This is a genomic window from Rhodococcus sp. T7 (genome assembly GCF_009872365.1).
Taxonomy (GTDB): Bacteria; Actinomycetota; Actinomycetes; order Mycobacteriales; family Mycobacteriaceae; genus Rhodococcus_F.
The window spans coordinates 1-83,484 of sequence record NZ_WXYH01000254.1 but is presented as its reverse complement, the minus strand read 5'-3'; the positions used below and the strand labels follow the sequence as shown (position 1 = coordinate 83,484).

The 83,484-nt window shown below is 65.9% G+C and carries 76 protein-coding genes; 34 read left to right on the top strand and 42 right to left on the bottom strand.

The features are described from left to right. Position 1 precedes the first annotated feature (1 nt). Positions 2-1,492, bottom strand: coding sequence for a CoA-acylating methylmalonate-semialdehyde dehydrogenase (locus MLGJGCBP_RS22425; protein WP_160098084.1), 1,491 nt, complete (start codon positions 1,490-1,492; stop codon positions 2-4). Positions 1,493-1,602: 110 nt separating this feature from the next. Here MLGJGCBP_RS22425 and MLGJGCBP_RS22420 point away from each other — a divergent pair, with 110 nt between their 5' ends. Continuing rightward, positions 1,603-2,496, top strand: a complete 894-nt coding sequence (locus MLGJGCBP_RS22420) for a LysR family transcriptional regulator (RefSeq protein ID WP_087562005.1) — start codon at positions 1,603-1,605, stop codon at positions 2,494-2,496. A gap of 35 nt (positions 2,497-2,531) precedes the next feature. Here the strand turns inward: MLGJGCBP_RS22420 and MLGJGCBP_RS22415 are convergent, their stop codons facing one another. From MLGJGCBP_RS22415 to hisD, 5 genes are all read right to left on the bottom strand, one after another. Continuing rightward, entirely contained in the window at positions 2,532-2,879 is a 348-nt protein-coding gene (locus MLGJGCBP_RS22415; protein WP_160098082.1) for a WhiB family transcriptional regulator, read from the bottom strand. Positions 2,880-2,976: 97 nt separating this feature from the next. Further along, positions 2,977-3,666 carry a substrate-binding domain-containing protein gene (locus tag MLGJGCBP_RS51955; protein ID WP_236581264.1) on the bottom strand — a complete coding sequence of 230 codons (690 nt, stop codon included), beginning with the start codon at positions 3,664-3,666 and terminating at the stop codon, positions 2,977-2,979. Then, positions 3,630-4,064: a LacI family DNA-binding transcriptional regulator gene (locus MLGJGCBP_RS51950; RefSeq protein ID WP_236581271.1), complete on the bottom strand. Its 435-nt coding sequence runs from the start codon at positions 4,062-4,064 to the stop codon at positions 3,630-3,632. The genes MLGJGCBP_RS51955 and MLGJGCBP_RS51950 overlap by 37 nt, the downstream gene beginning before the upstream one ends. 237 nt (positions 4,065-4,301) lie before the next feature. Next, positions 4,302-5,723, bottom strand: a complete 1,422-nt coding sequence (locus MLGJGCBP_RS22405; RefSeq protein ID WP_160098080.1) for an aspartate ammonia-lyase — start codon at positions 5,721-5,723, stop codon at positions 4,302-4,304. Beyond that, complete coding sequence (gene hisD, locus MLGJGCBP_RS22400) at positions 5,720-7,045, bottom strand: histidinol dehydrogenase (RefSeq protein ID WP_160098078.1); 1,326 nt, start codon at positions 7,043-7,045, stop codon at positions 5,720-5,722. The genes MLGJGCBP_RS22405 and hisD overlap by 4 nt, the downstream gene beginning before the upstream one ends. Before the next feature lie 375 nt (positions 7,046-7,420). Between hisD and MLGJGCBP_RS22395 the strand changes: the two genes are divergently transcribed. Then, on the top strand, positions 7,421-8,440 hold the full coding sequence (locus tag MLGJGCBP_RS22395; protein WP_160098092.1) for an aldo/keto reductase: 1,020 nt from the start codon (positions 7,421-7,423) through the stop codon (positions 8,438-8,440). A 98-nt stretch (positions 8,441-8,538) separates the two neighbouring features. On the opposite strand, the gene MLGJGCBP_RS22390 is transcribed toward MLGJGCBP_RS22395, so the two are convergent. After that, positions 8,539-9,396 carry a mycofactocin-coupled SDR family oxidoreductase gene (locus MLGJGCBP_RS22390; protein ID WP_160098090.1) on the bottom strand — a complete coding sequence of 286 codons (858 nt, stop codon included), beginning with the start codon at positions 9,394-9,396 and terminating at the stop codon, positions 8,539-8,541. A 114-nt stretch (positions 9,397-9,510) separates the two neighbouring features. Further along, the gene (locus MLGJGCBP_RS22385) at positions 9,511-11,298 is read right to left on the bottom strand and encodes a thiamine pyrophosphate-binding protein (protein ID WP_160098076.1); all 1,788 of its coding nucleotides are present in this window, start codon (positions 11,296-11,298) and stop codon (positions 9,511-9,513) included. Between the two features lie 291 nt (positions 11,299-11,589). Between MLGJGCBP_RS22385 and MLGJGCBP_RS22380 the strand changes: the two genes are divergently transcribed. The 7 genes from MLGJGCBP_RS22380 (at position 11,590) to MLGJGCBP_RS22350 (ending at position 19,981) form a co-directional block, all read left to right on the top strand. Beyond that, the gene (locus MLGJGCBP_RS22380) at positions 11,590-13,158 is read left to right on the top strand and encodes a PucR family transcriptional regulator (protein WP_160098074.1); all 1,569 of its coding nucleotides are present in this window, start codon (positions 11,590-11,592) and stop codon (positions 13,156-13,158) included. A gap of 214 nt (positions 13,159-13,372) precedes the next feature. Further along, positions 13,373-14,326, top strand: a complete 954-nt coding sequence (locus MLGJGCBP_RS22375) for an FAD-dependent oxidoreductase (protein WP_268960769.1) — start codon at positions 13,373-13,375, stop codon at positions 14,324-14,326. Further along, positions 14,323-14,988, top strand: coding sequence for a GMC family oxidoreductase (locus MLGJGCBP_RS22370; protein ID WP_160098070.1), 666 nt, complete (start codon positions 14,323-14,325; stop codon positions 14,986-14,988). Before MLGJGCBP_RS22375 ends, MLGJGCBP_RS22370 begins: the two co-directional genes overlap by 4 nt. A gap of 43 nt (positions 14,989-15,031) precedes the next feature. Continuing rightward, complete coding sequence (locus MLGJGCBP_RS22365; protein ID WP_160098068.1) at positions 15,032-17,059, top strand: oxidoreductase; 2,028 nt, start codon at positions 15,032-15,034, stop codon at positions 17,057-17,059. 160 nt (positions 17,060-17,219) lie between these two features. Next, the gene (locus MLGJGCBP_RS22360) at positions 17,220-18,335 is read left to right on the top strand and encodes an MFS transporter (protein ID WP_236581260.1); all 1,116 of its coding nucleotides are present in this window, start codon (positions 17,220-17,222) and stop codon (positions 18,333-18,335) included. Between the two features lie 283 nt (positions 18,336-18,618). Continuing rightward, complete coding sequence (locus MLGJGCBP_RS22355; protein ID WP_160098064.1) at positions 18,619-19,290, top strand: EamA family transporter; 672 nt, start codon at positions 18,619-18,621, stop codon at positions 19,288-19,290. A gap of 139 nt (positions 19,291-19,429) precedes the next feature. Beyond that, positions 19,430-19,981: a VOC family protein gene (locus MLGJGCBP_RS22350; protein WP_160098062.1), complete on the top strand. Its 552-nt coding sequence runs from the start codon at positions 19,430-19,432 to the stop codon at positions 19,979-19,981. A gap of 56 nt (positions 19,982-20,037) precedes the next feature. On the opposite strand, the gene MLGJGCBP_RS22345 is transcribed toward MLGJGCBP_RS22350, so the two are convergent. Further along, entirely contained in the window at positions 20,038-20,529 is a 492-nt protein-coding gene (locus tag MLGJGCBP_RS22345) for a heme-degrading domain-containing protein (RefSeq protein ID WP_236581259.1), read from the bottom strand. Between the two features lie 319 nt (positions 20,530-20,848). Between MLGJGCBP_RS22345 and MLGJGCBP_RS22340 the strand changes: the two genes are divergently transcribed. Continuing rightward, a complete protein-coding gene (locus MLGJGCBP_RS22340) occupies positions 20,849-22,402 on the top strand; it encodes an APC family permease (protein ID WP_160098060.1) in 1,554 nt (517 codons plus the stop codon). Positions 22,403-22,483: 81 nt separating this feature from the next. On the opposite strand, the gene MLGJGCBP_RS22335 is transcribed toward MLGJGCBP_RS22340, so the two are convergent. From MLGJGCBP_RS22335 to MLGJGCBP_RS22315, 6 genes are all read right to left on the bottom strand, one after another. After that, positions 22,484-24,019, bottom strand: coding sequence for a PucR family transcriptional regulator (locus MLGJGCBP_RS22335; RefSeq protein ID WP_160098058.1), 1,536 nt, complete (start codon positions 24,017-24,019; stop codon positions 22,484-22,486). A 94-nt stretch (positions 24,020-24,113) separates the two neighbouring features. Then, positions 24,114-24,794, bottom strand: coding sequence for a ThuA domain-containing protein (locus MLGJGCBP_RS22330; protein WP_160098056.1), 681 nt, complete (start codon positions 24,792-24,794; stop codon positions 24,114-24,116). A 169-nt stretch (positions 24,795-24,963) separates the two neighbouring features. Beyond that, positions 24,964-25,095 (bottom strand): hypothetical protein, encoded by a 132-nt coding sequence (locus MLGJGCBP_RS53255; RefSeq protein WP_268960768.1) that lies wholly within the window; start codon positions 25,093-25,095, stop codon positions 24,964-24,966. 77 nt (positions 25,096-25,172) lie between these two features. Further along, complete coding sequence (locus tag MLGJGCBP_RS22325) at positions 25,173-26,759, bottom strand: FAD-dependent oxidoreductase (RefSeq protein WP_160098054.1); 1,587 nt, start codon at positions 26,757-26,759, stop codon at positions 25,173-25,175. Between the two features lie 300 nt (positions 26,760-27,059). Beyond that, complete coding sequence (locus tag MLGJGCBP_RS22320) at positions 27,060-28,127, bottom strand: aldo/keto reductase (protein WP_328799581.1); 1,068 nt, start codon at positions 28,125-28,127, stop codon at positions 27,060-27,062. Positions 28,128-28,221: 94 nt separating this feature from the next. Then, positions 28,222-29,055 carry a mycofactocin-coupled SDR family oxidoreductase gene (locus MLGJGCBP_RS22315; protein ID WP_160098050.1) on the bottom strand — a complete coding sequence of 278 codons (834 nt, stop codon included), beginning with the start codon at positions 29,053-29,055 and terminating at the stop codon, positions 28,222-28,224. Positions 29,056-29,438: 383 nt separating this feature from the next. Between MLGJGCBP_RS22315 and MLGJGCBP_RS22310 the strand changes: the two genes are divergently transcribed. From MLGJGCBP_RS22310 to MLGJGCBP_RS22285, 6 genes are all read left to right on the top strand, one after another. Next, positions 29,439-30,086, top strand: coding sequence for an FMN-dependent NADH-azoreductase (locus MLGJGCBP_RS22310; protein ID WP_160098048.1), 648 nt, complete (start codon positions 29,439-29,441; stop codon positions 30,084-30,086). A 234-nt stretch (positions 30,087-30,320) separates the two neighbouring features. Beyond that, on the top strand, positions 30,321-31,373 hold the full coding sequence (locus MLGJGCBP_RS22305) for a substrate-binding domain-containing protein (RefSeq protein WP_236581258.1): 1,053 nt from the start codon (positions 30,321-30,323) through the stop codon (positions 31,371-31,373). Between the two features lie 207 nt (positions 31,374-31,580). Next, positions 31,581-33,146 (top strand): APC family permease, encoded by a 1,566-nt coding sequence (locus tag MLGJGCBP_RS22300; RefSeq protein WP_160098045.1) that lies wholly within the window; start codon positions 31,581-31,583, stop codon positions 33,144-33,146. A 232-nt stretch (positions 33,147-33,378) separates the two neighbouring features. Continuing rightward, positions 33,379-34,188 carry a helix-turn-helix domain-containing protein gene (locus MLGJGCBP_RS22295; RefSeq protein WP_160098044.1) on the top strand — a complete coding sequence of 270 codons (810 nt, stop codon included), beginning with the start codon at positions 33,379-33,381 and terminating at the stop codon, positions 34,186-34,188. Between the two features lie 55 nt (positions 34,189-34,243). Beyond that, positions 34,244-35,635: an MFS transporter gene (locus MLGJGCBP_RS22290; protein WP_160098043.1), complete on the top strand. Its 1,392-nt coding sequence runs from the start codon at positions 34,244-34,246 to the stop codon at positions 35,633-35,635. Positions 35,636-35,677: 42 nt separating this feature from the next. Continuing rightward, entirely contained in the window at positions 35,678-36,367 is a 690-nt protein-coding gene (locus MLGJGCBP_RS22285; protein ID WP_201453159.1) for a uridine kinase family protein, read from the top strand. Here the strand turns inward: MLGJGCBP_RS22285 and MLGJGCBP_RS22280 are convergent. From MLGJGCBP_RS22280 to MLGJGCBP_RS22205, 16 genes are all read right to left on the bottom strand, one after another. Next, the gene (locus MLGJGCBP_RS22280; RefSeq protein WP_160098042.1) at positions 36,331-37,365 is read right to left on the bottom strand and encodes a proline racemase family protein; all 1,035 of its coding nucleotides are present in this window, start codon (positions 37,363-37,365) and stop codon (positions 36,331-36,333) included. The two genes, MLGJGCBP_RS22285 and MLGJGCBP_RS22280, sit on opposite strands and share 37 nt — an antisense overlap. A gap of 47 nt (positions 37,366-37,412) precedes the next feature. Continuing rightward, the gene (locus tag MLGJGCBP_RS22275; protein ID WP_160098041.1) at positions 37,413-38,531 is read right to left on the bottom strand and encodes a 1-aminocyclopropane-1-carboxylate deaminase/D-cysteine desulfhydrase; all 1,119 of its coding nucleotides are present in this window, start codon (positions 38,529-38,531) and stop codon (positions 37,413-37,415) included. Between the two features lie 92 nt (positions 38,532-38,623). Further along, entirely contained in the window at positions 38,624-39,520 is an 897-nt protein-coding gene (locus MLGJGCBP_RS22270) for a dihydrodipicolinate synthase family protein (protein ID WP_160098040.1), read from the bottom strand. A gap of 175 nt (positions 39,521-39,695) precedes the next feature. After that, a complete protein-coding gene (locus tag MLGJGCBP_RS22265; protein ID WP_160098039.1) occupies positions 39,696-41,036 on the bottom strand; it encodes an MFS transporter in 1,341 nt (446 codons plus the stop codon). A 259-nt stretch (positions 41,037-41,295) separates the two neighbouring features. Then, a complete protein-coding gene (locus tag MLGJGCBP_RS22260; RefSeq protein WP_160098038.1) occupies positions 41,296-42,627 on the bottom strand; it encodes an NAD(P)/FAD-dependent oxidoreductase in 1,332 nt (443 codons plus the stop codon). Continuing rightward, complete coding sequence (locus MLGJGCBP_RS22255) at positions 42,624-44,054, bottom strand: NAD(P)/FAD-dependent oxidoreductase (protein WP_160098037.1); 1,431 nt, start codon at positions 44,052-44,054, stop codon at positions 42,624-42,626. The genes MLGJGCBP_RS22260 and MLGJGCBP_RS22255 overlap by 4 nt, the downstream gene beginning before the upstream one ends. Continuing rightward, the gene (locus MLGJGCBP_RS22250) at positions 44,051-45,478 is read right to left on the bottom strand and encodes an FGGY family carbohydrate kinase (RefSeq protein ID WP_160098036.1); all 1,428 of its coding nucleotides are present in this window, start codon (positions 45,476-45,478) and stop codon (positions 44,051-44,053) included. Before MLGJGCBP_RS22250 ends, MLGJGCBP_RS22255 begins: the two co-directional genes overlap by 4 nt. A 32-nt stretch (positions 45,479-45,510) precedes the next feature. Continuing rightward, entirely contained in the window at positions 45,511-46,272 is a 762-nt protein-coding gene (locus tag MLGJGCBP_RS22245) for a DeoR/GlpR family DNA-binding transcription regulator (protein ID WP_160098035.1), read from the bottom strand. A 176-nt stretch (positions 46,273-46,448) separates the two neighbouring features. Then, complete coding sequence (locus tag MLGJGCBP_RS22240) at positions 46,449-47,885, bottom strand: aldehyde dehydrogenase family protein (protein WP_160098034.1); 1,437 nt, start codon at positions 47,883-47,885, stop codon at positions 46,449-46,451. Positions 47,886-47,925: 40 nt separating this feature from the next. Then, complete coding sequence (locus MLGJGCBP_RS22235; protein WP_236581256.1) at positions 47,926-49,398, bottom strand: APC family permease; 1,473 nt, start codon at positions 49,396-49,398, stop codon at positions 47,926-47,928. Positions 49,399-49,592: 194 nt separating this feature from the next. Then, complete coding sequence (locus MLGJGCBP_RS22230; RefSeq protein ID WP_201453158.1) at positions 49,593-50,237, bottom strand: 3'-5' exonuclease; 645 nt, start codon at positions 50,235-50,237, stop codon at positions 49,593-49,595. Further along, positions 50,234-51,913, bottom strand: a complete 1,680-nt coding sequence (locus MLGJGCBP_RS22225; protein WP_236581255.1) for a putative nucleotidyltransferase substrate binding domain-containing protein — start codon at positions 51,911-51,913, stop codon at positions 50,234-50,236. The genes MLGJGCBP_RS22230 and MLGJGCBP_RS22225 overlap by 4 nt, the downstream gene beginning before the upstream one ends. Positions 51,914-52,045: 132 nt before the next feature. Continuing rightward, positions 52,046-52,783, bottom strand: coding sequence for a GntR family transcriptional regulator (locus MLGJGCBP_RS22220; protein WP_160098032.1), 738 nt, complete (start codon positions 52,781-52,783; stop codon positions 52,046-52,048). A 118-nt stretch (positions 52,784-52,901) separates the two neighbouring features. After that, positions 52,902-53,411, bottom strand: coding sequence for a hypothetical protein (locus MLGJGCBP_RS22215; protein WP_160098031.1), 510 nt, complete (start codon positions 53,409-53,411; stop codon positions 52,902-52,904). After that, the gene (locus MLGJGCBP_RS22210) at positions 53,408-55,045 is read right to left on the bottom strand and encodes a GMC family oxidoreductase (protein ID WP_160098030.1); all 1,638 of its coding nucleotides are present in this window, start codon (positions 55,043-55,045) and stop codon (positions 53,408-53,410) included. The genes MLGJGCBP_RS22215 and MLGJGCBP_RS22210 overlap by 4 nt, the downstream gene beginning before the upstream one ends. A gap of 125 nt (positions 55,046-55,170) precedes the next feature. Next, a complete protein-coding gene (locus MLGJGCBP_RS22205) occupies positions 55,171-55,929 on the bottom strand; it encodes an SDR family NAD(P)-dependent oxidoreductase (protein WP_160098029.1) in 759 nt (252 codons plus the stop codon). Between the two features lie 278 nt (positions 55,930-56,207). On the opposite strand from MLGJGCBP_RS22205, the gene MLGJGCBP_RS22200 reads away from it, so the two are divergent. The 4 genes from MLGJGCBP_RS22200 to MLGJGCBP_RS22185 all read left to right on the top strand — a co-directional run bounded on the left by MLGJGCBP_RS22200 (position 56,208) and on the right by MLGJGCBP_RS22185 (position 58,211). Then, entirely contained in the window at positions 56,208-56,723 is a 516-nt protein-coding gene (locus tag MLGJGCBP_RS22200) for an RbsD/FucU domain-containing protein (protein ID WP_160098028.1), read from the top strand. Between the two features lies 1 nt (position 56,724). Further along, positions 56,725-57,516, top strand: coding sequence for an alpha/beta fold hydrolase (locus tag MLGJGCBP_RS22195; protein WP_160098027.1), 792 nt, complete (start codon positions 56,725-56,727; stop codon positions 57,514-57,516). After that, on the top strand, positions 57,513-57,707 hold the full coding sequence (locus MLGJGCBP_RS22190; RefSeq protein ID WP_160098026.1) for a hypothetical protein: 195 nt from the start codon (positions 57,513-57,515) through the stop codon (positions 57,705-57,707). Before MLGJGCBP_RS22195 ends, MLGJGCBP_RS22190 begins: the two co-directional genes overlap by 4 nt. A 126-nt stretch (positions 57,708-57,833) precedes the next feature. Beyond that, positions 57,834-58,211: a WhiB family transcriptional regulator gene (locus MLGJGCBP_RS22185; protein ID WP_160098025.1), complete on the top strand. Its 378-nt coding sequence runs from the start codon at positions 57,834-57,836 to the stop codon at positions 58,209-58,211. Between the two features lie 86 nt (positions 58,212-58,297). Here MLGJGCBP_RS22185 and MLGJGCBP_RS22180 read toward each other — a convergent pair whose 3' ends face one another. From MLGJGCBP_RS22180 to MLGJGCBP_RS22165, 4 genes are all read right to left on the bottom strand, one after another. Further along, on the bottom strand, positions 58,298-58,672 hold the full coding sequence (locus MLGJGCBP_RS22180) for a DUF1937 family protein (protein ID WP_160098024.1): 375 nt from the start codon (positions 58,670-58,672) through the stop codon (positions 58,298-58,300). 208 nt (positions 58,673-58,880) lie between these two features. Beyond that, entirely contained in the window at positions 58,881-60,467 is a 1,587-nt protein-coding gene (locus tag MLGJGCBP_RS22175) for a GMC oxidoreductase (protein WP_160098023.1), read from the bottom strand. Continuing rightward, entirely contained in the window at positions 60,464-62,251 is a 1,788-nt protein-coding gene (locus MLGJGCBP_RS22170; RefSeq protein WP_160098022.1) for a thiamine pyrophosphate-binding protein, read from the bottom strand. Before MLGJGCBP_RS22170 ends, MLGJGCBP_RS22175 begins: the two co-directional genes overlap by 4 nt. Before the next feature lie 32 nt (positions 62,252-62,283). Beyond that, on the bottom strand, positions 62,284-62,949 hold the full coding sequence (locus tag MLGJGCBP_RS22165; protein ID WP_160098021.1) for a ThuA domain-containing protein: 666 nt from the start codon (positions 62,947-62,949) through the stop codon (positions 62,284-62,286). 209 nt (positions 62,950-63,158) lie between these two features. On the opposite strand from MLGJGCBP_RS22165, the gene MLGJGCBP_RS22160 reads away from it, so the two are divergent. From MLGJGCBP_RS22160 to MLGJGCBP_RS22120, 9 genes are all read left to right on the top strand, one after another. Continuing rightward, positions 63,159-64,220 carry a LacI family DNA-binding transcriptional regulator gene (locus tag MLGJGCBP_RS22160; RefSeq protein ID WP_160098020.1) on the top strand — a complete coding sequence of 354 codons (1,062 nt, stop codon included), beginning with the start codon at positions 63,159-63,161 and terminating at the stop codon, positions 64,218-64,220. Between the two features lie 43 nt (positions 64,221-64,263). Then, complete coding sequence (locus MLGJGCBP_RS22155; protein WP_160098019.1) at positions 64,264-65,148, top strand: LLM class flavin-dependent oxidoreductase; 885 nt, start codon at positions 64,264-64,266, stop codon at positions 65,146-65,148. Positions 65,149-65,255: 107 nt separating this feature from the next. Beyond that, the gene (gene treS / locus MLGJGCBP_RS22150) at positions 65,256-67,445 is read left to right on the top strand and encodes a maltose alpha-D-glucosyltransferase (protein WP_087562018.1); all 2,190 of its coding nucleotides are present in this window, start codon (positions 65,256-65,258) and stop codon (positions 67,443-67,445) included. A gap of 73 nt (positions 67,446-67,518) precedes the next feature. Beyond that, positions 67,519-68,262: an SDR family oxidoreductase gene (locus tag MLGJGCBP_RS22145; protein ID WP_087562019.1), complete on the top strand. Its 744-nt coding sequence runs from the start codon at positions 67,519-67,521 to the stop codon at positions 68,260-68,262. A 10-nt stretch (positions 68,263-68,272) separates the two neighbouring features. Beyond that, the gene (locus tag MLGJGCBP_RS22140) at positions 68,273-68,731 is read left to right on the top strand and encodes an RrF2 family transcriptional regulator (RefSeq protein ID WP_160098018.1); all 459 of its coding nucleotides are present in this window, start codon (positions 68,273-68,275) and stop codon (positions 68,729-68,731) included. A 58-nt stretch (positions 68,732-68,789) separates the two neighbouring features. After that, positions 68,790-69,443 carry a hypothetical protein gene (locus MLGJGCBP_RS22135; RefSeq protein WP_160098017.1) on the top strand — a complete coding sequence of 218 codons (654 nt, stop codon included), beginning with the start codon at positions 68,790-68,792 and terminating at the stop codon, positions 69,441-69,443. 146 nt (positions 69,444-69,589) lie between these two features. Next, positions 69,590-71,128, top strand: coding sequence for an arylsulfatase (locus MLGJGCBP_RS22130; RefSeq protein ID WP_160098016.1), 1,539 nt, complete (start codon positions 69,590-69,592; stop codon positions 71,126-71,128). 5 nt (positions 71,129-71,133) lie between these two features. Further along, the gene (locus tag MLGJGCBP_RS22125; RefSeq protein ID WP_160098015.1) at positions 71,134-72,075 is read left to right on the top strand and encodes an HAD family hydrolase; all 942 of its coding nucleotides are present in this window, start codon (positions 71,134-71,136) and stop codon (positions 72,073-72,075) included. A 74-nt stretch (positions 72,076-72,149) separates the two neighbouring features. Further along, a complete protein-coding gene (locus tag MLGJGCBP_RS22120) occupies positions 72,150-73,034 on the top strand; it encodes a formylglycine-generating enzyme family protein (protein WP_236581265.1) in 885 nt (294 codons plus the stop codon). Positions 73,035-73,040: 6 nt separating this feature from the next. Here MLGJGCBP_RS22120 and MLGJGCBP_RS22115 read toward each other — a convergent pair whose 3' ends face one another. From MLGJGCBP_RS22115 to MLGJGCBP_RS22100, 4 genes are all read right to left on the bottom strand, one after another. Beyond that, entirely contained in the window at positions 73,041-73,388 is a 348-nt protein-coding gene (locus tag MLGJGCBP_RS22115; protein WP_160098013.1) for a YidH family protein, read from the bottom strand. Continuing rightward, positions 73,385-74,872, bottom strand: a complete 1,488-nt coding sequence (locus tag MLGJGCBP_RS22110) for a hypothetical protein (RefSeq protein WP_160098012.1) — start codon at positions 74,870-74,872, stop codon at positions 73,385-73,387. Before MLGJGCBP_RS22110 ends, MLGJGCBP_RS22115 begins: the two co-directional genes overlap by 4 nt. Positions 74,873-75,000: 128 nt before the next feature. Beyond that, positions 75,001-76,371: an amidase gene (locus tag MLGJGCBP_RS22105; protein WP_160098011.1), complete on the bottom strand. Its 1,371-nt coding sequence runs from the start codon at positions 76,369-76,371 to the stop codon at positions 75,001-75,003. Between the two features lie 36 nt (positions 76,372-76,407). Beyond that, positions 76,408-77,382 (bottom strand): D-2-hydroxyacid dehydrogenase, encoded by a 975-nt coding sequence (locus tag MLGJGCBP_RS22100; RefSeq protein ID WP_160098010.1) that lies wholly within the window; start codon positions 77,380-77,382, stop codon positions 76,408-76,410. A gap of 80 nt (positions 77,383-77,462) precedes the next feature. On the opposite strand from MLGJGCBP_RS22100, the gene MLGJGCBP_RS22095 reads away from it, so the two are divergent. Genes MLGJGCBP_RS22095 through thpD form a run of 4 tightly spaced genes read left to right on the top strand, consistent with a single transcriptional unit; the run spans position 77,463 to position 80,596 of the window. Continuing rightward, the gene (locus MLGJGCBP_RS22095) at positions 77,463-78,206 is read left to right on the top strand and encodes a maleate cis-trans isomerase family protein (RefSeq protein ID WP_087562028.1); all 744 of its coding nucleotides are present in this window, start codon (positions 77,463-77,465) and stop codon (positions 78,204-78,206) included. Positions 78,207-78,240: 34 nt separating this feature from the next. Then, a complete protein-coding gene (locus MLGJGCBP_RS22090) occupies positions 78,241-78,981 on the top strand; it encodes a maleate cis-trans isomerase family protein (protein ID WP_087562034.1) in 741 nt (246 codons plus the stop codon). After that, entirely contained in the window at positions 78,968-79,645 is a 678-nt protein-coding gene (locus tag MLGJGCBP_RS22085; protein WP_087562029.1) for a GntR family transcriptional regulator, read from the top strand. The genes MLGJGCBP_RS22090 and MLGJGCBP_RS22085 overlap by 14 nt, the downstream gene beginning before the upstream one ends. A gap of 36 nt (positions 79,646-79,681) precedes the next feature. After that, the gene (thpD, locus tag MLGJGCBP_RS22080) at positions 79,682-80,596 is read left to right on the top strand and encodes an ectoine hydroxylase (protein ID WP_160098009.1); all 915 of its coding nucleotides are present in this window, start codon (positions 79,682-79,684) and stop codon (positions 80,594-80,596) included. Between the two features lie 41 nt (positions 80,597-80,637). Here the strand turns inward: thpD and MLGJGCBP_RS22075 are convergent, their stop codons facing one another. After that, positions 80,638-81,081, bottom strand: a complete 444-nt coding sequence (locus MLGJGCBP_RS22075; protein WP_012691665.1) for a MarR family winged helix-turn-helix transcriptional regulator — start codon at positions 81,079-81,081, stop codon at positions 80,638-80,640. Positions 81,082-81,237: 156 nt separating this feature from the next. Between MLGJGCBP_RS22075 and MLGJGCBP_RS22070 the strand changes: the two genes are divergently transcribed. Further along, positions 81,238-82,437: an MFS transporter gene (locus MLGJGCBP_RS22070; protein WP_160098008.1), complete on the top strand. Its 1,200-nt coding sequence runs from the start codon at positions 81,238-81,240 to the stop codon at positions 82,435-82,437. 78 nt (positions 82,438-82,515) lie between these two features. On the opposite strand, the gene MLGJGCBP_RS22065 is transcribed toward MLGJGCBP_RS22070, so the two are convergent. Together MLGJGCBP_RS22065 and MLGJGCBP_RS22060 are read right to left on the bottom strand one after the other, a co-directional pair. Next, the gene (locus MLGJGCBP_RS22065; protein ID WP_160098007.1) at positions 82,516-83,292 is read right to left on the bottom strand and encodes an enoyl-CoA hydratase; all 777 of its coding nucleotides are present in this window, start codon (positions 83,290-83,292) and stop codon (positions 82,516-82,518) included. Beyond that, the coding region (locus tag MLGJGCBP_RS22060; RefSeq protein WP_201453157.1) for an enoyl-CoA hydratase/isomerase family protein at positions 83,289-83,484 on the bottom strand (196 nt) is incomplete at its 5' end. The genes MLGJGCBP_RS22060 and MLGJGCBP_RS22065, both read right to left, overlap by 4 nt.

Here is an 83,484-nt window from a genome sequence, read left to right as displayed (position 1 = left end):
CTTATGCGTTCTGGGGGAATCCGAGGTTGAGGCCGCCGTGGCTGGGGTCGAGCCAGCGGGTGGTGACGACCTTGCCGCGGGTGAAGAAGTGGACGCCTTCGGCACCGTGGGCGTGGGTGTCGCCGAACAGGGAGTTCTTCCAGCCGCCGAAGGAGTAGTAGGCCATCGGAACGGGAATCGGCACGTTGATGCCGACCATGCCGACCTCGACCTCGTTCTGGAACCGGCGGGCGGCGCCGCCGTCGTTGGTGAAGATGGCGGTGCCGTTGCCGAACGGGCTGGAGTTGACCAGTTCGAGGGCCTCGTCGTAGGAGTCGACCCGGATGACGGACAGGACGGGTCCGAAGATCTCGTCGGTGTAGACGGACATGTCGGTGGTGACGTGGTCGATCAGGGTCGGTCCGAGCCAGAATCCGTCGGCGCCGCCGTCGGGCTGCACGGTGCGCCCGTCCACGACGATGGTGGCACCGTCCTTCTCGCCGGCGTCGATGTAGGAGGCGACCTTGTCGCGGTGCACCTTGGTCACCAGCGGTCCCATGTCGGAGTCCTTGGTGCCGTCACCGATCTTCAACGTGTTGGTGCGTTCGGTGATCTTCGCGACGAGTTCGTCGGCGATGTCGCCGACTGCGACGAGGGCGGAGATGGCCATGCAGCGTTCACCGGCGGATCCGAAGCCGGCGTTGACCATGGCGTCGGCGGCGAGGTCGAGGTCGGCGTCGGGGAGGACGATGGCGTGGTTCTTCGCGCCGCCGAGGGCTTGGACGCGTTTGCCGTGGGCGGTGCCGGTGGCGTAGACGTACTGCGCGATGGGGGTGGACCCGACGAAGCTGATGGCCTTGATCGCGGGGTTCGTCAGGAGTTCGTCGACGGAGGTCTTGTCGCCATGCAGCACGTTGAAGACGCCGGCGGGCAGTCCCGCCTCGGCCCACAGTTCGGCCATCCAGATCGCGGCGGTGGGGTCCTTCTCGGACGGCTTCAACACCACCGTGTTGCCGGCGGCGATGGCGATGGGGAAGAACCACATCGGGACCATGGCGGGGAAGTTGAACGGGGAGATGATGGCGACGGGGCCGACGGGCTGACGGATCGAATGCACGTCCACGTTCGTCGACGCGTTTTCGGTCATGCCGCCCTTGAGCAGGTGCGCGATGCCGCAGGCGAATTCGACGACCTCCTGGCCGCGGCTCGCTTCACCGAGGGCGTCGGAGACGACCTTGCCGTGTTCGGCGGTGATGATTTCGGCGAGTTCGCCCTTGCGCTCGTTGAGCAGTTCCCGGAACTTGAAGATGATCTGGGTGCGCTTGGCGAGGGAGGTGTCGCGCCACGCGGGGAACGCGGCGGCGGCGGCGTCGATGACGGCGCGGGCGTCCTCGATGCTGGCGAGGGCGACCTGTCCGGTGACGGCGCCGGTGGCGGGGTTGGTGACGGGGGCGGTGTTCCCGCTGGTGCCGGGGAAGGTCTTGTTGTCGAACCAATGGGAGATGACGGCCATGGGATGTACTCCTGGAAAGGTGGGGTGACCACGAGTCTGCTGGGCAACAATGCCTGCGTCAACGAGTAAAATGGCACTTCGGACTGCACATTTGCACGAGGGTGAGGGCGATGTTTACCGCAGACAACATGCGTTACCTCCTGGAGTTGTCGAGAACCGGTCGCCTCGCCGACGCGGCGAAGCGACTCGGTGTCGATCACACGACCGTCTCGCGGAGAATCACCCGACTCGAGAAAGACACGGGTACCAGGCTTTTCGACCGCGGGGTGTCGGGATGGCAGCTCACCGAAGCGGGCAGGCGGCTGGTTCCCCACGCGGAAGCGGTGGAGACCGCGGTACTCGCCGCACTCGACGAGACGTCGTCGCGGGGCGGGCTCACCGGCACCGTCCGGATCATCACGCCCGACGGTTTCGGGTCGTTCGTGCTGGTGCCGGGTCTTGCGGCGGTGCGGTCCGAGCACCCGGATCTGTTCACGGAACTGGTCACCTCGACCACCCACGACCTGCTGACCGGGCGCGACTTCGACATCGCCGTCACCCTCGAACGCCCGTCGCCGCGGTCCGTGGTGGTCCGCAAACTGGCGGAGTACGACCTCCGCCTGTACGCGTCACGGCGCTACCTGAGCGAGCACGACCCCATCACGGCACTCGAGGATCTGCGCCATCACACGCTGATCTGGTACGTGGACGCGTTCCTCGACGTCGAACCGCTGCGCATCCTCGACGCGCTGATTCCGGATTTCCAGGCGCAGATCCAGACCAACAACATCGCCGGTCACTACCAGGCCGTCAAGCACGGCGTCGGGATCGCGCCACTGCCGAGTTACATCGGGGCGCTCGACGACGATCTCGTGCCGATCCTCACCGACGACTTCATCGCCCACCGCACCTACTGGCTCGTCGTGCCGCGGGAACTGACCCGACTCGCACGGGTTAAGGCGATCACCGAGGCGCTCTACTCCATCGTCGACGGCAATCCCGAACTACGCGGCGCAGCAGGGTGACTCACCGAGCTTGCCGGGCCCGTAACGCGTTACCCTCATCCGCGCACACCTGACCGGGCAAGCGGTAGAGCGTCGTTCGAGGTCGAGCAGTGCTCACGGCGGATTCGGCGGGCGTGCCGGCGTCGCTCATTCTCGGTCATGCCTCCCCAGATGCCGTAGGGTTCTCTTGTTGTCAGAGCGTGAGCACGGCACGACCTCAGCACCGGGCAGTCGTGGCAAATCTGCTGTGCCCTCTTCTCTCGCTTCTCGCGGTCCTGACCCCGTTCTTTGTCGGGGGAGAAGAAGACGGTCGATTCGAGCCCGCGGCATGCGGCTGTGTGTCGCCAGTCACCCGGCGCCGATGGTGTGCGTGCGGGCCGCGAGACGGATTCTGCGGTCAGCATTGTTACTCCTCATGTTCTGGAGGCAGACAAGGTGGGTGGTCACTTGAACGGGATCGGCGAATCGGAGGATGAATTATGAAAAGTCCATCACGGTACCCTATGTCGGCGCAGACCCGACGGTGGCACGGACCACGAGCTCAGTGGGTAGCAGGATCTTCCGGCCCGCGCCGCCACCGATGATGTCGAGCAGCAACTGCGCCGCTTCGCGCCCTTTGTCGACGAGCGGCTGCCGAATGGTCGTCAGCCCCGCGGCCTTCGCGGATGGGATGTCGTCGAATCCGACCACCGACAGGTCTTCCGGAACGCGCAGCCCGCGTTCGTGTGCGACGTCCAGGGCTGCCAGTGCCAGCAGGTCCGATGCGGCGACGTCCAGGGCTGCCAGTGCCAGCAGGTCCGATGCGGCGACGATCGCCGTCACCGGCGCGGCGTCCAGCAGCGTTTCCGCAGCCGTCCGCGACAGCTCGTCGTCGAACCCACCGGCTTCGACGACCACGGTGGAAGACCAGGGCACGGCGAATTTCTGGCAGGTAGATCTATATCCGGCGAGTCGTTCTCGCATCACATGATCACGTGTCATGTCGATACGCGCAGCATCGACAGGTCCGCCTATGCCGTCTGGAACGAGCCGATCGACGAGGAAACCGATTCGTCGATGATCGAGCGCGAGTAGGTACTCCGTAGCCTTCTCGGCCGCCTCCCGGTCGTGAATTCCGACTCGTGGCAGGCCACCGGGGTTCGGGCCGTCGATGATCACGAGGGGGAGCTTCCTACTGAGCACCGTCCGCATTCCGGGTGTCCTTCCGGCATGGCGTAGGCGAGAAATCCGTCGACCGCACCGCGGACCAGTACTCCGGAACCTTCCGTCACCCGGGATGATTCGAGGGGGCACGGCAACAGCGACAGAATGACCTCGGCCAGTTCACCGACCTCGGAGATACCCTTGAGCAGTTGAGAAGTCGTCGGGTCGTCGAAGGCGTACCGGAGCGAGTCGGTGATCATCAGTCCCAACGCACCCACCTGACCGGTCCGCAGATTCCGTCCGGCGGGATTGGGGCCCGCGTACCCGAAGCTTGCGGCCACCTGGAAGATGTGGGCGCGACGTGCCGCCGACAGCTTGTGCGGTTGGTTGTACGCATACGAGACCGCAGCCTGCGAGACACCTGCCGCTCGTGCGACGTCGTGCATCGTGGTCACCAACGCAGGTCCCTTCCTTGCGCGTCTGGCCTGGTTCAGCATTGCTCGAGTGCCGCCCGACCCCCGGTGAGGAGGGGCCGGACGGCCGAGCGCAACTCGCCGTCGGCACGAATGTCGGTTCAGGACCGGACGAGTCGCTAGATCACCCGCGGGACCACGGACGTCGTTGTCCGTTCCCCCTGATGCGGGCGATCATGTCGGTGACCTTCGCGGGCCTCTACCTGTGGATCAGCGGGTCGAAGGCGCCGGAACCGGGGTCAGCGAGACGGAACGAGTGAGATTTCCGGGGTGCATCACGCGGTCGAGTTGCTCCTGGGTCAGCAGGCCGCGCTCGAGCACGAGCGCGGCGACGGTGCGACCGGTCGCGAGTGCCTCTTCGGCGATCGCCGTGGCCGCGGTGTAACCGATATGCGGGTTGAGTGCGGTGACGACACCGATCGACGCCTCCACAGTGCGTGCGAGATGCTCGACGTTCGCCTCGATCCCGGCGACGCACCGCTCACGCAGCACCGTGCAGCCGCGAGTGAGCAGTTCGATCGTCTCGAACAGGCAGTGCGCGATGATCGGCTCGAACGCATTGAGCTGAAGTTGCCCGCCCTCGGCCGCCATCGTCACGGTCAGGTCGTTACCGACAACCCGGAAGGCAATCTGGTTCACTACCTCCGGGATCACCGGATTAACCTTGCCCGGCATGATCGACGAGCCGGCCTGCACGGGCGGCAGCGTGATCTCACCGAAGCCGGCGCGTGGCCCCGACGACAGCAGCCGAAGGTCGTTGCAGATCTTGGACAGCTTCACCGCGGTGCGCTTGAGTACCCCGGACAGCTGCACGAACGCCCCCACGTCCTGCGTGGCCTCGACGAGGTTCGACGCGGTGACCACGTCGATGCCGGTGATAGCGGCGAGGTGGTCTCGCACCCGGCCCGCGTATTCCGGGTGAGCGTTGAGGCCGGTGCCGATGGCGGTCCCGCCCAGATTGATTTCGGAGATGAGGGTTGCGGCCTCCCCGAGCCGCTGGGAGTCCTCGTCGAGCATCAGCGCGAACGCACCGAGTTCCTGACCGAGCGTCATCGGCACGGCGTCCTGCAACTGGGTGCGGCCGATCTTCAGCACATCGGCGAACTCCGCCGACTTCAGCGCGAACCCCTCGGCGAGCCCGGTCAACGCCGACTGCAACCGGGTCAGGGCCACCTGGAGTCCGACCTTGACCGCGGTGGGGTACACGTCGTTGGTGCTCTGACCGAGGTTTACATGTTCGAGCGGATGTAGATGCTCGTAGCTACCTCGGGCGTGGCCGAGCAGTTCGAGCGCCCGGTTGGCGACCACCTCGTTGGTGTTCATGTTGCTGGAGGTGCCGGCACCGCCCTGGATGACGTCGACGACGAACTGGTCGTGCAGCGCACCGGTTCGGATCTCCTCGCATGCCTGGACAATTGCGCCGGCCGTGCGCGCAGGTAGAAGTCCGAGATTTGCGTTCGACTGTGCTGCGGCCTGTTTCACCGCAGCGAGCGCGGCCACCATGTCGGGGTGAATGGACAGGGGAATGCCGGTGATCGGAAAGTTCTCCGTTGCGCGCAGGGTGTGGATTCCGTAGTACGCATCGGAGGGAACTTCCCGATCCCCGAGCAGGTCGTGCTCGGTGCGGCTCATCGGTCCGAGGTCACCCGGGTCGGGATGTTGCCCCACGGCAGCGGGGCGTTGCCGAACTTGGCGGCGCGGAGGTCGCCCGATCGGGCGTGGCCCTCGAACTTCTCCAGCCGCGAGACCCGGCCGCAGACCTCACCCAATTGGGCACTTGTCTCGAGGTTGCGGACCTCCTGGTAGGTGAGCGTCTTGAGGAACTTGCCCACCCACAGACCTCCGGTGTAGTTGGCGGCCCCCAGGGTGGGGAGGACGTGGTTGGTGCCGATCAGCTTGTCGCCGTAGGGGACACACGTTCCTTCGCCGAGGAACAGGGCGCCGTAGTTCCGCATGGCGGTGAGCGCCTCGCGGGGCTCCTCGGTGAGGATCTGGACGTGCTCGGACGCGAACTTGTCGGCCAGCGCGTAGGCCGAGGCAAGATCATCGACGACGTGCACTTGGCCGTGGTCGCGCCAGGCAGGGCCGGCAATGGCGTTGGTCTCGAGGCCCGGGAGCAGCGCCTCGATGTGGTCGAGGGTCGCGCGCCCCACTGCCTCGGACGTGGTGATCAGCACGCACGGGGAGTCGGGGCCGTGCTCGGCCTGGCTGAGCAGGTCGACGGCGATGGTGAACGGGTCGGCGTGGTCGTCGGCGACGACGAGGGTTTCGGTCGGTCCGGCGAACAGGTCGATCCCAACCTCTCCGAACAACTGTCGCTTGGCCTCGGCCACGTACGCGTTGCCCGGGCCAGTCAGGATCGAGACCGGGGCGATGGTTTCGGTGCCCAGCGCCAGAGCGGCGATCGCCTGCACGCCGCCGAGGACAAAGATCTCGTCGGCACCGGCGAGGTGCATGGCGGCGACGCTGATCGGTGGTGCCTCGCCGGCGTTCGGCGGCGTCGTCGCGGCGACGCGTTCGACGCCGGCGACCTTCGCGGTCAGCACGGTCATGTGCGCCGACGCGGTCAGCGGGTAGCGTCCACCGGGCACGTACGCGGCTGCCGCGTCGATCGGGACGTTCCGGTGGCCGAGGAAGACGCCAGGCAGGGTCTCGACCTCGATGTCCTGGATCGAATCACGCTGCGCCTGAGCGAAGCCCTGGATCTGACGTTGAGCGAATCGCAGGTCGTCGAGGACCGTCTCCGGAACCGAGCTGACGATCGAGCGCACCTGATCCTCGCTGAGACGGAACGATTCGGGGGACCAGCCGTCGAACTCCTCGGAGTACTTGCGCACGGCGGACTCGCCGTTCGCGCGGACGTCGGCGATGACGGCCGCGACAGTGTCGATGACGGCGGAGTTGCTGGACCGCTGTGCCGGTTCGCCGACGGCGGCCTTGAGAACGAATGACATGGATGCTTCCTTGGCGTCACGGGGATGGAACTGCTTGGTCCAAGCATCCTGGTGTGACACCGAACGCAACAGGCGCAAAGCGGGAACACTTTATGGATGGAAGTGCACATTGTGTTTAGTACCGACCGCGCGAGCATCTGATGCCGTCAGCCGAGGCAACGACCCGGCTGCCATGGTGTCTGCTCGTGGGAGCAATGCGCGCAACCATTCGCCCCGGTGCTGCATACTCTGTGCATTCAGTGGAGGTGTGAGGTCCCCTATTCTTTGAACTGATGGCGCGGCCCGGACGAGTGCAAACTCGGTTATTCAACCCACGAACGCATCACACCGCGCGTGGGACCGCGCTGACATCGACACCACGACGTAGGGATGGATATGAAAGTGGATGCTGCGCGTACGCACGCCCGGTCCGGAATCGATTTCACTGCCGCAGGTTTCGGCGGCGCCCCGATCGGAAACTTCAACCATCCGTTCACCGATACCGCTGCACGCGAAACCGTGGTCAACTCCTGGAATATGGGCATTCGGTACTTCGACACCGCCCCTGGATACGGAAACGGCCTCAGCGAATACAGGCTGGCACACGCCCTCCGCGAGTACGACAGGTCTGAGTATGTGCTGTCCAGCAAGGTCGGACGGGTGGTCACGCCGCGACTCGACGCGCCGACGAGCGACGGTCAGTACAAAGACATTCCGCCCTTCGTTGCGGATTTCGACTACAGCTACGACGGCGTAATGCGCTCAGTCGAACGGAGCATGCAGCGCATGCTGTGCGACCGTTTCGACATCCTGTTCATCCACGACGTGGATCGCTACACACACGGCGCCGCTCAACCGGAATTGTTCAAGCAGGCGATTGAAGGCGCGTACCCCGCGCTCGAGTCACTGCGCGATCAGGGGGTGGTCAAGGCGATCGGGTTCGGGATCAACGACACCGATGTCATGACGGATGCGGTGCGCAGCACCGACGCCGATCTGTACCTACTCGCGGGACGTTACACCCTCCTCGAGCAGGAACCGCTGGACGAAGTGCTGCCACTGTGTGAAGAGCGGGGTATCGGCATCGTCCTGGGAGGCGTGTACAACAGTGGAATCCTTGCCACCGGGCCGATTCCGGCTGCACGGTTCAACTACGCGCTCGCACCGGAGTCGGTGAAGGAGACGGCGGGCCACCTCGAACGTATTTGCAGCGACCACCACGTTCCTCTGGCCGCGGCCGCACTTCAATTCGCGTACGCGCACCCTTCGGTCCTGAGCATCTGTATCGGCGCCCGCAACGTCGAACAGCAGAAGCGAAATGCCGAACTCTTCGACACTCTGATCCCGCAACAGCTGTGGACGGATCTGCGCGAAGCCGGCCTGGTGCGCGACGACGCGCCGACACCCGAGTCCTGATCTGAACGAACGGCCTCCGCACAGCGCCACCGATTGGTGAACGCTGTGCGGAGGTCGTTTTCGTATGTGCGGAACCGAGGATTCTCGTTCCTGATGCCCTACGCCGTCAGGTGTGGGGCCTTGAAAGGTGTCATGGCCCCGGCGTCGATGACCTGTGCAGTGCCTGTGATGTACCGACCGTCGTCCGAGGCCAGGTAGATGACGGCGTTGCTCACATCGACGGGGTCGAGGAAGGGAACCGGCAGCGCGTGCATGGCCTGCAGCGCCGGGAGCGCGTCGGCCTGGGTAGCACCAGCTTTGCCACCTGCGAACATTTGGTTGTACTCGGGGTTGTTGATCATCAGGGTGTTCACGTTGGTCGGGTTGATCGAGTTGACGCGGATCCGATACGGGGCCAGTTCCCCCGACAGCGTGCGCATCAGCCCGTTCACGCCATGCTTCGATGCCGAGTAGTGCCCGACGTTCAGTTCGGCGGTCAGGCCGGAGATGGAGCTGATCAGGATCATCGAACCGCCGTTGCCGCGTTCGAGCAGCGCCGGTACCGTTGCCTTGATCGTCTTCCAGACACCGGTCAGATTCACATCGATCTGATCCTGGAACTGGCGCTCGGTCAGTTCCCACATCGGTGCGACACCGTTGAGAGTGCCCGCATTCGCGACGACGACGTCGAGCCCGCCGAGCTCCGAAACACCTTCCTGTACTGCCTTTTCGAGTCTTGGAAGGTCCCGGACATCGACAGACCGGGCGACGATGCGTCGACCGAGTCCCTCGACGAGGGCCACCGTCTCGTCGAGATCGTCAGGGGTCGACATGGGGTAGGGGACGGTGTCTATCTGGCCGCACAGGTCGAGCGCAATGATGTCAGCGCCCTTCTCGGCAAGACGGCGGACATGGGACCGGCCCTGCCCCCGTGCGGCACCGGTGACGAGCGCAATTTTTCCTACTAACCGTGACACTGGGTCCTCTGCTTTCGAGTCGCGCTTGGGTGTGGGTGGGTCCCGCGCGCGTCGCGGAACCCCGGAAACGAAGACCGCCGCCGCGGGCGAAACCCACGGCGGCGGTGCGAGCAACTACTGGTGCTGCTCGTTCGCGCGTGCCTCGCGATACTCGTCCGCACGCTCATCGGTGATGTGCGGCAGAGGTGGGAAGTCGAGCCATCCCGGCACGAACGGGCTTGCGAGGTCGCGGTCGGTCGGAACCTCGACGAGCACGGGGGCCTTGGCATCGAATGCCCGCTTGAATGTGGGCTCCAGGTCGGCGGGGGAGTCGACACGGAAGGACTCGAGTCCGAAGGACTTGCCGAGATCCTTGAAGCTCGGGCTGTACGGCGTTCCGTCGGGACGGTTGAACTCGGTGCCGATCATGCGGTCCGTGGCGTTCCGCTGCCCACCACGGATCGAGATGTAGCCCGAATTGTCCTGCACCACAAACACGACAGGGATGTCGTGCTGGATCGCGACACCGATCTCCTGCGCCGTCATGAGGAAGTCGCCGTCACCGGTGATACAGGCGACCTGGCGTTCGGGTGCAGCGAGCTTCGCGCCGAGCGCGGCCGGCACAGGCCAGCCCATCGCGGAGAATCCACCGGTGGTGAGGTGGGTGCGGGGCTCGTACACCGGGAAGGTCTGCTTGACCGCTCCCTGAGTGTTGCCCGAACCGACGAGCACGATGCCGTCGCGGTCCATGACATTGCGCAGTGCACCGAGCGGACGCTGGAGCGTGAACGGGAAGCGGTCCGACTCTCGGCGGGCGGAGAGTTGCTCTTCCCAGTCGGCCTTGCGCTCCGCGATCTCGGCGACGTACTCGGAACGAGCCGGGGTGGACGAGGGGAGGCTGTCGACGATCGCGGCGACCGTGGGCTTCGCGTCGGCGACGATGCCGACCTCCGCCGGGTAGATCTTGCCGATCTCGTGGGGGTCGATGTCGATGTGGATGAGCTTCGCCGGCGGGAAGGAGAAGGACTTTCCACGGCTGTAGCTCGAGGCGGACCAGTCGGTGAATCGGCAACCGATGGAAATGACGACATCGGCGTTGGCAGCGAGGTAGTTGCCGTGGATCGTGCCCGTCTGTCCGACGCTGCCGACGAAGAGCGGGTGATCCTCGGGGAAGGCGCTCTTGCCGTTCCAGGTCGTTGCTACCGGGATGTTCTGGGCCTCGGCGAGCGCGAGAACCTCGTCGGTCGCGTTGGCACTGATGGCGCCGCCGCCCACGACGATGACGGGCCGCTCGGCACCGGCGAGCAACGCGGCCGCTCGGCGGACGGCCTCGGGATCGGGGTACTGCAGACCGACGGGAAGCCGGCGCGCGAGGTCATGGAAAGACACGTCGGCGGTCTCGGCGTGCAGGTCCCACGGCACCTCGATGTGCGCCGGACCACGGCGACCGGTCAGCATCGCACTGAACGCGCGGTGCATGATGAACGGCAGATCCTCGATGCTGTTCGCCACCCAGCTGCGCTTGGAGACGGCCTCGGCGACCTGCGGGAAGCCGTTGTCCTTCTGGCGGTCGAGTTCCTGCAGCACGCCGCGGCCGCGCATGTGGCGCGGCGGACCGCCGGTAATGACGAGAACGCTGGTCGAGTCGCTGTATGCGGTGGCGAGACCGAGAACGGTATTGGATGCGCCGGCGCCGATGGACGTCACAGCCGCCATCGGCTGACCCGAGGCGCGGTAGAAGCCGTCGGCGAGATGCACGGCGCTCTGCTCGTGGTACGTCTGGATGAAGGGAATCTTCGATTCCTCTTCGTTGAAGGCATCCATGAGCCCCCAAATTCCATGGCCGGGGATGCCCGCGACGTAGGGCACCCCGTACTGCTTCAGAATCCGGCCGATGACTTGTCCGCCGTTGAGCCTGGGCATTGAAAATCCTCTCTAGTGGGTAGTTCCGTACCGTTGTCGGCGGCACAGGGTCCCTTCCCTTGCATCTATTCGGCTGAATTCCGTGCCGGGCGCCGCAGACGGTGGCCGGTGCGGACGCCGGTCCGGGGCGACGCACCGTAGCGCGGATGCGCGTCCTGTCGACATCAGTTCGGTGATGCGACCACCTTCACGGGTAAGTGTGCACCGGCGTAGATTGCATTTAGAAGATGCATCGTGTGCAACAGTTGCGGTGACTTGTTCACAGTCTGTACAGCGAAGGTGGCGACGCCGATGACAATGACCGTTCACGCAGCCCTCGGCCTCGAGGTGTTTCGCCGTACGAACCTGAAGGTGTACGCGGGGGAGGCCGCCCTGAATCGGGTGATCCGCTGGGTCCATCCCACAGAGGTCCCGGACATAGCCCGGTTCTTGAGCGGTGGCGAGATGCTCCTCACGGCGGGTCTGGGTATCGGCGCTTCGCCGGACCGGCAGCGTCAATATATCGAGGAGGTTGCGAAAGCGGGAGCAGCGGTTCTGGTGATCGAGCTCAGTGGCCGGGCATTCGACCGCATGCCCCGGGCGCTGATCGAAACCGCACAGACGATGAACTTCCCGCTTGTGGGACTCGATGGTGAAGTTCCCTTTGTGGAGGTCTCCGCTCAGGTCCACGAGTCCATCGTCGACCAAAGAGTGGTGGACCTCATGGCCTATGAGCGACTGAACGCGGCATTCATGCAGCTGCTCCTGGAGGGCGGCGACTACGTCCATTTCACGGATACCCTTGCGCGCGAAGTGCAGTGCCCGGTCGTGCTGGAGGATTCGACGCGGCAGGTGATCGCGTACTCGGGCATAACAGATGTTGCGGATCGGATGCTATCGGACTGGGAGCGTCACTCGCGGATCGAACACGACCAGCCAGGCACCGGCAGCTCGAACGAGGCGGGGAACTGTACGCGTCGCGCCGTTGTGCTCCGCGGTGAACGGTGGGGGTGGCTCCACGTCCTTCACGAGGGAGCGACTTTGGCGGGCACCGGTACGTACGCCTTGGATCGCACAGCAGACGGGATCGCTATTGCCCTTCTCGGTATCCGCGAGAGCGGCGCCAAAGCCGCTCAGCGGCAGAACGCCTTGGTGAGTCGGCTGCTTCTCGGAGACATCTCCGGCGGCATGTTCGTTCAACGTGCCCTCCGCATCGGCCGTGACCTCCGTGATCGCGCCCTTATCGCAGTCCTCGTCCTCAAAGAGACGCCGCTGGGAGCGACGAGTGAAGACGCGATGGACGACTTCTGCCGAGTACTTCACGTCCCGGCGGTGGTGGCCGATCTCGGCGAATACACGTTGGCTGTCATGGGCCTGACGAGGCCCGACGTGGAGAAGCAGATCGTCGACAGACTAACGGAGCTGGGAGTCAGTGCGGGCATCAGCCGGCAGGTCGAACCTGCGCAGCTGCCGACCGCGATCGAACAAGCGCGAAGCGCGGTGTCGGTGGCGTCGGCGCGGCCCGACAAGGCGGTACACCGATTCGACGATCTAGGGGTGCTACGACTGCTCGCCTCACTCGCGCAAGGATCCGAACTGGCCCGATACATCGAGGACGAGCTCGGGCCCCTGCTCAAGCACGACGCCAAGGGGGCGAATCCGTTGCTGCCCACGCTGCGAACGTATCTTGCGTGCGAAGGCAACAAGTCCCAGGCTGCGCAGCTTCTGTTCGTGCAGCGTCGCACCCTGTACTACCGTCTCGATCGCATTACGGAGCTGCTCGGGCGCTCGCTGGATGATACGGACGCCCGCCAGGCACTGATCTTCGCCGTCCGCGGGCACGATCTGCTGCACAGGCAGGATCGATCGACGGTCGAGTGATGTCGGGCGCACTACATTCACCGGGTCGAAAAGGGTAGCCTCGGCTAACTAAGCGCGACAGCGACCTGCGTGGTCTGGAATCCGTTGCACGCAGTGCGCAATTTGGGAGCCTACTTCTGCTCACTATGCCCCTCTGAACAGCATTGATGCCGCACTAGATTCAATTCTCAACCCACAATTCTGGGCGACGGCTGATGGTTTCAGGGAGACATGTATGTCGAATGCGATTACAGCACTGCAGTCACAGGTCATCACCGATCCACCGGACATCCTCGAGTGCGACGTCGCGATCATCGGATCGGGAATGGGCGGTGGAACGCTCGCCTACGCGCTCAAGGATTCGGGAGCGAAGGTTCTGATCATCGAGCAGGGCGACTTCCTGCCTGTCGAGCGTGAAAACTGGTCGGCAGAAGCAGTTCATGCCGAAGGGCGCTACAAGAACTCGGCCGCATGGCACGACAGGACGACGGGCAACGATTTCGTACCGGGCAACTACCACTACGTGGGCGGCAGCACGAAGCTGTACGGCGCGACGCTTCCACGGTTTCGCGAGTGCGATTTCAGGGAGATCGAGCACCCCGACGGTACCTCGCCGGCGTGGCCGTTCACCTACGACGAACTCGAACCGCACTACGGCGAAGCCGAGCGGATGTTCTGGGTGCACAGCAACAAGGGGGAGGACCCGACAGACCCTTGGCGCTCAACGGATTACCCGTTCCCTGGCGTGCCGCACGAGGGTGCCATGGCGAGGCTGGTCGACAGCGCGAGGCAACAGGGTCTGCATCCGTTCGCGGCCCCGCAATCTATCGACTGGAGGCCGGGCGGACCCTGTGTCCTGTGCGACACGTGCGACTCGTTCGCCTGCATGGTTGACGCCAAGGGTGATGCGGACGTCGCAGCCGTCCGCCCGGCCCTGCAAAGCGGAAACGTACAGTTGCTGACCAACGCGGAGGTCAACCGTCTCGACACGGACGCCGGCGGGCGTACCGTCACGCACGCGCGGATCACCCACAACGGCAGGAACATCACGGTCAAGGCCGGGCGATTCGTAATCGCCTGTGGCGCCGCCAATACCGCGTCGCTGTTGCTTCGCTCGGCATCGAGCACCCACCCGAACGGGTTGGCCAACACATCCGATCAGGTCGGCCGCAACTACATGGCCCAGTGACGACCTTCTTCCTGGCCATCGATCCCCGTCGAAAGAACGAGGCGGTGTATCAGAAGACGATCGGTATCAACGACTGGTACGAAGCCGGGCCCACGACCCGGTACCCGCTCGGAAACGTGCAAGGACTCGGCAAGCTGCGCGGCCCGATGGCCAAGCGGGGCAAGCCCTGGGTGCCCATGCCGATCCTCGAGGAGGTCACCAAGTACACCCTCGACCTCTTCATCCAGACCGAGGACCTACCGCTGCCCGAGAACCGCGTGACCGTCAACAGCCGGGGACAGGTCGAGATCGAGCGACGGGAGACGAACCTTTCCGCACATCGTGAACTCATCAAGCGGATGAAGAAGGTCGTTCGCCGTGCCGGCTTTCCTGTCGTCCTCACTCAGAGTCTCGGAGTCGAAGCCACCTCACACCAGTGCGGAACGGCACGGATGGGCCACGACGCCGCCACCAGTGTCGTCGACGAAAACCTGAAAGCGCATGACCTGGACAATCTCTGGATCGCCGACAGTTCCACATTTCCATCGTCGGCAGCGGTCAACCCGGCGATCACCGTGGCGGCACTCTCACTTCGACTCGGCCGGTCCGGTCAGCTCACCCCGGGGGGACAGTGCTCATCGGCCACGGCAAGTTCCGCGGCAGCGATCTCCCCCGATCATTAGAGATATTCAACTACACAGCCACATCCTCACAAGGAGACATGGAATGACGTCCACGATCGCCAGTACCGCAGCAACAGTGGATCCTGCGCTGGCGCCGCTCTTCGAACCGATCACCCTGGGGAAAGTGGAGATCCGCAACCGCGTGGTCATGACGGGCCACGGCACCGGTATGGCGAAGAATCACCTGCCCTCCGAGCAGCACGTCGCCTACTACCGCGAGCGCGCCAAAGGTGGCGCGGGACTGATCGGCATGGCCTTCCCGCAGGTTCACCCGTCGTCGCAGAACGTCCCGAACGAGGTGCGCGCGTACTACCCGGAAGTCGTCCCCGGCCTGCGCAAGATCGCAGATGCCGTGCACGAGTATGGGGCGCGCATCGTCATGCAGCTCGGCCACACCGGACGGCAGAGCAGCTCGACCTGGACGGGACGTCCGCTGTGGGGACCCTCCAACACCCCGTGTCCGTTCAACCTCGAAATGCCGAAAGAGATGGAAGTCGAGGACATCGACGAGATCGTCGCGGGTCACGCGCTCAGCGCTCGTCATGCCAAGCAGGCAGGAATCGACGGAGTCGAAATCCACTCGGGCTACGGCGGATATCTGCTGGCCTCGTTCCTGTCGCCCTTCTCCAACCAGCGCACCGACGAGTACGGCGGATCACTCGAGAATCGGATGAGGTTCCTGCTCCGTGTCATCGAAGCAGTACGCGAAGAGGTCGGACCCGACTACCTCATCGGCATGAACCTGCAGGGCAGCGACTTCAGCCCCGGCGGACTCGAGATCGACGATGCGAAGAAGATCGCCCTCGCCTGCACCGCGACCGGTGCCATCGACTACATCATCGTCAAGGGTGCAACCTACCTGGAAGCCCACCAGAATGTCCCCGACATGCAGCACCCCAAGCGCATCTGGGAGAGCCTCGCCGCCGCGGTCAAGGAAGTGGTCGACGTTCCGGTGATTGCCGTCGGCCGCGTCAACGTCCCCGAGGATGCTGTCGACATCATCAATCAGGGTCACGCAGACATGGTCGCCATGACGCGTCAGCAGATCGCCGACCCGGAGACGGTGAATAAAATGAAGGAAGGCCGCATCGACGAGATCCGTCGGTGCATCGGCTGCAACCAGGGGTGCATCGACCGCCTGTTCAAACCCACACACAGTTCGTGCGTCCACAACCCCGCGGCGGGGTTCGAGCGGGAACTGGGTTCCGACACATTGGTTCAGGCGACGATCCGGCGCCGCGTCGTCGTCATCGGAGCCGGCCCCGCAGGCATGAAGGCAGCCGAGGCGTCCGCACGCCAGGGCCACGAGGTCATCCTCATCGAACGCCGCCCGATTACCGGCGGTCAGTTGCGGATCGCGGACAAGATCAAGGGACGTGACGAGATCGGATTGGTGATCGACCACCTCGACGTCATGATCCGCAAGTACGGCGTAGACGTTCGCCTCGGATGGGCAGTAACGGCCGAAGAAGTGCTGGCTCTGGCACCGGACCACATCATCGTCGCGACCGGGTCCGCTCCCGGAGATGACATCGTCGGCAACCTCTCTCTCGGCATCAAGTCCACCCCGGGACTCGACCAGAACCACGTGCTGTCGGTGTGGGACGTGCTCGAAGACTCCAAGGCCGTGGGCAACCATGTAGCGGTGGTCGACGACGGCGAAGGCGGCTGGAAGGGAATCGGCCTTGCCCTGCAGTTCGCGGAGGAAGGACGGGAGGTGGAGTTGCTGACGGTGCTGCCGTTCGCCGGATCGAAGCTGGGACCGTTCAGCGCCAATCTCGCGGTTCCGCGAATCCACAACGCGGGCATCAAGACACACCCGTTCACCAGCCTCACCGCCGTCGAGGGATCGACCCTGCACATCAACGAAAAGGGGCGAGTGGAGACACTCCACGACATCGACACGGTTGTCCTCGCCGGTTGGCACCGACCCGTCAACGACCTGTACTTCGCACTGAAGAACAGCGGGATACCGGTCGAACGCATCGGTGACGCGGTGGCGAGCCGAACGATGCTCGAGGCGGTCCACGAGGGTGAGCGCGCCGCGCGCCGTGTCGGCGTGCTCGCCTGACAGCGGTCGGCGGCGAGCCGCCACTGCCGGTCCGGCCCGGGGTGCGGACGGACCGGCAGCAACCCGCGCTCCGATCCCCAGTTGAAACCGGAATCGAAACGGAATCATGGCTCCAGTCACACAGACGATTTCTCCAGCCGTTCGCAGGTCGCGAGTCTCGGTGTTCGCGCTTTTCGTCGTCTTCGGGCTGGCCGTGTCCACGTGGGCGGTCCACATACCCTCTATTCAGCAGCAGACGGGCATCTCCACGGCGATGCTGGGAACGATGCTGCTCGTGCTCGGGGCAGGCGCCCTCGTCGGCATGCAGATCACGGGACCGCTGATCACCCGATTCGGTGGCGGCACCACGGGGGTCGTTGCCGGGGCGGCGATGTCGATCCTGTTGGTCGGACCCATGCTGGCGACCGACAAGACCGAACTACTCGTCGGTCTGACGCTCTTCGGGCTCGCCATGGGCGGAACGGACGTGTCCATGAATGCGCAGGCTGTGGTGGTCGAGCAGGACTACGAGCGGTCGATCATGTCGGCGTTTCACGCGGTCTTCTCGGTAGGCAGTGTCATCGGATCCCTGATCGGGGCGGCGACACTTGCCCTCGAATGGACCATGACGACCACAGCGGTCGTGATGTCCGGGACGTGCCTGCTGCTCACACTGGCGGCAGCGGCGCACCTCGTGCGGTTCAGCCGCCCCACCCGGCCGGTGGACGAGACGGGTTCCACTCCTGTCCGCACCCGCACCGTGCAACGCCGCCTCGTCGTCCTCGGCGCACTCGCCTTCCTGCTGTTCCTCTCCGAGGGCGCCGCAATGGACTGGAGCAGCATCCATGCGCAGGAGCACCTGGGCGCTACCGAGGCGGTCGGAGCACTGGCCTTCGGCGCATTCGTGACGATGATGACGGTGGGCCGGTTCAGCGCCGACCGTGTCGCCCAGCGCCGGGGCGGACAGTGGGTGGTGCGCGTCGGATGCGCGGTCGCATGCGCCGGGATGGGAATCGTCCTACTCTCGTCCGTCGTACCTCTGACAATGGTCGGCTGGGCGATCTTCGGACTTGGACTGTCGGGAAGTGTTCCCCAGGTCCTGTCCACCGCCGGCAACCTCGACGGAACATCGGGAACCGACTTCTCCCGCGTCGTCGGCCTCGGGTACGGAGCACTGCTCGCCGGGCCGGCGCTGATCGGATGGCTGGCCGAGCACGTACCGATCAACACAGCCATGCTGATTCCGCTGTGCGCCACCGCGATCTGCTGCGCAGCGGCCGGGAATATCGGCCGCTAGCCGGCGGCACCGGCCGGCGAACCGCGCCCAACCGAAGGTACCTATGTCCGAATTATCCAGCCGATCCGCCCGTTCGGCAGCGCTCGGAGCGATGGTGCTCAGTGGAGTGTCTTTCCAGCTCGGCGCTGCAGTCGGGGCACTGATCATGCCGACGGTCGGATTCGTGGGTGTAGTGGCGATCCGTATGATGGTCGCTGCGCCTGTATTGCTACTCGTGGGACGTCCGCAACTTCGAGACTTCTCACGGAGACAGCTGATTCAGGTCATCGCACTGGGTGTCGTGATGGCCACTATTAGCCTGACCCTCTTTGCCGCGATCGAACGCATCGGTTTGGGACTCGCAGTAACCATCGAGTTTCTCGGCCCGCTCACGATCTCGCTCATCGCATCCCGACGCATGCGAGATGCGGTTGGTGCTTTCATTGTCGCAGCTGCCGTGGTACTGCTGGCGGGCGCCGACGGGCAGGTCGACCTCGTTGGCATACTTCTCGCATTCGTCGCGGCGACGTGCTGGGCAACCGCAATCACCCTCAACGGATCGGTAGGCAGATCGATTCCCGGAAACGCGGGACCAGCAGTAGCCATGACCGTGGGCGCCGTCTTCGTCGTTCCCGTCGGCCTGGCGGCCACCGGAACCAACTTCCTCGACTTGCACGTGCTCTGGGCGGGTGCAGGCACTGCCCTTCTGGCATCGGTGTTTCCACCCCTGTTGGAGCTGTTTGCGATTCGGCGGCTCAGCCGTCCCGCTTACGGAACCTCGATGGCGCTGTATCCGGCAGTCGCGGCTCTGTGCGGGTGGGTCATCCTGGGCGAAAGTCTCAGCATCGTCAAGTGGTGCGCGGTGTCGACGATCTGTGTGGTCAGCGCTCTCGCGACATACTCGGCCTCCCGGCCGGGCGAACAACTGACGGTGCCCGACACGTACTCCCGCTCGACTCAGACATCGCGTGCATGATGCGGCCGGAGGGTTGCACGGTCTGTGCACTCGTTTTCCCGCACTGGGGTTCTAGGGTCGAACGTGAACAGATAGCTGAGCGCCGCTCTAAATCAGATACCCGCTACTCCCGTTCAACTACACATCAATTGGAGTAATAATGGTCAGATCACAGCCTGCGCGAGTACCCACATTACGGTCCGTCGACCACGTGGCGTTCACCGTCCCCGTTCTCGCCGACGCGGTGGCGTTCTTCGTCGACCACTTCGGCGGTGAACTGGTCTACGAGGACGGGCCGTTCGCAGACTCTGCGTCGGACGGGATGTACAGGCGTCTGCACGTGGATCCGAAGGCGGTCTGTCGGATCGCGATGGTTCGGGTCGGTCGGCACATGAATATCGAGCTCTTCGAATACGATGCCCCGGAACAGGCTCCGGCGCCGCCCCGGAACAGTGACATCGGTGGACACCATCTTGCCTTCTACGTCGACGACATCGACCTGAGCTACGAATATGTGCAGTCGATTCCGGGCGTCGAGGTGATGGAGGGGCCGAACGGTGTCGACGACCGGGCCCCCGTCGCGGGTCAGCGATGGTTCTATTTCCGGACACCCTGGGGCATGCAGATGGAACTGACCACCTGCTCGACCGGAGGGTTCTACGAGGGACTTCCTGGCTCACGCATGGCGCCACCGGCCGACCGCTGGCGATAGCAAACGTCGCGGAACGATGGGGGCCGGGAATATGCCTCCCGGCCCCGTTCCCGAACTCAGCGTCCGCGGTGCTCCCTGAGTACTTCCACCACGAGCGCGTGGTCCTCTTCTTCAGCTAACCCGGAGACGCCCACCGCGCCGATCAACGACCCCCGGACCCTCAGCGGCACCGCGCCGCCCGCGACAGCGAATTTGCTGCGCTCGTATCCATTGTCGGCAAAATAGTCGCCGCCAGCTGCACGCTGAGCGCAGCCGATCGCGTACGACGCCGTGTTGTGTCGGCGCACCACCCGGAACTTGCGGTCGAGCCAGTCGTCGTTGTTGGCGGACGACCCGGGCAATGCCGCGTGGAACACTCGTTGTTCGCCGAAAACGACGGCGATGGCGACCGGATGGTTTCGTTCGCGAGAGATATCCACGAGACGCCCTCCGACCGACCACGCATCGTCGTATCCGAAACGCTCGAACGAGAGCTCGTCGACTTCTGCCATCACATCGGTGTGGATCAACCCCCACTGAGTTTCGGACTGAACCTTGTTATCGATCAATGCTTACAGCCTTTCTCGGGTTCGTCAGTGCGGCTGGACCGCACGGTCGGCATTCTCGACGAGGCTGAGAACATACCATCAAAGCGAGAGTTGCGCGGGACAATTCGGTTAATACGACCGTCTTTAGTAAGAGTGATCTCTCTGTGTAACAGACCGAACAATGGGTGAAGAACGGCGCCTGCGAATTGCACAGATTGGGTATGCCGAAGGCGCCAGCGGCAGTGCGAGATTGAACAAGTGGAAGCCAGCACACGGATCAATCTCGGCGTCGGATCCCGTTGGCCCTCAACGCACGCCGCATCCATTCATGAGGAGCAAGATGTCAACCAGTAGTTCAGGACAGCCGCTGTCCGGTGATGACGCGCATCTGCGCGTGCTGGGTTACGAAGAGAATTTCGACCGCAAGATCGGCATGTGGTCGAACTTCGCCCTCGGATTCCTCTACCTGTCACCGTTGGTGGCAGTGTTGTCAATGTTCACTCAGGCCCTCACCACTGCGGGTCCGCCGTCGATCCTGTGGCTTCTCGTGGCCGCCGGTGGCCAGCTGCTCGTCGCCATGGTGTTCGGCGAGATCGTCTCCCAGTTCCCCATCGCGGGCGGGCTGTACCAGTGGGCCAGGCGCCTGTGGAACGGGAAATACGCCTGGATCCTCTCGTGGATCTACATTTCCGGCGTCGTGGTCGGATGCACCACGACGGCGATGTTCAGTGCGGACTTCGTCCTCGCACTGTTCCACGGAGATTCGGACATCTCGTCTACTCCGGGGCAGAAGCTGGTCATCGCGACGATCATGGTGCTCATCGCCCTCGTACTGAACTCGACCGGAAGCAAGACGTTGGCGACGATTGCGAAGGTGGGTCTGGCGGCGGAACTCGCGGGGATCATCCTGGTCGGGCTGTTCCTGCTGATCTTCCATCGCGAGAACGACTTCTCGGTCCTCTTCGACACCATGGGCGCGGGCGACGGTGAATACTTCAACGCATTCGTCACCGCGGCGATCATCGGTTTGGTCCTCTACTACGGCTTCGAAGCCTGTGGTGAGGTCGCTGAGGAAACCCCCAACCCAAGCCGCATGATTCCCCGTTCGATGATGCTGACGGTGATTCTCGGTGGTGCCGCGGCCTTCTTCTCCTTCGTCGGCTACATCCTGGCGGCACCGAATCTGCAGGGAATCGTCGACGGCGAGGTAGCCAACCCGATCACCGCAATCTTGAACGACACCCTCGGAACGTTCGGCACCAAGGTCTTCCTCGTCGTGGCACTGACGTCCTTCCTCGCGTGCGTTATGGGCCAGCAGGCGGCCGGCAGCCGGTTGATCTTCTCCTTCGCTCGCGACGACATGTTCCCGGGAAGCCGCGTATTCAAGAAGATCTCCGCGCGCAAGGTGCCCGTCAACGCCACCATCGCCGTCGCCGGACTCCCGATCGTCCTGTTCTTCCTGCTGTACTTCATCCCCGATGCGTTGTTCCGCGTGGCTGCGTTCCAGATGCTCGCCGGCTACTTCGCCTTCCAGATGGTGGTGTTCGCCGCGCTGCGTGCGAGAACCAAGGGATGGAAGCCCGGCGGAAGTTGGACTCTCGGCAAGTGGGGATGGCCTGTGAGCGTCGGCGCGCTCATCTACGGTGTGGTCTCCATGATTCTTCTCGCTCGACCGAACGGCGACACCAGCCTCCCGTTCTACGATCGCTGGATCGCACTGATCGGCTTCGTGATCGTCGCAGTCATCGGACTCGTGTACATGACGATCGCAAAACCGTACGAGCGATCGTCGGCCCCTGAGGGCGATGCCATCGAGATCGCCAATCGTCTTCGCGGTCATCATCACAGCAGGAGCGGCGAACCCGATCGCGATCAGGAACTGGTCAGGGACTGATAGACAACAGCGTGCCTCCGGCAGGGACATTCGGTCCGGGCCGGAGGCACCCTCGACTCATCGCCGACGTCGGATGCCGTTCTAGCGGGGTGGGGTCCGGCGCGACACGACGGAGGACCCCTCCAACAAGTCGAGACCCTTGACCGCCAGCAACAAGCTCTGGCGGGTTGCTGCGTCATCGAGTGATTTGCCGAGGATCTCCGAGATTCGCGTGAGTCGGTTGTAGAGGGTGCGGCGCTGGATGAACAGGCTCTCTGCCGCCTCGGTCTTGCGACCGTCCACCTCGAGGAATGCGCGCAGCGTAGGTAGGAGGGGAGCGGAGGAGCGAGCGTCCTTCGTGAGCAGCGGGCCGATCTCGTCCTCGACGTAACTCGCCAATTCCGGCCCCTGGGCAAGTGCGACCAACAGCCGTTCCACTCCAAGGTCGTCGAAGTCGAGAATGGGAGTATTCGTCAACGATCGGGCGACCGCGGCGGCACTCTTGGCCTGCGTGACTGCTACGGGAAGCATCTGTGCTGTCACCGCACGGCTCACTCCGCCCCCCTGCGCTGCGTCACCCAGGTAGCCGAGCAGGTTCTCGCGGTCGGTCTTGGCGGACGTCACGGCCACGGTGTACTCGCCCAGGTCCGCGCTGATCACCGCGACGTCGTCGTGGCGGCGGATCCGGGTGCCGGTCGACGCATCATCTCGGTGATCCTTGTTCGCAATGGCGACGATGATGCGGCCGGAGCCGAGTTGATAGCCGAGGCGGCTCGCCTGCTCGACGAACTCGGCGCCCGTCAGGTCGCCCAGCAGCAGTCGCGTGATGAGCGACGTACTACGTTGGTCGTCACGTGCCTCACGGCTGCGATCGGTCAATAAAGAGATCGCGACCGCGGCCGCTCCCCGTTCCACCGCGAACACCACGCCGTCGCGATCGGCGGACGGACCGAGCAGTACGTGGATCCATCCCCAAGGCTGGCCGCGCATCAGCACCGGCCGGCGTACGCATTCGGCATCATCGCTGTGGAGCCCGCGCGCGTGGCGCTCCCACTCTTCGATCTCCACCCCGTTCAAGTCCCCGACGTAGGCCGTCACCCGGTTCACGATGTTTTCCAGCACGACCGCGCCACCCGTGAGACGGGACAGTGTTTGAACGATCGCGAGGGAGTCCGCCCCCATCAGCAGGAGCTCGGAGAAGGTCGACTCCACTTCTCGCTCACGCGTAAGAGCGCCCAGCCGAATGTTGGTGAGGATCTCGTGGACCTGCGCCGAGACACCTGCGAACGGTACCTCCTGGGACAGTCCCACAATCGGAAGCCCGCACGTGGCGCCTTCCTGGATGACGGCGTCCGGGACGCGGTCGAACATCCGCCCCGACTCTTCGATCACGAGGGCAGCGGCCCCCGCTCGCGCGACGGCGCGAACGAAGACCTGCTGGAGGGCAGCGGTGTTCCCCATCCCGAGTCCGGCGGTGAGTAGGAGTTCGCCGCCGCGAAGGAAGCGCGCGATGTCTGAGATCTCCGACGAGTGCACCCAGCGGACCTCACGGTCGAGGTTGTCGCCACCCGTCAGTACTCGAGCACCGGCCTTCTTCAGGAGGTCGAGTTCGAGTGCGTCGGCGACCGTGAAATCCATATCTCACCATATACAAAGTGTGTAAACCAGAATACGAACTTGCCCCGGCTTGCGTCCGTATGGAGCGTCGACGCTGCCGCGAGAGCCGGACGCGTTACTCGTTTTCGGACGGCTTCGTCGCGCGGGCGGCATAGCGCAACCCCTGCTTGGTCAGACGGCGGATGTTCGGGTTTGCGAGGTCGGCGGGGGTGTGGCCGATCGAGTGATAGAAGACCCGTCCTGTGCCCCAGTCGCGCACCCAGGACACAGGGCTGCGCAGTCCCTCGAGCCACGGCAGGTGCTCGCCCGTGAACACCGTTTCGGCGAGAACATGGTTGTTGGGGTCGGCGTGCATGTAGTACTGCTCGGACGCGACGTCGAAGTCCTCGACATCCGCGGTGACTTCGTGGTCCCGGTCGGTGATCGTCACCCGGTACGGCTGCGGGTACGCCTCGCCCCCAGGGTGTTCGATGAAGTCGCCGCCGAGAAGGAAGTGATACTTCAGGCTTGCGCGGAACGCGGCCGACGCACCGTGCCAGGCGGCCACGCCCGTCCCGGCCGCGACGGCGTCGAGGAGGTTCTTCTCCTGGGAGTCGCTGAGGTCCTCGGTGGTCAGCGCGTTGTTCCATCCGAGCACGATGAGGTCGTACCCCGACAGGTCGCGGTCCAGAGTGAAGATGTCCTGCGACTCCTCGACGTCGAAGTCGAGTTCGTCGAACAGGTCGCGGGACCAGGCCGCGATGTCGTAGGGGTAGTGGCCGGGCCAGCCGCCGTACAGGTACAGGACATTGGTCATTGTGTGAGCTCCTTAGTGATACGATTCACTTTAGGTGGTGAATCGTATCACCTAGTTGATTCGAGTCAACCCCGCCTGCGCTCGGCCGGCGAAGAATCCCGATGGACGCAGAAGGGCTTTCTGGCAAAGATCCATTGTGCTGCAGCGTGAATGATGCTCCGGTCGGGAATCAGAGCCATTCTGTTTCGAGGTCGAGTCGGCGTTGTTCGACGACTGCCAGTGCAGCGAGGAACAAATACACGACCAGAACGATGACGATGGGGACGCCAACGAGAACAGCGACAATTCCCAATGCTTCCATGAGCTACTCCACGAGTGGATCGGACGGTAATCGAGGGAGGAACGGCGACGGTCGTGCTGAATGCCGGCGCCGATCCTCTACTGGGCCGCTGCAGCGATCTCCGGGGCCACCCGGAGGGCGTTGGCGGCGATGGTCAGCGCCGGATTGAGTGCAGCGGACGAGGGGAAGAACGACCCGTCGACGACCCACAGATTGCCGATGTCGTGGCTGCGGCAGGTGGGATCGAGGACGCTCGTCGCCGGGTCGGTCCCGGCGACCGCGGTCCCGCACGTGTGCGAGTTCGTCGCGATCCCCATGCGTTCGGTGAGGATGATCGGATACCCGGACTTTCGCACCGCCGTCGACACCCGGCCTACCAGTTCTCGATGCGGGGCAACATTGTTGGGAGTCCAGTCGATGACGATCCTGTCGCCGTCGACACGGACCCGGTTGGTCGGGGTCGGCAGGTCTTCGGTAGTGAGGTAGATGTCGAGGCTGCGGTCGGTGACCATGCCCAGTGCCCACATCGGCGCCCACGGACGAGCGCTCTTGACGTGCGCGGCCTGAAGCTTGCCGAGCATCTGTAGATTGCCGAGCGGGTACTCGTTCGCCGGACCGGCGACGTACCAGTCGTTGATGCCCAGGGTCTTCTGCCAAGCGGTCGTGTTCTTCCGGAACGGGTTGAGGCCCATGAAAAACGTGCTGTTGTGCACCATGTAGTTCCGCCCCAGCAGACCGGACGAGTTGCCCAGCCCGTTCGGGTTCTGTTCGTTCGCCGAGCGCAGCAGTAGCGCGGCCGAGTTCACGGCACCCGCCGAGACGACGAACTGGTTCGCCACGATCCGAAGAGTACGTCCACGGAATGCTGCTTCGGCGGCGACGATTCGCGAGCCGCTCGGATCGGTGAGTAGCCGTGTCACTTTCGCCTCGGTGAGCAGGCGTACCTTCTCCGAGTGGAGGGCCGGGCGCAGCGCCCGGTTCTCCGCCTCGCTCTTGTGGTCGGTCTGCGACGGCGTGCCGTCCGCCGCGGTCGCCTGTCGCCGCTGTTCCTGCGTCGTCAGGTTCATTGCGTTCGGTGTGTGGAACGGATGCAAACCCTGTGCGCGCAGCGACGTGGCGAACCGTTCGATCACCGGTTCGTGCGGCAAGGGCGGCAGCGGGTACGGCGACGACCGGGGCGGTTCGGTCGGATCCTCGCCGTCGTTCCCGTGCACCTGGTACAGCCGCTCCGCCTCCGCATAGAACGGTTCGAGGTCGTTGTATCGGAACGGCCATTTCGGGGAGATCCCATCGTAGTGCTGGGTTTCCTCGAAGTCCGATGCGCGGAACCGCGGCAGGCTGCCACCGTAGAACTTGGTGTTGCCGCCCACCCAGTAGTAGACCCCCGGTTGGAACGACTCTCCGGTCTTCCCGTCGAACCAGGGTTCGGCTGTCTTATAGCGGCCGGCGAGGAACATTTCGGAAGCCTGCGAGTTCTCCGCCTCGCGAGGAAGGAACCGCCCGCGCTCGACGACCAGGACGTCGAGGTCACGGTCACGCAGTTCCCATGCGAGCGTGGACCCGCCCATGCCGGATCCGACGATCACCACGTCGGCGGTGACGGTTTCGGTATCGCCTACCTCGAGCACCGCACCGGTGCGGAGTGGGTCGTACGCGTCGATCTGATCGTGCCTGGTGGTTCTCACAAGTGCTGTTCCTTGTCTCGGATGGCCTGAGTGCTCGTCCCTGCGGAAATCTGAGGTGCGCGCCAGCGGCTCCTCGTCGAGGCGTGTCGAGGCGAGGATCGGTCTCCGAAATGCGAGGGGCGGGAGGCATTCAACGATTGGTTAATCGTATCACTAGCAGGGAAAGCGTCAACGGCACGCAAGCCGCGCCACGCTCCGCTGAACGCAGTTGTCGTAATATGTTCTGGGACAGAAGTGCTCGAGTCGAGATGTTCCCGGCGGACAATCGATGTCTGCCGACCAGTTGGCCCTGTCGAATCGCTACAGCGTCGACGAGACCGACCACATATTGAGCTCAGCACTGTCGACGGCGTACTCGTCGATGGCGGTCAGCTCGTCAGCGGTGAAGGTGGTGTGCGCTGCGGCCGCGATGTTCTCGTCGATCTGCTCGACGGTCGAAACACCGACGAGCGCAGAGGTGACACCACCCGGGCGCAGTGCCCACGACAGGGCCATCTGTGCAAGCGTCTGGTCTCGCTCACGGGCAATCCCGGAGAGCGCCCGAATTCTTCGCAGCATGTCGTCGCTGAGCATCTCGGACCGCAGGGTGGGACGGTTGACGGCGCGGTCCGGTCGAGTGTTGTCGACGTAGCGGTCCGACAGCAGACCCTGTGCCAGCACGCTGAATCCGATTGAGCCGAGCCCGTTGTTGCGCAAGACTGTCAGGAGGCCGCGTTCGACCCAGCGGTTGAGCAGCGAGTACGCGGGTTGGTGCACTATCAGTGGCGTGCCGAGTTCTCGGGCGACGTCGATCGCCTTCTCCGTCCGGGCGGCCGAGTAGGACGAAATTCCGACATAGAGGGCTTTGCCTTGCCTGACCGCCGTGTCGAGCGCGCCGACGGTCTCCTCGACAGGGGTGTCAGGGTCGGCACGGTGGGAGTAGAAGATGTCGACGTAGTCGACGCTCATCCGGTCCAGCGACGCGTCGAGGCTGGCAAGCATGTACTTGCGAGACCCGCCATTGCCGTGGGGCCCGGGCCACATATCCCAGCCGGCCTTGGTGGAGACGATGAGCTCGTCGCGGTAGTGCTTGAAGTCTGTCCGCATCATCCGTCCGAGAGTCTCTTCGGCAGATCCGTACGGGGGGCCGTAATTGTTGGCCAGATCGAAGTGAGTGATCCCGCGGTCGAATGCGTGCCGGAGCACCTCGCGCTGGCTGTCGAATGTCCGGTTGTCGCCGAAGTTGTACCACAGCCCCAGGGAGATTGCCGGAAGCAAGAGCCCGGTATTTCCCACACGCCGGTAGTCGAGGTATTGGTATCGGTCTACGGCCGCGGCATACGGCCGGTGAGTCTCGGGGACATGTGCGGCGTAATACGGTCGGTCCACTTTTGGCTCCAGCGGTGATCGGAAGCGCCCGGCCGCGTGTAATTGCTTGCTCCGCGGCCGGGCATCCGGTGATTCACCCGAGAAAGGTCGGCTCTCAGGACTTGACGATGAATCCAGCGTCGATCGGCAGGGCGGTAGCGGTGATGTACCGGCCGGCGTCCGAAACGAGGTACAGGATCGCCTCGCTGACATCCTTGGGCTCGATCCACGGCACGGGCAGAATGTGCGTGCCGGTGAATGCGCCCTCCACATCTGCACGGGTGGGCTTCTCGAGGTCCGGCCGGAAGAGACCGTAAACGAAGTCGTTGTTGATCATGTTCGTGTCGACGCAGGTCGGGTTCACCGAGTTCACCCGGATGTTGTACTCACCGAGTTCGCGTGCCAGCGAGGTCATCAACCCGGTCACGCCGTGCTTGGAAGCGGAGTACGACGAGATGTTGGCGGCGCCCTTCAGGGCCTCGGTCGACCCGGTGAAGACGACCGAGCCGCCTTCGCCCTGCTCGATCATCTTGGGCACCGCAGCCTTGATGGCGTGCCAAACGCCCGTGAGATTGATGTCGATCATCTCTCGCCATTCGTCCTCGCCGAGTTCCCAGGTCAGACCGCCTGAACAGATTCCGGCGTTGGGAAGGACGATGTCGACACGGCCGAACCGCTCGATGCCGGCGTCGAAGGCGGCCTTGACCTGGTCGAAGTCTCGCACGTCTGCCTGGGTGACGACGATTTCCTGTCCGGTCTCCTTGATCAGGCGGACAGTTTCCTGCAGATCCTCATCCGTTGCGCCCGGGTAGGCGGTGGAGCCGAGTTTGCGGCACAGATCCAGGCCGATGATGTTGGCATTTTCGCGTGCCAGTGTGAGGGCGTGCGATCGTCCCTGGCCCCGAGCGACACCGGTGATGAAGACGACTTTTCCATCAAGCTGACCCATGGTCTTCTCTCATTCGTTTTGTTGCGAGTTGTGGTGGCGGGCGTGAGATGCCCGTGGGTAATCGAAGTCCGCTTCGACGACCTTCTGTCCCCGGTTACCTCGAAAGGCATACTGGCGGAACGCTATTCGATAGTGAATCGTATCGCCGAAAGGTGATTCGTCAACGGGGTGTCCGTCGGATCGGGAACAAGATTGACAGGTTCACCAGTGGTGATACGCTTCACTAACGCCAGGTGAAGCGTATCACTAGGACGTGGCGGCGAGCTAGCGCAATCTACAAATGTAGCGAAAAATCTTCGGAAGGCGATCCATCGGCGTGCTGCTGGGGTTGCCATCCGCCGACCACCCGCTGGGCAGAGCAACCGCCCCTATTAGGAGTGACGATGTCGAAACTACTTCTGGTCGACTCTTCGGCCGACCTGGACACGTCGGTGTCCAGGCAGCTGACTCAGCTGTTCGCCGAAACCTGGGCGACGGCGGATGCGGCGAACTCTGTCGTCCGGCGAGACCTGCATCGGCAGCCGCCGCCGCACCTGCCGCACCCGGCACTCCACTGGGCGCCTCGTCTTCGTCCGGCGCAGCCGAAGGTCGACGCTCGCATCGAGGCGCTGCAGCACGAGCTGATCGACGAACTCGTCAGTGCTGATGTGGTGGTGATCGGAGCGCCGATGTACAACTGGTCCCTGCCGTCCACGTTGAAAGCGTGGATGGACTACGTGTACGTTCTGGGCACGACCACTCCCTTCGGTGACGAGTCTCAGCCGTTGGCGGGCAAACCTGCCGTCATCGTTTCCAGTCGCGGCGACCAGTACGGACCCGGCACCGCCAATCCGGATGCCGATCACACGGTCCCTCCCCTGGTGCTCCTCCTCGAGGAAGCCTTCAAGATGGAGGTCGAGGTGATCACTGCCGAACTGACCCTTGCCGAGACCATCCCGGAGCTGAACGGCTTCGTCGCAGACGCGCAGCGCAGTCTCGCTTCGGCACGCGAATCGGTCGTCGCAGCAGCGACGAGGCTGGCGAAGAGCTGATCGATCTACCGGTGTGGTGGACGAGTGGACGCTCAATCGCCGGTTCCCGACCCTCGCGGCGACCCCGGTGGGTCGGCGGCCACTAATTGGACAGCCGTCCATATGTAACAATCGGCAATACGATGAACTCAGGCCGGGAGGTACGTTCGGCGACCGAACGCGCTCGGCTACCAAGAAACATCGTTGTCGACCATCGGCATGGAAGCGAGATAGGGGACTGCAGCTGTGGTCACGATGAAGGATGTTGCAGCCGCGGCAGGAGTTTCGCTGGCCGCAGTGTCGTACGCGTACAGCAACTCTCCGAAAGTGTCCCCGCAACGGCGAGCGCACATCTATGAGATTGCCAGCCAGATCGGTTACACGGGCCCGCACATCATGGGCAGTAGTCTGCGGTCCGGACGCGTGGGAGCCGTCGGCGTCATGGTCACCGACTCACTCGTCCACGCACTCGACGACCCGTCGTCCACGCTGTTGATGAAAGGCATCGTCGAGATCGGCGAACTCGCAGACGTGGCCTTGACGCTGCTGCCGCTCGCCGGCGGCGACCAATTGATCACCGAGCACAAGTCGCCGGCAGTGCGCGGGTTGGTCGACGGGGTCGTCATTCACAACGTCCCGATAACACATCCGATGATCGACGTCCTGATCGAGCGGGGCATTCCAGCCGTGGCCATCGACTCTCCGAAGTCGAGCAAGTTGCCATACGTGGGTATCAACGACCGCAAGGCCGGTTGCGCCCAGATGTCCCACCTCCTCGAGCTCGGCCACCGCAGGATCGCGGTGATCGCGGACCGGCTTCACTACGGGGGAGGTCCGGGACCGATCCTCCCGGAGCGCGTCAAGGGTGCCACGGAGCGAGTGGTCCAAGAACGACTGCTGGGGTACTTCGACGCGTGCCGTGAGTACGGGGTCGCAGCCGATGACCTGACCATCGAAGGGGCCGGGGGCATCGACCGGAGCAGTGGAATGCTGGCCGCCGAGCGGATCCTTGCTCGCGCTCAGGTCACCGGGATCGTCGCATCTGACGTTCATGCGGCAGCTGCGCTCGAGGTACTCCGCCGGCAACAGATCAAGGTGCCGGAAGAAATCTCCGTCATCGGATTCGACGATGCGCCGATCGCCGAAATGTGGCGTATGACCACCATCCGCCAGCCTCTGGTGGAGAAGGGGCGCAGGGCCGCTTCCATGCTTCTGGAACAGATCGACGGAACCGGAACCCGCCGACGAGTCACCCTCGACACCGAGCTCGTCGAGCGCGAGACCACGGCGAAGCCCCCGATCGGCTGAGTTGGGAGTCCTCGACTGCTCCGAGTTGCACACAATGTGCATAAGTCCGTGGAGCTTCGCCCGGATTGTGTCTAGCCTTGGTGCCCGGAATGGTTGAGGCTTAGGTCACAAGGTGAAACGATTATCTTCTGCCCTGATCGGATCACCCTCACGCAAGAAATCCATTCGCCATGATCCTTCCAGGCGACAACTAGCTGGAGCACATCAATGACTAGTCCTGACATTTCGCCGTCAGAGGCGAAGACCATCGACGCTGACGAGGCGTATCTGAAGTCTCTCGGATACGACCAAACCTTCGAGCGGAAGATCAGCCTGTGGGGTAACTTCGCTCTCGGATTCGTGTACCTCTCGCCGATGGTCGGTGTGGTCGCGATGTTCGGCGTGGGCCTCGCCATCGCCGGTCCGCCGGCGATCTTCTGGATCATCCTCGTCGGGATGGGGCAGTTCCTCGTCGCCTTGGTCTTCGGTGAGATCGTCTCGCAGTTCCCTCTCGCCGGGGGTATCTACCAATGGGCTCGGCGCCTGTGGGGCGGGAGGTACGCGTGGCAGATGTCGTGGCAGTACATCTGGTGCATCATGATCGCCATCGCAACCACCGCCCTGTTCGGGTCGGACTTCGTGGTCAGCCTCTTCAAGGGCACCGCAGACGAGCCCAGTGTCACGGCCACACCCACCGAAAAGCTGTGGATCACGCTCGCCATGCTCGGTATCTGCCTCCTGTTCAACCTGACCGGTACACGCACCCTGGCGCTGATCGCGAAGATCGGACTGGCAGGCGAGCTGATCGGCATCATCGTGGTCGGGCTCTACCTGCTGGTGTTCGAACGTAAGCAGGAATTCTCCGTCTTCTTCGACAGCTTGGGCGCCGGCGGCACCGACAGTTACATCAAAGCGTTCCTGGCCGCATCTCTCGTTGGGCTCCTCCTCTTCTATGGCTTCGAAGCGTGTGGTGAAGTCGCAGAAGAAACCCCCAACCCCGCGCGTAGCATCCCCCGCGCAATGCAGATGACCGTTGGGATCGGTGGGGCCGCGGCACTGCTTGCCTACGGCGGCTTCGTTCTGGCGGCGCCCAACCTCCCGGCGATCATCTCCGGGGACGACAGCAACCCGATCCCAACGATCATGCAGGACTCGATCGGCACAGTGGGAACCAAAATCTTCCTCGTGGTCGCGCTGACTTCCTTCCTCGCCGGGGTGATGAGCCAGCAGGCAGCCGCCAGTCGCCTCGTCTTCTCGTTTGCTCGCGACGACATGTTCCCCGGTAGCCGCATCTTCAAGAAGGTCTCAGTCGCCCGGCACCACCTGCCGGTGAACGCACTTCTGGCGATCAACGTCGTCCCGGTCCTGCTGACACTGTTCAACTACTTCTCGCCCGACGGACTGCTCCGCATCGCGGCATTCCAGGTACTGGCGGGGTACGTCGCCTTCCAGATGGTGGTCCTGGCCGCGCTGCGTGCACGGATCCGAGGGTGGCGCCCGGCAGGCATCTGGAACCTCGGCCGCTTTGGGATGGTCATCAACATTGCCGCACTCGCCTACGGGATCCTGGCCTGCATCATGCTCGCCAAGCCCTCCGGTGACGCCGCTCTTCCGTTCTTCGACCGATGGACCGCGCTGATCGGCTTCATCATCGTTTCCGCGTTGGGCTTGACTTACATGCTCATCACGAAACCCGAACTGAAGTCGACTGCTCCGGAAGGTGACGCGAAAGAGGTGGCGGACCGAATTCGGCTAGCTCGTCAGCACATCACGGAGAATGCAACAGCCAGCTAGACCGGCGGCAATCCGTAGGGCCTTCACAGAGCCGGGTCATCAGCAGCACCCTGGGGCCCGGCTCCCTTCCATCCAAAACAATCAATAGGTCTCAACACCTGACCTCCGAACTTCCGAAGGCGCGCGATGAGCACTGTCGCCACGCCCTGAGGGCACCCAGATGATGCACCACGAGCCAGTACCTCTGGCCTCTTTCGATCCCGGTAGCGACCTCGATGGCGTGGACGTCTCCATGAGAGAGCGATCCGCCACACAAGCCGGTGCCGGATCCGACACGGCACGCACCGACGCACTACTGCAGTTGATTCGCGTGCTCAGGGACCACGAACTTCCCGACCACGAGGCCCGCGACCTCGCGCTGACATCCGCTGTGCGACTCCTCGCCGAATCTCCGACTCCACAGAGAAATTCCCAAAGGAAGTCGCGGCGGGAACTGTCCGCAGTCGCAATCGAGTCCCTGCGCGCCGAACTGAAGCCCTTGCAACTCAGCCAGCAGGTGCGCATCGACTACCTACTGGATGCAAAATCGGTGAGCACAGTCGACCGGCGAGCTGCGGGAACGGCGGGCCGCTTCGTCACTCAGGCGATCTACCTGCTCTGTACTCAACCGCGGGTCAAGCGGTTCCACATCACGTGGTATGTCGGTACAACCCAGCTGATCGTCACGGTTCGGGACGATGGTCCCGGCGAGCTCGACGAGCATTGGCTACGAAACGAAATCGATCTCGGCGGTCTACCCCGGCCTGACCGAACCGATGTTCGCTGCACACCCCGGTGGGGCACAGAAGTCGTGATGACGCACATCATCGGACAACAGACGCTCAGCCGCGCACATCTTCCGCGCGAGCACCCACTGGCCATTCTGAACGAACGGGAATGCGATGTTCTCAACATTGTCGCCCGAGGGGAGCGGAACAGATCCATCGCCGAGAAGCTGGGCATCAGCGAGAACACTGTTCGATTCCACGTCGCCAACATCCTCAAGAAACTGAACGTCACCAGTCGGCAGGAAGCGGCAGCGAAGCTGATCGACGTGCGATGAGCACATTCCCATACTCAAACGCTGATTGTCGATATTCGACTACCGGAGGTCTCTGATGATGGTTCAAAATTCTGACAAGCTCAGCGCGGGGGCTGTTGGCAGCCCCGCGCCTGTGGCCGTCAGCCCATCAGGTAGGAGTATTCGCAAGGTAGCTCTCGGTGCAGGCGGAGGTACCGTTCTCGAGTTCTACGACTTCAGCATCTACGGCTATCTCGCTGTCGTGATGTCGCCGCTGTTCTTTCCGTTTGACGACCCAGTATTTTCACTCCTGGCCGCCTTGGCTGTATTCGGTACGGCCTATTTCATGCGGCCTCTCGGTTCAGTGGTGTTCGGTCATGTTGGTGACCGTTATGGTCGCAAGACCGCGCTGGTTGCGACTTTGTTGTGCATGGGGTTGGCGAGTACAGCCATGGGGCTCTTGCCTACCTACGGCCAGGCTGGGTTCCTCGCACCAGTCCTGTTGGTTCTGGTTCGCATGATCCAGGGCTTCTCAGCCGGTGGGGAAAACGGCGGCGCCGCAACATTCGTATCGGAAGTTGCGCCACCGTCTCGACGCGCCCGCTACGGGTCGGTCATCGGACTCGGAGGCAATATCGGGTTCGCCTCGGCCGCTGCCATGGCCGCGATGATGACAGTGCTGACAACCGACGAGCAGATGCAGTCCTGGGGTTGGCGGATCCCCTTCCTCCTTTCATTTCCCCTGACCCTGCTGTGCCTGTGGATCCGGCGCACACTTCAGGACAGTCTCGCCTCGGTGACCGATGGAGCCGTCGACGAGTCGCCGCTGCGGGCAGTGCTCCGGGACGAGCGGCGCTCGTTGCTCCGGCTGGCGGGTTTGTCGATCGCAGTGAACGGCACGTCGTACTTCGGATTCACTTACCTCAGTATCCATCTCACGAAAACTGATGGGTATGATGCCGTTCCCGTGTACTGGATCGCTGTCGGCGTCATTGCACTCACCGGCCTGCTCATGCCGCTGACCGGAATACTCGCCGACCGCATCGGAACACGCACCGTTGGATGCATCGGACTCGTCGGCTATCTGATTCTCACGTACCCGGCAATGATGCTGCTCGACGACGGTCTCGGGTGGGCGGCGCTCGGATTCTTCCTCATCATGGTCAACACCTCGTTTCTTCAGGTGGCAGTCTTCACCATGGCCCCCCGCCTGTTCGCCGCCCGTCACCGCTACACCGGAGTCGCGGTCGGCTACAACATCGGCGTCATGATCGCAGGAGGGACCGCTCCATTCGTCTCCGTCGCGTTGGCTGAAGGGACCGGGCACGCCCTGGCACCAGCATCTTTCGTTCTGGGCGTGGCGCTGCTGGGATTGTTCACGATGGTTCTCACGCCTCGGAAGGCACTGGTCGCGGACGATGCGCATGCGGCTGCGCCTACTCCGGTGGCTCGAGACCGCGCGTCGTGTGGGGAGTTTCTTGAAAAGTAGGTGCGGCGGCGAGGTTTGGGGCAACGATCGGAGAACGACACGATGGCCATATGTGACGACGAACCAAAGCCTGTTGAATGGGTCGAGGTGACGGTCGAGGATCTTCTCGATCGATTGCGTGAACACCGCAACGCAGATGGCCTAACCATCGTAGGAATTGATGGCCGCAGTGGCTCAGGTAAGTCCACCATCGCGGCACGACTGGCCGCCGCGGACAGCAGCATCGCGATCGTGCACACCGACGATATCGCCTGGCACCACTCATTCTTCAGCTGGCACAAGATCCTCGCGGAGGAGATTCTGCGTCCACTCCGGACCGGCGGACCCCCAGTGTCGTTCCGCCCCCCAGCCTGGTCGGAGCGAGGGCGGCCCGGCGCCATCGATATTCCGAGTACGGCTGCGATCGTCCTGGTCGAAGGGGTGGGCGCGACGCACCGTGAAGTCGCGCATTGGCTCGACGCCGCGATCTGGGTCCACACGGATCCGGCATTAGCCCAACGACGATGTGTCGATCGCCGGATCGACCCAGTGGACTTCATCGAGGACTGGATGGCTCAGGAGAATCCGTTCCTCGCTGACGACCGCCCGTGGTCGCGGGCATCGGTCATCATCTCCGGAGAGCGCGTGCCGGCCGGGACGTCAAATCCCCATGTGAGTGGGAAAGCGTGCCCCGGCACACTTTCCCACTCACATGGTCAGTGTCCGGTCGGCCAGTTGTCGGACAGCGTGTAACCGGTGGGGAAGGGGTCGGCGGGGTCGAGGCCGACCTGGCTGAGTTCGGTGATGTACGCCTGCCCGGTGACGCGGGGTACGACTGCCTCATAGTCGCCGACGCTGGTGAGCCGGTCGATGCGGCTGGTGAATCGGCTGCCGATCACGGATTCGTGGACGAAGGTCTCACCCACCTCGATCAGCCCTTTCGCCTTCAGGACCGCAAGACGTGCGGACGTGCCGGTGCCGCAGGGCGAGCGATCCAGGCGTCCCGGCGAGACCACGACCGCGTTGCGGGCGGTCAGGACGCCCTCGTGGCGGGACAGCGGACCGACGAATTCGGTCTGGGTGATGCCGGCGAACTCGGGGTTGGTGGGGTGCTGAGCCGGAATTTGCTCCGCTGCTGCGGTTTTCAGCTTCTGCCCGAGTTCGCACAGGTCGCGGGCCTCGTCGGGAACCAACTTCAGGCCGAGGGCCTCGGCGTCGGCGAGTACGTACGCCATGCCGCCCCAGGCGACGTCGACGGTGAGGGTGCCGTATCCGTCGAGTTCGAGCGGTACCTCGACCGCATAGGCGAAGGCGGGCTGGTTTTCGAACTCGACGCCGGTGACCTTGCCGTTCTCGCAGGTGCACCGGATGCGGATGAGCCCGGCGGGTGCCTCGAGGACGATGTCGGTGACGGGTTCGACCATGGGGATCATCCCGGTCTCGAGCAGTGCCGTCGCCACACACATCGTGTTGCTGCCCGACATGGCCGGATACTCGGTCGACTCGGCGATGACGTAGCCGAGCTGGGCCTGCGGATCGGTGGCCGGGACGATGTAGTTGACGCAGTGGGTCACCGCGCCGCGGGGTTCGTGCAACAGCAGTTGCCGCAGGTCGTCCTGGTTGTCCCGGAAGTGCTTCATCTTCTCGAACACGGTGGCGCCGGGAACGTCACCGATCCCGCCGGTCACGACGTTGTTGATTTCTCCACCCACGTGACACTTGACCACGTTGACGACTCGGCTCCACCGCACGACTTCCTCCGATCCGGTGCGCTTCGATGGCGTTCATCGAAGCAGTGTCAGTAATTGTTCTGTGCCGCGGCGAGCGGCCTTCCCTTCGAGCGTTGCACAGCCGGGTATGTCGCCGCGGCGTCGTCGGCGAACATCGCGGGCACACCGCCGGTGTGCAGGAACACGATGGGCCCGGTCAGGCGGGGGTCGGACAGTGCGGCGACGGCCTTCGCCGTGTACACCGGGTCGGTCACGATGCCCTCGTGGCGGGCCAGTACGGTCATCGCCGCCTGCGACCGGTCCGAGGCGAGTGCGTATCCCGGACCGAGGTATTCGTCGAACACGGTCGGGGTCACTGCGGGCGGGTCGAATCCGAGCTCCGCGGTGGCGGCCACCAGGTCCCGGACCCGTCCGCCGAGGTCGGCGTGGATCTGCGCGACGTCGACGCCGACGATGTTCGCCGGGACGCCGAGCAGTGCGGCACCGAGTTCGAGCCCGGCCTGGGTGCCGCCGGTCGAGGAGGCGTGCACGATGGTGGCTTCGGTGCGGTCGACGAGATCGAGTTGGTGGTGGATCTCGAGGAAGGCAGCGGCGTAGGCCAGTACTCCCGAGCCGGTGCTGCCGCCGGCGGGAACGAGGTACGGGCGCTTGGTGCGGTTGCCCTGATCCCGCAGCCGGGCACACAACTGCCGGGCGTGCTGACTCATCGAAGTCCAGTCTAGGCCGTCGACGAAATGGGTTTCGGCGCCGAACAAGTCGTCGAGGAGCAGGTTGCCGCTGGGCCGGTGCGGGGCACGGCCACCCAGGATCAGGTGGGCGTCGATGCCCGCCGCGGTCGCGGCCGCCGCCACGGTGCGGGCATGGTTGGACTGCTGCGCCCCAACGGTGACCAGACTGGTCGCGCGGGCGTTCATCGCATCGGCGATAATCAGCTCCAGCTTCCGGGACTTGTTGCCGCCGGCCGCGAAACCGGTCAGATCGTCCCGCTTGATCCAGACCTCACGGCCCAGGAGTTCGGAGAAGTTCGGCAGCCGATGCAGCGGTGTCGGGGTGGCGGTCAGCCTGATCCTGCACCGCCACCGCCGCGCGAGGATCTCTCGGGCGCGGGCGTCGGCGATGCAGGGCATCAGGTACGAGACGGGATCGGTGACGGAGACGTTCGCCACCGGCCTCTGCGCGCGTGTCATGGGAAGGGTCGCTCCTTTCGAAACGCGTGCGATTCGGGTCGGCGATGCCGGCCGCGGTGGGCGACATCGCCGACAGTTGGTGAGGGGCCGGTCTACTTGCTGTAGTTCAGGCCGGTCTCGGCGATCAGCTTGGTGAGCTCTTCCTTCTTCTCCGCGGGCAGTTCGCCGTAGGGTGCGCGCGGCACACCGAGGTCGACACCCACGGCCTGTGCGGCGGCCTTGGTGGCCACGGCGTAACCTTCCTTGCCCAGGAAGTCGAGGACGTTCCACAGGCGCTTGAAGATCTCGAGGGCCTCGGTGTACTTGCCGGCCTTGGCCAGTTCATAGATCGCCACGGTCTCCTTCGGCGCGAAGTTCGGTGCACCCCAGATGGATCCGGCGGCACCGGCGGAGAAGGCGGGCAGCACGATGGTGTCCCAGCCGACGAACGTGTCGATGGCGTCACCGAGGTTGAAGATGAGGTCGAAGGCCTGCTCGATCGAGCCGGAGGTGTCCTTGATGTACTTCACCGAGTCGGTCCGCTCGAGCAGCTCGCGGTAGAACGGGCGGTCGAGGTTCATTCCGGTGACACCGGGCAGGTTGTACGCGATGACCGGGATGTTCGCGGCCTCGCCGACGGTGGCGAAGTACTCGATCACCTCGTGGCGGGTGGGCGCCTCGTAGAACGGCTGGACCAGCAGGACTGCGTCTGCTCCGGCGTCGGCGGCGTGCTTGGACAGTTCGATCGCGTCCGCGGTGCGCGTCGAGCCGGTCTGCGGGGCAACGGGCACCCGGCCTGCGGCCTGGTCGATGACGACCTTGTTGACGAGCTTGCGCTCGTCGAGGGACAGTGCCGCGAACTCTCCGGTGCTGCCACCGGGAACGAGACCGTGCAGACCGTTGTCGATCAGAAAGTCGACGTGGTTGCGCAGTGCGCCTTCGTCGACGGAGCCGTCGGCGGCGAAGGGAGTGGATACGGCAGCGAGGATGCCACCCAGCGTCTTGGTCATGTTCGTGTCCTTGCGTCGTGGTTGGTCGGCTACTCGGGGGCCGTGGATTCTCCGAGTCGATGGCTTGGATCCCGCTCGTCTGCTCGATCGTCATAGATTGACGATTGTCGACAAGTGAACGATAGAAATTTAACTGTGGTGCGCGATGCTTGTCAAGGGTTCGGGTACGGGGTTTTCATTCGCCGATCCGGACCGGGTCGTACTTCGCCGGCCGGGCGGCGATGACGGCGTCGGTCTTGCGTCCGGCGGTTTCGTGGAGGGTGGCGGCGGCGACGATCGCGGTGACCCCGGTGACGATCAGGATCACCGAGGGGGACATCGGGCTTCCGGTGGCGGAGATCAGCCAGGTCGCCACGTACGGTGCGGTGCCACCGAAGAGCGCGACGGAGATGTTGAAGCCGATGGAGAAGCCGGCGTAGCGCACCCTCGAGGGGAAGATCTCCACCATCGCGGCGCCGGAGGCCGACATGAACATGGCGAGGCACACGCCCATGGCGGCGTGGGCGTCCATGATGGCGGCGGTGTTGCCGGTGGAGAACGCTACGAAGGCGGGAAAGACGATCAGTGTGCTCGACACCGCACCGAGGATGATGACCGGCTTGCGGCCGCGGTGGTCCGAGAAGCGGGCGAAGACGAAGATCGACACCGCGGCCGACACCAGGCAGGTGACCGTCGAAGCGGACGCCATACCGAACGAGAATCCGACCTCCGCCTGCAGGTAGGTCTCCATGTACACGAAGATGAAATAGAAAGCGGCGGCCTGGAAGGCGATGCAGCCGACGACTTGCATGATCTGGCGCCTGCTGGTGGCGAGGGCATCCTTGATGGGAGACTCGCTCACCTCGCCGGAAGCCTGCAAGCGCTCGAATTCCGCTGTGTCGCTGAGCCTGAGCCGGATGTAGAGGCCCACCAGTCCGAGCGGACCGGCGATCAGGAACGGTATCCGCCAGCCCCAGGCGAACATCGCGTCGTCGCTCAGGGCCGCGTTCAAGCTCAGGACGAGGATCGAGGCGGCGGCGTTGGCGAGATAGCTCGAGCAGTGCCAGAAGCTCACCGTGCGTGCCCGTCGTCCACGTGCGGCGGACTCGACCAGGAACGTGGCGGCACCGCCGGGTTCGCCGCCGGCGGCGAAGCCCTGCAGGATGCGCAGCGCCACCAGCAGGACGGGCGCGGCGATGCCGATGGAGGCGTAGCCGGGCAGCAGGCCGACCGCGAACGTGGACATCGACATCAGAATGATGACGGTGGCCAGGATCTTCTTGCGGCCCACCTTGTCGCCGAGGCGGCCGAAGACGAATCCGCCGATCGGATTCATCAGGAAGGCGACCCCGAATGCGGCGAAGGTCGCCAACAGACTGGTGGCCGGGTTTTCGGAGGGGAAGAAGATCTGCCCCAGGAGTACGGCGAGGAACCCGTACGCCGCGAAGTCGAACCAGGTGATGAAGTTTCCGATGGCCGCCGCGGTGATGGCTCGACGCATCTCCGAGCCGTGCAGATGGCCCTGGTGTTCTGTCATGGATGCTTCCGATCGATTCGTGGGCACCCGCACAAGTTATAGTGCGGTCTATTGTCGACAAGCGACGTTCTCGATTGTTGTCCGGGTCACACGCAATGTCAACGTCGAGTAAAGCCACTTCGCACGTGCTCGTTCCCCCTACTTCCGGGGTGAGGGGGAGGGTTGCCGGGCTCCCCGGACGTGCGAAAACCCGCCCTGCCGAATCAGGCACCGCGGGAGGATGACTGGTTCGGCAGGGCGGGCAGAAAGCGATCCTGGGTCAGGAGCAGCGGGCGGGGATGTACTGCCCGACTCCGTTGAGCGCGGGCGCGGTCCGGGTTGCGTTCGCCAGGCCGACCGTCACCGGTCCTCGGGACGGGTCGACGTCGCGCATGATCGACCACGGCACCCGGAACACGCGGCCGGGGGAGGCCGCCCAGGGCAGTGTCCGGGCGGCCACGACGCGACCGCCTTGGGAGACAGTGACCTTGGGGAACCGGACGAGCGTGTCCGTCCACAACAGCAGGCGCTGCCGCGGCGGAGCCGGGTCGCCCGGGCGCAGCAGGCCGGGAGATACCCACCGGAACGGTTTGTCGGCGAGAATGCGCAGGGCCTCCCCGGTGGGAGCGGGCGAATGCGAGTCGAGGTAGCCGGCCACCTGATCGGCGACGAAGGTGCCGTCGAGTGCGGCGATGTCGGCGGTGTCGACCGGGTGCAGGACGTTGCCGGCGGCGAAAACGCCGCGAGCACTGGTGCGCAGGGCGGTATCGACCAGCGGCCCCTTGGTGCCGGGATCCAGTTCGATGCCTGCGCTGCGGGCCAGTTCGTGGTCGGGGATCCAATCGCCGGTGAAGATGACGGTGTCGCAGTCGATCTTCGTCCGGACGCCGGTGTCGAGGTGTTCGATCTCGATCGCTTCGACGTTCTTGCGGCCGATGATGCCGACGACGCGGGTGCGGGTGGCTATCGCGAACCGGAACAGTGCCTTGCCGGGGATGTTGAAGGCGGCGTACGACTCCGGTGAGGGGTATTGCGTGGTCATCAGCACGGTGTCGCAGCCGGCGTGGCGCAGTGTCATTGCCGCGGACCAGCTCACGAGCTCGCCGCCGACGATCACGGCACGTTTGCCGACGCGACCGTGGTGCAGGTGCACGAGATTCTGCAACTGCCCGGTGGTGTAGACGCCGGCGGGTCGATCGCCCGGAATCAGGCGGGCCGGGCGGGCCCGCTCACGGGCGCCGGTCGCGAGGACGAGTGCCTTCGCCTCCACTCGCAGCAGTCCGGCCGGGCTGGTGACATCGAGTGCGCCGTCGGGGTGAACGGCGGTGACCGTCGCATTGGTCCGGATGTCTGCCCCGGCGTCCGTCGCCGACCGGACCAGGCGCTCGGCGTATGCCGGACCTCCGATGAAGGTGTGGAGGTCGCGGATGCCGTACCCGGGATGGTCGCAGTGCCTGGGGATTCCGCCGGCACGGCCCTCCCGGTCGAGGACGAGGGCCCGGCGACCGTGAGCCTTGCCGAGCCGGATGGCGGCGGACAGGCCCGCCGGGCCGCCACCGACGATCGCGATGTCGGTCGTGACCACGGTGCGTGCTGAGGTAGGGACGCTCATCGGTTTTCCTTCGGTGTCGTGGCGGCGGAGCGCCCGGCGCATCGGTAGCCCTCGGCCAGGGCACCCACCTCTGCCCCGCAGAAGAAGCCCTGGCAACGGCCGTTCATGGCGCGGGTGCGCCGGCGCAGACCCTCGAGCCCGGCCGGCGGAATGAGGGAGGCGTAGGCATCGCGGATCTCACCGGCCGTGACCCGCTCGCAGAAGCAGACGACCTTGCCGTATTCGGCGTCCGCGGCGATGCGCGCACCGTCCTGGTACGGGCGGGTGAACGCCTCGCCGATGTTCGGCATCGCCGGCGGGTCCGGCAGCTCGGCGCGGGGTTCGCCGAGAGCATCGGCCTTGGTGAGAAGTTCACCGACGAACTCGGCGACGGCCATTCCGGACGTCAGACCGGTCGACCGGATGCCGCCGACCAGGACGTACCGCTGATCGGTGTCGACCTCGATGAGGTAGTCGCCGTAGTCGGCGGCGGCCCGGAGCCCGGCATAGGTGGCGGTGACCTCTTCGTCGAGCAGTCGGGGCAGGAGCTTGGCGCCCTTGCCGAGCAGGAATTCGAACCCGTTCGCCGAGGTGCCCGTCGCCGACCGGTCGGTGAGGTCCTCTGCGGTCGGGCCGAGCATCACGTTGCCGTAGATGGTCGGCGAGACGAGCACACCCTTTCCCCGGGAGGTGGGAACGGGCAGCACGATCTTGTCGACCAGGGGGCGGGCCAGCTTGTCGTAGACGAGCAGTTCGCCGCGGCGCGGGGTGATGTGGAAGCGGTCGTAGCCGAAGGCCTGATCGAGGAAGTCAGCCCCGAGCCCGGCCGCGTTGATCACCCAGCGGGCGGTGATGTCGCCGGCCGAGGTGTGCAGGGTGGTGCGGTCTGCCTCGACCGTGACCGAATCGGCGCGAGTGTTGGTCCGCAGCGTCACCCCGCGGGCGACCGCGTCGGTGGCCAGCGCGAGGTTGGTCGTCCAGGTGCAGATGATGGACTCGTCCGGCACGGTCAGACCGCCGAGGACGCCCTCGCCGAGATCGGGCACCATCCCGTACACGGTGTCGGCGTCCACGATTTCGCACTCGGTGTAGCCGTTGGCGGCGGCCTTGTCCCGCAGACTCGGCAGAGCGTCGTACTCCTCGTCGTTCCAGGCGACGAGGATCGCGCCGGTGTGTTCGACGGGAATTCCGGTCTGCTCGGCGTATGCCGACAGCAGGGTGTAGCCGCGGCTGACCATCCGTGATTCGAGGGTGCCGGGTTTCGCGTCGAATCCGGTGTGCAGGATCGCGGTGTTCGCCTTGCTGGTGCCGTCACCGACGTCGTCACGGGCCTCGACGAGCGCGATGGTGAGGTTGTATCCGGCCAGTTCGCGGGCGATCGCCGAGCCGACGATGCCGGCACCGAGGACGACGAAGTCGTAGTCGGTGGGGGTGGGTGAGTCAGTCATCGTTTCTCCTGGGGAAGCGTCGCGTGTGCCGCCGACGTCCAGTGGTGTCGGAATTCTGCTGCGCGGTCGGGTGACCAGCGAGGTTCGTAGGTGGTGGCGGGAGTCCAGTCGGTGACCGCGTCGGCAAGGGACAGGCCGGGATTCATTGCCAGGCGCGCGCACGCGGCCGCGCCGAGAGCGGTCGCATGCGAGGAGGGATAGACGTCGATGGGGATCTGGGTCAGGTCCGCGGTCGCCTGCATCAACCGCCGAGACTGGGTGAGCCCACCGTCGACGCGCAGCCGGGTGAGCGGACCGCCCAGATCGACCTCCACGGCCGACACCAACTCGGCGGTCTGCGCCGCCAGGCCTTCCAATACCGCGGCCACCAACTGCGCCCGATCGGTGGACAGGGTCATTCCGGTGAACGAGGCGGTCGCGTCCGGTCGCCACCACGGTGCGGCCAGTCCCGCCAGCGCCGGGACGAAGTAGGTGCCTCCGGAATCCTCGGCGGCGGTGCTGTCGAGATCCCGCGCCGACGCGATCAGCCCGAGGTCCTGTATCCACCGGATCGCCGACGCGGCGGTGTACGCCTGCCCGTCCACGCAGTAGGAGTTCTGCCCCCGCACGTTCCACGCCACGCAGGACGCGAGCTGGGAGGCCGAGCGCACCGGGCGCAGGCCGGTGTTGGCGAGCAGGAACACTCCGGTGCCGAAGGTGCACTTGGCGGTTCCGGGATCGAGGCACTGCTCCGCCAGCAGTGCCGCCTGCTGGTCGACGATCAGCCCGCCCACGGCGGCGCTCCCGCCGAAGGCATCGGTCTTGCCCACCAGGGCGTCGTTGCCGACGATCTCGGGCAACCGCTCCTCGGCGAGTTCGAACAGCTCCAGCAGTTCCCGATCCCACGCTTCGGTGTCGAGACCGGTCAGCAGCGAGCGGCTCGCGGTGGCGGTGTCGGTGACGAATTCGCCGGTCAGGTGATGCACGATCCAGGTGTCGGTGGTGGTGACCACGCCCTCGCGGGAGACGTTGCGGCGCAGCCACTGCATCTTGGGCGCCGAGAAGTACGGGTCCAGAATCAATCCGGTCCGCTGTTCGACCCAACTCCGGGCGGCCGCCTTGTCGCGGCACAGCGTCTCCGACCGGCGGTCCTGCCAGACCACTGCCGGGCTCAGCGGTCGTCCGGTCTCCGGATCCCACACCAGGACGGTCTCGCCCTGATTGGCGAGGGAGACGGCCGATACCGGCACTCCCGCCCGGGTGACCGCCTTCCGGCCGGCGTCCAGGACGGAGTGCAGCAGGTCCATCGGATCCTGCTCGACGCCACCTGCCGCGAGATATGCGGGACGCACGGTGTTCTCGGCGATGGCGAGGACGTCGCCGTCGTCGGAGACGACGACCGCCTTGGTCCCGGACGTGCCCTGGTCGATGGCAAGGACTGCCACGATCTCTTCCTTTCGAGAGTGTGAGCGCCGGATCAGAACAGCGCGGATGCGCCGGCGGACTCGATGGCGTCGCGGATCCGGTCGGGCGGACACTGGTCGGTGATCACTGCCTCGACGCGGTCGAATCCGCAGACCCGGTGTGGGGCGACGCGACCGAATTTCGTCGCGTCGGCCAGGACGTAACTCTTGGCGGTGCCGGCGAGGATCGTCTTGCGGGTAGCGGCCTCGTCGATATGGAAGTCCGTCAGCCCGGCATCGGCGTCGAGACCGCCGGACCCGAGGAACGCGACGTCGGCACGAATGTTCGAAAAAAACTCGAGTGCTTGATGATTCGAGCAGGCGAGATCGCCGCCCCGCACCCAGCCGCCGGAGACGAGTACCTCGACGCCCGTCCGCCCGGCGAGTTCGGCAGCGACCAGCAACGAGCAGGTGGCGACGGTTCCGCGGAAGGAGTTCGGCAGGGCACGAGCGACCTCGAGGACGGTGGTGCCGACATCGAAGATCAGCGTCTGGCCCGGGAACACCTGCTCCGCGGCCAACTTCCCGATCCGGCTCTTCGTCTCGTGCCGCTCCGCCGATCTCTCGGCGAACGGTGCCTCCTCGCCGACCGTGTCGGTGTCGATGGTGGCGCCGCCGTGGACGCGAACCAGGACGCCGGTGCGTTCGAGGGCTACGAGGTCGCGGCGGACGGTCTCCGTGGACACGCCCAGCAGTCGTGAGAATTCCTCGGTGCTGACGATCCGGCTCACTCGCAGTGCCTCGGTCATCCGGCGGTGACGTTCTGCTGCGAGCATGGCGACCCTCCCTGATTCTGTGGATTATCGAGGACTGTTGACTGTAATTGTGGACTATTGTGGGGCGTCGGTCAAGGCGATTCGCAACGCTCTGTGAAGCGAAAAGTGCGCCGCACCAATGCTTTCGACATGGCGCGGCGCACTTCAGTGATCAGCGGGAGATCGCGAGGAGCGGGTCAGGAGAGGCTGACGATGACCTGCTTGACTCGCGTGAACTCCTCGAGCCCCGCAGCGCCGCCTTCCTTGCCGTAGCCGGAGCCCTTGAAGCCGCCGAGCGGGCCTTCCGGTCCGACGGCCATGTGGTTGTTCACCCAGACCACCCCGGACTCGATGGCGTTGACGTTCCGCAGAGCGCGGCCGATGTCGCGGGTCCACACCGAGGCGGCCAGTCCCTGCTCGACCGCGTTGGCCTTGGCGAGGGCATCGGCTTCGTCGGTGAACGTCTGCACCGTCGCGACCGGTCCGAAGATCTCCTCCTGGACCAGCTCGTCGTCCTGCTGCAGCCCGTCGATCAGGGTGGCCTCGTAGAAGTAACCCGGACCGTCGACGACCTTGCCGCCGGTGACGACGCGGGCGTGAGCGGGGAGCCGGTCGACCAGCTCGGCGACCCGGGCGCGCTGGCCTTCGGAGATCAGCGGTCCGAGGACGGTCGACGCGTCGGCCGCGTCCCCGATCCTGGTGGCGGCCAGGCTCGCCGCGAGCGCCTCGACGAACCGGTCGTGGATCTTCTCGCTCACCAGCAGACGGGTGGCGGACATGCACTCCTGGCCGGCGTTGAACAGGATGCCGTTGGTCAGGATCGGCAGCGCGGCCTCGAGGTCGATGTCGTCGTAGATCACGACCGGCGCGTTGCCGCCGAGTTCGAGCACGAGACGCTTGGGCGTCGCGCCCGCCGCCTCCGCGATGCGCTGACCGGCCGAGGTGGAGCCGGTGAAGGAGACCAGGTTGACCTCGGGGTGGCGCACCAGGTGATCACCGACGACGCTGCCCTTGCCGTGTACGACGTTGAGGACACCGGCGGGCAGCAGCTGCTGCGCGAGTTCGGCGAACCGGGTGGTGGCGATCGGGGTCAGCTCGGCCGGCTTGATCACGACCGTGTTGCCGGCGACCAGGGCCGGAGCCAGCTTCCAGACCGCCTGCCACAGAGGGAAGTTCCACGGGGTGATGCCGAGAACGACGCCGAGGGGCTCACGCCGGACGAAGCTGGTGTTGCCGGCGACGAATTCCCCGGCGGCCTGGGCGGCCAGTGTCCGGCCCGCCCCGGCGAAGTGCCGGAACGCCGCGACGATCCCGGGCAGTTCGTCACCGGTGGCCGCGGTGGTGGGCTTGCCGGCGTCGATCGTTTCCAGGTGGGCGAGTTCGTCGAGGTTGGCCTCGAGCAGATTCGCCAGTTCGTGCAGGATCTGCGAACGTTCGCCGGGGGTCTTGGCGGACCAGGCGGGGAAGGCGGCGCGGGCGGCGGCGACCGCCCGGTCGGCGTCGTCGATCGTGGACTCGGTCAGCTCGGCGACCACCTCACCGGTGGAGGGGTTGAGGACCGTGCGGATCTTGTCGGAGGATCCCGTCACCGCCTTGCCGTCGATGATGTTGGTGAGCTGGATGGAGGACGACATGTGAAACCTTTCCTCGGTTGCGAATTGTCGGCGGGTGGGGTTACAGGTGGCCTTGCAGGGTGTCGATGGACTTGCCGCGTCGGCTCTTGGGGATGGTCATGTACACGACTGCGCCGGAGAGGATCACCAGCAGCATGCCGATTCCGACGTGGGTGGGGTCGGAGTAGATCAGCAGCGCGCACAGCACCACCGACCAGGCGATGGCCAGGACGAAGATGAGCGGGCTCAGGAATCCGTAGTGCCACGGGTGCTTCGGCAGCTTGTGCTCGAGCAGACCCCAGAGGCCGACGGTGACCACGACGCCGTACGCCAGTCCCCATGCCAGGGCGGTCATGGCGGCCAGTACCGACAGCAGCGAAGACCACAGGGCGAAGATCACCGACAGGGCGAAGATGGTGAGAGTGGCGTTGATCGGGATGCGCTGCGCACTGACCTTGCGCAGCCAGTGTGCGGCAGGCACCTGACCGTCGCGGGCCTGCGACCACAGAACCCGGATTCCGGTGAGCTGCAACATCACCAGCGCCGCGAACAGCGCGATGATGGCGACAGCCTCGAAGACGTTGGCGAACGCGGAGCCGACGGCGGTGTCGAGGATCAGCTTGACCGGGGTGTCGCTGTCCATCACGGCGGGCAGGTCCTGGATCGCGAGCATGATCAGGGCGACCATGAACACGCCGACCACGTAGGACGACACGTTCGCCATCACCGAGGCCATCGGGGCCTTGCGGGCAGCGTCCTTGGTCTCCTCGGACGCGTTGCCGGTGGCATCGAAGGACGAAATCGCATAGGCGGGCAGGATCATCGCGAACAGGAACGGGACGAACCAGTTCCCGCCGGAGGCGGTCCCGGCCGAGTCGCGCAGGAAGGACAGCGGCTGGGTGGGATGCTTGACGACCAGCAGGACGCCGACGAGTGCAACCACGCACAGCACCTCGGCGACGACGCCGATGTTGTTGAGTACCGCGGCGACCTTGACGCCCGCGATGTTGATGATCGTGCCGAGGACGATCAGGCCCAGCGCCCAGGGCAGGGTGTCGGCGGGGCCGTCGAACGTGACGCCGAACCACCCGGCGATGAACGGGGAAATACTGACCGCCACGGTGGTGACGGCGACCGTGTGGGCGATGAGCAGCCACCATCCGGTCTGCCAGGCGAGCCACGGCTTGCCGGTGATCCGGCCGGTGATCTGGTAGACGCCGCCGGCCAGCGGGTAGGCGGACACCAGCTGCGCCACTGCCAGGCCCACGGTGAACACCTGCAGGCCGCCGCCCACGAGGAAGGACCAGAACGAGGCGGGGCCGAAGAATCCGAATCCCACGATGAGGGTGGTGAAGATGCCGGAGGCGATCGCGATCGAGGTGAACTGCACCCCGAACGCGGAGAAGAGTCCGAGCGTGCGGTTGAGCTCCTGCTTGTACCCGAGCTTTTCCAGGTACGCGGCATCGGAGTCCGCGGGCGTCCCGGTGGGTGCGGACTCGAAGTCGGGTCCGGGCACGGGTGGCTGAGTGGACACGGTTGGCTCTTCGGGTTTTGTGGCCATGCTGACCTCACTGGTCGGTGTCGAGAAAGCCTCGGCAGTGCGGCGAGGCTGGGGTCGGGGGTAGCCGCACAAGGGGAAGTCTATTCGCTCTTTGAGCAACTGTCGACAATCTACCATAGATCTGTGTGATCTCAATCACTGATCGTTTCCGCCGGGCTACTGCCCGATCACGGGGACGACAGACCCCGATCCCCGCAGGTCAGATAGACCAGGGAGCGAGCGGTGTCGTATCCGCGGCCGCTCAGACGGGAGGCCAGCACCAGAAAGATCTGTGCCGTGGTGACGGCGTCACCGAGTGCGTGGTGCGGATCGATGACGGGTAGTCCCAGCGCGGTGGCGAGCCACTCGAGACCCGCGTCGCCGCGCTGACCCGCAGGCGCGGTGGCGCACGCGCGGGCCAGGGCCGCGGTGTCGATCAGCGGGGTCCGAAACCGGATGCCGGCGTCGCGGAACGCGCGGGTGAGGAAGGCCTGCTCGACCCACGCCGAGTGTGCGACGACCACCCGATCGGTCATCAGGGCGGCGAGAGTGTGCACCGCGGCATCCGGCGGTGGGGCATCCGCGACGTCCGCTGGGCGCAGGGTGTGGACGGCGATCGCCTCCGGAGACATCGCCGACCGCGGGCGGACCAGGTCGTAGACTTTTTCGGCGGTGATCACCCGGCCGTCCCGGATGACGACGGCGCCGTAGGAGACGATGGTGTCCTTCTTCAGGTCCAGCCCGGTGGTCTCGAGGTCGACGACGAGGTATTCGCTCTGCCGCCACGGTTTTCGCAGAGGGTCCTCGCGTCTTCGTCTCCAGAGCGGCGTCATGGCAGTCGCGCCACCCACTCGCTCTCGAGCCGGTTCTGCACCTCCGCGACGGCGCGGAACGCCTCCCGCAGGTAACGACGGGTCAGGGAGTCGAGCTGATTCGGCGCCACCCAGGTGGTCGCGGCAGTGGAGGTCTTGATCGCGTCGATCTCTCGGCCCAGGATCAGCCCGTAGATGTACTCGAAGGCCTGCACGAGGACCTCCGTCTCGTCCGGTGTGAGCAGGTTCGACGCACCGCCACGCCGCAACCGGGTGATCGTCGAGCCGCGGTCGTCGCCGGTTACCACCGCGATCCACCGCCCCAGCGAGGCGATCGGGACCAGTCCGCGGGCCTTGAGGTCGAGGTGGCCGCGGTTGGCACCGGACTGCTCGACCACGAAGTTGCGGACGAAACCCACCGGCGGGCGGCTCGAGACGGTGTAGCGCAGCAGCGCCGAGAGGTACTCGTGGCTCCGGGTGGTCGCCAGCATCGCATCCGACACCGAGCGGCCCAGCGACAGTCCGGTCACCGGGCGGCTGTCCGCGATCATCGACGACAGCAGCAGTGCGTTGTGCTGGGTGGGATTGCGGATCCACGACGTGGCGGTGGAGACGGCATCGGCGCGGGAGCGGGCGAACTCCGGGTTGGTGGCGTTGGCGCCGTCGACGCAGCGCTCCAGCCCGCACCGCTCCATGTTGTCGAGGACGCGCCCGGCCCAGCGCTGCAACTTCCGCGCCGGATTGCGTTCTCCGGGTAGGTCTTCCCAGACCAGGCTGGTGTCGACGTCCGAGCGGGGAAGCGGCTCCCGGCGTGCCACCGAGCCCAGCAGCAACCAGGACGTCCGGTGGGGCACGCAGTCGTCACCGATGTCGGTGAGTTCGACCAGCCGCTGCACCAGGGCGTCCACGACCGCCGAGAGAAGTCCGGCGATGTGCATCGGTGCCACGCCCGTGTCGTACAGCTCGACCCAGGTGCCGGGCAGCAACGCGGCCGCGGCGGCGAGTTCGTCGATGGTGTGCGCGTCGTCCACGGCACGGCGGATGACGAGTGGATTGCGTACCTCGGCGGAGGCGAGGTCGACCACCCGCAGCACGCCCACCGGCCGGTCGGCGGCGCCCCGGACCACCAGGTGGTGCAGTCCGCACTCGATCATGCGCAGGAAGGCGTCACCCACCAGGGCATCGGCACCGATGGATTCGGCGGGAAAGGAGGAGATGGTGGTCACGGGGGCGTGCGGATCGAACGACGCCGTCGCGAGGGCGCGCCGGAAGTCGCTGTCGGTGACGATCCCGATCTCCCCACCGCGGTCGAGCAGGGCGTAGGACTGGGCGGCGTCGGTGATCACGGCCGCGGCCTCGGACACGGTGGCCCCGACGGGGCACCACACGGCGGGTCGCATCTGGTGGCGGGCGGCGCGCAGTGCCTGATCCACCAGGCCGGACCGGGTGAGGCGTTCCCGGGTGACGAGCGTGTTGTAGTGCTGAAATTGCAGGCGTTCGGGGTGAGCGAGGATCGGTCTCGGGTCCGGGAACCGGTAGCAGAGGCTGTCCTCGGCGGCCCGCACGTCCAGGGGCGGCGGCAGCCCGGACAGGACCGAGATCTGCCCGAAGGTCTCCCCGGACCCGAGCAGGTCGATCACCCGTCCTCGGTCGACGACCTCGACCTCCCCGGTGCGCACCACGTAGAAGTGCGACAACGGAGATTCGCCTGCCTCGATGATGCGGGTCCGGCCGGGAAGAACTCGACCTCGACCAGGCGTGCCAGGGCGTCGAGGTCGGTCGACTCGAGTTCGTCGTACGGCGGCTGACCGCCCAGGAAGTCGACGTACTCACGCATGCGTGGCGGAAGCGGCCTCGCGCGCGGAGTCGACGGCGTCCAGGGCGGATGCAGGACCGTGCACGTGACGATCGATCTCCCGGGTGATCGCGTCCATGTCGCCGGTGTCGATTATCGACAGGAGCCGCTCGTGCTCGGCGACCACGTCGTGCAGGTCGGCGAAGGACTGGTGATCGGCGGACAGGAACAGCTGCAACTGCGATTCCCAGCTGCGCCACAGATCGAGCAGCAGTCCGTGCTCGGAGAGCTCGTAGAACACCCGGTGAAAACTCATGTGGGCGTCGATGGTTCGGGTCATGTCGCCGTCGTCGGCGCCGCGGGCCATGTCCTGCAACGCGCGGATGACCTTCGTGCGGCCACCGGCCGCCAGCCGCGGCATCGCCAGCTCGATCGCGTACGGTTCCAGGCGCTTGCGCAGGCTGGCGATCTCGGCCATGCCCTGGGCGCTGACCTCGGCGACGAACGCACCCTTGTAGGCGATCTTCACCACGAGACCTTCGTCGGCGAGGATGCCCAGAGCTTCGCGGAGAGGTGCCCGGCTCACTCCCAGATCGGCCGCGATGTGTGCCTCCCGCAGCTGGCTTCCAGGGGCCAGGGTGCCGTCGAGAATGGCGGTACGCAGCACGTTGGCGACGGTACCGGGCGTGGTGCGCTGCTGGATCCGTCCGAGGGAAATCTCCCCCTCCTCGCGGCCCACTGTCGACCCCGGACGATTCGGTGACAGAGTCATCCCGTTGTCCTTTCTTGCTTCGGCCTCGTGGTTGCTCACTCGACGAGGTGGTATCAGTCCTACTCGGGTTGCAGGTGTCTTGTCGACAGTAGATCAGCTGGTGACCGGCCCGGGGGCGTCACTCCCCGGTAGCGGAGACGTAGATGGATCCGCGTTCGATCACCGGGTCGAGGATGCCGGTCGACAACTCGTTTGCGGCGTCCTCGAATCCGGCCGCGTCCCGGTGCTGTCCGGGGTACCCGATCAGCGCCTTGACCTGCGGGGTCATGAAGTAGGCCCCGGCCACGATGGAGGAGAGCGGGTCGAAGGTGAACTTGTCCTCGGCCCACATGCGCTTCAACCGGGCGTGGAGTTCGTCGCCGTGGAGGTCCGCGACATCGTTGATCGCCGTGACGACCGCGTCGAAGACATCGGCGCGGGCGGCCAGCGCCAGATCGAGGTACCGCAGATAGTCCTGCGCGTTGCTGGCGGCGGGATTCTCTCCGGATTCGGGGATGAGGCTGTCCGCGATCCGCAACAGAATGGTCAGCTCGTCCTCGGACAGTTGCCGGGGCGGGCGGAGCGTGCGAACCGGCACGGACAGACGTCGCGGCGCCGAGGTCTTCAGTTCGATGGGGGTGGTGCTCATGCCTGGACCTTTCCTGCGGTGACGTCCTCGACGACCTTGCGGCCCACCCGCAGTGCCAGAGCGCTGATGGTGCAGGTCGGATTGGCCGAGCCCGAGGTGACGAAGATGCTGCCGTCGGCGATGTAGAGGTTGTCGACGTCGTGGCTGCGGCCGAAGGAATCGACGACCGAGGTGGCCGGGTCGTCGCCCATCCGGGCGGTGCCGAGCAGATGTCCGGGCTGATCGATCCACAGTTCCTGGGTGATGATCTGCTTGGCGCCGGCCGCTTTGTGCAATTCCACCATCCGCTCGACGGTGTACTTCAGGATCTTGCGGGTGTTCTCGCTGACCCGGTATTCGACCTTCGGTGCGGGCAGTCCGTCCGAATCGAACTCCGCCGTGGAGAGGGTGACCCGGTTGTGTTCCTCGGGTAGATCCTCCACGTTGGCCGCCCACAGGATGCCGTTCGACGACGCGCGGGCCACGTCGTGGACGGCCGGACCCCACAGCTCGTCGAAGTCGAGTTGGCGGTGGGTCTCGATGGTGTTCAGAGGTCCCGGGGTCGGCAGTGCGTGCAACTTCGCACCACGGACGAAACCGCGGGAGGTGTCGGTGTCGTAGAACTGCATCGAGTGGATCAGCTGACCGGCCGGGCCGCGCCAACTCTCGAGGTTCTCCTCGTAGTAGCCGACCGCGGTGCAGTTCGGGTGCAGCATCAGGTTCTTGCCGACCAGTCCGGAGGAGTTGGCGAGCCCGTCCGGGTTGCGCTCGTCCGCCGACAGCAGCAGCAGTCGGGGTGTGCCGATTCCGTTGGCGCACAGTACGACCGACTTCGCCGGCTGGAAGTGGACGGTGCCGTCGCGGTCGATCCACTCGGCGCCGGTTGCCTGCCCGGTGTCGTCGGTTCGGATCCTGCGCACGCGCGCCCCGGTCTGCACCTGCGCCCCGGCCTGCTGCGCCTGCGGCATGTAGATCAGATCGAACGAGGCTTTTGCGCCCTGCGGACAACCCCATTCGCACACGCCCCAGCGGCCGCACTGCTCGAGGGTCTTGTTCTTCTGGCTCGGGATCGCGTTGGTGCCGGGCCACCAGTGCCAGCCCAGCTTGTTCGCCGCCTCGGCCGCCTTCATCCCCGGCTTGCCCAGTGGATGCGGCGGCAGCGGGTACTCGAGGCCGTCGGGGTAGGCGGTGTCACCGTCGACACCGGACACGCCGATGAACGCGTCGACCTCGTCGTGGTACGGCTTGAGGTCGTCGTAGGCGATCGGCCAGTCGTCGGCGACGCCGTCGAGTGACTTGACCCGAAAGTCCGAGGGCAGCAGTCGCGGCCACTCGGCACCGTAGTAGATGGAACTGCCGCCGACGGCGTTGAACATCACCGGCCACATGTCCGAGTCGCGGATGTCCACCGGGTAGTCGGAGGGGAGTGCGCGCACGTTCGGGTCGTGTGCCCAGTCGTGCTGGATCAGCAATTCCCATTCCGGGTGGTTGGCGGGGAAATCGCTGGGGTTGACCCAGTCGCCCTGCTCGAGGCACAGGACGTTCAGGCCGGCAGTCGCGGCCGTGTGGGTGACCACTGCGCCGGACGGACCCGCGCCGATCACAAGCACATCGACGGAATCGTGCTCGGTGACATCGTGGCTGGTGGAAGTCATCGGAGTCGACCTCATTTCGTCTAATTGTCGACATTTTGCCATAGTGGCGTGCGTCACGTCCGCTGTCAAATGGAAGTGCGGTGGAGGCGCGAGGCTCCCGGGCCTCCGCCGCACGTCGGGTGTGATCAGGCGCCGGCGAGGACGCCGCCGTCGACCACGAACGCCGTGCCGGTGATGGCCGTGGAGTGATCCGAGAGCAGGAACGCGACCGAGTGGGCGATCTCGATGGGGAGGATGGCGCGTCCGATCGGCTGGAAGTCGGGGAGCCCGGCCTCGAGCTCGTCGCGACCACCGAGGGCGGTGTAGTGCGGGACGTTCAGCGGGGTGTCGACGAAGCCCGGGCACAGGGTGTTGGCCCGAATGCCCTGCGCGCCGAAGTCGAGGGCGACCGCCTTGGTCAGCGTCAGCACCGCACCCTTGCTCGCGGTGTAGGTGGTCAGCAACTTCTCCGCGCCGACCGAGTTGATCGAGCCGAAGTTGACGATCGATCCGCCGCCGGCCTTCAGCAACTCGGGGATGGCGTACTTCGTCCCGAGGAACACGCCCTTGACGTTCACGTCGAACGTCTTCTGGAAGTCCTCGACGCTGGCGTCGAGGATCGTCCCGGGCTTGAGGACGCCGGCGTTGTTGACGATGCCGTCGAGCTTTCCGAAGGTCTGCACGGTGAAGTCGATAATGCCCTTGACCTGCTCTTCGTCGGTCACGTCCACGACCTTGGCGATCAGGCGGTCGTCGTCCACCTTCAGCTGCGGCAAGCTCGCCTCGGAGTGGACGGTGGCGACCACCTGGGCGCCCTCGTCGTGCAGATGCAGCGCGGTGGCCAGGCCGATCCCGCCACCGGCACCGGTGATGATTACTGTCTTGCCTTCGAGCAGCTGGCCCATAGTTCGCTCCTTCAGGGTGGGTTTCGCGGAAACAGGTCGTGCCACGCAGCGGATTGATCCTTTGTCGACAATCGACCGACACGTTTAGTGTGCGTGCTCCGGGCGGCGGGGTCAAGCCTTGATTTGTCGGGCGGAACACCTCTTGACGGATGCCGTCGTCCGGCTTACGTTTTTAGTCGATTGTCGACTAGAGCACATTCGGCGCTCGACGGGCCGAGGTCGATCGGTCGTTCCGACCGCGGATCGCGGCGTTTCCACCACGAGGAGAGGGCACATCCATGGCACCGAAGGTCCGTCTGTTGCACGAGAGGTTGGCGGCAGTGGTGAGCCAGCTACGCCACGGCGAGATGGTCTACATCGCCGATGCCGGAAGCGGCACGTCGGCGGCCAGTCTGGTGCCGCTGTCGCCGCAGGTCGAGACGATCGATCTGGGCATCGCTCCCGGGCTGCCCTCGGTCGGTGACCTGCTCTCCGTGCTGTGCGAGTCCGGAGATTTCGAGGCGGCCATCGTCACCGAGGACATGATCCGGGCCAACCCGGAGGGCCGGAAACTCGTCTCCGAACTGGTGGGGGAGGAGAACGTGCACGAACTGCGCTATCTGCCCGAGTTCTACCAACTACGGGACCGGGTCAAGGTTTTCGTCCAGACCGGGGACTACTCGGTGCACGCGAACACCATCCTCGTCGCCGGCTACCCCAGCCCCCCGATCCCGCTGAAGTGGCTGACGTCGCCGACCTGGCTGCAGGAACTGTCCGACGGACAGGCCCCCGACTCGACCGCACCGGAGGTGTGACGTGCCCTTCTTCGACGGCGTACGCAACAAGGTCTACTACCGGCGCTGGGCTGCCCGGTTCCCCCACGCCCAGGTGCTGCTTCTGCACGGCTTCGGGGAGCACACCGGGCACTACCACCGGCTGGCCGGGCAACTGACCGATGCGGGCATCGAGGTGTGGGGCCCGGATCATCTCGGACACGGCCACACCGGCGGCCGCGCGGGAATGTTCCCCTCCGTCGACGAACTCGCGTCCAACGCCGGCATCCTGCTCGATCTCATGACGAGCACTCACCCGGACCTGCCCGTCGTCATTGTCGGGCACTCGCTGGGCGCGTTGACCGGGGCGTTGCTGGCGATGCGCACCGCGACCGCCCGCACCGGCCTGGTGATGACCGGTGCACCGCTGTGGGGGCTGCCGCCCGAGGCTGAGGGACGCACCGATCTGATCATGGCGAAGGACGAGGCATACCTCGACGCGCTCGCGAACGATCCGCTCGGATTCGACACAGCCCCGGCCGAACCGAACCTGTGGAGCGCGCTCGCCGTCGCCGGATGCAAGGTCCGCACGGGGCTTCCGGTCCTCATCATGCCGATCCTGTTGATCAACGGCGAGCACGATGCATTCGCCGCACCCGGTAAGGCCTCGGAGTTCGCGGGCGAACTCCACCACTGCCGCGCCGTCGCGATCCCCGGTGGCTACCACGACATTCCCAACGACCTCGCGCACCGCGAGGTCGCAGGATTGATCATCGACGCGGCCACTCAGTGGTGCAGTGCCGTGGGTCCCGTGTTGTCGGCGAGTTCGCGGTGACCACCGCGGTCGAGGAGTTTCGCCTGGCACCCCGGCCGTTGCGGGAACGAATCCGGGTGGCGATCGACCACTGGCTCGACCGTGACCCCGCGGCGCTGTGCGCCGAGTCGGCGGCGGCGCGCACACCGTTCCGCACCCGTGACGGACGGAGAAGCCTCGAGATGGGTGTCAGCGCACTCGTCGACCACTGACTCCCGACTGCACACCGCTGACCGGACACTGGCCAGGCGCCGCGGTTCCGGTCGGCCTTCGCAATGCCTTCGCCCCGTGGGCAGGTCCGAAACCGGACCTCCCGCATCGGGGCGGGAAAGCTGACGATGACCACGATTCGCGCGTTGATTCTTCCCAAACCGATTACTCCGGAATGGGATTGGCAGATCCATGCGCAGTGCCGGCAGATGGACACCGAGCTGTTCTACTCGCATGACGGCGAAGGGCGAGCTGCTCGTGCCCGCCGAGAGCGAGCGGCCATGGAAATCTGCCTGGGCTGCCCCGTCCGGCGAGCGTGCGCACACCACGCCGTCACGGCCGGCGAGACGTACGGCGTGTGGGGTGGAACCACCGAGCGCGACCGGCAGACGATGATCCCGCGCGCGAGACGGGACGAGACACGCCGGCGCCGCGCCCTGCGTGTGCTTCCTCGCTCACGCCCACCGGGTACCCAGATGCAGTGGGAGTCCCAGCCTTCGGCTTGACATGTACATGGGACGATGGTGCCCCGTCGGTGGACGGCGGCCGGTGACCGACCGCCGTCCGTGACGGGACGAACCGAGGCACTACCTCAGGCGCGGGCGGTCTCCGTGACGAACTCTTCCGACGCCTGCGACCACAGGCTGACGCGACGGCCGCGGCTTTCGAAGAACTCGATCTCTCGCTGGATTCCCGAACTCCGATCCCACCCGTCCACGTCGAGAATGATCAACTCCTCCATCGATTCCATGAAGTGGGCGTCGACGGGCGCCCACAGCTTGCCGACCTCGCTGGGGTCGATTGTCTTGAAGGCCAGATTGATCGGGTGTGACATCGACACCTGGCTGAAGACGACGTTGCCCGACTCGACGATCGTCGCGGCGACCTCGTTGCAGGCGAGGAATCGCTCGTGGACGACACGCTCGTCCGCGTGGCTGTACGGGCAGGCCAGGAAAATCTTTCGCATGGGAAACCTATTCATTCGGCGGGATCGACTGTCCCGCAGGGGGTGAGAACATCGCCCTCGGCAAATCAGCGGGCGCGTTACGTGGCGCGAGTCCGCTGCGATGAACGATCTGTCGACAATAAACTAGACCTTGCAATGTTGTCGACAATCGATAGAGATACGCCCGTCGAGCGGGGCGCGACGCGGTCGGAATGGCCGCGGATCGAGGTTATTCTGCGGCGGACGCGATGTGGGGTGCGACCCGCAGCGCGTTGGCTGCGATGGTCAGCGCGGGGTTGAGCGCCGCCGACGACGGGAAGAACGACCCGTCCACCACCCACAGATTGTCGACGTCGTGACTTCGGCAGTGCGGGTCGAGGACACTCGCCGCCGGATCGGTGCCGGCGACCGCGGTTCCGCACATGTGCGAGTTCGTCGCGATCCCCATCCGTTCGGTGAGGATGATCGGATACCCCGCCCTACGGACCGCCGCGGAGACGCGGCGAACCAGTTCACGATGCGGCGCAGTGTTGTTGGGTGTCCAGTCGACGATGATCCGGTCGCCGTCGACCCGAACCCGGTTGCTGTGTGCCGGGAGATCCTCGGTGGTGAGGTAGATGTCGAGACTGCGATCCACCACCGCCTTCAGCGCCCACATCGGCGCCCAGGGCCGTGCCCCCTTCACGTGCGCAGCCTGCAGTTTGCCGAGCATCTGCAGATTGCCGAGCGGGTACTCGTTGTCGGGGCCCGCGACGTACCAGTCGTTGATTCCCAGCGTCTTCTGCCACGCGGTCGTGTTGGTCCGGAAGGGGTTCACGCCCATGAAGAACGTGCTGTTGTGCACCATGTAGTTCCGGCCCAGTAGTCCCGACGAGTTGCCGAGACCGTCCGGGTTCCGTTCGCCGCCCGACCGGAGCAGCAGCGCCGCGGTGTTGACCGCCCCCGCCGAGACCACGAACTGGTTGGCCGTGATCCGGATTTTGCGGCCACGGAACTCGGCCTCCGCAGCGACGATTCGAGTGCCCTTCGCGTCGGTGAGCAGACGCGTCACCTTGGCTTCGGTGAGCAGGCGGACCCGCTCCGATTCCAGGGCGGGGCGCAGCGCGCGGTTCTCCGCTTCACTCTTGTGGTCGGTCTGCGACGGGGTGCCGTCCGACGCCGTCGACTGCCGGCGATGCTCCTGCGTGGTCAGGTTCATGCCGTTCGGCGTGTGGAACGGGTGCAGACCCTGCTTGCGCAGCGAGGAGGCGAAACGCTCGATCGTCGGTTCGTGCGGCAGCGGGGGCAACGGATACGGAGACGACCGCGGGGGTTCGGTCGGATCCTCGCCGTCGACGCCGTGCACCTGGTAGAGACGCTCCGCCTCGGCGTAGAACGGTTCGAGGTCGGCGTAGCTGAACGGCCACTTCGGTGAGACGCCGTCGTAGTGCTGCGTCTCTTCGAAATCCGTGACGCGGAAGCGGGGAAGGCTGCCGCCGTAGAACTTCGTGTTGCCGCCCACCCAGTAGTACACACCGGGCTGGAACGGCTCACCGTTGCTGCCGTCGAACCACGGTTCGGCGGTCTTGTACCGGCCCTCGAGGAACATCTCCGCGGCCTGCGAATTCTCCACCTCACGGGGGAGGAACCGGCCGCGCTCGACGACCAGGACGTCGACGTCCCGATCCCGGAGCGCCCACGCCAGGGTCGAACCACCCATCCCGGACCCGACGACCACGACATCGGCCGTGACCGTGTCGGAGTCGCCCACCTCCACCACCGCGCCCTCGCGCAGCGGTGAATACGCGTCGATCTGATCGTGGCCCGAGGTTCTCACAGGTGCTGTTCCTTGGCTCGGGTCGCCCAGTACTCGTCCTGACGTTCGTCGTCGATGTACGCGGGGACGGGGAAGTCCCACCACCCGGGAACCCACGGTCCGGCGGCGTCGCGATCCGTCGGGATCTCGATCAGGGCAGGCGCTTTCGAGTCGAAGGCCTTCCGGTACGTGCTGTCGAGGTCGGCCGGGTCGTCCACCCGGAACGATTCGAGGCCGAACGACTGGCCGAGCGCCTTGAAGTCGGGGCTGTACGGGGTGCCGTCGGGGCGGTTGAATTCGGTGCCGATGTGCCGGCTGGTCTGTTTGCGCTGCCCACCCCGGATGGACATGTAGCCGGCGTTGTCCTGGACCACGAACACGACCGGAATGTCGTGCTGCACGCAGACACCGATCTCCTGCGACGTCATGAGGAAGTCGCCGTCACCCAGCACACACGCGACCTGACGGTCGGGGGCGGCGAGTTTGGCGCCGATCGCGGCGGGCACTGCCCAGCCCATCGACGAGAATCCGCCGGAGGTCAGGTGTGTGCGCGGGTGATACACCGGGAACGTCTGCTTCACGGCGCCCTGGGTGTTGCCGGAACCGGCGACGATGATGCCGTCCCGCTCCATCACCGACCGCAGGCCGCCGAGGGGGCGTTGCGAGGTGAACGGGAACCGGTCGGAGTCGCGACGGCCTGCGAGCTTGGCCTCCCACTCCGCCTTCAGTTGCTCGAGTTCGGCGAGGTATTCGGAGCGGTCGGCGCCGCTGCGGGGGAGGGAGGAGACGATCGCGGCGACGGTCGGCTTGGCGTCGGCGACGATGCCGACTTCGGCCGGGTAGTTCTTGCCGATTTCGTGCGGGTCGATGTCGATGTGGATGAGCTTGGCCGGCGGAATCGAGAACGTCACTCCCTGTGCGTAACTCGACGACGACCAGTCGGTGAACCGGCATCCGATGGAGATCACCACGTCGGCGCGGGAGGCGACGGCGTTGCCCACGATCGTTCCGGTCTGGCCGACGCTGCCGGCGAACAGTGCGTGGTCCTCGGGGAACGCGCCCTTGCCGTTCCACGTGGTGACCACGGGGATCTGCCACGCCTCGGCGAGAGCGAGCACTTCGTCGGCCGAGTCGGACGTGATGGCGCCGCCGCCGACGACGATCACCGGCCTACGCGAATCGCTGAGCACGTCGACGGCCTTGTCGATGGCCAGCGGGTCGGGCTGCTGCAGGCCGACCGGCAGCCGTCGCGCGAGGTCGTGCAGGGAGACGTCGGCGGCCTCGGCCTGCACATCCATCGGCACCTCGATGTGTGCCGGTCCCGGGCGGCCGGTGAGCATGGTGCTGAACGCGCGGTGCATGATGAACGGCAGTTCCTCCACCCGGGTGGCGACCCAGCTGCGCTTCGACACCGCGTCGGTGACCTGCGGAAATCCGTTGTCGGTGTGCCGCTCGAGTTCCTGGAGCAGACCGCGTCCGCGCATGTGGGTGGGCGGCCCGCCGGTAATACACAGCAGGCTCGTCGAGTCGCTGTACGCGGTCGCGAGACCGAGCACGGTGTTCGCGGCGCCCGCCCCGATCGACGCCACCGCGGCCATCGGCCTGCCGGACACCCGGTAGTAGCCGTCCGCGAGGTGCGTGGCGCTCTGCTCGTGGTAGACCTGGATGAACGGGATCTCGGATCCCTTCTCCAGGAACGCATCGGTGAGCGACCAGATGCCGTGGCCGGGAATGCCGGTGACGTATTCGACGCCGTACTGTTTCAGGACCTGGGCGACTACCTGCCCGCCGGTCAATTTCGCCATGATCGTTTCTCCTCGTGTCGTGATGGGTCGTGTCAGTGCGCTACGCGGGCGGCGTAGCGCAGTCCCTGCTTGGTCAGCCGGCGGACGTTCGGGTCGGACAGGTCGGCCGGGGTGTGGCCGATCGAGTGGTAGAAGACGCGGCCGGCGCCCCACTGCCGCACCCACGCCACCGGGCTGCGCAGCCCCTCCAGCCAGGGCAGGTGCTCGCCGCTGAACTCGGTTTCCGCGAGGACCCGGTTGTTCGGGTCGACGTGCATGTAGTACTGCTCGGACGCGACGACGAAGTCCTCGACACCCGCCGTCACCTCGTGCTCGCGGTCGGTGATGCTCACCTTGTACGGCTGCGGGAAAGCTTCTCCCGCAGGGTGTTCGACGAAGTCGCCGCCGAGGAGGAAGTGGTACTTCAGGCTCGCCCGGAACGCGGCGGCGGCCCCGTGCCACGCCGCGACCCCGGTTCCGGCGGCGACGGCGTCGAGCAGGTTCTTCTCCTGCGAATCGCTGAGGTCCTCGGTGGTGAGCGCGTTGTTCCAGCCGAGCACGATCAGGTCGTAGCCGGTGAGGTCGCGGTCGAGGGTGAAGATGTCCTGCGACTCCTCGACCTGGTAGTTCAGCTCGGAGAACAGTTCGCGTGCCCATGCGGCGATGTCGTACGGATGGTGGCCGGGCCAGCCGCCGTAGAGGTAGAGGACCTTGGTCATGAGTGCTCCCGGGGATGGTGAAACTGAAATGGTGAAACGATTGACTTATGATGGTGAATCGTATCACCGGATGGAGTGCTGTCAATGGGGGATGTCGAGGGGAGCGTCGAGCGCGCCCGGGCGCGGACTAGGATCGGTCTTCGCCATCGGTGCGCTTCGGTGCGCGGGCGGCCGGTTGTGGCCGATGAACGCCGACGAGGGAGTACCACGTGGTCACGATGAAAGACGTCGCCCGAACTGCCGGGGTGTCGGTCGCCTCCGTCTCCTACGCGTTCAGTAAATCGTCGAAGGTCTCTGCGGCACAACGGGAACGGATCTACTCGGTCGCGGCGGAACTCGGCTACGCCGGGCCGAACATCGCCGGGAGCAGCCTGCGGTCGGGGCGGATCGGCGCGGTCGGCGTGATCGTGCCCGATTCTCCCGTGCAAGCGCTGGAGGATCCGTCCGTGACCCTGCTGATGAAGGGCATCGCGGAGATCGGGAACTCCGCCGACATCGCTCTCACCCTGTTTCCGGCCTCCCGCGGTGGCGCCGCGGATTCACCGCCGAACTCGCTGGTCCTGCGTGGGCTCGTGGACGGCGTGGTCATCCACAACGTCCCGGACGGTCATCCCCTGGTCGAGGCGATCATCGCGCGCGGGATCCCGGCCGTCGTCGTCGATTCGCCGAGAGGCGCGGGACTGCCGTTCGTGGCCATCGACGACCGGAACGGCGCCTATCTCCAGATGGATCACATCCTGAAACTGGGCCACCGGCGCGTCGGGATCATCGTCGACAAACTCGGCCAGGACTCCGACTGCCGGATGGTCACGGCGGACGACGTCGGTGCGGCAACCGAGCGCAACGCACGCGAACGCCTGGCCGGCTATTTCGACGCGGCCCGCGACCATCACCTTCCGGTGGGGGAATTGTCCATCGTGGTGGCGGGCAACATCGACCGTGCCGCCGGCGCCGAGGCCACGCGGATCCTGCTCGCGTCCGCGCAACCTACCGCGCTCGTTGCGACGTCCGACGTGCACGCGGTGGCGGCGTGGCAGGTGCTGCGCGAGCGCGGGCTGTCGGTGCCGGACGACATGTCCGTCATCGGCTTCGACGACGCGCCCGTCGCAGAACTGCTCGGTCTCAGCACGATTCATCAACCGATCGTCGAGAAGGGGCGTGCGGCCGCGACGATCCTGCTCGATCGGCTGGGTGGCGGCACCCGCACCCGATCGTTGATGAAGACGTCACTGGTCGTTCGCGACAGCACCGCCCGGTTGCGGGAATCGTGACGATGCCCCGCGGCGGCCGGGCCTCATCGCGCATGATGGATCGATGACGACTGCGGTGCCGCGACTGGGCGTGACGTTCATCCCGACGATCGAACCCGAGCGGTTGAGGGATTTCGCGCGGGTGGCCGAGAGCAGTGGTCTCGACGAGATCTGGTTGTGGGAAGACTGTTTCAAGGAAAGTGGCGTCGCGTCGGCGGCCGCGGCGCTCGCGTGGACGGAACGAATCCACGTCGGTGTCGGGTTGATGCCCGTCCCGCTGCGCAACGTCGCGCTCACCGCGATGGAGATCGCCACGATGGCCCGGTTGTTTCCCGGCCGGGTGATCGCGGGTGTCGGGCACGGGGTGCAGGACTGGATGGAGCAGGCGGGTGCCCGGGCGGGGTCACCGATGACCCTGCTCGAGGAGTATTCGGTAGCGCTGCGGGCGCTGCTCGACGGCGAGTCGGTGAGCACGAGCGGGCGGTACGTTCGGCTCGACGACGTGAAACTGGACTGGCCCCCGGCCGAGCGGGTGCCGCTGATGCTCGAGGGCGAAGGTCCCAGGTCGATCCGCCTGGCGGCACGGCTGGGTGACGGCAACCTGCTCCCGTCCGCGGTCGGCGACGACGACGTCCGCCGGACCCGCGATCTGATCGCGGAGGAGATCGGCGCGGCCCGGGCCGCCTCGCATCATGTGGTCGTCCCGAAGATCGCCGCGACCGGCGACGGTGCGCAGCGACGGGTGGATGCGGAACTGGCGCGGTGGGAGAGACCGGCCGACGCGGGAATCGGGGTCGCCGGTGACGCGGCCACCATCGCCGCGGAGGTGCGCAGACTCGCCGATCTGGGTGCGACGTCCGTGGCGATCACACCGACCGAGGACGAACCGGATCTGCTGGGATTCGTCGAATTCGTCGGACGGGACGTCAAACCGCTGCTCGCCAGGTGATCGCGCGGTTCGATCTCCAACTCCGCATGCCGGGCGGTCGTTTCCGTGGGACGGTGGACGGGTAGCCGACCGGTGCGGCGGAGTCGACGAGATGACGACGGAGGACCATGAACCCCGAGATCCATCACGAGCCCAGCGAGATCAGCTACGACGAGCAGTTCTATCCGGCGCGTCCGCGGCCGTTGAAACCGTCGGTCCGCCGCGCGGCGAGGGTGGATGCGCAGTCGGGTGAGCCGGTGCCGGACAACCCGAAGTACGTGGAGTGGCTGATCAACCAGTCGATCCTGCACGATGCGAAGTTGATCGCGGAGCAGTTGTCCGGCAAGGGCAGCATGTGGCAGAACCCCTATGCCGACCCCGATCCGCGGGCCGCGGTGGAGCGGGGTTCGGTGTGGTTCACGGCGTACCCGATCTCGATCATCACCGCGCCGGGCGCGAGTTTCCTGAGTTCGCTCGGCGACGAGTCGCTGTGGCAGGCGTTCTCCGAGATCGGGGTGACGGCGGTGCACACGGGGCCGGTGAAGCAGGCCGGTGGGATCAAAGGGTGGCGGGCGACGCCCTCGGTGGACGGCCACTTCGACCGCATCAGCATGCAGATCGACTCGGCGTTCGGGACGGAGGAGGAGTTCCGCAAGCTCTGCGTCGTCGCCGCAGCGTACGACGGCATCGTCATCGACGACATCGTCCCCGGCCACACGGGTAAGGGCGCCGACTTCCGGCTCGCCGAGATGGCGCACGCCGACTACCCCGGCATCTATCACATGGTGGAGATCGAACAGCAGGACTGGCACCTGCTTCCCCGCGTGCCGGACGGCCGGGACGCGGTGAACATCGACGCCGACACCGAGGCGCAACTCGCCCGCGCCGGGTACATCATCGGGCAACTGCAGCGCGTCATCTTCTACGAACTCGGGGTGAAGGAGACCAACTGGAGTGTCACGCCCGCGGTGATGGGGGTGGACGGCGTCGAGCGCCGGTGGGTGTATCTGCACTATTTCAAGGCCGGGCAGCCGTCGATCAACTGGCTCGATCCGTCGTTCGCGGGCATGCGCCTCGTCATCGGCGACGCCTGCCATTCCATCGCCGACCTCGGCGCGGGCGCGCTCCGCCTGGACGCCAACGGTTTCCTCGGGGTGGAACGCCGCACCGAGGGGCTTCCCGGCTGGTCGGAGGGGCACCCGCTGTCGGAGGCGGCGAATCACCTGATCGCCAGCATTGTGCGGAAGATGGGCGGATTCACGTTCCAGGAGTTGAACCTCACCATCGACGACATCAAGGCGATGGGCACGACCGGCGCCGACCTGTCGTACGACTTCATCAATCGGCCCGCCTACCACCATGCGCTGGTCATGGGGAACACCGAATTCCTGCGGTTGACGATGAACCTCGCCCGCGATCACGGCGTCGACGCGGCGTCGCTCGTCCATGCTCTGCAGAACCACGACGAACTGACGTTCGAGCTGGTCCATTTCGCGACCCTGCACAAGGACGACGAATTCGACTACGGCGGCGAGTCCGTCACCGGGACCGACCTCGGTGACCGCATCCGCAAAGACCTGTGCGAGCGGCTCACCGGGCGGTGGGCGCCGTACAACCGCACGTTCACCACGAACGGGATCGCCTGCACGACAGCCAGTGTCATCACCGCCGCGCTGGGCATCCGCGACCTCGACCGGATGGACGATGCCGACATCGACACCGTCAAGCAGGCTCACCTGCTGCTGGCGATGTTCAACGCACTCCAGCCGGGAGTGTTCGCCCTGTCGGGCTGGGACCTGTGCGGTTTGCTTCCCGTGCCGTCTGAGGACGTCGCCGATCTCCTCGCGGAGGGGGACACCCGCTGGATCAACCGGGGTGCGCACGACCTGATGGGCGTCAACCCGGATGCCGAGCGGTCGGAGTCGGGCATTCCCCGTGGACGCAGTCTGTATGGGAGTCTGCCTGTGCAACTGCAGGATCCGACGTCGTTCGCGCGCAGGCTGGCCCGCATCATCGATATCCGGAACCGATTCGGCATCGCCACCGCCGTCCAACTCGACGTGCCGACCGTCTCCCACAAGGGGCTGCTCGTGATGGTTCACGAACTGGCGGACTCGAGTCTGGAGGTCACGGTCCTCAACTTCACGTCCGAGGAGATCGCCGCGACCGTCCAGTCGCAGTTCCTGCCTGCGGGCTCGCCTGCGGTCAACTTGTTCACCGACGAGCACATCGGCGCAGTGGACGAGCTGCACAGTTTCCCGATCACCCTCGCGCCGTACGAGGGCGTGCCCGTCATGGTGCGGCCGGAATCGGCGTGATGCGGGTCTTGACTCGGACAACACTTGTCGGAGTAAACTCGGACATGACTTATCCGAGTAAAGGAGACAAGACGTGAAGATCGTCATTTTCGGGAACGGACTGATCGGACGGCAGGTCGCGGCGAAGCTCGGCGAGGCCGGGCACGACGTCGTGGCCCTCGGCCGCGGCGACGGAATCGACACGACCACCGGCAAGGGTGTCGCAGAGGCCGTCGCGGGAGCCGACGCGGTGGTGGACCTGACCAATTCGCCGTCGTGGGCGGACGACGACGTCCTGGCGTTCTTCCGGGACTCGACGAAGCACATGCTCGCCGCCGAGGAGGCCGCAGGCGTCGGGCACCACGTGGTCTTGTCGATCGTCGGCGCCGACAGGCTTCCCGACTCCGGATACATGCGGGCCAAGGTCGCGCAGGAAGACGTGGTCAAGGCCGGTCCGGTGCCCTACTCGATCGTGCGGTCGACCCAGTTCTTCGAGTTCATCGCGGGCATCGCCGACGCCGGGACCGTCGGCGACACGGTGCACGCGACGCCGGCGCACCTGCAGCCCATCGCCTCGCGCGACGTCGTGACCCGGGTGGCGGAGGTCGCCGCCGGCGCCCCACTGAACGGCACCGTCGAGATCGCCGGTCCCGAGCCGCTGGGCATCGACGAACTGGTGCGCCGGCTGTTCGCGTCGACCGGCGACAAGCGGACCGTGAGGAGCGATCCCGCCGCCGGCTACTTCGGTGCGCAACTCGACGACGCGGCAATCACTCCGACACCCGGCGCCGGCGCCTGGATCGCCCCGACCACCCTGGACGAATGGCTTCGCAAATAGGGTTGTCAGCATGAAGATTTCCGGTGGTGTGGAGTGGTCGCTCCACTGCTGCGTCGTGCTCAGCCAGGCCGAGGGCCCGGTGCCCACCGCCCGGCTGGCCGACCTGCACGGGGTGTCGAAGTCCTATCTCGCCAAGCACCTGCAGTCGCTGGCCCGCGCCGGTCTCGTCCACCCGACCGAGGGCCGCGACGGCGGGTACGTCCTCACCCGCGCCCCCGGGGACATCACCGTGCTCGACGTCGTGCAGGCGGTCGACGGCGATGCGCCGGCGTTTCGGTGCACCGAGATCCGGCAGCAGGGGCTGCTCGCCGCGCCACCGGAACAATGCAAGACCCCCTGCGGCATCGCGAGGGTCATGGCCGACGCGGAGCGTGCATGGCGGAGCACGCTGTCGGGTGTGACGATCGCGGATCTGGCGGCCACGCTGGACGTCACCGTTCTCAAAGCGACGCTGGAGGCGTCCGGGTAGCGGCTCGATCCGCGGTCCCTGTTGCCCCGGAGCGCGACCTCGGCGAAGACTGAATCTCATGGCCGGCACACGTGGCGATGCCGAATACCACCGGCTGCGGACCCCACGGGCCGCAGCCGTGGCCGGTGTCCTCTTCGGCGTCCTGTTCGCCTCCAGCATCGTCCTGCTGCGCAGCGCACTGCCGGGCGCCGCGGGCACCCCGTGGGTGAGCCACCAGACGCAGATCACGACGGCCCTGATCCTCGCGCCCTTCGCGGGCATCGCGTTCCTGTGGTTCATCGGCGTCATTCGCGACCGGCTCGGAGATCTCGAAGACCGATTCTTCTCGACCGTCTTCCTGGGCAGTGGGCTGTTGTTCCTCGCGACGACATTCGTGTCGATGGCACTCGCCGGGGGAATGCTCGCCGTATCCCGGCTGCCCAGCGCCCCGCAGAACGACCTCGTCTACTTCGGTCGCGAGGTGATGCTGCACGTGAACAACGTCTACGGAGTTCGCATGGCCGGGGTGTTCATGATCTCGCTGGGGACCATCTGGTTGCGCACCGGGCTGATGCCGCGGTGGCTGGCCGTCGCGACGTACCTGCTGTCGCTCACGCTCCTGGTCGTCGTCAGCTTCAGTCTCTGGGTGACGCTGGTGTTTCCGGCGTGGGTGATGGTGATCAGTGTGTACATCCTGACCGTGGACCGACCGGCGTCTGTGCCACCGGACTGACGGCCGGTCGGCGGACCGAGGTCTCACCCGGTGCGGGTGATGTGGCCGGGACGTCCCGCGAGCATCGTCAGGACTGCGAGTCCCGGCTGTCGTGCGGGCGACGGCCGCAGGGAATCGCAGCCGACCGATGACGCGAGGAGAGCACGATGACGGACGCGAAACCCAACATCCTGGTCATCTGGGGCGACGACATCGGAATCACCAATCTCAGTTGCTACAGCGACGGACTGATGGGCTACCGCACACCGAACATCGACCGTATCGCGGACGAGGGCATGAGGTTCACCGACTCCTACGGCGAACAGAGCTGCACCGCGGGCCGGGCGGCGTTCATCACCGGGCAGAGCGTGTACCGGACCGGCATGAGCAAGGTGGGCATTCCCGGTGTCGACGTCGGGTTGTCGCCCGAAGACCCCACCATCGCCGAACTGCTCAAGCCCCTCGGATACGCGACCGGGCAGTTCGGGAAGAACCATCTCGGCGACCTGAACAAGTATCTGCCGACCGTGCACGGGTTCGACGAGTTCTTCGGCAACCTCTATCACCTCAACGCGGAGGAAGAACCCGAGCTCCCCGACTATCCCAGCGCGCACGACTATCCGAAACTGCACGAGGTGATGATGCCGCGCGGCGTCCTCCACTGCTGGGCCACCGAGGAAGACGGCGGCGAGGTCGATCCGCGGTACGGGCCGTTCGGGAAGCAGCGCATCGAGGACACCGGGCCGCTGAACAAGAAGCGCATGGAGACCATCGACGATGAGACGGTCTCCGCGGCAATCGACTTCATCACACGGCAGAAGGAAGCGGACACACCGTTCTTCGTGTGGATGAACACGACGCACATGCACCTGCGGACCCACACCAAACCGGAGAGTATCGGGCAGGCCGGGCACTGGCAGTCGCCGTACCACGACACCATGGTCGATCACGACAAGCACGTGGGCCAGTTGCTCGACGCGGTCGACGAACTCGGTCTCACCGAGAACACCATCGTCATCTACAGCACCGACAACGGCCCGCACGCGAACACGTGGCCGGACGGCGCGACCACCCCGTTCCGCAGCGAGAAGGACACCAACTGGGAGGGCGCGTTCCGGGTCCCCGAGGTGATCCGCTGGCCGGGAAGGATTCCCGCCGGCGTCGTATCCAACGAGATCGTTCAGCACCACGACTGGCTTCCGACGTTCCTCGCCGCCGCGGGTGCGCCCGAGGTCGTCGAGCAACTGAAGACCGGCCACGACGCCGGCGAGAAGACGTTCAAGGCGCACATCGACGGCTACAACCTCCTGCCGTACCTCACGGGTGAGGTCGAGACGTCGCCGCGCCGGGGAATGGTCTACTTCTCCGACGACGGCGACGTGCTGGGGATCCGTTTCGACAACTGGAAGATCGTGTTCATGGAGCAGCGGGCGCAGGGCACCCTCGGATTGTGGGCGGAGCCGTTCACGCCGCTACGGCTGCCGAAACTGTTCAACCTGCGCACCGACCCGTTCGAGCGTGCGGACATCACGTCGAACACCTACTGGGACTGGTTCCTCGACCACGACTACATCGCCATCTACGGAACGGTCATCACGACTCAATTCCTCGAGACGTTCAAGGAATTTCCTCCGAGGCAGGAGCCGGCGAGCTTCACGATCGACCATGCGGTGGCAAAGCTGCACGCCTTCCTGGCGAAGGACTGACCGGGATGGGCGCCGGACTGGGTGGTTCCTGGTCGGACGGATCGTCGCGGTCCGCGATCGAGGACTTCGTGGGACGGGTGACGGCCCCGGGACCGGACTTCGTCGAGCCGGCGGACCGGGTGGCCGTTTTCGACAACGACGGCACACTGTGGTGCGAGAAGCCGATGCCGATCCAGCTCGACTTCACCATCCGGCGGCTGGCGGAGATGGCCGCCGACGATCCCGAACTGCAGCAGACGCAGCCCTGGCAGGCCGCGCACGAGCACGACCTGAAATGGCTCGGCGCCGCGATCGTCAAGCACTATCACGGCGACGACGCGGATCTGAAACTGTTGATGGGTGCGATCACCCGGGCGTTCGACGAGATCAGCGTCGAGAACTACGACGCCCGGGTCACCGCGTTCTTCGATGGAGCGGACCATCCGACGCTCGATCGCCCGTACCGGGGCTGCGGATACGCACCGATGGTCGATCTCCTGCGCTACCTGGAGGCGAACGGATTCACGCTCTACATCGCGTCCGGCGGTGACCGGGACTTCATGCGCCCCATCGCCGGGCAGCTCTACGGGATACCGCCGGAACGGATCATCGGCAGTGCACTCGGCCTCACCTACCGCGCCGAGGAAGGCCGGACGGAGCTGCTCTACAAGGCGGCGATGGATTTCTTCGACGACGGACCGGAGAAACCGGTGCGGATCTGGAGCAGGATCGGTCGGCGGCCGATCCTGTCGGTCGGCAACTCCAACGGCGACCTGCCGATGCTCGCGTTCTCCGGGCGACCCGACCGCCCGGCCCTGCGGGTGCTGATCCTGCACGACGACGCCGACCGCGAATTCGACTACGTCGCGGGTGCCGAGCATGCCCTCGAAGAGGCACGAGCGAACGACTGGACCGTGGTAAGCATGAAGAACGATTGGACGAGCGTCTTCTCTCCGGCCGTCACCTGAGCAGTCGGAAGGGAGACTTCGTGGACACCGTGACCGTTTCCGACGTCCGTCGCATCCCCGCCCAGACGTTCACCATGGGCTCGGATCGGCACTATCCGGAAGAGGGTCCGGCGCATCGGGTGGCGGTCGACGCGTTCGCGATCGAGGCGCACCAGGTCACCAACGAACAGTTCGCGCGGTTCGTCCAAGACACCGGTTACGTCACGGTCGCCGAACGTCCGCTGGACCCCGACGACTTTCCGGGGGCGCCCGCGGAAAATCTGCAACCCGGATCGATGGTGTTCGTCCCCACCCGGGGACCGGTCGATCTCCGGCACCTGAGCCAGTGGTGGACCTGGACGGTCGGCGCGTCCTGGCAGCGACCCACCGGGCCGGCGTCGACGATCACCGGCCGTGAACGACATCCCGTCGTCCACGTCGCCCACGAGGACGCGGCTGCGTACGCACAGTGGGCCGGACGGTCCCTCCCCACCGAGGCGCAGTGGGAGGCGGCGGCGCGCGGCGGTCTCGACCAGGCCGAATTCACCTGGGGCGACGCCCCGGACGCCGGATCCCCGCCGCCGGCGAACTACTGGCACGGGGACTTCCCGTGGCGCGCCGACCCCGGGTACGGCACCACGACCGCCGTCGGAAGCTATCGGCCCAACGACTACGGACTGTTCGACATGGCGGGAAACGTGTGGGAGTGGACCGCCGACTGGTACGCCGAGCGGCACAGTGGTTCCGCGGAGTCGTGCTGTGCGCCACGCAATCCGCGTGGGCCCGGCATGTCGGAGAGCTTCGACCCGCGCCAACCCCAGTTCCGGGTTCCACGGAGGGTGATCAAGGGTGGATCGTTCCTCTGCGCCGACAGTTACTGCCGCCGGTACCGGCCCGCGGCGCGGCGGCCGCAGATGGTCGACACCGGGATGAGCCACATCGGATTCCGCTGCGTCGAGGCCGTGCCCGTATCAGAGTAGGCCGGGTCAGAGTAGGACCAGCACGGCGAGGAGCGCGAGCAGTGTGACGACGCTGGACGTGACGACGGCGGCGAACGTCGCCGGCGCGAATACCCCGGATTCGATCTGCCTGCTGATGACCCGGTAGCGGTAGGTGCCGTAGGCGGATACCAGCAGGCCCGCGGCGATCAGGATGAATCCGGCGGCAATGGCGTGGTCGCCGCGGTGCGGGGCGAACTTCGCCACCGCCACCCCGAGTGCGGCGACACTGATGCCGGTGCGGTGCCACGCGAGATAGGTGCGTTCGTTCGCGAGGTGGTCGCGTGCGGTGCTGCCCGTGTTCGGCTGGGTGGGGCCGAAGATGTCGCGACTCACGCGCCGCCGCCCAGGAACCCGATCTCCGACAGGCTCGACTGGAATCCGGAATCGACCGGGGACAGTCCGGAGATCCAGACGAGGACGCGGGTGGTGGGTGCGGGCGTCCGGGCGGCGATCCGGGTGACCCCGGGCGCGAGCGTGGCGGCGCCGAGCAACTGGGTGTGGCCGATGTTGGCCCATGCGGCGGGCGCGGTCCGGATCTCGACCCGGGTGCCCGGCGTGGGGGATTCGATCCAGACGGTCCGCAGATCGACGGGCTGCGGAAACGACACGATCAGGCCGACACCGCCCGTCGTCGGCGGCAGTTGTTGCGGGTAGCGGTCGGTGGCCCAGAACGTTGCCGGGTTCGCATCGACCGCGAGCGACGCCCTCGTCCCGTTGTCGGGGAAGTGCTGGGGTGAGTAGACGGCCGCGGACGACGGGATCAGCGGCGTCGGGTCGGGTTCCGGCGCGGGCGCGATCTCGCTGAGAGTGCTGTCCGCGACGGCCGCGGGCGGTGCGTCCGACGCGGTGAACGCGGTGCTGATCGCCCACCCGGCGGCGCCGAGCGCGACGACCACGGCGAGCGCGGCGCTCATCGCGGGAAGCGGCGCCCGCGGTCGGGCCGACCGCTCGTCGGTCTTCGGGCGGAGCTTCTTCCTCGGGGCGAACGCGGGAGCCGACCGAGCCCGCGCGTCGGACAGCATCCGGTCGAGGGCGTCGACCATCGCCTGCGCGGTGTCCATTCCGGGTTGGCGGGTGAGGGCGTTCACGGCGACGTCGGACAGCCGATGGGGAATTGTGGGCCGCACCCGATGCGGTGGGACGACGGAACCGTCACCCCGACGGCCGGCGGGGGGAAGTCCGGCCGGGAGGGTCTCGCCGGACTGCGGCAGCGGCCACGTGCCGAGCAACAGCGTGTACAGCAGCGCGCCGAGGCCGGCGACGTCGTCGGCCGTGCTGCTGTCGGCGAGGGTGGCGGGGAAGGCGAGGACCGCGAGTCCGTCACGGGAGATCCGCACCCGGTTGGGATGATCGAGTGAGATGCGGGCACCGAAATGGTGCGCGTCCGCGGTGGCGGCGGCGAGGTCGCGCACGATGCGCGCGGCGTCCAACGGCCGCGGAACCGTGCGCGCGATATCCGCGAGACGCCATCCGGGCGTCCATTCCGCGACCACGGCGATCCGGTCGCCGACCGCCGCGATGTCGTAGACCTGCGCGATCCGGCCCTCGTGGCTGAAGCTGGTCCCGGTGGTGTTCCGGCAGAACCGCTCCACCGGATCCGGACGGGTATCGGTGTCGCGGAGGTGCGCCGAGTCGACGAGGCTGAGCGAGACGTCCCTGCACAGTTCGGTGTCGTGCGCGTGCCACCACTGCACCCAGTCGGGTCCGGCGAATCGTCCGAGGAGTGTGTATCGAGTGGCGACGACCATGCCCGGGGCGAACGGATCCCGGTCCTGCGGCGAATGCGGCGGGACCCCGGACACCGGCATTGCTGTCATCTACTCTCCCCGACCCCGAAAACTTCTGTCAGGCAACTGCCACCCGGCCGCAGAGCAGACGTTCGCAGCACCGGGCCCAGTCCCGATCATCCTCGGATGCCGCGCGAATCGGGTGCTTTTCGGCCGACCTAGCCGAGGACGTGTTCCGCGTACCGTGCGACCGCGAGCACTAGGTCGTCCGAATGCCGGGGGCCGATGATCTGCAGGCCCACCGGAAGACCCGCCGCGGTGCGTCCGACCGGGATGCTGATCGCCGGTTGCTGCGTCAGGTTGAACGGGTACGTGAACGGCGTCCACTGCGGCCACCCGGTGAGGTCGCTGCCCGGCGGCACGTCGTAGCCCGCCTCGAAAGCCGGAATGGGGACGGTGGGTGTGAGCAGGACATTGTGCGTCAGATGGAATTTGCCCATCGTGATGCCGATGTCCGCGGCGACCGCGCGAGCGTCGAGATAGTCTACCGCGCTGAACTTCTCGCCCCGTTCCCACACCTTGCCGAGACCCGGGTCGACCTTGTCGCGTGCCCCGTCCGGGAAGTTCTTCAGCATGGCCGCGGCCCCGGCCGCCCACAACAGTTCGAAGGCGTCGATCGGATCGCCGAACCCGGGGTCGGCGGCGGTGACCGGCAGACCCGCGGCGTCGATCGCCTGCACCGCTCGGTCGACGATCGCCCGGACCTCCGGATCGACGGTCACGTAACCGAGCGTGGGGGAGTACGCGACGCCGAGTCCGACCACGTCGCGGCCGATCTCGCCGCGGAACGTCGTCGGGAACGGGGCCAGCGACGTCGGGTCGCGCGGGTCGGGCAGCGACAGGATGTCCATCAGCAGTGCCGCGTCCTCGACGGTGCGGGTGATCGGGCCTGCGTGCGCCAGCGGCCCGAACGGGCTCGCCGGGAACAGGGGGATCCGGCCGTGGGTGGGCTTGAAACCGACGACGCCGCAGAACGACGCGGGGATCCGCACACTGCCGCCGCCGTCGGTGCCGACGGAGCAGGGGCCGAGACCCGCCGCGACCGCCGCGGCACTGCCGCCCGAAGAACCACCGGCCGTCTTGGTCGGGTCGGCCGGGTTGCGGGTGATCCCGCACAGGGCGCTGTCGGTGACGGCCTTCCAGGCGATCTCGGGGGTCGTGGTCTTGCCGAGGAACACCATCCCGTCCTCGCGCAGGCGGGCGGCCACGGGACTGTCGACGTCCCACGGCTGGTCCTCGTCGACGGCCTGCGATCCGCGGAGCGTCGGCCAGCCGTCCGTCAGGAAGATGTCCTTGATGGAGATCGGGACGCCGTCGAGCAGTCCCTTGGAGTAGCCGGTGTTCCAGCGCTCCTCGGAATTCCGGGCCTGCGCGAGCGCCCGCTCCTCGTCGACGAGGCAATAGGAATTGATGGTGCGGTCGCGCTCGGTGATGGCGTCGAGCATCGCCTGCGTGGCTTCCACCGGCGAAAGTTCTCCGGACGAGTAGGCCGTGACCAGTTCGACGGCGGTCATGTCGGTGGGATTCATGAGAACTCCTTCAGCCTGGACGTTCGGGCCCTGTCATCATCGGCTCGGTACGTACCCGAGATGCTTGTCAACTACGTTCTCGAGCGGGTACCCCGTCACCCAGCGTTCGAAATTCTCGGTGAACACGGTGACGAGGTCGTCTCGCCAGCCGGCGAAGTCGCCCGAATTGTGGGGCGTGATCGACACGTTCGGCATCTCCCAGAGCGGATGGTCCGCGGGGAGTGGTTCCGTGTCGAACACGTCGAGCGCGGCGCCCGCGATCGTTCCCGCCCGCAGCGCGGCGACGAGGTCGTCGGTGCGCACGAGCTCACCCCGTCCCACATTGACGAACCGCGCGCCCGGCTTCATCGCGGCGAACGTCGTATCGCGGAACAGGTGGCGGGTCTGCTCGGTGAGCGGGGCCACCGCGATCACGTAATCGGCGACGGCGAGCTGATTCGGAAGGTCTTCCGTGGCGGTGACCGTCCCGAAGTCGGGATCGGCGTTGCGGGCGGTGCGACCCGATCCGCTGACCTTCATCCCCGCGGCGCGGAGAAGCCGGGCGATCGCGCGGCCGATGGGTCCGGTGCCGACGATCAGGGCGGTGCGGCCCGCGATCCGCTCGGATTCGCGGTGCTGCCACGTGTGGGACTGCTGCAGTCGGAGCGAACCCCGCAGATCCTTCGCGAACGAGAGGATCTGGGCGAGCACGTACTCGGCGATCGCGCCGTCGAACACGCCCCGGGAGTTGGTGATCGTGACGTCGCTGTCGCGGGCCTCGGGGAACATGACGGGATCGACGCCGGCCGCGGCGATGTGCAACCACTGCAGGGAACCGGCGGCATGCCACGCTCCGGGCACCGCGTCGGTGAGGAAGTCGTAGAGGAACAGCACGTCCGCGCCGTCGAGGGCGTCACTCAGCCCCGCCTTGCCGGTGTAGCGAACTTCGGCACGGGACGCGACCGGTGCCATGAGTTCGTCGCTCGGCAGAACGTGGGCATGTAGCACCGCGACGATCGGGTTCCGACTCACGTTGACACCGTAAGAGTAACTCGTATGATTGTCAACAATCTGATAATGCTCGGGCGCGGCCGAAACGAAGGTGAGGCCTGGTGTTGGAACTGAACATTCCCGAATTCGAAGGGCCGATCGCGCAACGGGGAATAGGCATCATCGCCCCGTTCGACCTGGCCCTCGAACGTGAACTCTGGCGTTGGGCTCCCCTCGAGGTGAGCCTGCATCTGGCGCGCACGCCGTACGAACCCGTGCCCGTCAGCCTGGAGATGGCCGAACTCGTATCCGAACGAAGACACCTCATGGCGGCGACGCGCGACGTCCTGCACGTCGAGCCGGAGGTCGTGGCCTATCTGTGCACGTCGGGAAGTTTCATCAAGGGCCTCGACTACGAGCGGACGCTGTGCGACGCGATCTGCGAGGCAGGCGCCCTGCACGCGGTCACCACGTCCGGGGCGCTGGTCGAGGCGATCGAACACCTCGAGCTCAGCCGGCTGTCGGTGATCACGCCGTACGACGCCCCGCTGACCGAACGGTTACACGCGTTCCTGAACGAGGCCGGCACCGAGGTGGTGCGCTCCGATCACCTCGGGCTCGGCGGCGGCATCTGGAAGGTCAACTACCGCACGATCGCCGAGCGGATCATCGCGGCGGACGACCCCCGGTCGGAGGCGATCTTCGTCAGCTGTACCAACCTGCCGACCTACGACATCATCGCCCCGATCGAGCAGGAACTCGGCAAACCGGTCCTCACCGCCAACCAACTCACGATCTGGGCCTGTCTGGGCCGGATGAAACTCCCCATGACAGGGCCCGGCAAGTGGCTCCGCAACGTCTTCTGACACACCCCCTCACGACACGAAAAGAGGAGAATGCATGACGAGCACGCCGACACCCACTGTGGGATTCATCTACCCGGATCACGCCGCCGAAGACGACTACCCTTTCGCCGCGGAGATGCTCGGAGTGGATCTGCCGGTCGTGCACATCTACGGCACCGACCTGCACGCCGTGCCCGAACTGCTCGACCTCGGCAGCCCGGAGAAACTCGCCGGCGGGGCCGCACTGCTCGCCGACGAGAAGCCGGACGCCGTCGTGTGGGCGTGCACGTCGGGCAGCTTCGTCTACGGCCCCGACGGCGCGAAGCAGCAGGCCGAGACGCTCGCCGCCGCCACCGGGGTGCCCACGTCCAGCACCAGTTTCGCGTTCGTCAACGCCCTGCACGCCCTGGGGATCACCCGGGTCGCGGTGGCCGCGAGCTACCCGGAGGACGTCGCGAAGCTGTTCGTCGAATTCCTCGCCGCCGCCGGCATCGAGGTGCTGTCGATGTCGAGCGCGGGAATCGACACCGCCGCCGAGGTCGGTCAGCTCAGCCCCGAATCCGTGGTGGAACTCGCGGTGGAAAACGACCACCCGGACGCCGAAGCCCTGCTCATCCCCGACACGGCCATGAGGACGCTGGGCGCGCTGAGTACTCTCGAGCAGCGCCTCGGCAAGCCGGTCCTCACGGCAAACCAGGTGACCATCTGGGAAGGCCTGCGTCTTGCGGGCCACACGGCGGTACAACCGTCGTTAGGAACCTTGTTCGAGAAAGGCCACAGTCATGGCTCTGACTGACCTGGAACCCGTCAGTCGTCAATCGACTGCCGAATTCATCGCGGACCGCCTGCGGGTCGCCATCATGAAGGGTGCCCTCGAACCGGGTGCACAGCTGGGCGAGGCGGAACTGGCCGCGCACTTCCAGGTCTCACGCGGACCCCTGCGCGAAGCCATGCAGAGGCTCGTGTCCGAGGGCATACTGCACAGCATCCGTCACCGTGGGATCTTCGTGACGGAACTGAGCCTCGACGACGTCGTCGACGTGTACCGCAGCCGGTCGGTCATCGAGCGCGGGGCCCTCGAGATGATTCTCGCCGACGGTCGCCGGGAAGCCACCTACCTGGCGCTCGAACCCACCGTCCTCGTGATGCAGGCCGCGGCCGAGCGTGGCGACGCCGCCGCCGTCTCGGACGCCGATCAGCAGTTCCACCAGATCCTGGTGGAGAGCGCGCAGAGCCCGCGGCTCATCCGCGCGGCGCGGACGCTGCTGATCGAGACCCGGATGTGCCTGGGTGCATTGCAGACCACCTACGACGACATCCGCGAGCAGGCGCAGGAACACGCGACCCTGCGCGAGGCGATCCGGTCGGGCACGGCAGGCGAGGTGCAGAAACTGCTCGCGGAACACCTGGACGACGCCGTCCAGCGGCTCCGCGCCGATCAGAAGACGCTGTCGTCATAGCGACAGTGCAGTAGAGGTAACTGCCGAGGAGGGGCAATGACTCAGGTAGCTGAGGTTCAGGGATCCACCAACAGTCACGATCGGTACCCCACTCGGATCGCCTCCGAGCCGTCGATGCTCCAACGGAACGAACCCGCCGTCTGGGGTAAACCCGCGGACGGTCCCTTCGACGCGGCCGCCTTCGCCGGACACGAGGCACGCGGCTTCACCATCGTCGACCACGTCCTGGGCGACGGCGAAGTGACGTCGTGCCGGGAGGAACTCGACCGGCTGTCCCGGGATCCGTCGATGCGCGACAGCGGTCGCGTCATCACCGAACGCGGCACCGACGAGGTTCGGTCCGTCTTCGACGTCCACCGGCGCAGTGACGTGGTGGCCGCGCTGATCCGCGACGGCCGGATTCTCGACCGCGCACGGCAACTTCTCGGCTCCGACGTCTACATCCACCAGAGCCGGATCAACTCCATGCCCGGTTTCAAGGGCACCGGTTTCTACTGGCACTCGGACTTCGAGACCTGGCACGCCGAGGACGGGCTCCCGGTGCCGCGGGCCGTCAGCTGCTCGATCACCCTCACCGAGAACTACCCGTTCAACGGGTCGCTGATGGTGATGCCCGGTTCGCACAAGCGGTTCGTCCAGTGCGTCGGCGCAACCCCCGACGACAACTACACGTCGTCTCTCGTCGAGCAGGAGGTCGGGGTTCCGCGCCGGGAGGACGTGACCCGGATGGCCGCGGAGTTCGGGATCGACCAGTTCACCGGTGCGGCGGGCACCGCGCTGTGGTTCGACTCCAACGTCATGCACGGGTCGGGCAACAACATCACGCCGTACCCGCGGTCGAATCTGTTTCTCGTGTTCAACAGTGTCGAGAACACGCTCGTCGCGCCGTTCGCCGCACCGCGACCGCGGCCGGAGTACATCGCGTCGCGCGACTTCACGCCGTTGTCCTGACGTGAGTGGCGCAGTGTGCCCCGGCACGCCGCGCCACTCACCTACGCCGGGAGCTCGTGCAGGGCGCGGGCGAGGTGGGCGAGTTCGGGAACCTCGGCGGCCCGGTCCAGCGCCGACTCCAGGGTGGCGTCGTGGGTGGGACGCGCCTCGTCCAGCGCCGCCCGGCCCGCGGGCGTGAGTTCGGTGTAGATGCCGCGACGGTCGTCGTCGCACAGGATCCGGGTGAGCAGCCCGCGGTTCTCCAGCCGGTTCACGAGCCGGGTGGTGGCACTGCTGCTCAGCGCGGCCGCGCGGGCGAGCTGCGCCATCCGCATGTGCCAGCCGTCCTGGCGGCTCAGTGCGTCGAGCACCGTGTACTCGACCACCGAGAGGTCGTGACCCCGCTGCAGGGCGCGTTCGAGTTCCGCCTCGAGCAGACCGTGCAGGGCCGCGAGCGTGCGCCATCCCTGCGACCGGATCTCGACGGCGTCGTCAGCGACTGCCATGGCCACCTCCTGTGGATACGAGTGCCGGGTCAGAATACCAGCTTGCGCACATATCAGGCGTGTGCAACTATTTATGGCGCGCTTGCAACTAATGCAGACGCAGTATTCGAGCTAGCGCTCTTATCTCTTCGAAGCTGTACGAAAGGAGTGGCTGCGATGCCACTGGGTCTGCTCGCCCTCGCAATGGGCGGCTTCGGGATCGGTCTCACCGAATTCGTAATCATGGGACTGCTGCCGGAGGTGTCGGCCGATTTTCAGGTGACCGAATCGGTGGCCGGCTACCTCATCTCCGGCTACGCCCTCTCTGTCGCCATCGGGGCCATCGTCATCACCGCAGCGGTCACCCGCTTCGACCGCAAAACAGTCCTCCAGGCGCTGATGGTGCTGTTCATCGGCGGCAACCTCCTGTCGGCGATCGCCCCGACCTACGAGGTCATGATGGGCGGACGCGTCCTCGCGGCCCTGTGCCACGGCGCGTTCTTCGGCATCGGGTCGGTTCTCGCCGCCGACCTCGTGCCCGCGAGCAAGCGGGCCGGCGCCATCGCGACGATGTTCGCCGGGCTCACCATCGCGAACGTTCTCGGTGTCCCGTTCGGCACGTTCCTCGGCCAGCAGTTCGGCTGGCGCTCCACGTTCTGGGCCATCACCGTCATCGGAGTCGTGGCGTTGATCGGCATCACCGCGCTGGTGCCGTCCGTGTCCCGTGCAGCGGACGCACCGGAACCTGCCAGTCTGCGCAGCGAACTGCGGGCCTTCCGGAACCCGCAGGTGTGGTTCTCGATCGCCGTCACCATCCTCGGATTCGGCGGCATGTTCGGTGCGTTCACCTACATCGCGTTCACCCTCACCGAGGTCGGCGGCTTCGCGTCGACCAGCGTCCCGTGGCTGCTCGTGCTCTTCGGCGGCGGCCTGTTCGTCGGCAACGTCCTCGGCGGACGCGCCGCCGACAAGGCGCTCACCCGAACCCTGACCACCGTTCTCGCCGTGCTCACCGTCGTGCTCGTCGTATTCGCCCTCACGGCCGGCAGCAAGCCGATGACGATCGTCGCCCTGTTCCTCATGGGACTCTTCGGATTCGCGACCGTCCCCGGACTGCAGATGCGCATCATGAACTACGCGGCGCAGGCGCCGACCATGGCATCCGGCGCCAACATCGCCGCCTTCAACGTCGGCAACGCACTCGGAGCCTGGCTCGGCGGCATCACCATCGCAGCGGGACTCGGCTTCACCTCCCCGATCTGGATGGGAGCGGCACTCACCGTGGCCGCGCTTGCCGTCCTCCTTGTCGCCACTGCAGTCGACCGTCGATCGAAAGCGCAGCCGGTAGAAGATGATTCGGCAGTCGTGCCGGTCTAGCGGCGGAGCCGCCCGGGGCGCAAACACGAACACCCCGCACCGAATGCTCGGTGCGGGGTGTTCGGGTCAGGCGGGGGACTACCGGTGGGTGAACTCCGGCGACCGCTTTTCGACGAACGCGGCCATGCCTTCCTTCTGGTCCTCGGTGGCGAAGGTCGAGTGGAAGACGCGTCGCTCGAAGCGAATTCCCTCGCTGAGGGTGGTCTCGAAGGACCGGTTGACCGCTTCCTTCGCCATCATCGCGACGGGCAGCGACATCTCGGCGACGGTGGTGGCCGTGTCCAGCGCTTCGTCGAACAGATCGGCGGCCGGGACGATGCGGGCGACGAGTCCGGCGCGTTCGGCCTCCACGGCGTCCATGTTCCGGCCCGTCAGGCACAGTTCCATCGCCTTGGCCTTACCGACGGCACGCGTGAGGCGCTGCGAGCCGCCGATGCCGGGGATGACACCGAGTTTGATCTCGGGCTGACCGAACTTGGCGGTGTCGGCGGCGAGGAGGATGTCACACATCATCGCCAGTTCGCATCCGCCGCCGAGGGCGTAGCCCGCCACGGCGGCAACGATGGGTTTACGGGCGGCGGCGATGCGGTCGCCGATGGAGAAGAAGTCGTCGAGGTACACGTCCATGTACGACTTGGTCTGCATCTCCTTGATGTCGGCGCCGGCGGCGAACGCCCGGTCGGACCCGGTGAGGAGGATCGCGCCGATGTCGCTGTCGCTGTCGAGTTCCTCGATTGCCGTGACGAGTTCGCGCAGCAGTTGGGAGTTCAACGCGTTCAGCGCTTTCGGGCGGTTGAGGGTGATGATCCCGACCCGGCCCTTGCGGTCGAGGAGGATGGTGTCGTAGTCGGTCATTGCTGATCTCCGGTTGTCGTAGGGGCCGTCAGGCCGAGTTCGAGGTCGCCGAGGGGTGCGAAGAACTGCGCGACGTCGGCGTCGGTCACGTCGTCGATCGTCGCGGGCGACCAGTGCGGGTTGCGGTCCTTGTCGACGACCTGCGCCCGGATCCCCTCGACCAGATCGGCCGAACCCAGGCACGCCACGGAC

Excerpts from the sequence above, each read along its gene's own strand:
- MLGJGCBP_RS22245 (WP_160098035.1), bottom strand. The coding sequence starts at position 46,272 with ATGCTCGCAGCAGAACGTCACCGCCGGATGACCGAGGCACTGCGAGTG.
- MLGJGCBP_RS22275 (WP_160098041.1), bottom strand. The coding sequence starts at position 38,531 with ATGACACGCGCGCAGAGGCCGGTGGCGAACGTCTCCGTCACCGATCCC.
- MLGJGCBP_RS22240 (WP_160098034.1), bottom strand. The coding sequence starts at position 47,885 with ATGTCGTCCTCCATCCAGCTCACCAACATCATCGACGGCAAGGCGGTG.
- hisD (WP_160098078.1), bottom strand. The coding sequence starts at position 7,045 with ATGTCATTCGTTCTCAAGGCCGCCGTCGGCGAACCGGCACAGCGGTCC.
- MLGJGCBP_RS22140 (WP_160098018.1), top strand. The coding sequence starts at position 68,273 with ATGAAGATTTCCGGTGGTGTGGAGTGGTCGCTCCACTGCTGCGTCGTG.
- MLGJGCBP_RS22090 (WP_087562034.1), top strand. The coding sequence starts at position 78,241 with ATGACGAGCACGCCGACACCCACTGTGGGATTCATCTACCCGGATCAC.
- MLGJGCBP_RS22295 (WP_160098044.1), top strand. The coding sequence starts at position 33,379 with ATGAGAGAGCGATCCGCCACACAAGCCGGTGCCGGATCCGACACGGCA.
- MLGJGCBP_RS22210 (WP_160098030.1), bottom strand. The coding sequence starts at position 55,045 with ATGACTTCCACCAGCCACGATGTCACCGAGCACGATTCCGTCGATGTG.
- MLGJGCBP_RS22220 (WP_160098032.1), bottom strand. The coding sequence starts at position 52,783 with ATGACTCTGTCACCGAATCGTCCGGGGTCGACAGTGGGCCGCGAGGAG.
- MLGJGCBP_RS22205 (WP_160098029.1), bottom strand. The coding sequence starts at position 55,929 with ATGGGCCAGCTGCTCGAAGGCAAGACAGTAATCATCACCGGTGCCGGT.
- MLGJGCBP_RS22420 (WP_087562005.1), top strand. The coding sequence starts at position 1,603 with ATGTTTACCGCAGACAACATGCGTTACCTCCTGGAGTTGTCGAGAACC.
- MLGJGCBP_RS22075 (WP_012691665.1), bottom strand. The coding sequence starts at position 81,081 with ATGGCAGTCGCTGACGACGCCGTCGAGATCCGGTCGCAGGGATGGCGC.
- MLGJGCBP_RS22415 (WP_160098082.1), bottom strand. The coding sequence starts at position 2,879 with ATGCTGACCGCAGAATCCGTCTCGCGGCCCGCACGCACACCATCGGCG.
- MLGJGCBP_RS22180 (WP_160098024.1), bottom strand. The coding sequence starts at position 58,672 with ATGCGAAAGATTTTCCTGGCCTGCCCGTACAGCCACGCGGACGAGCGT.
- MLGJGCBP_RS22385 (WP_160098076.1), bottom strand. The coding sequence starts at position 11,298 with ATGCCCAGGCTCAACGGCGGACAAGTCATCGGCCGGATTCTGAAGCAG.
- MLGJGCBP_RS22405 (WP_160098080.1), bottom strand. The coding sequence starts at position 5,723 with ATGAGCCGCACCGAGCACGACCTGCTCGGGGATCGGGAAGTTCCCTCC.
- MLGJGCBP_RS22230 (WP_201453158.1), bottom strand. The coding sequence starts at position 50,237 with ATGACGCCGCTCTGGAGACGAAGACGCGAGGACCCTCTGCGAAAACCG.
- MLGJGCBP_RS22135 (WP_160098017.1), top strand. The coding sequence starts at position 68,790 with ATGGCCGGCACACGTGGCGATGCCGAATACCACCGGCTGCGGACCCCA.
- MLGJGCBP_RS22265 (WP_160098039.1), bottom strand. The coding sequence starts at position 41,036 with ATGACAGAACACCAGGGCCATCTGCACGGCTCGGAGATGCGTCGAGCC.
- MLGJGCBP_RS22130 (WP_160098016.1), top strand. The coding sequence starts at position 69,590 with ATGACGGACGCGAAACCCAACATCCTGGTCATCTGGGGCGACGACATC.
- MLGJGCBP_RS22260 (WP_160098038.1), bottom strand. The coding sequence starts at position 42,627 with ATGAGCGTCCCTACCTCAGCACGCACCGTGGTCACGACCGACATCGCG.
- MLGJGCBP_RS22070 (WP_160098008.1), top strand. The coding sequence starts at position 81,238 with ATGCCACTGGGTCTGCTCGCCCTCGCAATGGGCGGCTTCGGGATCGGT.
- MLGJGCBP_RS22155 (WP_160098019.1), top strand. The coding sequence starts at position 64,264 with ATGACGACTGCGGTGCCGCGACTGGGCGTGACGTTCATCCCGACGATC.
- MLGJGCBP_RS22215 (WP_160098031.1), bottom strand. The coding sequence starts at position 53,411 with ATGAGCACCACCCCCATCGAACTGAAGACCTCGGCGCCGCGACGTCTG.
- MLGJGCBP_RS22170 (WP_160098022.1), bottom strand. The coding sequence starts at position 62,251 with ATGGCGAAATTGACCGGCGGGCAGGTAGTCGCCCAGGTCCTGAAACAG.
- MLGJGCBP_RS22365 (WP_160098068.1), top strand. The coding sequence starts at position 15,032 with ATGACGTCCACGATCGCCAGTACCGCAGCAACAGTGGATCCTGCGCTG.
- MLGJGCBP_RS22255 (WP_160098037.1), bottom strand. The coding sequence starts at position 44,054 with ATGACTGACTCACCCACCCCCACCGACTACGACTTCGTCGTCCTCGGT.
- MLGJGCBP_RS22380 (WP_160098074.1), top strand. The coding sequence starts at position 11,590 with ATGACAATGACCGTTCACGCAGCCCTCGGCCTCGAGGTGTTTCGCCGT.
- MLGJGCBP_RS51950 (WP_236581271.1), bottom strand. The coding sequence starts at position 4,064 with ATGCACGACGTCGCACGAGCGGCAGGTGTCTCGCAGGCTGCGGTCTCG.
- MLGJGCBP_RS22165 (WP_160098021.1), bottom strand. The coding sequence starts at position 62,949 with ATGACCAAGGTCCTCTACCTCTACGGCGGCTGGCCCGGCCACCATCCG.
- MLGJGCBP_RS53255 (WP_268960768.1), bottom strand. The coding sequence starts at position 25,095 with ATGGAAGCATTGGGAATTGTCGCTGTTCTCGTTGGCGTCCCCATCGTC.
- MLGJGCBP_RS22350 (WP_160098062.1), top strand. The coding sequence starts at position 19,430 with ATGGTCAGATCACAGCCTGCGCGAGTACCCACATTACGGTCCGTCGAC.
- MLGJGCBP_RS22065 (WP_160098007.1), bottom strand. The coding sequence starts at position 83,292 with ATGACCGACTACGACACCATCCTCCTCGACCGCAAGGGCCGGGTCGGG.
- MLGJGCBP_RS22335 (WP_160098058.1), bottom strand. The coding sequence starts at position 24,019 with ATGGATTTCACGGTCGCCGACGCACTCGAACTCGACCTCCTGAAGAAG.
- MLGJGCBP_RS22105 (WP_160098011.1), bottom strand. The coding sequence starts at position 76,371 with ATGAATCCCACCGACATGACCGCCGTCGAACTGGTCACGGCCTACTCG.
- MLGJGCBP_RS22085 (WP_087562029.1), top strand. The coding sequence starts at position 78,968 with ATGGCTCTGACTGACCTGGAACCCGTCAGTCGTCAATCGACTGCCGAA.
- thpD (WP_160098009.1), top strand. The coding sequence starts at position 79,682 with ATGACTCAGGTAGCTGAGGTTCAGGGATCCACCAACAGTCACGATCGG.
- MLGJGCBP_RS22355 (WP_160098064.1), top strand. The coding sequence starts at position 18,619 with ATGGCCACTATTAGCCTGACCCTCTTTGCCGCGATCGAACGCATCGGT.
- treS (WP_087562018.1), top strand. The coding sequence starts at position 65,256 with ATGAACCCCGAGATCCATCACGAGCCCAGCGAGATCAGCTACGACGAG.
- MLGJGCBP_RS22285 (WP_201453159.1), top strand. The coding sequence starts at position 35,678 with ATGGCCATATGTGACGACGAACCAAAGCCTGTTGAATGGGTCGAGGTG.
- MLGJGCBP_RS22395 (WP_160098092.1), top strand. The coding sequence starts at position 7,421 with ATGAAAGTGGATGCTGCGCGTACGCACGCCCGGTCCGGAATCGATTTC.
- MLGJGCBP_RS22375 (WP_268960769.1), top strand. The coding sequence starts at position 13,373 with ATGTCGAATGCGATTACAGCACTGCAGTCACAGGTCATCACCGATCCA.
- MLGJGCBP_RS51955 (WP_236581264.1), bottom strand. The coding sequence starts at position 3,666 with ATGCGGACGGTGCTCAGTAGGAAGCTCCCCCTCGTGATCATCGACGGC.
- MLGJGCBP_RS22310 (WP_160098048.1), top strand. The coding sequence starts at position 29,439 with ATGTCGAAACTACTTCTGGTCGACTCTTCGGCCGACCTGGACACGTCG.
- MLGJGCBP_RS22305 (WP_236581258.1), top strand. The coding sequence starts at position 30,321 with ATGAAGGATGTTGCAGCCGCGGCAGGAGTTTCGCTGGCCGCAGTGTCG.
- MLGJGCBP_RS22290 (WP_160098043.1), top strand. The coding sequence starts at position 34,244 with ATGATGGTTCAAAATTCTGACAAGCTCAGCGCGGGGGCTGTTGGCAGC.
- MLGJGCBP_RS22425 (WP_160098084.1), bottom strand. The coding sequence starts at position 1,492 with ATGGCCGTCATCTCCCATTGGTTCGACAACAAGACCTTCCCCGGCACC.
- MLGJGCBP_RS22330 (WP_160098056.1), bottom strand. The coding sequence starts at position 24,794 with ATGACCAATGTCCTGTACCTGTACGGCGGCTGGCCCGGCCACTACCCC.
- MLGJGCBP_RS22200 (WP_160098028.1), top strand. The coding sequence starts at position 56,208 with ATGGCACCGAAGGTCCGTCTGTTGCACGAGAGGTTGGCGGCAGTGGTG.
- MLGJGCBP_RS22315 (WP_160098050.1), bottom strand. The coding sequence starts at position 29,055 with ATGGGTCAGCTTGATGGAAAAGTCGTCTTCATCACCGGTGTCGCTCGG.
- MLGJGCBP_RS22120 (WP_236581265.1), top strand. The coding sequence starts at position 72,150 with ATGGGCTCGGATCGGCACTATCCGGAAGAGGGTCCGGCGCATCGGGTG.
- MLGJGCBP_RS22125 (WP_160098015.1), top strand. The coding sequence starts at position 71,134 with ATGGGCGCCGGACTGGGTGGTTCCTGGTCGGACGGATCGTCGCGGTCC.
- MLGJGCBP_RS22340 (WP_160098060.1), top strand. The coding sequence starts at position 20,849 with ATGTCAACCAGTAGTTCAGGACAGCCGCTGTCCGGTGATGACGCGCAT.
- MLGJGCBP_RS22270 (WP_160098040.1), bottom strand. The coding sequence starts at position 39,520 with ATGACCAAGACGCTGGGTGGCATCCTCGCTGCCGTATCCACTCCCTTC.
- MLGJGCBP_RS22300 (WP_160098045.1), top strand. The coding sequence starts at position 31,581 with ATGACTAGTCCTGACATTTCGCCGTCAGAGGCGAAGACCATCGACGCT.
- MLGJGCBP_RS22185 (WP_160098025.1), top strand. The coding sequence starts at position 57,834 with ATGACCACGATTCGCGCGTTGATTCTTCCCAAACCGATTACTCCGGAA.
- MLGJGCBP_RS22110 (WP_160098012.1), bottom strand. The coding sequence starts at position 74,872 with ATGACAGCAATGCCGGTGTCCGGGGTCCCGCCGCATTCGCCGCAGGAC.